Consider the following 111647-nt stretch of genomic DNA (forward strand, 5'->3'; position numbering starts at 1 on the left):
TAACGGTGTCGAGTCGACCGTAGGGGTCGTAGTTGTACGACGCGGCGGTGTCATCGGAGGTGGCCGAGACCAGCCGGTTGCGGTTGTAGGTGTACGTGGTGTCGGCGTCCTTGACCCTCTGGCTGACGACGTTGGCATTGTCGTCGTGTACGTAGGTCTCCGTCGTCGCCCCGTGGCCGGTCTTCGTGACCTGCGCGATCCGGTCCACCGGGTCGTACCGATACGTCGACGTCGATTCCAGGTACGCCGTGTGGTCGTCGGCGTTCATCTTCTTCGCGATGTCCCGGGACTTGTTCCCGTTGACGTCCCAGTCGTACTCGTGCGACGCGACCAGGTCGTAGTGGTTGTACTCCTGGGTCGTCTTCAGTGCGCCGTTCGCGTAGTAGGAGTAGTCGACGAAGTTCTCGTTCGCCTTGTACTCCCGAAGCTTCTGGCCCCGCGGTGTGTACAAGTATTCCGTGAGGCGCTTCTTCGGGTCGTCCGGGCTGTCTCCGGCCTCGACCATGGCGACCAGGTTCCGGACGTCGTAGGCGTAGGACTGGAACTCGTCCGGGTGCGTCATCGTCGCCGGCTGGCCGTTCGCGTCGTACGTCATCGACGTGGTCTTCTTCGGCTCGCCAGCCAGGTTCTCGGTGACCTTCTCGACCTGGTTGAGGCCGGTGTAGCCGATGACGTAGGCATCGATCTTGGCGCCCGAGGAGATGTCGTTGATGTCGACGAGGTTGCCGTTGGCGTCGTAGCGGTACGTGAAGTCCTTGCGCTCCTCGTCAACAGCGAACGAGTCGTCGCGGACGAGCTGCACCGCGTCCGCGGTCACTGTGCCCTGGTCACTTCCCTTCAGGGACAAACTCTTGATGCCCTGCTTGAAGGGGTACGTGCCGAGCTTCACCCAGCGGCCTGTCCGCTCACTCTGGTCGGTTGTCGCCGTGGCGGTGCCTTCGGCGTGGTCGATCTCGTAGCGGGCGCCTGGGGCGGCGTCGGGGGTCTTCGGGTACTTGGCGTAGACGGTGTAGTCGCCCTTGGCCGGGATGTTGAGCTGCCAGGTGAAGGCGCCTTCCTTGCCGGCCGCGAGCGTGCTGTGGTCGTAGCCCTGGCTGGACTTCGTGCCGCGCCGGGGGCTGCTCGTCGTCCAGTCGCCCTTCGACGAGGTGCTCTGGGTGTCGGAGTTGTCGACGAGGACGGTCTGCCGGCCGACCGGGACGCCCTCGTCGGTACGGGCGGCAAGGGAGCCGTCGGGGTGGTAGGTCCAGCCCATGGTGCGGGAGCTGGCGCCGCCCGTACTGGTGAGGGTTCGGGAAGTCTGCTGGCCCAGGTCGTTGTAGTCGTAGGCGGTGGTGATCTCCCACGGGTCGGTGGAGTTGCGGATCCAGCCGTTGTCGAAGTGGGTGTACGCGGTCTCGTTGCGGACCGTCTCGCCCTCCGACGGGGGCGCGGAAACCTTCGAGACGTTGCCGACCGCGTCGTACGTCGTCTCCGTGAACACGTCGGGACTGTGGTACCGGGTGTCGTTCGGGTCGTAGGGCTGGTACTGGCGCACCGGGCGGTTCAGCTCGTCGTACGTGGTGCGGTGGGTGAAGTCGTCCGGGGTTGCGGTGGTCGCGACGCCGCGGGGGGTTTCGACCTCGGTGCGGTTGCCGGCCTGGTCGTAGGTGAACTTCGTGGTGCGCACCGTCTCTGCGTCGGTGTCGTAGGGGACGCGTTGGGCGGTGGGCAGGCCGCGTTCGTCGTAGTCGGTCTCCGTGGTCTTCTGTGCCTGGTCGGTCGTGGCGATGACCAGGGAGTCCTTGTCGTAGGTGGTCGTGGTGGTTTCGCCTGCGGCGTCGGTGACCGTGCTCGGGCGGTGGTTGAGGTCGTAGTCCGTCCTGGTGGTGAAGTCGTCGGTCTCCGGGGTCTCGTTCTTCTTGGGGTCGATGACGTGGGTGAGGTTGCCGACGCCGTCGTAGCGGTAGGAGAGCTTGTCGCCGTCGGCGTTGACGACATCGGTGAGCTGGTAGATCGCGTCGTAGGTGTTGGTGGTGACGAAGTCGTCGGGGTTGTCTGCCGTGGCCACGCCCTTGGGTTCGGTCGTGGTGAGGAGGTTGCCGACGCGGTCGTAGGTGTAGCGGGTCTCCCGGCCGGTGGTGTTGTTGTCCGGGGCGGTGGCCGAGGTGACCTGGTCCGCCTTGTCGTACGTCGCGGTGGAGACGGCGCCGTTGGGGGCGGTGGCGCGGGTGAGGTTGTCGTTGGCGTCGTAGACCGGGGCGGGTGTGGTGATGAACTCACCCGCGGTCTTGGGGACGACGTTCTCGCCGGGGCGGCCGTAGGTGTCGTAGGTCTGGGTGGTGGTCTTTTCCCGGGCGTCGGTGACTTCGAGGACCTGGCCGCGTTCGTCGTAGACGAAGTCGGTCTGGTGCTGTTGGGCGTCGGTGATCCGCTGGGGGTAGCCGGTGGGGGTGAAGGCGGCGTTGATAGTGGTGTTGTTGCGCGGATCGGTCGCCGTCAGGAGCTGGCCGTGGCCGTCGTAGGTGTAGCGGGTGGTGTAGTCGCCCGCTTCCGCGGTGGCGGTGCCCTTGGGGTCGGTGACGGTGAGCAGGTTGCCGTACGCGTCGTAACTGAAGGTCCAGGCGCGGCGCTCGGGCGAGGTCTTGCGCCACAGATCCTTCACGTACGCGTCCCCGACTCGGGCGGAGTACTCGTACAAGGTGGCGTTGTCGGGGGTGGCGCCGTCGGTGCAGACGCTGGGTTCGGGGGCGCCGCCGGCGGCCTTGTTCTGTTCGGCGTCGCGCTGCCAGAGGGGGTATCCGGTGGCGGGGTCGTAGCAGTAGGCGGTTTCGGCGCCCTTGGCATCGCGGAGGTTGATGACGTTGTTGTCCGCGTCCCAGGACATCTGGGTGGTCTCGTTCTTGGCGTTGGTCAGCGTCACCGGGCGGCCGAAGTCGTCCGTGGTGTAGTCGGTGACGTTGCCTTCGGCGTCGGTCAGCTTCGTGTCCGTGAACTTCGGGTTGTCCGCGGGGTTGTCCGCGTCGCCTGCGGCGTACGTGAACTCGGTGTCGTTGCCGCGCCGGTCGGTGATCTTCTTGGTCCACCAGTGGTACTTGGGGTCGTCTCCGGCGCTGGGGGCGTTGTAGTCCAGTGCGGTGTTGTTCTGGCGCGGGTCCTGGACGCCGGTGAGTTTGACGTTCTTGTTGCCCTGGCCGACGTCGTAGGTGAAGTCGAATTCCTTGGGCTGTGCGCTGCCCGCGCCGTCGACCATACGGCCCAGGAGGCCCTTTTCGGTGTAGTAGAAGGCGAGTGTGCGGCCGGAGATGTCGGTGACCGACTTGATGTGGTCGTAGATCTTGGAGTTGTTCAGCTTCCCCGAGCCGGCGACCTGCTCGCCCGCGTCGTTGATGTAGTCGTACGACGTGTCGCCCTTCTGGTAGTACTCGACTTCGAGGGACTTCCGGCCGGCGGGGTCGGTGATGTAGTCGAGGAACTTCACCGGCTTGTTGTTGGACTTGCGCTCGGTGTACGTGTACGTCTGCGTGTTCCCGTTGGGGTCGACGACCGAGGTCAGGTAGCCGTCACAGCCGAAGAGGAACCGGGTGCCGTCCGGGCGGGTCGCCGTCCAGGCGTCCGGGATCGGGTCCTTGGACGGGGTGCAGTCCAGGCCCGGCTTGGGTTCGAGCCTGTAGTGGACACCCGCGGGGGCTTTGAAGGTGCCGTCTTCCTGCTTGCGGAAGACGTGGGTGGTGCCGTCACCGTCCGGCCAGCGGACCTCCGTGGGGCGCGGGTTGGGGTGGAAGTCCAGCGGGGCGCCCAGGCGTAGTGGGCCGGCGGCCTGGGCGGAGATGCCGTGGCCGGTGACGGTGTCGGAGGTGTCGAGGGAGTTGTAGGCGACGCGGAAGAAGGTGTTCAGGCCGCGGCCGGGGTTGGTGAAGGCGTCGTAGGACCACACCGCGTTACCGGCGGCGGTGTTGTTCATCACCGTCGAGCCGGCGCCGGTGGACGTGCCGGTGTAGGAGTAGAACTTCTCCAGACCGAGCTCATCAGAGGTGGGGTCCTCGACGGCCACGCGCTGGGTGAGGCCGGGGATGCCCTCCTGGTCCGACAGCCACCTGTCCACGTCACCGCGGTAGACGTCCCAGGTCAGCTGATAGTCCGTGCGTTTGTTGCCCGAATCGGAGTTGACCGGTGTCTTAACCTGCGCGGTGACGGTCTTCTCCGTGCCCGGCGGGATACTGGCCGGCAGGCCGGTGACGACCGGCTGTCCGAGGCCGGGCGGGGTGCTGCCGTCGGGCAGGGTCCACCGGTACGACAGCCCCCAGGTGGCCGGGTTGGCGTTCAGGGTGAAGTCGGTGGTGTTGGTGAACGTGACCTCGACGTTGTAGGTGCTGTTCGGCGTCATCCGCTGCGGCGTGCCGGGGGCGTAGTACGTCGATTCGGCGGTGGCGTCGACGTAGATGACGCGCATCAGCGGGCCGAGTTGCTGGTCCTGGCCCTCGCTGGACAACCAGAGTGACCGCTCCCGCGGCCCGGTGGCGGACTCGTTGGCCAGCTTGACCATCGCGCCCTTGTTGGTGGCGGGCGTGCTGACCCAGTCCTTGACCATCGTCGTGGCGTCCCACCAGTGCCGGCCCACGTCTTCGGTCCACTGCGGCACCGTGTCCGAGAGGCTCGCCGAGACGTCTCCGCCGGGTTTGGTCCAGGCGGTGGCGGCGTTGGCGTTGTTCCAGGTCGCGGTCGTCTCATCGAACCCGCGGTCGAGGGGGCGCAGTTCGTAGACTGCGCCGGTCGATCCCTCGTCGCGGGTGGTCTGGGTGCCCCACATCTGCAGTTGGGCTTCGAGGACGGTCGCGGTGGTGGGGATCGTGGAGGTGTCGAAGTCCAGTGCGGCGCGGGTGGTGCCGTAGGTGTCGGAGTTGTTGCCCACGGACAGCCAGTTCTGACCCACACCCCAGGATTCGATGGTGTCCTGGTTGGTGTTCGGCTGCGCCGAGGACAGCGTCGTGTCCGCCACGGCTCCGCCGGCGGAGCCCTGGATGAGTTTCATGGTCCGGCCTGCTTTGGGGATGCCCACGATCCGGGTGGGCGAGCCCAGCAGGTCACCGTCTGCCGTCTTGACCGCGATCTGGTAGTAGTACGACTTCCCGATCTCGTCCACTGACGAGTCCGGAGTCGGGACCGCGGTCGTATCGGTGAAGTTGTCGGTCTGCTGGTCGCCGATCGGGGCGATGAGCGTGGCCGGCGAGGGGGTGAACGCCTGCTGGGTGGAGCGGTGGATCTGGTACTCGGCGAAGTCCGCCCCGGCATCGGCGGTGGTGTTGGTATAGGTCTTCCAGTGCAGCTCCGGGCCGGTGCCATGCACGACGGTCGGGGAGTCGAGTGCGGTGCCGATGCGGCCGTAGGAGACCGTGAGCCTGGGGATGGTGGAGGTCTCGCCGCCGTAGGAGCCGTCGCCGGCCTCGTACCGCGGCCCACCGCGTGCATTGGCACCTGTCGGGTTCTCGTCGTACGCCTTGAGCACGAAGCCGTTGTTGGGCAGGGTGCCGTTCACCCACTCCTGCACCGAGTTCTTCACCGGAAAGTTGTGCCACTGGTTGTACTCCCCCGCGTCTTTCCACAGCTCCGCCCGGTTGACCAGCCGCACCGCGTCCGCGACGTTCTTGCTCGACGCATCCCCGGTGTCACCCAGCTTGATCGTGTTCCCGGTGCCCTTGGCGTAGCTCAGCTCCTCCGTGCCCAGGTCCACCCACCGGCCGGACGTCCCGCGCTGGTCCACGGTGACGTTCGCTGTCCCGCCGCGGTGCTTGATCTCGTACGGCGCCGCCGACGCCGCGTCCGCGACCCCCGGGATGTACACGTCCGTGAGGTAGTAGGCGGTCTCGGGCACCTCGGGCTGCCAGGTGTACGACTCGCCCGTGGCCGAGTTCTGGTTGTAGCGGTAGTCGGACTCGATCCCCGCCCCGGCCACCCGGGTCCAGTCGCCGACCGCGGCGGTGCCGGCGCGGCCGTCGTCGAGCTGCAGCTTCGTACCCGACAGATCGCCCAGCAGGTCCTTGGTGCTGTCCCAGGTGGCTGTCGTCTCGTCCCACGGTCCGGTGGCCTCGTGCGCCTCGATCTTCACGCTCTTACCGCCGGTGGTGTGCGCCTGGTCGTAGTACAGGCTCAGCCGCGCCGAATCCACCGCCACGCCCGCCGGGATCTCGTCCAGCGGGAACTTGATCAGCGAGCGGGCCACACCGGTCGGGGTCGTACCCACCTGCAGATCCCACGCCTGCCCGAAGTTCACCCCGGACTGATCGGAGAGCACCATGACGTCCTGCGACTGGGATGGCGACGGCGCGATGGTGATCGTCGGGTCGACCTTCACCGGGTACTGCCGCTCCTTCGCGGCCAGCCAGCCCGCATCCGGGGTCAGCGTCAGCAGCCACTGCTTCCCGTCCCGGCTCAGCTTCTGCGTGACCTTCGGACTCCACGGCCTGCCGTACGGGGAGGAGGCGTCCTTGGCCGCATCCGTCATGAACGGCGCCGGGATCACCAGCACCGGATCCCTGCTCGTCTCGTGGAAGAACGCGACCGAACCGTCCTTACGGGACTCGGGCGTCAGACCGTCGGTGACGTCCATGGTGAAGGCGAACGACACCGGCCCGTCGGGCCGTTCGTCAAGGACGATGTCCTCCTTCACCTCCCCCGCGCCCACCCGGTACGTGAGGTCCGCACCGTTGACCGCGTCGGGGTAGGTGACCGTGTCGCCCTCGGCCCGCGGCTTCAGCCCACCGCTCGCGTCCTTCAGCCCGAACGTCACGGACTGACCCAGCTGGGCCTCGACCTTCAGCAGCCGCTCGGCCGAGTCACCGAAGTAACTGCGAGCGAGGTTGGTGGTGTTGGCGTACGCGTAGCCCTTGGCGTCGGACTCCGTCACCGCGGTGTCGATCGCCTTCCAGGCGCCGCCGCGGGTCTCGTACGACGTGGGTGCGGCGGCCAGCTCCGCCTCTACCCGGCCGTCCGACATCCGCCAGAACCGCGCCTCCGGCGTACGGCGACCGGTCAGCTCCTTCACCCGCTTCGCCGCCGGCTCCGTCTTGCCCGCAGGCAGCTTCTCCCGGCTCGCAGGGTTCCGGCTGTCGCTCGACGGCGGCTCGTCGTCATCCGGATCGTCGTCGCTGAACCAGTCCCTGACGGTGTCCACGACCCCGCCGGCCCCGGGCGTGGAACCCGCCGCAAAAGCCGGCTGCGGCAACAGCGTCACCAAAAAAGCCGCCGCCACCGCCGACGAAACAAACCGCCCCAGCCGAGCCCTCATCCAGCACCCCTTCACGCCATTTCCCTGCGCGTGAATACACACAGGAAAACGGCACGCCGAATAACCGGACGGGCAGATGCCCGGCCAGCACAACGCACGCAGTGCATGGGGGGTAGTCGCCCGATCTTCAACGGATCGCTGTGTACCTGTCAAGCGATCGGCGATACAGGGTCAAAACACCTCAAATACACCTGCCCGAGCAGCGCGTAGTAGCACCGTGCACACACAATGAATCCATCAACTGCCCTGGTCAACACACCACAGTGACCTGCTCCCCGCAGCAGAGCCCCGCCCGAATCTGAGAATCACCCACTCGCAGTGAATTCTCGCCGGAAAATGAGAAGGGACCCAGCTCTTCCCCTCTGCAGGCAGGCGTGTGACACTCTCGGACTGCCAGGAATTCATCGCCCGAAGGCGAAGGGATCCTCACCCATGCCTACCGCGACGACCGCGGAAGCCGAATCGGATAACCCGCAGCCGCCACCCGGATTCTTCTCGCGGCACCGCCGAACTCTCACCGCCGCCCTCACCGCCACCGCGCTGGCCGCAGCCGTCCTCCTCGGCTACACCCTCACCCGCGACGACGACACCCCACCCGAGCAACGCCCAGTGCCCACCGCCCCGGTGACGTACACCGTCGACGGCGAAGGCACCGCCCAGATCACCTACTTCGCGCGAAGCGCCACCGGGGCCACCGTTCGCGCAGCGAACCTGCCCTGGCGCAAGACCGTACGCGTACCCCTCGGCCAAACCCCCGCGGTCACCCTCGTCCTCCCCGACGACGGCGGCCGCGCCACCTGCACGCTCGCCATCCGCGGCAACCACACCCAACGCTCCACCGCCGCCGGCCCGAACGGCCGCGCCACCTGCAGCGCAGACCTCCCCGGACGCGCCTCGAACGACGAGACAAGCAGGGCGAGTCCGACTTGGGGGTGAATGTCTGTGTGCTTGCGGTCGGGTCGTCGGGCGCGTTACCCAGTGCGGACACCGGGATCGCCCGCGCCGCAAAGGAGTTCGCCCATGCCGGAAACCGGGCGGCCCGCGGCGTACGGGACCCGGTCAGGCCCGGGCCGCCGCACGGCGGGCCGTGTACGCGCCCCCTGGCCCCGCGGGACTGCCCTCCCGCCGGGGCCGGGGCGGTGCTCCCCTGACGGGGGTCAGCGCGAGCGCGCCACCGTCACCTCGACGCGCTGGAACTCCTTCAGCTCCGAGTACCCCGTCGTCGCCATCGCGCGGCGCAGCGCGCCGAAGAAGTTCATCGATCCGTCGGGCGTGTGCGACGGGCCCAGCAGGACTTCCTCCGTGGTGCCCACCGCGCCGAGGTTCATGACCTTCCCCCGCGGCACGTCCTCGTGGACGGCTTCCATGCCCCAGTGGTGCCCGCGCCCCGGCGCGTCCGTCGCACGGGCCAGGGGCGAGCCCATCATCACCGCGTCCGCCCCGCACGCCACCGCCTTCGGCAGGTCGCCGGACCAGCCGACGCCGCCGTCCGCGATCACGTGCACGTAGCGGCCGCCGGACTCGTCCATGTAGTCCCGGCGCGCCGCCGCGACGTCGGCCACCGCCGTCGCCATCGGCACCTGGATGCCCAGCACGTTGCGCGTGGTGTGCGCCGCGCCGCCGCCGAAGCCGACGAGCACGCCCGCCGCGCCCGTACGCATCAGGTGCAGCGCCGCCGTGTACGTCGCGCAGCCGCCGACGATGACCGGCACGTCCAGCTCGTAGATGAACTGCTTGAGGTTCAGCGGCTCGGCCGCCGACGAGACGTGCTCCGCGGAGACCGTCGTGCCGCGGATGACGAAGATGTCCACCCCCGCGTCCACGACCGCCTTGGAGAACTGCGCCGTACGCTGCGGCGACAGCGCCGCCGCCGTGACCACGCCGGACTCGCGGACCTCCGCGAGCCGCCGGCCGATCAGCTCCTCCTTGATCGGCTCGTCGTAGATCTCCTGCATGCGCCGCGTCGCGTCGTACTCGTCCAGGTCCGCGATCTCGGCGAGCAGCGGCTCCGGGTCCTCGTAACGGGTCCAGAGCCCTTCGAGGTTGAGGACCCCGAGGCCGCCGAAGCGCCCGATCCTTATGGCCGCCTCCGGTGAGACGACGGAGTCCATCGGGGCGGCGAGGAAGGGCAGCTCGAAGCGGTAGGCGTCGATCTGCCAGGCGATCGAGACCTCCTTCGGGTCCCGGGTGCGCCTGCTCGGCACGATGGCGATGTCGTCGAACGCGTACGCCATGCGCCCGCGCTTGCCCCGGCCGATCTCGATCTCAGTCACGGATTGCTGCCCTTTCCAGACGGTTGCCGCCCCAGTATCCCCCGGCCGGCCGGGTCAGCCTTTACGGGAGTAGTTCGGGGCCTCGGTCGTCATCTGGATGTCGTGCGGGTGGCTCTCCTTCAGGCCCGCGGAGGTGATGCGGACGAAGCGGCCGCGGTCCTTCATCTCCGGGACGGTGCGCCCGCCGACGTAGAACATCGACTGCTTCAGCCCGCCGATGAGCTGGTGCACGACGGAGGCGAGGGGGCCGCGGTACGGGACCTGGCCCTCGATGCCCTCGGCGATGAGCTGGTCGTCGCTCTTGACCTCTTCCTGGAAGTAGCGGTCCTTGGAGTACGACTTGTTGCCGCCGCGCGACTGCATCGCACCCAGCGAGCCCATCCCGCGGTACGACTTGAACTGCTTGCCGTTGATGAACAGCAGCTCGCCCGGCGACTCCTCGCAGCCCGCGAGCAGGCTGCCGAGCATCACGGTGTCCGCGCCGGCGACCAGCGCCTTGGCGATGTCGCCGCTGTACTGCAGGCCGCCGTCGCCGATGACCGGCACGCCCGCGTCCCGGGCCGCGAGGGCGGCCTCGTAGATCGCGGTGACCTGCGGGACGCCGACGCCGGCGACCACGCGGGTCGTACAGATGGAGCCCGGTCCCACGCCGACCTTGATGCCGTCGACGCCCGCGTCGACGAGCGCCTGGGCGGCGTCGCGGGTGGCGACGTTGCCGGCGACGACGTCGACCGGCGCGTTCGATTTGATCTTCGCGGCCATCTCGGCGACGAGCCGCGAGTGGCCGTGCGCGGTGTCCACGACGATGAAGTCGACGCCCGCCTCGACCAGCGCCTGCGCCCGCTCGTACGCGTCGCCCGCGACGCCGACGGCGGCGCCGACGAGCAGCCGGCCCTCCCCGTCCTTGGCGGCGTTCGGGTACTTCTCCGCCTTCACGAAGTCCTTGACCGTGATGAGGCCCTTGAGCACGTCGCGGTCGTCGACCAGCGGCAGCTTCTCGATCTTGTGCCGGCGCAGCAGCTCCATGGCCTCCGCACCGGAGATCCCGACCCGGCCGGTGACCAGCGGCATCGGCGTCATGATCGACCGGACCTCGACGCTGCGGTCGGGCTCGAAGGCCATGTCGCGGTTGGTCACGATGCCGACGAGCTTGCCGTCCCCGTCGGTCACCGGTACGCCGCTGATCCGGAACCGGCCGCAGAGCGCGTCCGCCTCGGCGAGGGTGGCGTCGGGACGGATGGTGATCGGGTCGGCGACCATGCCGGACTCGGAGCGCTTGACCTGGTCGACCTTCTTGGCCTGGTCCTCGATGGAGAGGTTGCGGTGCAGCACGCCGACGCCGCCCTGGCGGGCCATGGCGATGGCCATCCGGGACTCGGTGACCCGGTCCATGGCGGCGGAGAGCAGGGGGATGTTCACCTTGACGTTCCGCGACACATGGCTGGCGGTGTCGATCTCGCCCGGGGCCATGTCGGCGGCGCCGGGCAGCAGCAGCACGTCGTCGAAGGTGAGTCCGATGGTGGCGAACTTGTCGGGGACGTCGGCGGCGCGCTCTGTCATGACACCCTTCCGGTGGGTCTTGCCCGATGGGACTGACCATGGTAACGGCGCGCCGGACGGTCACGTAACGGGGCTGGTGGCCGGGGCACGAAGGTACGAAGTCCGGAGCCGGAAGGACCTTCGGCCGGCGGACGGGGCCGCTCCCCCGCAGGCCGTACGCCCCGGAACCTACTGCCGCGCCAGCGCCCGCAGCCTGCTCAGCGCCCTGTGCTGCGCCACCCGTACCGCGCCCGGGGTCATCCCGAGGATCTGCCCCGTCTCCTCCGCACTGAAGCCCGCCGCCACCCGCAGCAGCAGCAGCTCCCGCTGGTTCGCCGGCAGGTTCGCCAGGAGCTGCTTCGCCCACTCCGCGTCGCTGCTCAGCAGCGCCTGCTCCTCGGGCCCGAGCGAGTCGTCCGGCCGCTCGGGCATCTCGTCCGAGGGCACGGCGGTGGAGCCGGGGCCGCGCATCGCGGCGCGCTGGAGGTCCGCGACCTTGTGCGCGGCGATGGCGAAGACGAATGCCTCGAAGGGGCGGCCGGTGTCGCGGTAGCGCGGGAGCGCGCAGAGGACGCCGATGCAGACCTCCTGCGCGAGATCGTCGACGAAGTGCCGTGCGTCGCCCGGCAACCGGTGCAGCCGCGTGCGAACATAGCGGAGCGCCAGGGGGTGCACGTGGGCCAGCAGGTCGTGCGTCGCACGCTCGTCCCCGCCGGCCGCGAGCTGGACGAGTCCCCTGATCTCGACAGGCCTTTCGGCCGTCTGGGAAACAGTGGTCTCGTTGCCGCGCATCCGTCCATGGTGCCTCGCCCCTGAACGTTCCGCTGTGTCACGGCCGTCGTTGTAGACCGAAGCGTTATGCGCAACCGCGCGGACAGTCACCACACGCGCCCTCCCTTCGCTGCCCCCGTGCGGGATTCCGCTGTGCCCGATGCGCGTCGTTCCGGAGAACCCATGCCTCAAGCATGCGCCTTCGCGCGCGAAACCGGGCCGCCCCGTGGCCCGCGGCCCCCGTCCGCGGGCCCGCCGCCGCGTACGGGGCGGGTGTGCCGGCCCGGGGCACGGGGCCCCGGCGCGGCGGATGCGCGGCAGGTCAGCGTACGAGACCCCAGCGGAATCCGAGTGCCACGGCGTGTGCCCGGTCGGAGGCGCCGAGCTTTTTGAAAAGCCTGCGCGCGTGGGTCTTCACGGTGTCCTCGGAGAGGAACAGCTCGCGGCCGATCTCGGCGTTGGACCGCCCGTGGCTCATCCCTTCGAGGACCTGGATCTCGCGCGCGGTGAGCGTCGGCGCGGCCCCCATCTCGGTGGAGCGCAGCCGCCGCGGCGCGAGCCGCCACGTCGGGTCGGCGAGGGCCTGCGTGACCGTGGCCCGCAGCTCGGCGCGGGAGGCGTCCTTGTGCAGGTAGCCGCGGGCGCCGGCGGCGACGGCGAGGGCCACGCCGTCGAGGTCCTCGGCCACGGTCAGCATGATGATCCGCGCCCCCGGGTCGGCCGAGAGCAGCCGGCGCACGGTCTCGACGCCGCCGAGTCCTGGCATCCGTACATCCATCAGAATCAGGTCCGAACGATCGGCACCCCAGCGGCGGAGCACTTCCTCGCCGTTAGCCGCCGTCGTCACGCGCTCGACGCCGGGTACGGTCGCAACCGCACGGCGCAGCGCCTCTCGGGCGAGTGGGGAGTCGTCGCAGACGAGGACGGAAGTCATGGCCGCCCTCCGGAGCTGATGCGCGTCACCTTGAGCCTCCAGGGCTGGTACGTATCGTCACCTTCGGCGGTCGACCGCGCGTCGGGCGCGCCCGGGACGAACGCGCTCGCAGTCAACCGCTTCCGCACTCTCAACGACGGTCACCCGAAAGAGTTACGGGGGCTCCTGGCACCTGTTGCAACGGCTGTCGCCATGGGGACCGGGGCCACACACGTCGCCACTCTACGTGAGGAAACGGTCACCGAGAAGCAATCACCGCGCCGCGCCGCCTCATGACTCGAATGCACCAATTCGCACCGCTCTGATCAGCCATTCTCTATTTTCACTATGAGTACTATTTACATCCAGTAAGCCCGGAAAGGTAGTGTCACGACCGTTAGGGGTCTTCCGTGGCGCTTCCAAGGTGATACAAAATGGCTGATTTCTCCCGCCTGCCGGGCCCGAACGCCGATCTGTGGGACTGGCAGCTCATCGCAGCGTGCCGCGGTGTGGACAGCTCCCTGTTCTTTCACCCGGAAGGAGAGCGGGGCGCCGCCCGGAGCGCACGGGAGGCATCCGCCAAAGAGGTGTGCATGCGATGCCCCGTACGCGCGGAGTGCGCGGCGCACGCGCTGGCGGTTCGCGAGCCGTACGGCGTGTGGGGCGGGCTGACGGAGGACGAGCGCGAGGAACTGCTGGGCCGCGCCCGGCACCGGACGCCGTCCCCGGGGGCCGCGGCACCGGCGCCGGAACCCGCCCCGGCCCCTTCCCCCGCACCGACGCCCGCACCGGCACCCGCACCGGCACCCGCACCGGCACCCGCGCAGACACCGACGCCGTACACCTAAGGCGGGCCGCTCCCGGTCCGCCGGCCCGTGTCCTACGTGTCCTGCGTGTCCCGGGCGGCGGCCGCCAGCCGGTCGAGCATCGCCGCCACCGCCGGCACCCGGGCCAGGTCCGGCAGCGTGAGCGCCACGACCTCCCGCCGCGCCTCCGGCAGCAGCGGCACCGTGACCACCCCCCGCGGCGGCACCGCGCGCACCGCGAGCCCCGGCAGCACCGCGACCCCCAGCCCGGCGCGCACGAGGCCCACGACGGCGGGGTAGTCGTCCGTCGCGAAGTCGATACGGGGCGCGAAGCCGGCCCGCCGGCACAGCTCCACCAGATGCGTGCGGCACCGCGGGCAGCCCGCGATCACCGGCTCCCCGGCCAGCTCCGCCAGCTCGACCCGGCCCGCCCCGGCGGCGGGGTGGTCCTCCGGCACCAGGCACAGCAGCCGGTCGGTGAGGAGCGGACGGAGGACGAGGCCGTCCCAGCCGTCGACGGGATCCCCGTCGGCTCCGGCGCCCGCGGCTTCCGGCTCTTCCGGCTCCCTCCCGGCCGTGCCCGGCAGCGGATAGTGGAACGCCAGCGCGATCTCGCACTCGCCCTCCCGCAGCATCTCCACGGACCGCGGCGGCTCGGCGTCCACCAGCGAGATCCGCGTCCCCGGGTGCGCCGCCCGCATCGCCGCCAGCGCGCCCGGCACGATCGTGGAGCTGCCGCTCGGGAACGACACCAGCCGCACCCGGCCCGCCCGCAGCCCCGCGAGCGCCGCGACCTCCTCCTCCGCCGCGGCCAGCCCGGCGAGGATGCTCCCCGCATGCCGGACGAGTGCCTCCCCCGCCTCCGTCAGCCGCAGCTCCCGGCCGGCGCGGACGAGCAGGGGCGTGGCCGCCGCCTGCTCCAGCGCCTTCATCTGCTGGCTGACGGCGGGCTGGGTCAGGCCGAGTTCGCGGGCGGCGGCGGAGAACGAGCCGGTTCCGGCGACGGCCCGGAGAACACGCAGGTGACGGGCGTCGAACATGATTCCACCCTAGGCGAGTCGCGGGCCCCATCCGCGAAGATCCGAAAGTCCTTTGAGCGTTGTCACAGGCGGCGGTTACCTTCGGGGGATGCAGGTGCTCTCCGTGAACCTCGCCCGGCCGCAGACCGCCCCCGACATCACCGACGCCCCCGGCTTCGTCACCGGCATCGACAAGCGCCCGGCCGAAGGCCCTGTGCACGTCGAGGAGCCCGGCCCCAAGGGCACCGGCGGCAGCGCTCTCGCCGGCGACGTCATAGGCGACCTGCGCCACCACGGCGGCACGTACCAGGCGGTGTACGCGTTCGCGCGCGAAGACCTCGACGTCTGGGGCGCCGAGCTGGGCCGCGAGCTGCCGAACGGCGTCTTCGGCGAGAACCTGACCACCTCCGGCGTCGACGTCTGCGGCGCGCGCATCGGCGAGCGCTGGCGGATCGGCCCCGACCTGCTGCTGGAGGTCACCAGCTCGCGCATACCCTGCCGCACGTTCGCCGGCTGGCTCGGCGAGCGGGGCTGGGTCAAGCGCTTCACGCAGGCGGCCCGGCCCGGCGCGTACCTGCGGGTGATCGAGCCGGGCGAGATCCGGGCCGGGGACGGGATCCGCGTCGAGCACCGCCCGGACCACGAGGTGACGGCCGCCTTCTGGTTCCGCGCGAACACCCTGGAGCGCGAGCTGCTGCCCCGGCTCCTGGCCGCCGCGGACGCGCTGCATCCGGAGTCCCTGGAGAAGGCCCGCAAGGCGGCGGCCCGCGCGTCCTGACCCCGTCGGCCCTCCGGGCCGACCCCGAGAGCGGCCTCAGGGTCGCCTCCGGGGCGTACCCGTGCGATTCCCGATACCCGCAGGAGTCATGTGTCAGAAAACTCTGACACATGAAGAAAACGAGTGGACGGAGACGGCGGCTCAAGCGGGTTCTCCTCGCGCTGACCGCGGTGGCGGTCACGGTGGTGGGCGCGGTCGTCGGCGCCGGAGCGTGGTTCTACGCCACGGCGGACGTCTCCACGGTCGGCAAGGTCGAGTTCACCAACGAGCTGCGGATACCGCCGGTCGACGAGGGCGAGGTGGCGGCGGACGGCACGCGCGTCTTCCGGCTCGGGATGCGGGCGGGCGAGACGGAGTTCGAGCCCGGCCGGACCACGCCGACGTGGGGGTTCACCAGCCCGCGGACGGCCGCCGACGCGCAGTGGCCCGGCACGTACCTCGGGCCGACGCTGCGCGCCGAGCGCGGCGAGAAGGTCCGCGTCGAGGTCGACAACGGGCTCGACGAGGCGTCCACCGTCCACTGGCACGGCATGCACCTGCCCGCCGCCATGGACGGCGGCCCGCACCAGATGGTCGAGGCCGGCGGGAAGTGGCGGCCCCACTGGACCGTCGACCAGCCCGCGGCCACCCTCTGGTACCACCCGCACCCGCACGGCAGGACCGAGCGGCACGTGCAGCGCGGGCTCGCCGGGATGTTCCTCGTGGACGACGCGAAGGCGGACGAGATGGGCCTCCCCGACGAGTACGGCGTGAACGACGTGCCCGTCGTCGTCCAGGACGTGCGCTTCGACGGCGACCGCCTCGACCACGGCCACCGGATGATGCGGAACACCGGCTTCCTGGGCGACGAGACGATGGTGAACGGCACCCTCGCCCCGTACCAGCAGGTACGCGACGAGGTCGTCCGGCTGCGGCTCCTCAACGCCTCCACCGCGCGCGTCTACGACTTCGGCTTCGACGACGACCGCGACTTCGACCTCGTCGGCACCGACGGCGGCCTGCTCGGCGCCCCGTACCGCACCGACCGCATCCTGCTCTCCCCCGGCGAACGCGCCGAGATCCTGGTCCGGATGCGGCCCGGCGAGCGGACCGTGCTGCGCAGCAACCCGCCGGGCGGCGGCGACTTCTGGCAGTCCCGCTTCGCCGGCGGCGACGACTCCTTCGACGTGCTGGAGCTGCGCGCCGCCGGCACCCTGCGCCCGGCGCCCACGGTGCCGGCGCGGCTGGCCGACGTCGAACTCCCCGACCCGGCCGACGCCTCCCGCGAACGCCACTTCGACCTGCGCACGAGCGGCATCAACGGCTCGCCGATGGCCATGGACCGCATCGACGCCACCGTCGAGCGCGGCGCGACGGAGATCTGGACGGTGCGCAACCGCGACGGCGTCACGCACAACTTCCACGTCCACGACGTGCAGTTCCGCGTTCTGGAGGTGGACGGCGAACCGCCGCCGCCGGAGCTGCGCGGGCGGAAGGACACCGTGTACGTGCCGAACGGGCGGGAGGTGAAGCTCGTCCTGCGCTTCGACGGCCCGCCCGACCCCGACGTGCCGTACATGTACCACTGCCATCTGCTGGCGCACGAGGACGGCGGGATGATGGGGCAGTTCGCCGTCGTGAACCCCGGCGAGAAGGCCGGCCGGCCCCCGGGCGTGGACGGCGGACACGCCGGGCACTGACCCGCGCCTGCGGCGCCCGCTAGCGTGCGGACATGACGACTGCGCTGATTACGGGATCGACGGCCGGCCTCGGCGCCGCCTTCGCCCGCCGCCTGGCCGCCTCGGGATACGACCTGGTGCTCGTCGCCAGAACGGCGGAGCGGCTGCACGAGCAGGCCGCGGAGCTGCACGAGCGGCACGGCGTCGAGGCGTCGGTGCTGCCGGCGGACCTGGCGGCGGAGGAAGGCATCACGGCGGTGGAGAAGCGCCTCGGCGACGCGGGGCGGCCGGTGGACCTGCTGGTCAACAACGCGGGGTTCGGGCTGAAGGGGCGCTTCCTCCAGGTGACGCTGGCCGACGAGCTGACGATGCTGAAGGTGCACTGCGAGGCGGTGCTGCGGCTGACGACGGCGGCGGCGGGGGCGATGCGGGAGCGGTCGCGGGGTGCGGTGGTCAACGTCGCGTCGGTGGCGGCGTTCGTGCCGCGGGGGACGTACGGGGCGAGCAAGGCGTGGGTCGTGCAGTTCACGCAGGGCGTGGCGAAGGACATGGCGGGCAGCGGGGTGCGGCTGATGGTGCTGTGCCCGGGGTTCGTCAGGACGGAGTTCCACGAGCGGGCGGGGATGGGGACGGACAACATCCCGGGGTGGATGTGGCTGGACGCGGACAAGGTGGTGGCGGAGGGACTGCGGGACCTCCAGCGGGGCCGTACGGTGTCGATCCCGGACCCGCGGTACAAGGCGCTGATGGGCGCGGCGAAGCTGGTACCGCGGGGAGTGCTGGGGCGGGTGTCGACGGGGGCGGGCCGCAAGTACGGGCCTCAGTAGGGGCCCGCCGGCCCCGTACCACCCGAACCCGCCCCGGCTCCAAGCCGGGCGGGACGCACGCCGCAGGGCCTCGCCCCCTTGCGGAGGCGAGGCCCTGCGGTGTGTTGCCCGTGGTACCGACCGGAGGTCAGTGGGCGTGGCCGTGGCCGCCGTGGCTGTGGCCCGCGTCCTCCTCCGGCTCCGGCTTCTCGACGACCGCGCTCTCCGTCGTCAGCAGCAGCGAGGCGATCGACGCCGCGTTCTCCAGCGCCGAGCGGGTCACCTTCACCGGGTCGATGACGCCGGCCTTCACCAGGTCGCCGTACTCGCCGGTGGCGGCGTTGAAGCCCTGGCCCGCCGACAGCTCCGCGACCTTGGAGGTGATGACGTACCCCTCCAGGCCCGCGTTCTCCGCGATCCACCGCAGCGGCTCGACCGCCGCGCGGCGGACGACCGCCGCGCCGGTGGCCTCGTCGCCCGTGAGGCCGAGGCCGTCCTCCAGCACCTTCGCGGCGTGGACGAGCGCCGAGCCGCCGCCGGAGACGATGCCCTCCTCGACCGCCGCGCGGGTGGCGGAGATGGCGTCCTCCAGGCGGTGCTTCTTCTCCTTCAGCTCCACCTCGGTGGCCGCGCCGACGCGGATGACGCACACGCCGCCGGCCAGCTTCGCCAGCCGCTCCTGCAGCTTCTCGCGGTCCCAGTCGGAGTCCGTGCCCTCGATCTCCGCCTTGATCTGCGCGATCCGGCCGGCGACCTCGTCGGCCTTGCCGGCGCCGTCGACGATCGTGGTGTCGTCCTTGGTGATGACCACGCGGCGGGCGGTGCCCAGCACCTCGAGGCCCACCTGGTCGAGCTTCAGGCCGACCTCCTCGGCGATCACGGTGCCGCCCGTGAGGGTGGCCATGTCGCCGAGCATCGCCTTGCGGCGGTCACCGAAGCCGGGGGCCTTGACCGCGACGGAGTTGAAGGTGCCGCGGATCTTGTTGACCACGAGGGTGGACAGCGCCTCGCCGTCCACGTCCTCGGCGATGATCAGCAGCGGCTTCGCGGAGCCGGCCTGCATGACCTTCTCCAGCAGCGGCAGCAGGTCCTGGATGGAGGAGATCTTGCCCTGGTTGATCAGGATGTACGGGTCCTCCAGCACCGCCTCCATGCGGTCCTGGTCGGTCACCATGTAGTGCGACAGGTAGCCCTTGTCGAAGGCCATGCCCTCGGTGAAGTCCAGCTCCAGGCCGAAGGTGTTGGACTCCTCGACGGTGATGACGCCGTCCTTGCCGACCTTGTCCATGGCCTCGCCGATGAGCTGGCCCACCTGCTCGTCCTGCGCGGACAGCGCGGCGACCGCGGCGATGTCGGACTTGGAGTCGATCGGGCTGGCGGCCTTCAGCAGCTCGTCGGAGACGGCCGCGACGGCGGCGTCGATGCCGCGCTTGAGCGCGGAGGGGGAGGCGCCGGCGGCCACGTTGCGCAGGCCCTCGCGGACGAGCGCCTGGGCAAGCACGGTGGCGGTGGTGGTGCCGTCGCCCGCGATGTCGTTGGTCTTGGTCGCCACCTCCTTCACGAGCTGCGCGCCCAGGTTCTCGTACGGGTCCTCGACCTCGATCTCACGGGCGATGGTCACGCCGTCGTTGGTGATGGTCGGGGCACCGAACTTCTTGTCGATGACGACGTTGCGGCCCTTGGGGCCGATCGTCACCCTCACGGTGTTGGCAAGCTTGTCCACGCCGCGCTCAAGAGCGCGGCGGGCGTCCTCGTCGAACTTCAGAGTCTTCGCCATGGAACGTGGGTCCTCTCAAGGGGCGCGTAGGGAGCGCCGACGCCCCGGCCCGTTTCGATATGTCCTGCTCGATGAACGGATCCGGGGCGCGGCCTGGTGTGTGAAGAAGCGGGAAGCGCCCCGTTACTTCTCGATGATCGCGAGCACGTCGCGGGCAGAGAGGACGAGGTAGTCCTCGTTGTTGTACTTCACCTCGGTGCCGCCGTACTTGCTGTAGAGAACGACGTCGCCGACGGAGACGTCGAGCGGCAGCCGGTTGCCGTCCTCGAAGCGGCCCGGGCCGACGGCCAGGACGACGCCCTCCTGGGGCTTCTCCTTGGCGGTGTCCGGGATGACCAGGCCCGAGGCCGTGGTCTCCTCGGCGTCGAGCGTCTGGACCACGATGCGGTCCTCAAGCGGCTTGATGGCAACCTTGGTGCTGGCGGTCGTCACGATCCGACCTCCCCCTTCGGAGATCTCGCGGGGTTGAATGTCTGGGGTGGCGACCCTGGTGGATCCGTCGTCGCGGGTGCCGGATCCGCCTCGTCGCTGTGTTGGCACTCTCCATGGGGGAGTGCCAGAGCCGAGGTTATGCCGCCTTTTAGCACTCGGTCAAGCCGAGTGCCAGATTGCCACCCCCGCGTCGGCCCCTCGGCCGGTCACGCGTCGCACGGCCGTACGGTCCGGACCGTACGGCCCGCGCCGCCGCGTCACATGTAGTCCTCCAGCCGGGCCACCGTGAAGCCCTGGCTCTGGATCTCCCGCAGCAGCTCCGCCATGACGTCCGTCATCGTCCGCCCGCCCTGCTGCTCCGGCCCCCGGAAGTGCATCAGCACGATGTCGCCGGGGCGCAGGCGGTCGCCGCTGCGGTACTCCAGCCCGCTCGCCTTCATGTCGGCCCGCCACAGCGGCATCGCGCGGACGCCGCAGGAGGCGGCGGCCCGCAGCGTCGCCGCGTCGTACTTGCCGTAGGGCGGCCGGAAGAGGGTCGGGCGGACGCCGAACCGGTCGGTGACGCGCTCCTGCTGGCGGCAGATCTGGCGGCGCTGCCGCTCGTACGGGAGCAGGGTGAGGTCGGGGTGGGTGAGGGTGTGGCCGTGCACGGAGTTGCCGAGGCGGCGCAGCTCCTCGAAGTAGTCGTAGTCCCCGCGGGCCGCGGAGTCGGAGAGGAACATGCTGAACGGCAGCCGCAGGTCCGCCGCCATCCCGACCAGCCCGGGGTCCTTCACCCAGCCGTCGTCGATGGTGAGGAAGACGACCTTGTCCCGCGTCGGCACCCGGCCCGTCACGGCCGGCAGCCCGGACTCCCCAGGCCGCACGGGGCGTCTCACGGGGGGCGCGGGCGGCGGGTCGAGGGGGCGGTCCAGGCCCCACTGCCGGTACGCGTCGGGGCCGGCGCCGCGCGCGGCGTCCTCGCCGGCACCGCCCGCCTCGCCGCCCTTGCCGTCCTCGCCCGGCAGCGCCCGCGGCGTACGCCCCGCCTGCCGCACGCCCGGCTTGCCGTCCGGCCGCCCGTCCCCGGGTGCCGCGGACTCCCCCGCGTCCTTCGGGAACCACTCCTGCGTCGGCCGGGCCGCGTCCGCGCAGGCGGTGACCGCCAGCAGGCAGGCGGCGGCTATCGCGGCGGCGGCCGACGACCGCCGCCCGGAGCGGCGGGTGCGCCTCATACGTAGTCCTCCAAGCGGGCAACGGCGAAGCCCTCGTCGTTCGCCTTACGGAGCACCGTACGGAGCACGTCGGTCATCGTGCCGCCGAATTCGGAAGGTCCTTCGAAGTGGGTGAGCACGATATCGCCGGGGTGGAACGCGGTGTCCCCCCGGGAGTACGTCCAGCGGCCGGGGAACGCCTCCTGCTGCCACAGCGGTACGACGTCGATGCCGCACTCCTTCGCGGCGCGCAGGGTGTCGCCGTTGTAGTTGCCGTACGGCGGGCGGAAGATCCGCGGCGCGGTGCCCATCTCGCGCTTCAGGACGCGCTGCTGGCCGCAGATCTCCTCGCGCTGGGCCGCGTAGGGCAGTTCGCGGAGGTTGGGGTGGTGGAGGGTGTGGTTGTTGACGGTGGTGCCGAGGTCGCGCAGGGCGCGGAAGTAGGCGTAGTCGTCGCGCGCGACCCCGTCGGCGAGGAAGGCGCTGACGGGCACGTCGAGTTCGCGCAGCATGCGCAGCAGCTCGGGGTCCTTGCGGTAGCCGTCGTCGATGGTGAGGAAGACGACCCGGTCGTCGGTCGGGACCCGGGTGATGACGGGCGGCAGGCCGGGGCCGCCGGTCTCGGTCTCGAAGCCGGGTTCCGTGGTGAGTGCGGGTTTGGTACGCGGCGGGGCGGGCGGCAGCAGCGGGGTGGCGGACAGGCCCCACGTGCGGGCGGCGGCGAGCCGCTGCGCGTGAACGTGCTGCTGGTGCTGCGCGGTGCGGGCGAGCGCGCGGGCGGGTGCGGCGGCGGGGCCGCCGGCGACGGCGGGCTTGGCGTCCTGGGTGAGGGGTCCGGCCCCGTCGGCGGGGTGGCCGCCGGTGTCGCGGGAGCAGGCGGAGGCGAGGAGTGCGGCGGTGACGGCCAGGGCGAGGAGGCCGGTGCGGGGGCGGGTACGTGGGCGCATTTTATCCTTTTGTCCTATTAGTGCCGGAGCCCGCATCCTGCCAGCGCGGAACGGCGTGTCACGGCGCCACGCCGCGCGGGCGCCCGCATGGGGGACAGCGGACAATGGGGCGCATGCACGGCTCCGACACCCCCGACGGCCCCCTCGCCGCCCTCCTCGCCCCCGAGGGGCAGGCCCTCCTCGCCGAGCTGCGCGACCACGACCCCGCCGACGAACTGGCCCTCGCCACCCGGCTGCGCCGCACCCACCCCGCCCCGCTGGTCTCCGCCGCGCTCGGCCAGGCCAGGCTGCGGCAGCGGGCGGCGGCGAAGTTCGGGGCGGACGCGGCGCGGATGTACTTCACGCCCGACGGCGTCGAGCAGGCGACCCGGACGGCGGTGGCGGCGCACCGCGCCGCCCGGTTCGCGGCGCTCGGCGTCGACCGGGTCGCCGACCTGTGCTGCGGCATCGGCGGCGACGCGGTGGCGCTGGCGCGGGCCGGGATCGCGGTGCTCGCCGTCGACCGGGACCCGGCGGCGGCCGCCGCCGCGCGGGCCAACGCGGCGGCGCTGGAGGTCGCAGAGCTGGTCGACGTGCGGTGCGGGGAGGTGGGCGACGTGGACATCTCCGGATACGACGCGGTGTTCGTCGATCCTGCGCGCCGGGTCGGCGGCCGGGGCGGGTCCGGGCGCGGGCGCGTCTTCGACCCCGAGGCGTACTCCCCGCCGCTGTCCTGGGCCGTCGAGGTCGCCGGCCGCGTCTCGCACGCGGCGCTGAAGGTCGCCCCCGGCATCCCGCACGAGGCGGTGCCGGACGCCGCCGAGGCGGAGTGGGTCTCCGACGCCGGCGACGTGAAGGAGGCCGTGCTCTGGTTCGGCACCGAGCCGGGCGCCCGCCGGGCGACCCTGCTGCCCGCCGGCGTCTCCCTCGCGGGGCGCGGCCTGCCCGACCCGCCGCCGGGTCCCGTGGGGCGCTACCTGTACGAGCCGGACGGCGCCGTCGTCCGCGCGCACCTCGTCGCCGAGGTCGCGGCGCAGGTCGGCGGCCGGCTGCTGGATCCGACCATCGCGTACGTCACGGCCGACGACCGGGTGCGGAGCCCGTACGCCACCGCGTACGAGATCACCGACACCCTCCCGTTCAGCGTCAAGAAGCTCCGCGCCCTGCTGCGCGCACGGGGCGTCGGCAGCGTCACCGTCAAGAAGCGCGGCTCCGCCGTCGAACCCGAGGAGCTGCGGCGCAAGCTGAAGCTCACCGGCCCGTCCGCGGTGTCCTGCACCGTCTTCCTGACCCGCGTCGCCGGCGCCCCTACGGTGCTGCTGGGCCGTCCGGCCCCAGCGACGTGAACCGCCAGCGGTGCGCGGGCCGCGCCAGCAGCCCGCCGTCGCCGGGCGCCGGCAGCTCGGGCAGGTCCGCGTCGTAGGGCGCGTCCCACCACGTGATGACGAGCACCCGCTCGCCGGGCGCCGTGAACGTCTCGCGGCGCAGCGGCGCCCCGGCCCCGGCGCCCTCCAGCCGCTGCGCGCGGGCCCAGGCGAGCAGTTCGCCGGCCCGCCCGGGCGCCGCCTTGGCCTCCCACATCAGCGCGACGGTCACGAGTACAGGTTGTCCTTCGCCAACTCGTGCACGTGGTCGTGGCCGTGGCCGGGTGCGTGCTCGTGCCCGGGTACGTGCGTCTCCGTGACCGGCAGCGACGAGTCCGCCGACAGCTCCCAGTCCGACGCCGCCCGCCCCCGCGCCACCATCTCCGCGCCCAGCGCCGCGACCATCGCCCCGTTGTCCGTGCACAGCTTCGGCCGCGGCACCCGCAGCACGATGCCCGCGTCCTCGCAGCGCCGCTCCGCCATCGCCCGCAGCCGCGAGTTCGCCGCGACGCCGCCGCCGATCATCAGGTGCCCGACGCCGTTGTCCCGGCAGGCCCGTACCGCCTTGCGCGTCAGCACGTCCGCGACCGACTCCTGGAACGACGCCGCGACGTCCGCCACCGGCACGTCCTCCCCGGCCGCGCGCCTGGCCTCGACCCAGCGGGCGACGGAGGTCTTCAGGCCGGAGAAGGAGAAGTCGTACAGCGGGTCGCGCGGGCCCGTCAGGCCGCGCGGGAAGCGGATCGCGGCCGGGTCGCCCTCGCGCGCCGCCTTGTCGATGAACGGGCCGCCGGGGAAGCCGAGTCCGAGGACCCGGGCGACCTTGTCGAACGCCTCGCCCGCCGCGTCGTCGATGGTCGCGCCGAGCGGCCGGACGTCGGAGGTGATGTCGGCGGACATCAGCAGCGAGGAGTGCCCGCCGGAGACCAGCAGGGCCATCGTCGGCTCGGGCAGCGCGCCGTGTTCGAGCTGGTCGACGGCGATGTGCGAGGCGAGGTGGTTGACGCCGTAGAGCGGCTTGCCCAGCGCGTACGCGTACGCCTTGGCCGCCGACACCCCGACCAGCAGCGCGCCCGAGAGGCCGGGGCCCGCCGTCACCGCGACCGCGTCCAGGTCGCGGGCCGCGACCCCGGCGTCGCGCAGCGCCCGCTCGATCGTCGGCACCATCGCCTCCAGGTGTGCCCGGCTCGCCACCTCGGGCACCACGCCGCCGAAGCGGGCGTGCGCGTCGACGCTGGAGGCGATGGCGTCGGCGAGCAGCGTGTGCCCGCGGACGATCCCGACACCGGTCTCGTCGCAGGACGTCTCGATGCCGAGCACCAGGGGTTCGTCTGCCATGGGGGGCGTCACTCTTTCTCGTTCTCGGTACGGCGCATGACGAGCGCGTCGACGTTTCCGGGCTGGTAGTAGCCGCGTCTGACGCCGATGACGGCGAAGCCGTGGCGTTCGTAGAGGCGCTGGGCGCGGCCGTTGTCGACGCGCACCTCCAGCAGCACCTCGCGGCAGCCGAAGCGGCGGGCGGCGGCGAGCAGCGCCTGAAGCAGGCGCGGGCCGAGGCCGGTGCCCCAGTGGTCGGGGGCGGCGGCGATGGTCTGGATGTCGCCGGTGCCGTCGAGCGCGGCGAGGCCCCCGTAGCCGACGACGCGGCCGGCCTCGTCCTCGGCGACGAGGTACGCGCGGGTGGCGCCGGGGCCGCGGGCGTGGGCCAGCTCGGACCAGAACATGGCCGGGGACCAGGCGTCCTCGGGGAAGGTGTCCCGTTCGAGTGCGAGCACGGGGTCGATGTCCCACCACCGCATCTCGCGCAGGGCGACGGTCATGGGTTCCCGGCGCTCTCGTACGGGGCCTGGCGCGCGGTCATCGCGGGGTGACCGCCTTGTACGCGGCCGGGACCTGCGCGTCCGGCCGGCGCAGGTACAGCGGGCGGGGCGGCAGCAGTTCGGCGCCCGCCGCGAGCCGCTCGGCGGCCAGCGCGGCGAGGGCGGCGGCGGGCGGGTGCGCCGGGGGGCGGGCGTCGGGGAACACCTCGGGGTACAGCTCCGCGCCCGCCCCGGCGGCGGGCAGGCCGGCGACCTGTTCCGCGAGGTCGGCGGGCCGGTCGACGGCGGGCTCGGTGAGGCGGGTGCGGGCGTCCGCGTAGCGCGCCCAGTACACCTCCTTGCGCCGGGCGTCGGTGGCCACAACGAACGGGCCGTCGACGTCGCCGCCGGTGGCGTAGGCGATGCCGTCGAGCGTGCAGAGCCCGTACACGGGGATGCCGAGCGTCATGCCGAGGACCTCGGCGGTCACCAGACCCACCCGCAGCCCGGTGTACGGACCGGGGCCCACGCCGACGACGACGCCGGTCAGCTCCCCGAGCCCCCGCCCCGCCCCGGCGAGCACGCGGTCGACGGCGGGCAGCAGCAGCTCGCCGTGGCGCCGGGCGTCGACCTGGTGCGACGCGGCGAGCGCGGGCGACGCGGGGTCGCCGTCGTGGAGGGCGACGGTGACGGCGGGGGTGGCGGTATCCATGGCGAGGAGCACGCCCTTCAGGGTAGTCGCGCGGGAGGGGTGCCCGGAGCGCGTCCGCCGGGCCGGTGACTCCGGCTGCGGCCGCCCCAGGGAGTGCGGGGGCGGGTGCTACCGTCGGGCGGAGCAGGCGGGGCGGACAGGCGGGCCGGCACGGAGCCGGCCGGCCCGGGACGGGCCAGGGGCACACCGCGGCAGAGCGGCCGTACGGCCGCCGTACGGAAGGGGCGTACCGCGTGGCAGGCAGCGGGAAATTCGTGGCCGGGCTGACGGCCGCCGCCCTGGGCGTGGTCGCCTTCCTCGCCTACCAGGCCAACGCCAACGCCCCCGACTCCCTCGCCCGCAACCGGCCGGGGGTCGCCAGCCCCGAGCCGTCCAAGGCCAAGGAGAAGAAGCTCGAACTGCCCGCCCGCTCGGGCACCGGCCTGCGGGTGGTGTACGCGCTGAAGGCGCAGCGCGTGTGGCTCGTCGGCGAGGACAACTCGGTGCTGCGGACGTACAGGGTGACGCCGAGCACCGTCGACCCGCCGGTCGGCACGTACGCCGTGACCTCGCGGTCGCGGCAGATCACCGGCTCTGACGGGGTGCCGGTCGAGCACGTGGTGATCTTCACGGAGTCCGAGGGCACGGTCATAGGGTTCAGCGCCGCGGTCGACGGCTCGCGGCCGGAACCGGACCCGGACTCGAAGACGGGCGGTGTGCGCTCGTCGCGGGCGGACGGCAAGGCGCTGTGGCGCTTCGCGACGGTGGGCGTCGAGGTCGCGGTGGTGAAGTAGCGGGGACCCGCTGCCGGACCCCCGCCCTCCGCCCGTACGTTTCCCGCCACACGCCACGCGCCTTGCCGCGGCCCGGCGGTCCGGCAGTCCCGCGGTCCTACAGCCCGGCGGCCTCCGCGAGCAGCGGGACCTGCCCCACGTCCGGGTTGCAGGGGAACAGCACCAGCTCGCCGCAGCCCGCGTCCGCGAACGCGGCCTTCGCCGCGGCGATCGCCTTCGGCGAGGTCAGCGCCCCCTCGACGATCCTCTCGGCGAAGTCGCCGAGGAACCCGTAGTAGTCCAGCAGGTAGTCGCGGGCGTGCTCCTCGGCGCTCGGGCCGAGGCTCGCGTACGCGAGTGCAGCCACCCGCGGCTCGCCCTCCCGGCCCGCCTCGCGCCACGCCGCCTTCGCCTTCTCGGCGCCCGCGGCCAGCTGCTCGGGCCGCCCGCCGCCGAGGATCCACCCGGCGCCGTACTCCGCGACCCGCCGGTACGTCGCAGGTGCGTCGCCGCCGAAGAGCATCGGCGGCCCGCCGGCCTGCACCGGCGCCGGGCCCACGGGGTGGGCGCGGCCGCGGGCTTCCTGGTTCCACACGGCGCGCATCTCGGCGAGCTGGTCGTCGAAGATCCGGCCGCGCCCGGTGAACGGCACTCCCGCCGCCTCGTAGTCGTCCTGCCGCCCGCCGACGGCGGCGCCGACGGTGAGCCGGCCGCCGGAGAGCACGTCGACGGAGGCGAGCTGCTTGGCCAGCAGGGCGCCGTTGCCGCGGTACGGGGCGATGAGGATGGTCGTCGTCAGGCCGATCCGCTCGGTGACGGCCGCGGCGGCGGCGAGCGTGGGGATCGTTTCGAGGTTGCCGTAGACGACGCGGTCGATGGTGCCGAGGGTCGAGAACCCGGCCTGCTCGGCCGCGACGGCCCACTCGGGGATCAGCTTGCCGGGGATGCCGGTGATGGTGGAGGGAAGTCCGATGCCGATGTCCATGCCGGGCAGCCTAGATCCCGCGGGAGGGCCACGGGGCCTGACCTCGTCCTACGCCGTCCTACGCGGCGTGCTGCTCCGGTGCGGCGGGGGCCTCCGGGGCCGTCTCGCCCGCCTCTGCTCCGGGCGCGGGCGGCGTCGAGACCGCCTCGGCCGCCGCGCAGGCGGCGAGCAGCTCGGCGACTCCCACGGCGGGGCGCTGCTCGTCTTCCTCAGGTGCCATACGCCCATGGGACCACGCCCGCCGACCTGGGGCAACGATATGCCGACAGCACGTCGGCATATTTGTCGGAACGTACAGCACTGCTGTTCAGGTGCGGGCGAGCGCGGCCAGCGCGCCGTGCGCCCAACGGTCGCCGACGCCGGTGACGGTGACGCGCCGCACGTCGGCCCCGTCCGCCTCGTCTGTCCCGTCCCCGTCCGCGTCCGCCGCCGGCCCGGGCGCACCGCCCGTCCTGCGTTCGATGACGACGTGCAGCCTGTCCTCGGCCAGCTCCTCGACCTTGCCCTCGCCCCACTCCACGACCACGACCGACTCGGGCAGCGACACGTCGAGATCCAGGTCCTCCATCTCCTCCAGGCCGCCGCCCAGCCGGTAGGCGTCGACGTGGACCAGCGGCGGCCCGCCCGAGACGGACGGGTGCACGCGCGCGATGACGAACGTCGGCGACGTCACCGCCCCCCGCACCCCGAGCCCGGCCCCCAGCCCGCGCGCGAGCGTCGTCTTGCCCGCGCCCAGCGCCCCGGTGAGCAGCACGAGGTCCCCGGCGCGCAGCACGGCGGCGAGCCGGCGGCCCAGCTCCTGCATCTGTTCGGGCGACTCGACGGTCAACTGGACGGCGGTGGGGGTCGCGGCGGCGCTCATGGCACTGGATGTTAGAGGGTCCGGCGCGACGTCCCGCGCGGGCGCCGTACGGGACCCGTCCCGGGCCGTGCTCCCGGACCCGCCCCCGGCCGCTTTCCCTTTCCCGGTCCCGCTTCCGGCTCCGCCCCTGACCCCGCGCGGATCTGCACGCCGGCGCGGGCGAGCAGCGCGGCCAGCGCGTCGTTCACCCGGTCCGGGCGCTCCAGCAGGGCGAGGTGCCCGGCGTCCTCGACGACCTCGAACGCGGCGTCGGGCAGCCGCGCCGCGATCCGCTCGCTGTGCGCCGGGGGCGTCACCATGTCGCGGTCGCCGACGAGGACGAGCCCGGGGAGGTCCCGGAAGAGCGCCACGGCCTCGTCCTTCTCGTGCACGGCGAACGCCGGGTAGAACTCGGCGACCACGTCTATCGGCGTGCTCTCCAGCAGCCGTTCCGCGAACCGCGCGACGCCCGGGTCGACGCCCTCGGTGCCGAACGAGTAGTGCTTGATGATCCCGGCGAAGAGGTCGGCCGTCGCCTGCCGGCCGCGCTCGGCCAGCTCGGCGCGGCTGCCGAGGGCCCTCAGCACGCCGGGCACGAAGTGCCGTACGGCCCAGGCGCCGGCCGCGGGCAGGCCGAACGTGACGCGGCCGAGGTCGCCCGCGGAGGTGCCGAGGAACGCGGCGCCGGCCACCCGGTCCCGTACGAGGTCGGGGAACTGGTCGGCGAGGGCCATGACCGTCATGCCGCCCATCGAGTGCCCGACGAGCAGCAGCGGGCCCTCGGGGGCGGCGGCGTCGAGGACGGCCTTGAGGTCGCGGCCGAGCTGCTCGATGGTGACCGGCTCGTCGCCGGCGAGCTGGGAGATGCCGCGGGCGGAGCGGCCGTGGCTGCGCTGGTCCCAGTAGACGGTGCGGACGCGGCCGCGGAGGGCGGCGCGCTGGAAGTGCCAGGAGTCCTGGGTGAGGCAGTAGCCGTGGCTGAAGACGACGGTGAGGGGGGCGGGGTCGCGGCGGCCGGCGAAGCGGCGGCGCCTGCGGCGGGGGGCGGTGGTGCCGGCCGGGTCCGGGGTGGTCCCGTCGGGGGCCGCCGGCGGGAAGTCGTCGGCCTCCTCGACCTCGTAGTACAGCTCGGTGCCGTCGTCCGCGACGGCCGTGCCCGGGGTGCCGCGGAGGGTGCCGTACGGGCCGGCGGCGTCGAGGGCCTGCCGGGCCCGGCGGCGTACGCCGCGGCCCATCGCGAGGCGCTCCGCCGCCACGGCGGCGGCGGCCCCGGCGGCGAGCACGCCGATGGCGGCGCCCGCGATCCCGGCGCGGGACCAGCCGCCGGCGGCGGGAACGGGGACGGGGGCCGGGGCGGGGTCAGCCATGGTGGGAGCCGGGGCGGTGGGGGTCGGTGTCCGTGCCGGCGCCTGTGCCCGTACCCGCGTCCTCGTCCACACCCGTGTCGTCCATGGGGATGGCATCCCCCGCCGCGCCCACGTACACGCGCGGAACGCGGGGTCCGATCCGCGTGACGATCTCGTACCCGATCGTGCTCGCCGCCCGCGCCCAGTCCTCGGCGGTCGGCTCGCCGTGGTCCCCGGCGCCGAACAGCACCGCCTCGTCGCCGACCGCCGCCGTGTCCCCGCCGAGGTCCACGACGAACTGGTCCATCGCGACCCGCCCCGCGACCGTCCGCCACTTCCCGGCGACGAGCACGGGCCCCGTGCCGGACGCGTGCCGCGGGACCCCGTCCGCGTAGCCGACGGGCACGAGCGCCAGGGTGGTCCGACCGGGGGTGACGTAGTGGTGCCCGTACGAGATGCCCAGGCCGGCCGGCGCCTCCTTGACCTGCGCCAGGGCCGCCTTGAACGCCATCACCGGCCGCAGCCCGAAGTCCGCGGGAACGCCGACCTCCGGGCTCGGCGACAGCCCGTACGACGCGATCCCGGGCCGGACGAGGTCGAAGTGGGCGTCGGGGAGGGTGAGCGTGGCCGGGGAGTTCGCCATGTGCCGCACCTCGGGGCGCAGTCCGGCGCGCTCGGCGACGGCCAGGGCGTCGCGGAAGGCGGCCAGCTGGCCGGGCACGGAGGGGTGGGCGGGCTCGTCGGCGCAGGCGAAGTGCGACCAGACGCCGGTGACCTCGATGACGCCCTCGGCCTCGGCGGCGCGGGCGGCGGCGACGAGCTCCGGCCAGTCGGCGGCGAGGCAGCCGTTGCGGCCGAGGCCGGTGTCGGCCTTGAGCTGTACGCGCGCGGTGCGCCCGGCGGCGCGGGCGGCGGGCAGGAGCTCGCGCAGCGCCCACAGGCCGCTGACGGTGATGTCGAGATCCGCCTCGACCGCATCCCGCCACGGCCCGCCGGGCGTCCACAGCCAGCACAGGATCCGCCCCCGGTCGCCGGCGGCCCGCAGCTGGAGCGCCTCCTGCGGCGTGGCGGTACCGAGCCACTCGGCGCCCGCGGCGCGCGCGGCGCGGGCGCAGGGCACCATGCCGTGCCCGTAGGCGTCGGCCTTGACGACGGCCATGAACTGCGCGCGCGGGGCGATGCCGCGCAGGGCGCGGATGTTCGCGCCGTACGCGGTGAGGTCGATCTCCGCGCGGGCGCGGAGGGGGGAGTCGGTCATCTGTGCCAGTCTCGCATTCCGCCCGGTCAGGCTGCGCGTACGTCGCGCCAGACGGCGGGGAGGGCGTCGGGGAGTTCGTGGGCGGTGATCGGGGCGCCGGCGGCGAGGGTGCGGGCGGCGAGGCCGTGGAGGTACGCGCCGACGGAGGCGGCGTCGCGGGCGGCGAGGCCGGCGGCGAGGAGGGCGCCGGTGAGACCGGAGAGGACGTCGCCGCTGCCGGCGGTGGCGAGCCAGGCGGTGCCGGTGGGGTTGAGGCGTACGGGGTGCTCGTCCACGGGGGCGGCGACGAGGGTGGTGGAGCCCTTGAGCAGGGTCGTCGCCCCGTACGCGGCCGCCAGCGACCGTACCGAGGCGAGCCGGCGGGCCTCGACCTCCGCGCGGTCCACGCCGAGGAGCGCCGCGGCCTCGCCGGCGTGCGGGGTGAGCAGCGTCGGGGCGGACCGGCGCCGCACCCGTACCCGGTCCAGCAGCCGCAGGCCGTCGGCGTCCACCAGCACCGGCACGTCGGTGGCGAGCACCTGCTCCAGCACCTCCTCCGCACCCGGCCCGTCCCCCAGGCCCGGCCCGACGACCCACGCCTGCACGCGGCCCGCCTTCCCCGGCGGCCCGGGATGGACGAGGGTCTCCGGGTACCGCGCGATGACCGCCCGCGCCGCGGGCCCCACGTACCGCACGGCGCCCGCCCCGCCGCGCAGCGCGCCGCCGACGGCGAGCACGGCGGCACCGGGGTAGCGCTCGGAGCCGGCGACGACGCCGACGACGCCGCGCCGGTACTTGTCGCTCTCCGCGGTCGGCTCCGGCAGCAGCGCCGCGACGTCGGCGTGCTGGAGGGCCTCCAGCTCAGGCACCTCCGGCAGGTACGGGCCGAGGCCGATGTCGACGAGCCGCAGCGCGCCGGCCCGCTCGGCGGCGGGGTCGACGAGCAGGCCGGGCTTGTACGTACCGAAGGTCACGGTGGCGTCGGCGGCCACGGCCTCGCCCCGCACCTCGCCGGTGTCGGCCTCGACGCCGCTGGGGAGGTCGACGGCGAGCACGGGGGCGCGGGTGTCGCGGACGAGGCGCATGAGCGCGGCGGCGGGGGGCCGCAGGCCGCCGGAGCCACCGATGCCTACGATGCCGTCGAGGACGAGGTCGACGCGGTGGAACACGCGGCACAGGGGCGCACCCAGGTCGCCACCCTCCTCCGCGGGAACGACCCACCCCCCGGCGGCCCACAGGGCGGCGAGCCCGCCCTCGTGCGCACGGTCGGGCCGCAGCAGCACGGCGGTGACCCGCGCCCCGCGCCGCGCGAGCCGCGCCCCGGCGTACAGCGCGTCCCCGCCGTTGTCCCCGCTCCCCACGAGCAGCACCACGCGCCGCCCGTACACCCGCCCCAGCAACCCGGCCGCGGCGGCGGCGAGCCCCGCGGCGGCCCGCTGCATGAGCACCCCGTCGGGCAACCCGGCCATGAGCGCCGCCTCGGCACGACGCACCGTCTCCACCCCGTACGCACTCCTCATACCCCTATCCTCCCCCGCCCCCGCAAGCCTCGCAGCCGGGTATCCGAGCCTGCACGGACGAGAAGAGCGTGGGGGGAGGGTGCGGGAGAGGCGAAGGCCATTACCGGCGACTGCGCGTCGTGCACGGCCCTGCGCCGCCGATTGCGCACAGTGCACGGTGGTCACATCGCCGACGTCTTCTTAAAGTCGCGCCAATGACGCGGGTCACTCACACGCGAGCGGCCGATTCGCGTCGACCAGGCGTACGCGAAAGGCGGCTCATGGCGAGGATACGCAATCTCCGGATATCCGTCCGACGCGTCACCCTGCGCTGGACGTTGGTCAGTTGTGTCGCGCCCTTCGGAACGGAACTGGGGACGACTCCGGCGCACGCCGACTACCTTGAGGGGGGCATGAGCACGCCGGTGTTCAGCATCCAGACCTACGGCGTGAACGACACCTGGGCGAACTGGTTCAACGGCGCACGCCACCGCTGGAACGACACCCCCACCCCCGCGTCGATCCGCCGGACCATCAAAGATGTGCCGCGGGACATCACCGCCGGCCGCTACGACGACTCCTGGTCCGGCAATTACATGTACGCGGGCACCCGCGAGCGCCGCACCTTCCTGATCCGCGTGAACGCCCGGCGCCTTGCGGAGGAGATCGAGCCCGGCGGGCGGGGCTTCGCGCTGGCGGCGATCGGCACCTCCGTGCACGAACTCGGTCACGCGCTGTCGCTCGCCGACAACCCGGAAACCTCGCGCTCGTCGATCATGAAGTACAGCAGACCGCTGACGCGCACCCACCCCTATGACTATGACATCGACGAAGTGAACCGCATTTACTGAGAGGTCTCGATCGTGAAGCTCGCCACCACCGTCGCGGCCGCTTCGTTGCTGCTTTCGCTGGCCGCCTGCACGAGTTCGGACGACGGGAAGAGCACGGATGGCGGAAAGAGCACGCCCGCCCGGCAGGAGTCCGTGGTCACCTATGCCGCCGAATATCCCGCGTACGACTCGGTTGAATCGCTCTCCGAGGCCGCCGACCTGATAGTCGAGGGCACCGTCGTCTCCTCGACGGTCCGGGAGATCGACATCGCCCTGCCTGCCGGGGAAGGCGGCGGCGATCCGCGCACCGACCCGGGACAGGGCGCGGAGGACGCCGACGAGGAGGCCGTGTACGTCTACACGGTCTACGACGTCGAAGTGACCTCCGTCCACAACGGAACCGCAGAACCGGGACAGACCATCGAGGTGAAGCAGCTCGGCGGCACGCTGGACGGCGTCGAATACGTCGAAAACGACACCGTCCCCTTCACCGAAGGGGCATCCCACGTGCTGTTCCTCAGCACGTCCGTCAATCCCGACGTACCGCACTCCCTGCTCAACCCGGTGCAGAGCGCGTACCTCAAGGACGGCCGGGAGCTCCGGCCCGTGCATCCGGACAACCAACTGCCCATGACCAGCGGCGAACTCGCCGACCTCACCCGCCGCTGAACCGGCGCGGATCCGGTCGAACCACGTCCGACAGGAGGAGGGCGAAGTGCCTGGAGCACCAAGGCGGCGGCGAGCGCTGACCGCCGTCATGGCGGCGGTGGTCGCGGCCGGAGCGCTGTCCGCCTCGCCCGTGGGCGCGTCCCCGGGAGCGCCCGCACGGGTGTCCGGGGCGGCCGGGCCGGCGTCAGGGCTGGACGCGGAGTCCAGGGACGCGGTTCGGGCGTTCCAGCGGGCGTTTCCCGGGGTGAGCGACGAGGATGCCTGGCAGCGGATCGGCGAGGAGGACGCCCGGTCCGCGCTGATCGGCGAACTGGCCGCGACCGAGGCCGCGACCTTCGGCGGATCCTGGTACGACGGAGCGACCGACACCCAGCACCTCCAGGCCACCACGGCCGAGGCGGCAGACCGCTACGCCAGGCGCGCGGCGGACGAGGACATCAAAGCCCGGGTCCACCGGGTGGAGTTCACGCAGCGCGAGCTGACCGCCGAAATGGCCCGGGCACTGGCGGGCACGCACGCCGTGCTCGGCTCCGCGGCCCGGGACCACGCGGGCGTGGACGTCCGGGCGAACAGGGTCGTCGTGCAGCCGTCCGACGCCGACCTGGCCGGTGTGCGGGCCCGCCGCGCGTCGCTGCCGGAGAGCATCGTGGTCCGGCCGCGTGACGACCGCGCCGAGGCCGTCGCGGACGCCTGCCCGAGCAGGTCGCACTGCGACCGCCCGCTGCGCAGCGGGCTGGAGCAGTGGAAGGGCGAGCAGGGCAACCCGACGTGCTCGCTGGGGTTCACCGCCCGCGGCACGCTGTATCCGGCGCGCAAGTACGTCGTCACCGCCGGCCACTGCGGCGGGATCGGCGATACCTTCGGCCACTACACACACGAGTTCGGGCAGGTCGAGCGGCACCGGAACTCCGGTGACGTCGACGCACTCGCGGTCCGGATCACCAACGCGTACTGGCTGAACGCCAGCTTCGGCTGGATCTACCGGCCGAACGGCGACGGCCGGCCGCCGCTCGCGGTGGACGCACGGCTCGACAGCGAGAGCGCGATGCAGGCGGGCCAGACCGTGTGCCTGACGGCCCGTAACTCGACGGCCGGAAACCGCTGCGGAGTGGTGGACGCGGTCGACAGCAGCCACCGCGGCATGACGCGGGTCGGCGGCCTCGACGCCTGTCCCGGCGACAGCGGAGGCGGGTGGTACCGCAAGTCGGACGACCGGCGAACGGCGTACGGCATCCACAGCGACAGCGCGGAGGGCTGCCACACCGCGGGCGGAGTCTCCTACTTCAGCACGTTGCCGAGCGTGGAGGAGGCACTGGGATTGGAAGCAGAGGTCCAAAGCTAGTGCTGTGACCGCGTAGGTTCGCCGGGTTGAGGCATGGCCCTGCCCCGAAGGCACGGAGCACTCGTGTAGGGGAACCCTTGTGACGGTGACGTCCAGGTGTCATCGAGAGTCAGGTGACGCCTGCCGTCGCGAGAGGGTCAGCGTGCGCCGCTCTCGGTCGACGTCCGTGACGACGACCATCACCTCGGCGCCGGCCTCAACGACGTCCTGTGGAGTTGCCACGGGCGTCGAGGTGAGCTCTTGAAGACGGACCAGTCCCTCAATGCCGTCGGCGACCTGGACGAAGACGCCGAACGAGACCAGTTTGGTGACCTGTCCCTGCAGCGTTTGGCCGACCGCGATGCTGTCGGCGAATGCCTGGAAGGGGTCCGGCTGTGTCGCTCTCAGGGAAAGTCTGGCCTCTCCGTTCCATGTGTCGAACTGGAGGAACTCGCACGAGACGCGCTGCCCGACCTGAACGACGTCCGAAACTGCGTCGATGTGCCGCCAGGACAGTTCGGGAATCGTGATGAACCCGACGCCGGGGAAGACCGGATGGTCGGGGCCGTCGTCCAGCGCCACGAACACGCCGAACCGTTCGATGGCCGTGATCGTGCCGGAAAGGATCTCGCCGCGGTGACGTGATTTCAGGAACGCCCACAGTTCCGGGTTCTCAGTGGCGGTCATGGCCAGCCTGGCGTGGCCCTCATCCAGGTCAACGGCGATCACCTCGGCGGTGATCCGCTGGCCGCCCTTCACGGCCGCAGACCGATTCCCTCTCCAGGAGACGTCCGAAGGCCAGATGCTCCCCAGCGGGTGCGCGGGGAATCCGTCCAGGGTGACTGTCACCCCCCGAGACCGTGTGACCTCTGCGACAATCCCACTGCAGAGGTCGCCGATGCGGATTCCTGCCAGGAACTCCCGAGAATCCTGATCGTCCGACGCCGCCCCCATGCCGTCCAGCCTCTCATGGAGAGCCGTGCGCTGGCTCGGGGATGGTGTTGTCAGGCTGCGGCCTTGAGGATGCAACCGCCCCAGCGGATGCCTCTCTCACTGCGGACCCGGGCGCGCTCACGGCGTTCGGCGGCCAGGACATCGCGGTGGCGGGCGTCGGCGTTGCGCCACCGCAGGTAGGCGTGCAGGGCCCGGGTCTGCACGGTGTGGTTGGGGTAGTTCGAGTTGGCGATGGTGAACTGCCGCAGCGGCCCGAAGTGTGCCTCGATCGGTTTCGCCCACGAGGCATAGGTCGGCGTGAAGCACACCTCGACCCCCCACAAGCTGTCGTCACCGACCGAGTAGCAGCCGTGGAAATACCGGACTCCGTGGGTGCGGTGGTAGGTGGCCGGCAGCCGGGCGGGTGCCCCACCGGTTACTCTGCCGCGCATGAGTGGAATCGTCGGGGTCGGTATCGATGTCGCCGAGGTGGGGCGGTTCGGGGCCGCGTTGGAGCGGACGCCGGAGTTGGCGGATCGGTTGTTCCTGCCTGCCGAGCAGGTGCTGCCCGACGGGGGGCGCCGGGGGGTGGCCTCGCTGGCGGTGCGGTTCGCGGCCAAGGAGGCGTTGGCCAAGGCGCTGGGGGCGCCGCCGGGGCTGCACTGGCACGACGCCGAGGTGTGCGTCCACGACAACGGGCGGCCCCATCTGCGCGTGCGCGGCACCGTCGCCGCGCGGGCCGCCGAGCTGGGGGTGCGCAGCTGGCACGTGTCGCTGAGCCACGACGCCGGGGTCGCCTCCGCCGTCGTCATCGCCGAGGGGTGAGCACGGGCCGACCGCGCTCTACCTGCCCCACGCCATCCTCTCCACCGCCTCCTGCACCAGCGCCAGGTACTCCACTTCCTCGCAGCGCGGCTTGCTCCCCATGCGGTACAGGTCCAGCGACTCGACCAGGTCCTCCCCCAGGTCCTCGTCCGGCAGCTCCGCCGCGAGGTCGCCGCGGACGCGGCCCGCGAACGCCTCCCGCGTGCTGCGGACCCGCCGCCGCCGGGCTCCCGCCGCCGCGAGCTGCTTGCGTCTCTCGTGCCATACCGTCTGCAGCGCTGACATCTCGCCCCCCAGGAATCGAATGCTTATGCGGACTTTAGCCCTCCGCCGGAGCCCGGCCTAGAGGTACGGCACGCCCCGCCCGCGCGCCCGCCCGCGGGCCCCCGCACAATGGCCCCGTGGCCTCGCCGATGAGCACGCACAGCCCCTCTCCCTACGTCGACCTCTCCCGCGCCGAGTGGAGCGCCCTGCGCGACCGCACGCCGCTGCCGCTGACCGCGGCGGAGGTCGAGCGGCTGCGGGGGCTCGGCGACGTGATCGACCTGGACGAGGTACGGGACATCTACCTCCCCCTCTCCCGCCTGCTCAACCTCTACGTCGGCGCCACCCACGGCCTCCGGCACGCCGTCAACACCTTCCTCGGCGGGCCCGGCGAGACCGCGAAGCCCCAGGCCGGCACCCCCTTCGTCATCGGGCTCGCCGGCAGCGTGGCCGTCGGCAAGTCGACCGTCGCGCGGCTGCTCCAGGCGCTGCTCGCGCGCTGGCCCGAGCACCCGCGCGTGGAGCTGGTCACCACCGACGGGTTCCTGCTGCCCAACGCCGAGTTGGAGGCCCGCGGGCTGATGTCGCGCAAGGGCTTCCCCGAGTCGTACGACCGGCGCGCGCTGACCCGCTTCGTCGCCGACGTGAAGTCCGGGAAGGACGAGGTCACCGCGCCCGTCTACTCCCACCTCACGTACGACATCGTCCCCGGCGAGCGGCTCAAGGTGCAGCGCCCCGACATACTCATCGTCGAGGGCCTCAACGTGCTCCAGCCCGCGCTCCCCGGCCGCGACGGCCGCACCCGCGTCGCGCTCGCCAACTTCTTCGACTTCAGCGTGTACGTGGACGCGCGCATCGAGGACGTCGCGCGCTGGTACATGGAGCGGTTCCGCAAGCTGCGCGAGACGGCGTTCCAGAACCCGCTGTCGTACTTCCGCCGCTACGCCGACGTCCCGGAGGCCGAGGCGATGGCGTACGGCGAACGCAACTGGCGCACGATCAACGAGCCCAACCTCCGCCAGAACATCGCCCCGACCCGCGGCCGCGCCACCCTCATCATCCGCAAGGGCCCGGACCACAAGGTCCAGCGGCTGTCCCTGCGCAAGCTGTGACAACCCGCGGCACCGGCACCGGCACCGGCTAGCCTCCCTCCATGCTGCACCTGCGGATCCAGTGCCCCGCCGACCGTACCGACGAGGTCGTCGGCCTCCTGCACAAGACCGTCGGCACCGCCCACCTCGCCGTGCTCCGCGGCGCCTCCCTCGACCCCGTGGGCGACGTCGTGCTGTGCGACGTCGCCCGCGAGGCCGCCGACAAGCTGCTCCAGGAGCTGCGCGTGCGCGGGCTGTACGACGAGGGGGCGGTCTGCGTCGACCAGGTCGACCTGACGCTCTCGCGCCGCGCCGACCGGGCCGAGGAGGCCGCGCCGGGTGAGGCGGCGGACGCGGTGGTGTGGGAGTCGCTGGTCGAGGAGACGCACGAGGAGTCGACGCTGTCGATCACGTACCTCGCCATGCTCGGCGTCGCCACCCTGCTCGCCGCCTGCGGCGTGATGATCGACAGCGCGATCCTCATCGTCGGGGCGATGGCGGTGGGGCCGGAGTTCGGGCCGGTGGCGGGGCTGTGCGTGGCGCTGGTGCAGTGGCGGTCGCGGCTGGCGGCGCGGTCGCTCGGGGCGCTGCTCGCGGGGTTCGCGGCGGCGATGGCGCTGACGGTGGGGTTCAGCGTGATGATGGATGCCTTCGGGCTGTTCGCGGAGACTGATCTGGAGGCCGTGCGGCCGCAGACGGGGTTCATCTTCGCGCCGGACTGGTTCTCGTTCATCGTGGCCCTGCTGGCGGGTGCGGCGGGCACGCTGTCGCTGACGTCGTCGAAGTCGGGCGCGCTGGTGGGCGTCGCGATCTCGGTGACGACGGTGCCGGCGGCGGCCAACGCGGCGATCGCGCTCAGTTACGGCGATTGGGGCCAGGCCCGCGGCTCGTCCGAGCAGTTGCTGCTCAACCTGCTGGGCATCGTCGTCGCCGGGACGCTCACGCTGCTGGTGCAGAAGCTGTACTGGGCCTGGCACGCGGAGCAGACGCTCGGCCAGCACGTCCAGCAGACGCGGGGAGCACACCACGCGCACCACCAGAACCGGCGGCTCTGACGGCCCGGACGGCCCGACCGCCGTACGCCGTACGCCACGGCAGCCCCGCACGGCGTACGGCAACGGCGTACGGCAACGGCCTCAGCCCAGCGCCGACTTCACCACGTCCGCCAGCCGCCCCGCCACGGACCGGGCCTGGTCGGTGTCGGCCGCCTCCACCATGACCCGCACCAGCGGCTCCGTACCGGACGAGCGCAGCAGCACCCGCCCCGTGGCGCCCAGCTCGCGCTCGGCCTCCAGGACCGCCTGGCGCAGCTCCGGGGAGCTGGCGACCCGGGACTTGTCGACGTCCCGCACGTTGATCAGCACCTGCGGCAGCCGCTCCATCACCCCCGCCAGCTCCGCCAGCGGCCGGCCGCTGGCGGCCACGCGGGACGCGAGCAGCAGGCCGGTCAGGGTGCCGTCGCCGGTGGTGGCGTGGTCGAGGACGATGACGTGCCCGGACTGCTCGCCGCCGAGGGCGTAGCCGCCGCGCTTCATCTCCTCCAGCACGTAGCGGTCGCCGACCGCGGTCTGGATCAGCTCCACGCCCTCGCGCTCCAGCGCGAGCTTGAAGCCCAGGTTGGACATGACGGTGGCGACGACGGTGTTCTTGCGCAGCCGGCCCGCCTCGCGCAGGCCGAGGGCGAGCACGGCGAGGATCTGGTCGCCGTCGATCTCCTTGCCGCCGGCGTCGACGGCGAGGCAGCGGTCGGCGTCACCGTCGTGGGCGATGCCGAGGTCGGCGCCGTGTTCGACGACGGCGGCGCTGAGTTGGTCGAGGTGGGTGGAGCCGAAGCCGTCGTTGATGTTGAGGCCGGTGGGGTCGGTGCCGATGGGGATCACCTCGGCGCCGGCCCGCTGGAACGCCTCGGGGGAGACGCGGGCGGCGGCGCCGTGGGCGCCGTCGACGACGACCTTGAGCCCGTCGAGGCGGTGCGGCAGGACGCCGACCAGGTGGGCGACGTAGCGGTCGAAGCCCTGCTCGTAGCGCTGGACGCGGCCGACGCCGGCGCCCGTCGGGCGCTCCCAGGGCTCGCCGCGCTCGTGCTTGTGGTAGAGCGCCTCGATCTCGTCTTCCAGCTCGTCGGAGAGCTTGTGGCCGCCGCGGGCGATGAACTTCACGCCGTTGTCGGGCATCGGGTTGTGGCTGGCGGAGAGCATCACGCCGAGGTCGGCGCCGAGCGCGCCGGTGAGGTACGCGACCGCGGGGGTCGGCAGCACGCCCACGCGCAGCACGTCGACGCCCGCGCTGGCCAGTCCGGCGACGACGGCCGCCTCCAGGAACTCTCCGGACGCCCGTGGATCGCGCCCGACCACCGCCTTCGGGCGCTGGCCGGCCGGCTGGGCGGCGTCGGCGATGGCGAGCACGTGTGCCGCCGCCACGGACAGCCCGAGGGCCATCTCCGCGGTGAGGTCCGCGTTGGCGACGCCGCGCACGCCATCGGTGCCGAAGAGTCGTCCCACTGATCTCCTCCGAGTGCTCCCGAGTGCTCAATTCTGAGCGAATACGTTCGACTACGGACCGTTAATAGTCCTAACGTGACCATACCCGCCGACCGTATGCCGACCATACAAGCGCGCCCCGGCGCCCCCCGATCTCCGGGGGCGCCGGGGCTGAGCACAGTAGCAGTACGATGATCAGCGCTTGCTGTACTGCGTTCCCTTACGGGCCTTCTTCAGACCGGCCTTCTTCCGCTCGACCGCGCGGTCGTCACGGGTCAGGAAGCCGGCCTTCTTCAGGGCACCGCGGTTGTTGTCCGCGTCCGCCTCGTTCAGCGCACGGGCCACGCCCAGGCGCAGCGCACCGGCCTGGCCGGAGATGCCGCCGCCGGCGATGCGGGCGACGACGTCGTAACGGTCGTCCAGCTCGAGCACCTTGAAGGGCTCGTTGACTTCCTGCTGGTGCACCTTGTTGGGGAAGTACCCCTCCAGGGTGCGGCCGTTGATCTTCCACTTGCCGGAGCCGGGGACGATGCGCACCCGGGCGATGGCGTTCTTGCGGCGGCCGGTGCCCGCGGCCGGCTGCGGGTCACCGAAGCGCGCCGCGACGGACTCGGTGGTGTAGTCCTCGGCGGGCGTCTCGGTGGTGTACTCCTCGACGTCCTCGACGGGCGCCTCAGCGGTGGTCTCAGCCACGATTCTCCTCAGCTTCTCTGTCTCTAGGGGGTGTGGCCGGGACTACTGCGCGACCTGGGTGATCTCGTACGGGACCGGCTGCTGAGCGGCGTGCGGGTGCTCGGCACCGCGGTACACCTTCAGCTTGCTGAGCATCTGACGGCCCAGGGTGTTCTTCGGCAGCATGCCGCGGATGGCCTTCTCGACGGCCTTCTCCGGGTTCTTGTCCAGCAGCTCGTCGTAGCGGACGGAGCGGAGACCGCCCGGGTAGCCGGAGTGGCGGTAGGCCAGCTTCTGGGTCCGCTTGTTGCCGGAGAGGTGCACCTTGTCGGCGTTGATGATGATGACGAAGTCACCAGCGTCGACGTGAGGCGCGTACACCGGCTTGTGCTTGCCACGCAGCAACTGGGCGACCTGGGAGGCCAGGCGGCCCAGAACGACGTCGGTGGCGTCGATGACGTGCCACTGACGCTGGACGTCGCCGGGCTTGGGGCTGTACGTACGCACGGTCGTAGCCTTCGCTTCTTCAGTGGGTGTTCTCTGACAAGGTCACCCGGAGATCACGGCAGCAGTAGACCGCGCCGGCGACGCAAACCGACGGCTGATCGCTGATAAATCGTCCTGGTGGACCAGGCGTAACGGCCTCACGCGTGAGAACGAGCAGCCAATACGCACAACAATCCAGCAGAATACCGGGGCGCGCACCACCAGGTCAAAACACCCCTGCCCGCACCGCGGCCCCGAAGATCAACGCCGCCGGGCCACCCGGCCCTCGTCCCACACCGCCTCCGGCGTCTCCCGGACCCGGCCGTCCGCGCCGAAGACCAGGAACCGGTCGAAGCTGCGCGCGAACCAGCGGTCGTGCGTCACCGCCAGCACCGTCCCCTCGTACGCCTCCAGCCCCTCCTGGAGCGCCTCGGCGCTCTCCAGGTCCAGGTTGTCCGTCGGCTCGTCCAGCAGCAGCGCCGTCGACCCCTCCAGCTCCAGCAGCAGGATCTGGAAACGCGCCTGCTGCCCGCCCGAGAGCCGGTCGAAGGGCTGCTCCGCCGCCCGGTCCAGCTCGTACCGGCGCAGGGCCGGCATCGCCGCGCCCTTGTCCTTGGCGTAGTCCTTCCACAGGATGTCCAGCAGCGTGCGCCCCCGCAGCTCCGGGTGCGCGTGGGTCTGCGCGAAGTGACCCGGCACCACCCGGGCACCCAGCTTCCACGCCCCGGAGTGGGCCACGTCACCGCCGGCCAGCAGCCGCAGGAAGTGCGACTTCCCCGAGCCGTTCGAGCCGAGCACCGCGACCCGCTCGCCGTAGAAGACCTCCAGCGAGAACGGGCTCATCAGCCCGCTCAGCTCCAGCTCCGCGCACGTGATCGCCCGCACCCCGGTCCGCCCGCCGCGCAGCCGCATCTTGATGTCCTGCTCCCGCGGCGGCGCCATCGGCGGGCCGGCGTCCTCGAACTTCCCCAGCCGCGTCTGCGCCGCCCGGTAGCGCGAGGCCATGTCGGAGTTGAACGCGGCCTTCTGCTTGTACATCATCACCAGCCGCTTGAGCTTCGCGTGCTCCTCGTCCCAGCGCCGGCGCAGCTCCTCGAACCGCTCGAAGCGCTCCTTGCGCGCCTGGTGGTACGTGCCGAAGCCGCCGCCGTGCACCCACACGTCGCTGCCCGCGGGGCCCGGCTCCACGCTGACGATCTTCTCGGCGCTGCGCGCCAGCAGCTCCCGGTCGTGGCTGACGAACAGCACGGTCTTCGGCGTCTCGCGGAGCTGCTGCTCCAGCCACAACTTGCCGGGTACGTCCAGATAGTTGTCCGGCTCGTCGAGCAGCAGGACCTCGTCCGTACCGCGCAGCAGCGCCTCCAGCACCAGCCGCTTCTGCTCGCCGCCCGACAACGTGCGCACCTCGCGCCACTGGGCCCGCTCGTACGGCACGCCCAGGGCCGCCGACGTGCACTTGTCCCACAGCGTCTCCGCCTCGTACCCGCGGACCTCCGCCCAGTCGCTCAGCGCCTGCGCGTAGGCGAGCTGCGCCGCCTCGTCGTCGCTCTCGATGATCGCCAACTCGGCCTCGTCGACGGCCGCGGCGGCGGTCCTGATCCGCGGCTGGGCGACGGAGACCAGCAGGTCGCGGACCGTACGCTCGTCACGCACCGAGCCGACGAACTGCGGCATCACACCCAGCCCGCCGCCGGTGGAGACGCTGCCGCCGTGCGGCTGCAGCTCGCCCGCGAGCAGCCGCAGCAGGGTCGTCTTCCCCGCCCCGTTGGCCCCCACCAGCGCGACGGCCGCGCCCTCGCCGACGCGGAACGAGACGTCGCCGAGCAGCGGCCGCCCGTCCGGCAGGTAGTACTCCAGGTGCGCGGCCTCCAGGTGTCCCATGCCCCCATCCTGGCGGCCCGCGGCGGCCCGGCGAAACGGGTTTTCGGCACAGCGCCGGCCGGGCCCGTCCCCGTACGCGCCCGACCGAGCCCGCGGCGCCCAACGCCCCCACTCAGCCGTCCGGGTGACGGCGGGCCCGGTTAAGATGCCCGCCATGAGCTTCGGGCAGGGGGGCGGCGGCTTCGGCGGCCCCGGGGGGCAGGGGCAGGGATCGGGCTTCGGTCCGCCGGGATCCGGCGGGCCCGCGCCCGACTGGGGCGCGCTCGCCGACTCCGCGGCGGCCGAGCGGCGCCGCAAGCGGCGGCTGTTCACGATCGTCGGCGGGGCAGTGGCCACGGTGGTGATAGCCGGCGCGGTCGCCGCGGTGGTGGTGACCACCTCCGGCGGCGACGACGACCCGTCGGGCAGCGCGTCGAAGAACCAGATATCCGGCGCGGAGAGCGAGAGCGGGAAGGGCGACCCGACGTTCTCCTCGGTGGCCCCGCCGCCCGACCCCAGGAAGCTGATCTCCTCCGCGGACACCGACCCGGCGCCGCTGACCGTCGACAGCTTCTTCCCCAACGCCAAGATCACCGTCGACGGCCACGACTACGACCGCAGGGCCACCGACAGCACCGACAAGTGCGCCTCCGCCGCCTCCACGGAGCTCGCCAAGGTCCTCAAGGCCAACGACTGCACGCGGCTGCTGCGCGCCACGTACACCCGCGGCGACACCGCCGTCACCGTCGGCGTCGCCGTCTTCGACAACGACGGCCCGGCCGGCCGCGCCGCCGAGCAGGCCGTCGGCAACCTGGAGTCGCTGCCCGGCAAGGGCGTACCCGAGTTCTGCCGCGCCACCGCCTGCCGGCTGACGACCAACACCCTCGGCCGCTACGCCTACTTCACCATCGCCGGCTATGCCGACGGCAAGGCCGTCACCACCCAGGACCGCGCGACCAAGGAAGCCGTGCAGGACACCGGCTGGTACGTCTACCGCCGCATCATGGACCGCGGCCGCGAGCAGTCCCTGAAGTCAACCGAGCAGTAGCGCCGGACCCCCTTGCGGGTGAAAGGCGGCCCTCCGATAGGCGCAACCCGCGTGGTGCGAGGGCGCCCGCAGTGATCCGCTGGGGCCATGAAGATCCTGGTCACCGGCGCCACGGGCGCCCTCGGCAGCCGACTCGTCCCCCTCCTCACCGCAGCCGGACACACCGTCACCGGCACCACCACGAGCGAGGCGAAGGCCGAGCGGCTGCGCGCGGCCGGCGCGGAGCCGGCCGTACTCGACGTGCTCGACGCCGCGGCCGTACGGGAGACCGTGGCGAACGCCGCCCCCGAGGTGATCGTGCACGAGGCCACCGCGCTCTCCCGCGGCATCGACGAGCTGCGCCCGCGCGACCTCCGCCGCCTCGACGCGTCCTTCGCCCCCACCAACCGGCTGCGCACCGTGGGCACCGACAACCTGCTGGCGGCGGCCGCGGAGGCCGGCACCCGCCGGTTCGTCGCGCAGAGCTTCGCGGGCTGGCCGTACAAACGCGAGGGCGGCTGGATCAAGACCGAGGAGGACCCGATGGAGACCGACCCGCCGGCCGGCTCCGAGGAGTCCCTCGCGGCCATCCTGCACCTGGAGGAAGCGGTCACCACCGCCCCCGGCATGGAAGGCGTCGTCCTGCGCTACGGCGGCTTCTACGGCCCCGGTACGAGCATCACCCCGGGCGGCCAGCAGGCGGAGATGATGCTCAAGCGGCGGGTGCCGGTGGTGGGCAGCGGCGACGGGATCATGTCCCTGGTCCACATCGACGACGCGGCGGCGGCGACGGCCGCGGCGGTCGAACGGGGCGAGCCGGGCCTCTACAACATCACCGACGACGACCCGGCGGCGCAGAAGGAGTGGGTGCCGCGGCTGGCGGCGGCGATGGGCGCGCCGCCGCCGCGGCGGGTGCCGCTGTGGCTGGCGCGGCTCGCGGCGGGGCCGTGGCTGGCGATGGTGATGACGGAGGGCAGGGGGGCGGCGAACGACAAGGCGAAGAGCGAGCTGGGGTGGCGGCTGGAGCACCCGACGTGGCGGGACGGCTTCAAGGAGGTGTTCGGGGCGGGTACGGCCCGTACGGCACGGACCGCGGAGGCGGCCTCGTAGGAGGCGGACGTCGGGGGCGGGCCCGCAGGAGACGGCCGGACGGGGCGGCCCGTACGAGAACGTCACTGCGGCACGGCCCGCCCCCTTCTCCCCCGCCCCCTCAGTACGGCCGGAGCCCGTACCCGTAGCGGAAGAGGGGGTCGGCCCCCGGCTGGCGGGACACCGCGGCGTCCGCCGCCCGGCGCGGCCACGTGACCGGCAGCCGCCCGCCGAACCCGGCGCCGAACAGCGCGTCCGTGATCCCCCGCGCCTCCGTCCCCGGCAGCCACGCCGCCACGAAGGCGTCCGTACGCGCCAGGGCCTCCCCCAGCACCACCGGCCGCCCGGAGTACAGCACGCCGACGCAGGTCTCCGCGCGCCCGCACACGTCCGCGAGATCCGCCTCGTTGCGCTTGCCCAGCGCCAGCGTCCCGGAGTCCCCGAACCACTCCGCGTACGGATCCTCGCCGCCCACCCAGATCCCGACGTCGCCGCGCCCCTCGGTCGCCACCTCGATCCCGGTGCCGGCCGTCGCGCGGCGCAGCGCCTGGAGGAACGTCGTCCCCCGCGTCGTCCGCCCGGTGCCGCCCTGCCAGCCGACGGACCAGCCGCCGAGCTGCCGCCCCAGGTCGTCGGCGCCGTTGCCGCCGACGACGATGCGGTACGAACCGCGCCGCGGCAGCGGCAGCGCGCCGCCCTCGTTGCGGAGCAGCACCTGCGAGGCCCGTACCGCCTGCCGCGCGACGGCCCGGTGCCGGGGCGAGCCGACGCCGGCGGTCAGGGCGGGATCGGTGAAGGGGTCGTCGAAGAGCCCGAGGCGCTCCTTGGCCTCGAGGACGCGGCGCGCGGCGTCGTGCACGCGCTGCCGGGAGATGTCCCCGCCGCGTACGCCGGCGACGATGGCCCGGTGCACGGCGCGGTGGCCGCGGGAGACCATGACCATGTCGATCCCGGCGCCGACCGCGCGGGCGACCTGCGCGGCGAGGTCCTTGCCGGGGAGCTGCTGGACGGCGTCGTAGTCGCTGACGACGATGCCGCCGAAGCCGAGTTCGCCCTTGAGCACGCCGGTGAGCAGCCGCCGGTCGCCGTGGGTCCTGGTGCCGTGGACGCTGCTGTAGCTGGCCATGACGGAGCCGACGCCGGCGTCGACGGCGTCGCGGTACGGGGCGAGGTGCACCCGGCGCAGCTCGGCCTCGCCGACGCGGACGTCGCCCTGGTCCAGGAGCCGGCCTTCGCCGGTGGCGCTGCCGTAGGCGGTGCCGCCGTCGCCGAGGTAGTGCTTGGCGGTGGCCAGCACGGAGCGGGGGCCGAGAGCGGGCCCCTGGAACCCCCGCACGGAGGCGGCGCCCAGCTCCCCCACGACGGCGGGATCCTCGGCGTACCCCTCGTACGTACGCCCCCACCGCACGTCCTGCGGCACGCACACGCAGGGCGTGAACGCCCACCGCACCCCGGCGCCGCGGGTCTCGTCCCGCGCGACGCGCTCGGCGCGCTCGACGAGGGCGGGGTCGCGGGTGGCGCCCATGCCGATGTGGTGCGGGAAGATCACGGATCCGGTGACGCCGCTCATGCCGTGCACGGCGTCGGCACCGTAGAGCAACGGGATGCCGAGCCGGCTGCGCATGGCCGCACGCTGGTACCCGTCGACCATCCGGGCCCAGGCGGCGGCGTCGTCGCCCCCGCGGCGGGGGCCGCCGTCGTCGCCGGCGCTGAGCATGGCGCCGATGCCGAGGCGGGCGAGGTCGCGGGGGTCGTCGAGGAAGGCGTTCTGGACCTGGATCATCTGCCCGGCCCGCTCGGCGAGGGTCATCCGGGAGAGGCAGTCCTCGGCGGTGCGGCAGCGGGGTGCGGAGGGGCGGGAGTCGGGGGTGCGGGAGGAGGGGGTGGCACAGGCGACGAGGAGGAGCGGAAGAAGGGAGCAAAGCACGAAGCGGAGACGCATGCGCCCACCCAACCCACGGAGGGGGCGGAGGGGACCGAGCCACACGGAGCCGGAACCCCACGTCACCCGCGAGAGGGCGGGCCGGCCCACACCCGGGACCACGCGGGCCCGGGGGCGGAGCCCCCGGTGAGGGTCCGGGCGGGGCGAAGCCCTACCCGGCGCCCAGGACGCGGAGGCGGCGCGACGCCAGGTTCCGGGCCGCCAGCTCCCCCGGCGCCGGGTACCCCACCTCCTCCAGCGTCAGCCCGTGCGGACGCACGACCTGCACCGCCGAGTCCCGTACCGCCGCCCCCAGCACCCGCCCCACCCACTCCGGCTCCCGGTGCCCGTCGCCGACGAAGAGCATCGCGCCGACCAGCGCCCGCACCATGTTGTGGCAGAAGGCGTCCGCCTTCACCGTCGCCTCCAGCACCCCGTCCGCCCGCCGCTCCCAGCGCAGCTCCAGCAGCCGCCGGATCGTCGTCGCCCCCTCCCGGCGCTTGCAGAACGCCGCGAAGTCGTGCTCCCCGAGCAGCCGCTCCGCCGCCGCGTTCATCGCGGCGGCGTCCAGCGGACGGTTGTGCCACAGCACGTGGCCCCGCAGCAGCGGGTCGACCCCGCCGGGGTCGTCGCCGACGCGGTACGCGTAGCGGCGCCAGATGGCCGAGAAGCGGGCGTTGAAGTGCGGCGGCGCGGCCGTCACCCGCCACACCCGGACGTCGTGGGGCAGCCGCCCCGCCAGCCGCCGCAGCAGCAGTTCCCCGCGCTCCCCCTGCCCCGCCCACACCGACTCCGGCAGGTCGACGTGCGCCACCTGCCCGCGCGCGTGCACGCCCGCGTCCGTCCGCCCCGCCACCGTCAGCTCGTACGGCGCGGCCGCCCGCAGGACGACCCGCAGCGCCGTCTCCAGCTCCTCCTGCACCGTCCGCTGGCCCTCGCGCTGCCGCGCCCAGCCGGAGAAGCCGCTCCCGTCGTACGACAGGTCCAGCCGCACCCGTACGGAGCCGGCCGCCACCTCGTCACTCACTGCCCTGTTCCTCCCAGCGCGACGGGCCCGCTCCCCCCGGGGGAAACGGGCCCGTCGTCATGCACGAAACGCGTGTCAGGCGTCCTTGGCGTCCTTGCCCTCAGCGGCCTCGGCCTCGCCGGCCTCGGACTCGGCGCCCTCGGACTCAACGGCCTCGGCGTCCGCCGCCTCGGCGGCCTCCGCGTCCTTCTTCAGACCGGCCGCCGCCTCGTCGCCCGCCACGTCCTTCGCGGAGCGCTTCGTCGCCGCCTCGGCCTCGCCGACCGCCTCCTGCTGCACGGTCAGCGCCTCGACCAGCTCGATGACCGCCATCTTGGCGTTGTCGCCGCGACGGTTGCCGATCTTGGTGATCCGGGTGTAGCCGCCCGGGCGGTTGTCGTACCGCGGACCGATCTCGGTGAACAGCGTGTGCACCACGCTCTTGTCCGAGATGAGCTGCATGACCTGCCGGCGGTTGTGAAGGTCGCCCTTCTTCGCCTTGGTCACCAGCCGCTCGGCGTACGGACGCAGCCTGCGGGCCTTGGCCTCGGTCGTCGTGATGCGACCGTGCTCGAAGAGAGCGGTGGCCAGGTTCCGCAGCATGGCGCGCTCGTGCGCCGCGCCGCCGCCCAGTCGGGCGCCCTTGGTGGGCTTCGGCATGGTGTTTCTCCTTTACCGCACCGGCCGTGTCAGGTACCGGTGATCGGGGTCCGGGGGGCGCAGCGCCCCCCGGGACATCAGTACTGCTCGGTCTCGACGAAGCCGGCGTCGGCGTCGTCGTCGGCGCCGAAGGTGTCGGCGGCCGAGGTGGGGTCGAATCCGGGCGGGCTGTCCTTCAGGGCCAGACCCATGCCGGCCAGCTTCGCCTTGACCTCGTCGATCGACTTCGCGCCGAAGTTGCGGATGTCGAGGAGGTCCGCCTCGGAGCGGGCCACGAGCTCGCCCACCGAGTGGATGCCCTCGCGCTTGAGGCAGTTGTACGAGCGGACCGTGAGCTCCAGCTCCTCGATCGGCAGCGCCAGGTCCGCGGCCAGGGCGGCATCCGTCGGGGACGGACCCATGTCGATGCCCTCGGCGTCGATGTTCAGCTCGCGGGCCAGGCCGAAGAGCTCGACCAGGGTCTTGCCGGCCGAGGCCACCGCGTCACGCGGGCGCATGCACGGCTTGGACTCGATGTCGACGATCAGCTTGTCGAAGTCCGTGCGCTGCTCGACACGGGTCGCCTCGACCTTGTAGCTGACCTTGAGTACCGGCGAGTAGATGGAGTCGACCGGGATCCGGCCGATCTCCTGGCCGACCTGCTTGTTCTGCACGGCGGAGACGTAGCCGCGGCCGCGCTCGACGGTCAGCTCCATCTCCAGCTTGCCCTTGCCGTTGAGCGTGGCCAGGACCAGGTCCGGGTTGTGCACCTCGACGCCGGCCGGCGGGGCGATGTCGGCGGCGGTCACCACGCCCGGGCCCTGCTTGCGCAGGTACATCACGACGGGCTCGTCGTGCTCGGAGGAGATGACGAGCTGCTTGATGTTGAGGATGAGGTCGGTGACGTCCTCCTTGACGCCCGGCACGGTGGTGAACTCGTGCAGAACGCCGTCGATCCGGATGTTGGTGACCGCGGCACCCGGGATCGAGGAGAGGAGCGTACGACGCAGAGAGTTGCCGAGGGTGTAGCCGAAGCCGGGCTCCAGCGGCTCGATGACGAACCGGGAGCGGTACTCCTCGACGACCTCTTCGGTGAGAGAGGGACGCTGAGCGATCAGCATAAACGTGTTCCTTCAGTCGTGGGCGCCCGCTATTTGACGCCCGCTGTACCGACCAGGGTACGGGCGGCACGGCGCAAACGCGCCATACCGCCCGTACCTGCGAGCACTGCCCGAAGATCTACTTCGAGTAGAGCTCGACGATGAGCTGCTCCTGCACCTGGGTGTCGATCACCTGGCGCTCGGGCAGGCTGTGCACGAGGATCCGCAGGTTCGACGGGATCGCCTCCAGCCAGGCCGGGACGGTCCTGTCGCCGGCCTCCGCCTGCGCCACCGCGAAGGGGGTCAGGTTCCTGGAGGACTCGCGGACCTCGATGATGTCGTTCGGCACGACGCGGGCCGACGGAATGTCGGTCTTGCGACCGTTGACCGTGATGTGGCCGTGCCGGACGAGCTGGCGGGCGTGGTCGCGGGACTTGGCGAAGCCGGCCCGGTAGACCACGTTGTCCAGCCGCGTTTCGAGGATGCGCAGCAGGTTCTCGCCGGTCTTGCCGGACTGCCGGTTGGCCTCGTTGTAGTAACCGCGGAACTGCTTCTCCAGCACCCCGTAGATGCGCGCGCACTTCTGCTTCTCGCGCTTCTGCAGCAGGTACTCGCTGTCCTTGGTGCGCCCGCGCCCGTGCTCACCCGGGGGGTAAGGACGGATCTCGATCGGGCACTTAGCGCTCTCGCACTTGGCTCCCTTGAGGAAGAGCTTCTGCTTCTCCCGACGGCAACGCTTGCAGTCGGCCCCGGTGTAACGCGCCATGTCTTGTCGTCTCCTACTTCGCTTTTCTCAGACCCGGCGGCGCTTCGGCGGGCGGCAGCCGTTGTGCGGGGTGGGCGTGACGTCCTGGATGGACCCGACCTCGAGGCCGGTGGCCTGGAGGGAGCGGATCGCGGTCTCACGGCCGGAGCCGGGACCCTTCACGAAGACGTCGACCTTGCGCATGCCGTGCTCCTGGGCGCGGCGGGCGGCGGACTCGGCTGCCATCTGGGCGGCGAAGGGCGTCGACTTGCGCGAGCCCTTGAAGCCGACATGGCCGGCGGAGGCCCACGAGATCACGTTCCCGGACGGGTCGGTGATCGAGATGATCGTGTTGTTGAACGTGCTCTTGATGTGAGCGTGGCCATGGGCCACGTTCTTCTTTTCCTTGCGGCGGACCTTCTTGGCCCCGGCCGCTCGGCTCTTCGGAGGCATTCGGTGTTATCTCCCGTGGAGGTGGTCGGTCCTGCAGCGATGCGGACGCACGGAGCGGACCGCTGCGGACTACTTCTTGCCCGGCTTCTTCTTGCCGGCGATGGCGCGACGCGGACCCTTGCGGGTGCGGGCGTTGGTGGAGGTGCGCTGACCGTGGACGGGCAGTCCGCGGCGGTGCCGCAGGCCCTGGTAGCAGCCGATCTCGACCTTGCGCCGGATGTCCGCCTGGATCTCGCGGCGGAGGTCACCCTCGGTCCTGAGGTTGTTGTCCACGAACTCGCGGATCTTGACCAGCTCTTCCTCGGTCAGATCGCGGACGCGGGTGTCGGGGCTCACCCCGGTCGCGGCCAGCGTCTGCTGGGAGAGCGTCCGGCCGATGCCGAACACGTAGGTGAGGGCGACCTCCACGCGCTTCTCGCGCGGGATGTCGACACCTGCAACGCGTGCCATTAAAGGCTCCTGATGTCCTGTCGGAGGTCTTCCGCAGCACCGTTCCCGTAATTTGCTACGAGCCGGGTCCCCGGCCTCCGAGCCGGGGGTGTCGTCCCACACACGTTCGTGGGGGTCGGGTGGCTGCTTTTACTTGTTCGCTTGTGCGTCGCGCGACGAGCTGCGAGCGGTGCGAGGCGATGGGTCGGCGTACGTCAGCCCTGGCGCTGCTTGTGGCGCAGGTTTTCGCAGATGACCATGACCCGGCCGTGGCGGCGGATCACCTTGCACTTGTCGCAGATCTTCTTGACGCTCGGCTTGACCTTCATGTGTCTGGAGGTTCTCCGGGTCGGTGCCCCGCCCCACGGGAGCGGGACGAAGCAAGATCTACTTGTAGCGGTAGACGATCCGTCCGCGCGTCAGGTCGTACGGAGACAGCTCCACCACGACCCTGTCGTCGGGAAGGATACGGATGTAGTGCATCCGCATCTTGCCGCTGATGTGCGCGAGGACCTGGTGCCCGTTCTGGAGTTCCACCTTGAACATCGCGTTCGGCAGAGACTCGACGACGGTGCCCTCGATCTCGATGGCCCCTTGTTTTTTGGCCATGCTTGAGCGCTTCACCTTCCGGATTCGGCTACCTGGATGGTCCAGGGCACACGGGTGCACGGGACCGACGAGTCAGTCTACGCGACCCGCACCGGAAAGGCGAAATCGGGAGTGTGCCCGCTGAGCAAGATCATTAAGCGCCCGGCGGCCCGGGCGCCGGGGCGTGCGCCGAGGCGTCAGTCCAGCGGATCCGGGGCCGCCGTGATCCCGTACGCGGCGAGCTTCTCGCGGCCGCCGTCCGGGGCCGTCAGCACCAGCGGACCGGCCTCGGTCAGGGCCACCGAGTGCTCCCAGTGGCTCGACCAGCTGCCGTCGTCCGTCTTGACCGTCCACTCGTCGGCCAGCACGTGCGTGCGCGGGGTGCCGAGGCTGACCATCGGCTCGATCGCGATGCAGAACCCCGGGACGAGCTTGGGGCCGCGGCCGCGCCGCTTGTCCACGTAGTTCAGGAGGTGCGGGTCCATGTGCATCTGCGAGCCGATGCCGTGGCCCCCGTAGTCCTCGACGATGCCGTACTTGCCGGAGGCCGGGCGCGGCTGCCGGCGGATGTAGCCCTCGATGGCCGCGGAGATGTCCACGAGCCGGTGGCCCTTGCGGACGGCGGCGATGCCGGCCCACATGGACTCCTCGGTCACCCGGCTCAGCTCGTGCAGCTCCGCCTTGTGACCGGAGCCGACGAAGGCCGTGATGGCGGCGTCCGCGTGCCAGCCGTCGACGATGGCGCCGGCGTCGATGGAGATCACGTCGCCCTCGCGCAGCACGGTCTCCCGGTCCGGGATGCCGTGGACGACGACGTCGTTGACCGACGTGCAGATGTTGCCGGGGAAGCCCCCGTACCCCAGGAAGTTCGGCTTGGCGCCGTGGTCGGCGAGGACCTTGGCGGCGATCTCGTCGAGGTCCTTCGTGGTGGCCCCGGGCACGGCGGCGGCGGCGCACGCCTGGTGCATGGCCGCGACGACGAGGCCGGCGGCCCGCATCTTCGCGATCTGTTCCGGGGTCTTGATCTCCACCATGACGGCTGCTGCCTCCTGGGCCGGCGAGGGACGTCTCCCCCCACCACGATACGTGCCCGGCACGGCCCGCCGGACGGGGACCGGTGGGACCGGGCGTAGAAGGGTCGTAGAGGGTCGTACGGGGGTCGTGCGGCTCCGGGACCGGCGGGGGCCGCGCCAGGCGCCGTACGGGCCTTGAAACCCCGACAGCCGGCCCCCGCGGGCGGGGACCGGCTGGATGTCCGCGGCGGGACGGCGACTCAGGACCGGTCTGCGGAGACCTCGCCGGGCAGCGCCTGCATCGCCCGCCGGGTGACCTCGGCCACGGAGCCGAGCGCCGAGATCGTGGTCACCAGGCCCTGGGCCTTGAAGTAGTCGATGATCGGCTCGGTCTCCTCGTGGTAGACCTCCAGCCGGCGGCGGACGGTGTCCTCGTTGTCGTCGTCGCGCTGGTACAGCTCGCCGCCGCAGATGTCGCACACGCCCTCGCGCTCCGGCGGGGAGTACGTGACGTGGAAGACGTGGCTGCTGTCGTTGCGGCAGATCCGGCGGCCGGCGATGCGCTTGACGACCTCGTCCTCCGGCACCTCCAGGTCGAGCACGGCGTCGAGCTCGAGCCCGGCCTCCTTCAGCAGCCCGTCGAGCGACACCGCCTGCGCCACGTTCCGCGGGAAGCCGTCCAGCAGGAAGCCGCCCTCGGCGTCGGGCTGCTCCATGCGGTCCCAGGCCATCCCCACGGTTACCTCGTCCGGCACCAGGTTGCCCGCCTCCATGTACGCCTTCGCCTGCCGGCCCAGGTCCGTGCCCTTGCTGATGTTGGCACGGAAGAGGTCGCCGGTGGAGATGTGCGGGATCGACAGGTTCTTGGCGAGCAGGGCGGCCTGCGTGCCCTTGCCCGCACCGGGGGGCCCGACGAGGACGATTCGCATCAGCGGAGGAACCCTTCGTAGTGATGCTGCTGCAGCTTGCTCTCGATCTGCTTCACCGTCTCCAGCCCGACACCCACGATGATGAGGATGCTCGTGCCGCCGAAGGGGAAGTTCTGGTTCGCCTTGAACAGCACCAACGCCACTGTCGGTACCAGCGCGATCAGACCCAGATAGAGCGAGCCCGGCCAGGTGATCCGGTTGAGTACGTAGCTCAAGTACTCCGCGGTGGGACGGCCGGCCCGGATGCCCGGGATGAAGCCACCGTACTTCTTCATGTTGTCGGCGACTTCCTCGGGGTTGAACGTGATCGCCACGTAGAAGAACGCGAAGAACACGATCATGAGGAAGTACGTGATGATGTACACCGGGTGATCGCCGGTGACGAAGTTCTGCTCGATCCACTGGGCCCAGCCGGACGTGGAGCCGGTGAACTGCACGATCAGGGCGGGAATGTAGAGCAGCGAGGACGCGAAGATGACCGGGATGACGCCCGCCTGGTTGACCTTCAGCGGGATGTACGTCGAGGTGCCGCCGTAGGAGCGGCGCCCGATCATGCGCTTCGCGTACTGCACGGGGACGCGGCGCTGCGCCTGCTCGACGAAGACCACCAGGCCGACCATCGCCAGGCCGAGCGCGATGACGACGATGAACTCGCCCCAGCCGTCGATGATCTTGCCGGACTGCTTGATGTTCCACAGGGCGCCGGGGAAGCCGGCGGCGATCGAGATGAACATCAGCATCGACATGCCGTTGCCGATGCCGCGGTCGGTGATCAGCTCGCCGAGCCACATGACCATCGCGGTGCCCGCGGTCATGCAGATCACCATCGTGATGATGATGAAGATCGAGTCGTCGGGGATGATCTGGTCGTTGACCTGACACTGCGGGAAGAGCGAGCCGCTGCGCGCCGTGGCGACCAGGCCGGTGCCCTGCAGCACCGCGAGGGCGACGGTCAGATAGCGCGTGTACTGTGTGATCTTCGCGGTGCCGGACTGGCCCTCCTTCTTCAGGGCCTCCAGCCGCGGGATCACCACCGTCAGCAGTTGCAGGATGATGCTCGCCGTGATGTACGGCATGATCCCCAGCGCGAAGATGGTGATCTGCAGGAGGGCCCCACCGCTGAACATGTTGACCAGGCCGAACAGGCCCTGGTTGGCGTTGGCCTCGTCCATGCATTGCTGCACGGCCTGGTAGTCGGTTCCGGGGACCGGAATCTGCGCACCGAGCCGGTAGATCACGATGATGCCCAGCACGAACAGCAGCTTCTTGCGCAGGTCGGGTGTCTTGAACGCCCGGGCGAACGCGGTGAGCACGGTGCCTCCTGCGGCCCCCGTGCTTGATCACGGGGGCTGACGAGTCATTTGTTCAGCGGATGGTCGGTAGACATCCCGCGCAGGCGTACGCCCGCGCGGGTAGGGACAGTGCACGCCACCTTACCGGGGGGTGCCGCTGCGGTGGAACGACCAACCGGGGATGCCCATGCGGGACATCCCCGGTTGCTCGTCACACTCAGACGCGCTCGGTGACGGAGCCACCGGCCGCGGTGATCTTCTCGCGGGCGGAGCCGGAGACCTTGTCGACGGCCACCTGCAGCGCCACGGAGATGTCCCCGTTGCCCAGCACCTTCACGAGCTCGTTCTTGCGCACCGCGCCCTTGGCGACCAGGTCGGCCACCGTGACCTCGCCGCCCTCGGGGTACAGCTCGGCCAGCTTGTCCAGGTTCACCACCTGGTACACCTTGCGGGCGGGGTTCTTGAAGCCCTTGAGCTTCGGCAGCCGCATGTGCAGCGGCATCTGCCCGCCCTCGAAGCGCTCCGGCACCTGGTAGCGGGCCTTGGTGCCCTTGGTGCCGCGGCCCGCGGTCTTGCCCTTGGACGCCTCGCCTCGACCCACACGGGTCTTCGGCTTCTTGGCGCCCGGGGCCGGCCGCAGGTTGTGGATCTTCAGCGGCTTCTGCTCCGCCGCGTCCTGGACGGCCATGTCAGTCGACCTCCTCGACCGTCACCAGGTGGCGGACGGTGTGCACCATGCCGCGCACCTGGGGACTGTCATCGCGGACGACGCTGTCGTGCAGCCGGCGCAGGCCGAGCGTACGCAGCGTGTCCCGGTGGTTCTGCTTGCTCCCGATGTAGGACTTGCTCTGGGTGATCTTGAGCTGTGCCATCAGCCGTTCACCCCTGCGCGGGCGCGCAGCATAGCGGCGGGCGCCACGTCCTCCAGCGGCAGGCCACGGCGGGCGGCGATCTCCTCGGGGCGCTGCAGGCCCTTCAGTGCGGCCGTCGTGGCGTGCACGATGTTGATCGGGTTCGACGAGCCGAGCGACTTGCTCAGCACGTCGTGGATGCCCGCGCACTCCAGCACGGCACGCACCGGGCCACCGGCGATCACACCGGTACCGGGCGACGCCGGCTTCAGCAGCACGACACCCGCGGCCTCCTCACCCTGGATCGGGTGCGGGATGGTGCCCTGGATCCGGGGGACCTTGAAGAAGTGCTTCTTGGCCTCCTCCACACCCTTGGCGATGGCGGCCGGCACCTCCTTGGCCTTCCCGTACCCGACACCCACGGTGCCGTCACCGTCGCCCACCACGACCAGCGCGGTGAAGCTGAAGCGACGACCACCCTTCACTACCTTGGCGACTCGGTTGATCGCGACAACGCGCTCAACATACGCGGTCTTGTCGGCGGCATTGCCGCCGTCCCGGCCCTTCCGGTCCCGCCGCTCGCCGCCGCCGGCGCCGCCACCGCGGCGCTGGGGTCCAGCCATTGGTCTTCCTCTCTCAGAACTTCAGCCCGGCATCGCGGGCGGCGTCGGCCAGAGCGGCAATGCGCCCGGCGTACTTGTTGCCACCGCGGTCGAACACCACGGCGTCGACTCCGGCGGCCTTCGCACGCTCGGCGACCAGCGCACCGACCTGCTTGGCCTGCGCGGTCTTGTCGCCCTCGGCGCCGCGGATGGACGTGTCCATCGAGGAGGCCGAGGCCACCGTGTGGCCGGCGATGTCGTCGACGACCTGCGCGACCATGTGGCGGTTCGAGCGGGTCACGACCAGGCGCGGGCGGTCCGGAGTACCGGAGATCTTCTTCCGCACGCGGATGTGCCGGCGCTTGACGGCGGCCGCCTTGCGGGCACTGCCCTTGGCGATCTTCACACCGTATGCCATGGCTTACTTACCCGCCTTTCCGACCTTGCGCTGGATGTACTCGCCCTCGTACTTGACGCCCTTGGCCTTGTACGGGTCGGGCTTGCGCAGCTTGCGGATCTTCGCGGCGACCTCGCCGACCTTCTGCTTGTCGATGCCCTCGACGCTGAAGTGCGTCGGGTTCTCGACCTTGAAGGTGATGCCCTCGGGGGCCTCGATGAGGATCGGGTGGCTGTAGCCCAGCGCGAACTCCAGGTTGGAGCCCTTCGCCTGGACGCGGTAGCCGACCCCGCTGATCTCCAGCTTCTTCACGTAGCCCTGGGTCACACCGGTGACCATGTTCGCCACCAGGGTGCGCGACAGGCCGTGCAGCGCCCGGCTCTTGCGCTCGTCGTTCGGGCGGCTGACGACGATCGTGCCGTCGTCGCCACGGGCGACGTCGATGGGCGCGACGACGGTGTGCGAGAGGGAGCCCTTGGGGCCCTTCACGTTGACCGTACGGCCATCGATGGTGACGTCCACGCCGGCGGGAACCTGGATGGGCAGCTTGCCAATACGCGACATGGCTTTACCTCCGTTCCCTTCCGTTACCAGACGTAGGCGAGGACTTCCCCGCCCACGCCCTTCTTGCCTGCCTGCTTGTCGGTGAGCAGCCCGTGGGAAGTGGAGATGATCGCCACGCCCAGGCCACCGAGCACCTTCGGCAGGTTGGTGGACTTTGCATAGACCCGAAGACCCGGCTTCGAGATCCGCTTGATGCCGGCGATCGAGCGCTCGCGGTTCGGGCCGTACTTCAGCTCCAGGACGAGGCTCTGGCCCACGCGGGCCTCCTCGGTCTTCCAGCCGCTGATGTAGCCCTCCTGCTGGAGGATCTCCGCGATGTGCGTCTTGATCTTGCTGTGCGGCATCGTCACGGTGTCGTGGTACGCCGAGTTCGCGTTCCGCAGACGGGTCAGCATGTCTGCGATCGGATCGGTCATGGTCATGTGATGGCCTTCGGCCTCTCTCGCCGCGGTTTCCTGTCTGCACCGTCCCTCTCCCTCGGTACGAGGACGGGTGTGGTGCGGGGACCTACGGCGTAGTAGTCGGTCAAAGCGTCCCGGTGATCCGGCGGATCACCAGGAGCTCTTGGTCACGCCCGGCAGCTCGCCCCGGTGCGCCATCTCACGCAGGCACACGCGGCACAGGCCGAACTTGCGGTACACGGAGTGCGGACGGCCGCAGCGCTGGCAGCGCGTGTAACCGCGCACCTTGAACTTCGGCTTACGGCCGGCCTTCGCGATCAGGGCCTTCTTTGCCACGGCTCATGCCTCCTTGAACGGGAAGCCGAGGAGACGAAGCAGGGCGCGGCCCTCGTCGTCGTTGCTCGCCGTGGTGACCACGGTGATGTCCATGCCCCGGACCCGGTCGATCTTGTCAGGGTCGATCTCGTGGAACATGACCTGCTCCGTGAGACCGAAGGTGTAGTTGCCCCGGCCGTCGAACTGCTTCGGCGACAGGCCGCGGAAGTCGCGGATGCGCGGCAGCGCGAGCGACAGCAGCCGGTCGAGGAACTCCCACATCCGGTCGCCGCGGAGCGTGACGTGGGCGCCGATCGGCATGCCCTCGCGCAGCTTGAACTGCGCGATGGACTTCCGGGCCTTGGTCACGGACGGCTTCTGGCCGGTGATCGTGGCGAGGTCCTTGATGGCGCCCTCGATCAGCTTGGAGTCGCGGGCGGCGTCGCCCACACCCATGTTGACCACGATCTTGGTCAGGCCGGGGATCTGCATGACGTTCTCGTACGAGAACTCGTCCTTCAGCTTGGCCTGGATCTCGTCCCGGTAGCGCTGCTTGAGGCGCGGGACGGTGGTGGTGGCAGTCATCAGATGTCCTCACCCGTCCGCTTGGCAACGCGGATCTTGTTGCCCTCGTCGTCGAAGCGGTAGCCGACCCGGGTCACGACCTTGTTGCCGTCCTTCTCCACCACCAGCTGAACGTTGCTGACGTGAATCGGGGCCTCGGTCGTGATGATCCCGCCGGTCTTGGACCCGCGGGCCGTCTGGCCGGCCTTGGTGTGCTTCTTGACCCGGTTGACACCCTCGACCAGGACGCGGTCCTCGCGCGGGAAGGCCGCGATGACCTTGCCCTGCTTGCCCCTGTCCTTGCCGGTGATGACCTGAACCAGGTCGCCCTTCTTGATCTTCATGTGCTACAGCACCTCCGGCGCGAGCGAGATGATCTTCATGAACCTCTTCTCGCGCAGCTCACGGCCGACCGGGCCGAAGATACGGGTGCCGCGTGGGTCGCCGTCGGCCTTGAGGATGACGGCGGCGTTCTCGTCGAAGCGGATGTACGAACCGTCCGGCCGGCGGCGCTCCTTGACGGTGCGCACGACGACCGCCTTGACGACGTCGCCCTTCTTCACATTGCCACCGGGGATCGCATCCTTGACGGTGGCGACGACGACGTCACCGATACCCGCGTAGCGGCGGCCCGATCCGCCGAGCACACGGATGCAAAGAATCTCCTTTGCACCCGTGTTGTCGGCGACCTTGAGTCGCGACTCCTGCTGGATCACGTCTATCTCCTGATCGTCTGCCGGTTCCCGGCGGGACCCGTGGTAGCGGGGACCCGCCGAGCCTGGCGGAACCGTCCTGGGGGCTCCCCCCAGGAATACTTACTTGGCCTTCTCGAGGATCTCGACGACACGCCAGCGCTTGGTCGCCGACAGCGGCCGGGTCTCCATGAGGAGGACACGGTCGCCGACGCCGCAGCTGTTCTGCTCGTCGTGCGCCTTGAGCTTGTTCGTACGGCGGATGACCTTGCCGTACAGCGCGTGCTTGACGCGGTCCTCGACGGCGACGACGACGGTCTTGTCCATCTTGTCGCTGACGACGAGGCCCTCGCGGGTCTTGCGGAAGCCGCGCTCGGTCGTGGTTTCTTCGGTCACATTCGTCTCGCTCATCAGGCGCTCTCCACCGTGTCGGCGCTCTCCACCGTGTCAATGCCGAGCTCGCGCTCCCGCATGAGGGTGTAGATCCGGGCGATGTCCTTGCGGACGGCCCTCAGCCGGCCGTGGTTCTCAAGCTGTCCGGTCGCCGCCTGGAAGCGGAGGTTGAACAGCTCCTCCTTGGCCTCGCGCAGCTTCTCCACGAGGTCATCGTTGGAGAGCTGGCGCAGCTCGGTCGCCTTGGTACCGGCGGCCATCACGACTCACCACCCTCGCGCCGGACGATCCGGCACTTCATCGGAAGCTTGTGAGCCGCGCGGGTCAGCGCCTCACGAGCGATCTTCTCGTTCGGGTACGACAGCTCGAACATCACGCGTCCGGGCTTGACGTTCGCGATCCACCACTCCGGCGAGCCCTTGCCGGAACCCATGCGGGTCTCGGCGGGCTTCTTGGTCAGCGGGCGGTCGGGGTAGATGTTGATCCACACCTTGCCGCCACGCTTGATGTGCCGCGTCATGGCGATACGCGCGGCCTCGATCTGCCGGTTGGTGACGTACGCGGCCGTCGCGGCCTGGATGCCGTAGTCGCCGAACGCCAGCTCGGTGCCGCCCTTGGCGAGACCGCGGCGCTTCGGGTGGTGCTGCTTGCGGTGCTTGACCCTACGAGGGATGAGCATGGGTCAGCCCTCCGTTCCGGTGCTTTCGGCAGCGGCGGGGGCGGCAGCGGTGCTCGCGGCCTCGGCCCGGGGGGCCTCGGCAGCCGGAGCCTGCTGCTGCTCGCGCTGCGGACGACGGCCACGGCCACCGCGCTCACCGCCGCGACGCGGACGGTCGCCACCGCCACCGCCGCCCCCACGGGACGGGCGGTTGCCGGCGCGGGCCGCGGCGTTCTCGGCGCGGACCTCGGCGATGTTCTTCACGTCGCCCTTGTAGATCCAGACCTTCACACCGATGCGGCCGAAGGTCGTACGGGCCTCGAAGAAGCCGTAGTCGACGTTGGCGCGCAGGGTGTGCAGGGGAACCCGGCCCTCGCGGTAGAACTCCGAGCGGGACATCTCGGCGCCGCCGAGCCGCCCGCCGCACTGGATCTTGATGCCCTTCGCGCCCGCCTTCATCGAGGACTGCATGCTCTTGCGCATGGCCCGGCGGAAGGAGACACGCGAGGAGAGCTGCTCGGCGACGGCCTGGGCCACGAGCTGCGCGTCGGTCTCGGGGTTCTTGACCTCGAGGATGTTCAGCTGCACCTGCTTGCCGGTGAGCTTCTCCAGCTCGCCGCGGATGCGGTCGGCCTCCGCGCCGCGGCGGCCGATGACGATGCCCGGCCGGGCGGTGTGGATGTCGACGCGGACGCGGTCACGGGTGCGCTCGATCTCCACCTTGGAGATGCCGGCGCGCTCCATGCCCTTCGTCATCATCCGGCGGATGGCGACGTCTTCCTTGATGTAGTCCTTGTACAGCTTGTCGGCATACCAGCGCGACTTGAAGTCGGTGGTGATGCCAAGCCGGAACCCGTGCGGGTTTACCTTCTGGCCCATTACCGGGTCCCTTCCTTGCTGCCGACGACCAGCGTGATGTGGCTGGTGCGCTTGCGGATCCGGTACGCCCGGCCCTGCGCGCGGGGCCGGAACCGCTTCCAGGTCGGGCCCTCGTCGACGTACGCCTCCTTGACGAAGAGGCTGTCGACGTCGGTGTGGTCGTAGTTGTGCGCCGCGTTGGCGATGGCGCTGTCCAGCACCTTGCCGACGGGCAAGCTCGCGGCCTGCGGGGCGAAACGCAGGACCGCCTGAGCCTCCGTGGCATTCATGCCACGGATGAGGTCCACCACACGGCGGGCCTTCATGGGCGTGACGCGCACATAGCGCGCGGAGGCCCTGGCTTCCATGGTTGTCCCTTCAATGTGAGTCATGGTCTTCGCACTCCGCAGGTCAGCGACGACGCGACTTGCGGTCGTCCTTGACGTGGCCCTTGAAGGTGCGGGTAGGCGCGAACTCGCCGAGCTTGTGCCCGACCATCGACTCGGTGACGAACACCGGGACGTGCTTCTTGCCGTCGTGCACCGCGATCGTGTGACCCAGCATGGCCGGGATGATCATCGAGCGGCGGGACCAGGTCTTGATGACGTTCTTGGTGCCTGCTTCGTTCTGCGTGTCCACCTTCTTGATGAGGTGGTCGTCGACGAAGGGCCCCTTCTTCAGACTGCGCGGCATCTCTACTCCACCCGCTCCTAGCGCTTCTTGTTCGTCTTGCGGCGGCGGACGATGTACTTGTTGCTCGCCTTCTTCGGCGAGCGCGTACGGCCTTCCTTCTGGCCCCAGGGCGAGACCGGGTGGCGACCACCGGAGGTCCTGCCCTCGCCACCGCCGTGCGGGTGGTCGATCGGGTTCATCACGACACCGCGGACGGTCGGGCGCACGCCCTTCCAGCGCATGCGGCCGGCCTTGCCCCAGTTGATGTTCGACTGCTCGGCATTGCCGACCTCGCCGACCGTGGCGCGGCAGCGGATGTCGACCAGCCGGATCTCGCCGGACGGCATCCGCAGGTGGGCCATGCGGCCCTCCTTCGCCAGGAGCTGCACGTGCGCACCGGCGGAGCGGGCGAACTTCGCGCCGCCGCCGGGGTTCAGCTCGATGGCGTGGATGACCGTACCGACCGGGATGTTGCGCAGCGGCATCGCGTTGCCCGGCTTGATGTCCGCGCCGGCGCCGTTCTCGATCCGGTCGCCCTGCTTCAGGCCGGCCGGCGCGAGGATGTAGCGCTTCTCGCCGTCCGCGTAGTGCAGCAGCGCGATGCGAGCGGTGCGGTTGGGGTCGTACTCGATGTGCGCGACCTTGGCGGGGACGCCGTCCTTGTCGTGCCGACGGAAGTCGATCACGCGGAAGGCGCGCTTGTGCCCACCGCCCTGGTGGCGGGCGGTCACTTGACCGGAATTGTTTCGGCCGCCCTTGCTGTGCAGCGGGCGGACCAGCGACTTCTCCGGCGTGGACCGCGTTACCTCGACGAAGTCGGCGACGCTGGCGCCACGACGGCCAGGAGTCGTCGGCTTGTACTTGCGGATACCCATTTCTTCAGTCCTCGTCCGTGACGGACAGCCTTGTCGGTCTCCGTCAGGAGACCGGGCCGCCGAAGATGTCGATGCGCTCGCCCTCGGCCACGGTCACGATGGCGCGCTTGGTGTCGGCGCGCTTGCCGTAGCCGGTGCGGGTGCGCTTGCGCTTGCCCTGGCGGTTGATCGTGTTGACCCCGATGACCTTGACCTGGAAGACCTTCTCGACGGCCTGCCGGATCTGCGTCTTGTTCGCCCGCGGGTCGACGATGAACGTGTACTTGTTCTCGTCGAGCAGCGCGTAGCTCTTCTCCGAGACGACGGGCTTGAGCAGCACGTCGCGCGGGTCGTCGTAGGTCTTGCTGGTGACGGTGAACCCGGTCGCCGTCTCGTCCGCGGCCTCGGCCTCGGTCTTGTCCATGTCGACCATCAGGCGTCGCTCCCTTCAGCCTTCTGGAGCTCGACCTCGTCGGCCACGGCCTTGCCGCCCTTGACGGGGCCGGCCACGAACCGCTCGAAGGCGGCCTGCGTGAAGACCACGTCGTCGGAGACGAGCACGTCGTACGTGTTGAGCTGACCGGCGTCCAGGATGTGCACGTCGGGCAGGTTCCGGGTCGACAGCATCGACAGGTCGTCGTCCCGCTCGATGACCAGCAGCACGTTCTTGCGCTCGCTGACCTTGCCGAGGAGGGTCTTGGCGGCCTTCGTCGAGACCTCGCCGTCCACCACGCCGGTGACGACGTGGATCCGGCCGAGGCGCGCCCGGTCCGAGAGGGCACCGCGCAGGGCGGCGGCCTTCATCTTCTTCGGAGTCCGCTGCGAGTAGTCGCGCGGCACGGGGCCGTGCACGACGCCGCCGCCCGCGAACTGCGGGGCGCGGATCGAGCCCTGGCGGGCGCGGCCGGTGCCCTTCTGGCGGTACGGCTTCTTGCCGCCGCCGCGGACCTCGCCGCGGGTCTTCACTTTGTGCGTGCCCTGACGGGCAGCGGCCAGCTGGGCGGTGACGACCTGGTGGATCAGCGGAATGCTGACCTGCGCGTCGAAGATCTCCGCGGGGAGTTCGACGGTCCCGGCCTTCTCGCCCGCCGGCGAAAGGATGTCAACGGTGCTCATTACCTCAGGCCCCCTTGGCCGCGCTACGGACCAGGACGAGGCCGCCGTTCGGACCGGGGACGGCGCCCTTGATGAGCAGCAGTCCCTTCTCCGCGTCAACGGCGTGGACGGTCAGGTTCTGGGTGGTGACCCGCTGGTTGCCCATCCGGCCGGCCATCCGCATGCCCTTGAACACGCGGCCCGGGGTGGCGCAGCCACCGATGGAGCCCGGCTTGCGGTGCACGCGGTGGGCGCCGTGGCTTGCCTTGCCGCCGGCGAAGCCGTGCCGCTTCATGACACCGGCGAAGCCCTTGCCCTTGCTCTTGCCGGTCACGTCGACCTTTACGCCGGCCTCGAAGGTCTCGGCGGTCACCTCCTGGCCGAGGGTGTACTCGGAGGCATCCGCGGTGCGGATCTCCACCAGGTGGCGGCGGGGAGTGACGTCGGCCTTGGCGAAGTGGCCCTTGAGGGGCTTGTTCACCTTGCGCGGGTCGATCTCGCCGAAGGCGATCTGGACGGCGTCGTAGCCGTCGGAGTCTGCGGTGTGTACCTGGGTGACGACACAGGGGCCGGCCTTGACCACGGTCACGGGGACGACACGGTTGTTCTCGTCCCAGACCTGGGTCATGCCGAGCTTCTCGCCCAGGACGCCCTTGATCTGCTTAGCCATCTCTCAGCGACCTCTCAGAGCTTGATCTCGATGTCGACGCCGGCCGGAAGGTCCAGGCGCATCAGCGAGTCAACGGTCTTGGGGGTCGGGTCGAGGATGTCGATCAGACGCTTGTGGGTGCGCATCTCGAAGTGCTCGCGCGAGTCCTTGTACTTGTGCGGCGACTTGATGACGCAGTACACGTTCTTCTCAGTGGGCAGCGGCACCGGGCCCGCGACCGACGCACCAGTGCGGGTCACCGTCTCGACGATCTTCTTCGCCGAGGAGTCGATGACCTCGTGGTCGTAGGCCTTGAGCCGGATGCGGATCTTCTGTCCCGCCATGGCTTCTCAGCAGTCCTGTTCTCGTAGCGCTCCGGCGCCCGGTGGTCTGCGCTGCGTACCCGTTCTCCGACCCACGCGGTCGGGCGTGTCGCAACCCTCCCCGCATTTCTCCCCGCGAAAGCATGTCTCCTACGGACATCCACGGTGACCCGCGGTCCGCAGGAGTTTCCTTGCAGGAAGAGGGGGGAGGATCCCACCGAGTGCCCTGGCCTGCACCCCGCTGACGCTTCCCGGAAGATTCCCGTACTTCCGCCCCTGATGAGGGGCGACGAATACGTGGGACTCGCTTCCGGTCCTCCCGGCGGGAGGCGCGCAGCATCGACGCTCAGCCGAGCAACCCGGATAGTGTGCCATACGGCGCTCGGCTCGCGCCAATCGGCGCAAATACCACGCCGGGCCCGGAGCGGCGGCGCAGGGGCGGCGGAGGGGCGGCGCGGAGGCGGCGCAAGGGACTGCGGCAGGGCGGCGGAGGGGCGGCGGGGAGGCCTCAGCGGCCGGGAGGCGGCGGAGGGACCTCAGCGGCCGGGAGGCGGCGGAGGGGCCTCAGCGGCCGGCCGGGCCCCGCACCCGTATGGGTGCGTGATAGCACTCGACTTCCCAGTGTGCGTCCTGCGGAGAGCCCCCGCGCGGCAGGGTGCGTACGCCCGAGGCGAAGGTCACGTTGCGGTCGGCGGACAGAACGAAGAGGACCGAGAGCTCCCGGTGGCTGAACTCGGTGGCCTCCTGGTAGTCCCAGTCGGCGACGACGCCGCGGGCGTCGCCGTGCAGGAAGGGCCGCTGGAGGAAGTCCTGCACGGCGGCGGGGAAGTTCCCGAGGACGGCGAGGGTCTCGGGGGTGAGGCCGAGGTCGACGGTGGGGAGGGGGCGGGGGGCGGCGCCCGCTGCCGCGCGGGGGGAGGTCGGGGCGGGGGCGGCAGGGGGCGTACGGGAGGTGTCGAAGGACTGCCGGCGCATGGCGCGCGCCTCCAGCTGGACCCGCTTGATGTCGTGCTCCGGCCTGCCGTCACGGCTGACGGGGTCGGCCTTGCAGAGCGCGTTGGGACCGAGGACGACGGCGCGGGGGCGGCCGGTGTGATCGAGGCGGGCCCACCACTCCAGGATGCTGCCGGCCTGGGCCTGGAGCCGGGCCCGGACATCGGGACCGAGCATGGCCCAGCACTCCTCACGGCCGGCGATCTCTTCGAGGGGAAGCTCGCCGGGCGGATGGATCCGGGCGGCGACCTCCTCGCCGCGGGGGGCGGGGAGGGGGAGGCCGTCGCGGGCGGCTAACGCACGCGGTGCGCGCCGGGCGACGTCCCGAGGCCTTTCGTGGGGGCTCTCCGTGGGCCTGTTCGGGGGCCTTTCCAGGGACCGCCGCTCCCGCTCGGGATTCCCCGGGATCTCGGCACGCGTCATGTGTGTTCCCCCCTCGGCTGGATACCTACGGTCAGTATCCATCGCAGGTCCGTCCGTAGTCAGGGGCGGGGAACGGAAGCCCGGCGACGACGGCTTTGCCGCGCACGCGGCGGGGGACGACACCCCAGGCGGCGGCGAGTGCGTCGACAAGGAGGAGGCCGCGGCCGCCGCAGGCGGCGGTGTCGGGTGGCGTCGCCGAGGGGGCGGGGATGCCGGGGCCGGGGTCGGAGACGGCGAGCCAGTAGTGGCCGTCGGCGGGCCAGAGGAGGAGTTCGACGAGGTGGTCGTCGGCGGGGTGGGCTCCGTGGCGTACGGCGTTGGTGACGAGCTCGGAGACGAGGAGCTGGAGATCGTCGCGGAGGCGGGGGTGGTGGGGACGGGGCAGGGCATCGAGGACGGCACGACGGGCACGGGGGACGGAGAGGGGGTGGGCCGGGAAGGTCCGGCGGACGGGGAGGGGCGGGATGGGTGGAGTGGGGGCGGGGGCGGGGGTTGAGGTGGGGAGGTGTGGGGGCATGGCGGACTCCTGGGCCGGGGGTTGGTCGTTGAAGTGCCGGTGGCATGCCTCCCTGGGCGCGAGCACGCCCGCCCCAGGGAGAGCGGGCATGCTCGCGCGGTGCGCTTCCGGCGTTGCTGTGAGTACCTGGCGCGCAACCGAGAGTAGACGCACGTGGGGCAAAATTGCTAGCCTCACGAAAAGTTCTGCCCCGCGCACGAAGGGATGGCCATGGCTGCCAGGAACACGCCCACTGAGCGGCAGAAGCGCTTGGGGAGCGAGGTACGGAAGATCCGCACCTCAGCCGGCATGTCTGCCACGTACGCCGCCGGATTACTGGGGGTCGACAGCGGCAAAATCTCCAACATGGAGTTCGGCCAGCGCACCATCACACCCGATCGGCTGCGCACTCTGGCCTGCAACTGCCACTGCACGGACGAGAAGTACGTCGAAGCCCTGGTCGCGATGGCTCAGCCGAGCGAGAAAGGCTGGTGGGAGCGGTATCGCGGCAGCCTCCCCCACGGACTACTGGACATCGCCGAGTTGGAAGCAAACGCCAGCCGGATGTGCATCGGAACGACTGTGCACGTCCCAGGCCTGCTGCAGACCTCGGACCACGCCCTCGCCGTCTTCCGCGAGGTCATGCCGCCCTTGCCCGACGACGAGGTCGGCCTCCGGCTCGCCCACCGTGCCAAGCGTCAACAGGTACTGCTCGGCACGAACCCGCCCGACTACGTCGCAGTCGTACACGAAGCGGCCCTGCGCATGCAGTTCGGCGGTCGGCTGGTCGCACGCGCGCAGTTGCACCACCTGCTCGACATGTCCGACCGGGAGAAGGTCACCGTCCGGGTCATCCCGTTCGAGCGCGGGTCCTTCCCTGGAGCCGGGCAGAACGTCCTCTACGCCGAGGGCCCGGTTCCCCAACTCGACACCGTACAGATCGACAACTCGCACGGGCCGGACTTCCTGCACGCGGACGGACAACTGGCGAAATACCGAGCACTGCTCGACCGGCAGCAAGACGCGGCCCTGCCGCCGGACGAGTCCCGCGACTTCATTCACAAGATCGCACGCCAACTCTGAAACGAGGTAACCATGAGCCACACCATCGAGTGGGAAGAGCCGTTCTGCGGCGAAGGTAACGCGTGCTTCCGCATAGGGACGGACGCGGAGGGCAACGCGCACATCGCCGTGGCCGGCCGGGAAGAGGACCGCATCACCGACTCCGTCGAAGCCCTCCGCACGCTGATCCGGGACATCAAGGCCGGCAAGGCGGACCACCTGCTGTGACGGCACCACCCCGGTGCGCGGGGGCGGCGTCGGGGATACCGGTGTCGTATGGGCACCCCCCGGGCCACCCATCTCCTGAGTGTGCGGGCCTCCGCCCGGCGTGTGAAAGACCGGCGGCTATGAGTGGCCCGGGGGGAGCGGCACCCCTTGAATGCCCTACGGGTCGGTGCCCGGTGGACGGGGGCCGACACCACCGCAGCGGGGCCGCCCCGCTTGCGGATGCCCCCCGACTCGGCTCGAAACCGCGTCCGGGCGAGCCGCGACGGGCGAAGTTGCGGCAGTGCGTCCCTGCAGATCGGTGCAAATCGCCCAGGCGGCCAGACTTTCGCCCATCGACGCGCACCCAGCCGACTCCAAGCACACGGGCCGCTATTCGCGCCCCCGAGCGGAGGAAACCGGTACGAGTTCACGGAAGCACCCCCCGAGGACCGGGACAAATCGCCCTCGTGGATCGACTTTTGCGCATCGACATGCACGGAACTCACGCCCACCCGCCGCCAGGTGACCCGGCGCCCAAGCGGAGGAATCCGGTCGTAACTCGCGGCAACACCCGGCAATCCGACCCGAATCGGCCTCCGGAGCCCGAGTTTCTCTACGCGGGGTACACGCGCGGCCCGTAGCCCCGAACTCGGGGCGTGAAGTGACCGCGATGCGTGCCACCGGGAAAAACTAAAGGCAACCCGCCCCCAAAACCACCCCAAAAGCCCCACGGAACCAGCCTTTCGCCCACCCACACGCATCCACCGGAACCACCCCGCCCGATGACCGCGAACCGGGCGACGCCAGACGCCGGCCCCCGCCCCGGCCCTCCGGCAACGGTGGCGAGTGGGCCGGCCCACTCCGGTGATCCGCCTCCACCTGCCGGGCACCACGGCAACCGGGCAGGCCCGGCACCGGGGTTCCGGCCCTTGCTCCAGCGGGGCCTACGCGAACGGGATGAGCCCGGCTCCGGTCTCCGCCCCCGGCCGCCGGGGCGCATCCGCGATCGGGGGAGGGCCGGACTCCAGCGATGCGCCCCCGGCCGTCCGGGACACCGGCGATCGCGGTAGGCCCGGTGTCGGGGTCCACCCCGAGCATGCCGCGGCATCCCGGCGATCGGAACCGGCCCGGCTCCGGTGACCCGACCACGGCCATCCGCGGCACTTGGCGGTCGGGGGCGGCCCGGCTCCGGTGACCCGGCCCACGGCGTCCGCGGCACTCGGCGATCGGACAGGCCCGGCTCCGGTGACCCGACCCCCGGCTCAGGGACACCTCAGCGACCGGGCGGACCCAACTCCCGGTAGCCCGGCCCCCGTTCGCGGGGACACCTCGGTGATCGGGCAGACCCTGCACCGGTGGTCCGCCTCCCCGTCCGCAGGGCACCGCCTCCGTAGGCACAGCGTTCGGGTGCCCGCTCCCCCTGGGCCACCCTTAGCTGCCGGTCTGTCACGGGCCGGAGTCCGCAGTCAAGGGTGGGGCGAAGCCCCATCGCGCAGCGACGTTCCCGCAGCGAAGCGGAGGGAACGCCCTTGACGGCGGACGCAGGCCCACACTGAAAGAGCGGGGTGGCCCGGGGGGAGCCCCAACGACACCGCCACTCCCCTCGCCCCACCCCCGTACACGGCCCAGGCACACGCACCACCGCCCACCCCGACACCGCAACCCCCGCAGCCGGTCCATGCAAACGTCAGACCCGTCCACCGTGCCGGTTGTCCGGGTACGTTGTCAGAGCAGGCGCATACCCTTGGGCGGGCGTGAGGGGAGATCGGGGGGCGCGGGGAAACCGACCCCCCGCACCCGGTCCACGCGCGCGTCAGACCCGCCCACCGTGCCGCTGACCCGGGCTCGTTGTCAGAGCAGGCGCATACCCTTGGGTGGGTGTGAGGGGGAAGTGGGGCCGGGGAGAACCAGGCCGGAAGACCCCCGCGGCGCAAACCCAGGCCGACCCGCGCCCCCGGCACTCTCCGCACCCTGGCGCCCTCTGCACCCGCCAATCGCCCCCGGACCGGCCACCCGCCACCGGACCGGCCACCGGCCACCGGCCACCGGCCACCGGCGGGCCCTCTCCCCCGCCACCACCGGACCCGCCTCCACCCCCCACTCGACCAACCGCAGCCCCCTCACCCCCCACTCGACCACCGGCGCCCCCGCCGCAACCCGCCACTCAACCGTCGGCGGACCCCCCAACCCGCCACTCCCCCACCCCTGCCGACCCCCTCCACCCCCTACTCGACCACCGGCGGACCCGCCTCCACCCGGCGCAGTACCGCCGGCAGGCTGTCCAGTTCCGGGCCCGTCTGGACCTGCCGTTCGTCCCACCACGTGGCGCCCTCGTCGCGCAGTGGGCCCACGATGTCCCTCGCCTTCGCCGGGTCCGGGGGTGTGGCGCCGCCGAGTACGTACTCGAAGGGGCCCTCAGCCCCGGCCGCCGCGCGGTGTTCGCGTACGTACGCGAAGAGATCCCGTACCTCCGCCAGATCCGGTACGTATCCGTGGCGGGCGGACTCGAACAAGGGCACCGCGCCGTCCCACCGCGCCGCCCGCCGCATGGGCGGGCGGCGGGGCCAGAAGCCGCCGATCCACACCGGCGGGCGGGGCTGCTGGGCGGTGGCGGGGAGGAGGGTCACGTCATGGGCCTCGTAGTGCCGGCCTCGGTGGGTCACCGGCTCTCCGGACCAGAAGCTCTGGAGCAGTTCCAGGCCCTCGTCCAGCCGCTCCCCGAGCACCCGCGGCTCGGCGGTGTCGCCGAAGCTGCGGTACTCGTCCTCGATGGGACCGCCCAGTCCGGCGCCGAAGATCACGCGGCCGCCGCTGAGCTGGTCGAGGGTGGCGACCTGGCGGGCGAGTTGCTGCGGGAGGTAGCGGGGGACGGGGGTCAGCAGGGTGCCCAGCCGGATGCGGTCGGTCGCCAGCGCGGCGGCGGTCAGGAGCATCCACGGGTCGCCGAAGGGGCGGCCCAGGTGGCGTCGGTGCAGGACGTGGTCCCAGACGAAGAGCCCGTCCCAGCCGGCCTGTTCGGCGGCGGTCGCGACGGTCACGACGTTGCGGGGGTCGGCGAAGTCGCCGAAGTTCGGGATGTTGACGGAGAAGCGCATCCCCGCAGGATGCGCAGCGCACGGCGCGGAGGCAATCACATTCCCTACGGGTCGGCCCACGGCGAACCCCCGGGCGGAGATCGGTGGGATCGAGAACCCGGCGTGGCGTTGGCGCCACCACCGGCCGGCAGCCCGTGAAAGGTGCACCGCGACCTTCAGAAAATGACATCAATGCCGGGCTGAATCGAGTCAGCCGGGGTGGAGCCGTCGCCGGTGGTAGGTTCTCGGCGAGATTTTCGTGCTCCCGAGGGGATGACGACTGCCGTGAGCTTCAGCGAAATTCTTCCACTGGCTTTCGTGATGATCGCGGGACCACAGATCGTCACCTCGTTCTTCCTGGCGACAAGCGGGCGTTGGGCCGCGAATTCCCTCGCCTACGTCCTCGGCGCCGCGATCTCCGTCACCACGACGGTGACGGTCGCCTACTTCGTCGCCAAAGGCGTCGACAACTCGGCGAGCGGGCACAAGGGGGCCTTCGACCGCAGCATCGACGGGATCGTGCTGGTGCTGATGCTGTTCCTGATCGTGCGCGTATACCTCACCCGCGGAAAGTCCCAGCCGCCGAAATGGATGGGCAAGCTGCAGACGGCTGAGCCGAGGTTCGCCCTTCTGATGGGCCTCGCGCTCATGGGCGTCTTCCCGACGGACATCGCCAGTTCGGTGGCGGCCGGATTCCACGTCGAACGCAGCGGCGACCCCTGGTGGCAGTGCCTTCCCTTCGTGGCGCTGACCCTGCTGCTCCTCGCGATGCCCGCGCTGTGCGTCGTCATCCTCGGGCGCCGGGCAGACGTCGTCCTGCCGAGGATCCGCGACTGGATGAACTCCCACTCCTGGGTGATCAGCGAGATCGTGCTGGTGTTCTTCGCCGCGATCGCGATCAACGGACTCATCAAGGGATAGTCCCCGCCGGCCCCACCCTGAAGTGCCGGACATCCTGCCGGCATGGCCCCCTCCGGAGGGGGCCATGCCGGCATCGCCGACGGGCGCCCCGCCCCCGGGCTTACGGCACGGCGCGGGCCTCCGCGCGGGCCTTCGCGCGCCCGCTCGCGTGGCCCTTCACACCACCTCCCCCAGCACCTCGTCCACCGCCGTTGCCGCCACCCCGAGGGCCTTCTCCGTCTCCGAGTAATCGACGACGAACGGGTGGCCGGGCTTCACGAGCACCTCGTGCATCTCCGCCCAGAAAGGCTCCGTGAGCGAGAGCAGCGATATCTCCCGCTCGGTCATCTCCGCCATCCGCGGCTCCGGTGCGCCGGCAAGTGCCGCCAGCCGCGTGGCCAGTTCCCGTACGGACAGCGTCGACGCCGGCGCGTGCCAGGCGCGCCCGTACGCCCCCTCCGCGCGGCTCGCCGCGACGAGCGTGCGGGCGGTGTCGCCGATCGCCGAGTAGCTGTGCGGCACGTCGAGCGGTTGCGGCACCAGGGCCGGCCTGCCGCCCAGCACCTGTCCCTGCACCATGAGGCTGAACACCGAGAACGCCCCGGCGCCGTAGAACTGCGCGGCCCGGACCTCGGTCACCTTCACCCCCGACGCCGCCGCCTCCTCCCAGACCCGGGCCCTGGCGCGGCCCTTGGGGCCCGTTGCGGCCAGCGGGAGGTCCGGGGTGTACGGGCCGGTCACCGGTCCGTACGCGTAGAGGTTGCCGAGCATGACGTACGCGGCCCCCGTCCGCCGCACCGCGCTCAGCAGCGACGCCGACAGGACCGGGAACTCCTCCGGCCAGCGGTGGTACGCGGGGGCCGCGGTGGTGAACAGCGTGTCCGCGCCCTCCGCCAGCTCGGTGAGCCGGTCGGTGTCCGTCGCGTCCGCGGCGATCCGCTCGACGAGCGGGTGGTCGGGGCCGCCGCCGGTCCGGCTGACCATCCGTACCCGCTCGCCGTCAGCGGCCAGCAGCAGCGCGGTCTTCGAGGCGGTCGCTCCGCGCCCCACGATCACATGAGTTGTCATACGGACGACGGTGCCGCCGCGCGGCCTCGTACGATACTGGCCGGAATGCCAAGTGTCCGGAGGATCAGGCCATGCACCGCATCGCCGCAGTCGCCGTGCCGCCCGTGCTGAGCTTCGACGTCTCGATCCCGCTGATGGTTTTCCACAGCGTCCCGCAGTACGAGGTGCGCGTGTGCACCGCCCGCCCCGGGCCGATGGGGACCGTCGGCGGGCCCGACATCGTCGTGCCGTACGGCCTGGAGGCGCTGGAGGGCGCCGATACGGTGATCGCCGTCGGCAGCGGGGGCGCGGAGGCGCCCGCGGAGGTCCTGGACGCGCTGCGGAAGGCGGCTGCCGGCGGTGCGCGGATCGCGTCCCTGTGCACGGGGGCGTTCGTCCTGGCGCAGGCCGGCCTGCTCGACGGGCGCCGCGCGACGACCCACTGGGGGCTCGCCGACGACCTCGCGAGCCGCTTTCCGGCCGTCGACGTGCAGCCCGACCTCCTCTTCGTCGAGGACGGCGGCATCTACACCTCCGCCGGCGCCGCGGCCGCGATCGACCTGTGCCTGCACCTGGTCGGGGTCGACTACGGTGCGGCGGTCGCGCACACCGTCGCGCGGCTCGCGGTCGTCCCTCCCGTGCGGCCCGGCGGCCAGTCGCAGTTCATCGAGACCCCGCTGCCGCCCGAACGCGGCACGTCCCTCGCCCCCACGCGCGCGTGGGCACTCGAACGCCTCGATCTCCCGCTCACGCTCACGGACCTGGCCCGCCACGCCGGCACGAGCGTACGGACACTGACCCGCCGCTTCCGCGCCGAGACGGGCCTGAGCCCGCTCCAGTGGCTGCTGCAACGGCGCGTCCACCGGGCCAGGGAGCTGCTGGAGACCACCGGGCTGCCGATGGACCTGGTGGCCGAGAAGAGCGGCCTGGGCAGCGCGGATTCGCTGCGCAAGCACATGGCGGCCCAGGTCGGCGTCACGCCCACGGCGTACCGCGCGCACTTCGACCGGTCCCGCACGGGCGCACGCTGAGGCCCCGCCCGGACGCGCTGAGGCCCCGCCCGGCGCGTCAGGGCAGGCGCGCCGTGTACGGCGGGAACGCTCCGGGGTCGGTGAAGTCCAGGTCCGCGTCCGGCCAGCGGCGGCGCAGCAGGGCGGCGGTGCGGCGGGTCCAGCCGGCGAGGTGGGGAAAGGCGCGGTGGTGCGCGGCGGTACGGGCCGCGGCCTCCAGCGTCTCGACGAGCTGGGGCCGGCTGCGGTCGCCCGGTGCGCGGGCGTCGAGGGTGCCGAACCGCTGGAGTCGGGCGATCGCCCAGAACAGGCAGGCGGCCACCAGGCCGTAGCCGTACCGCCGGTCGTCCTCGGCCTCGGGCACCCCGCGGGCGAGGGCCCGGCGGTGGTCCTCGGCGAGGCCGGCGGCGACGGGGTCGCCGACGGTCATCCACCCCGGACCGGGGACGTGCAGGCAGACGGCGTCGAGGAGGGCGTGGGTGTAGCGGGCCGCCTCGAAGTCGATGAGGCGGGCGTCGGCGGGACCGGACTCGCGGACGAGGACGTTGTTGGTCTCGGCGTCGCCGTTGCTGAGCGCACCGAACGGGCCGGGGTCGCTCAACTCGGCCATCGCCGCACCGAGTTCGGCCGCGACCGGCCCGACGAGGGGCACGCCGAGCGCCGCGGCCTGCGCGGGCGCCCGGTCCCGGAGCCGGTCGAACAGCGGCACGTCGACCGTCGCCGGGCCCGTGGGCCCGGCACGTCGTACGAACCACCTGTCCGCGTGGCCGGCGGTCACCGCGCTGAGTTCGCCCCGCGCGCGGGCGAAGGCGGCCAGCCGGCCGGCGTGGCCGGCGGCGCCGTCGCGGCGGAGCAGGCGGTCGAGGGCGGCCCGCGGCGCCAGGTCCTCCAGCACGGCGATCCCGGCGGCGGGGTCGGCGGCGACGACGCGCGGGGCGAGCGCGAGGCCGAGGTCGTCGGAGAGGAACCGGAGCGCGGCCACCTCGGTATCCAACCGCCCCGGCTCGGTGCGGGTCTCCCCCGGCCCGTCGCGTACCCACTTGACGACGGCCGTCCGCGGCGCGGCCCCGCCGCGCAGCGTCACGCGCGCGACCGCCCAGGGCTCCAGCCGCTCCCAGGCGGTGACCCGGACGGGTGCGGCATGGAGATCCGTCAGGAGCGTCTCGACGCTGGCACGCCGCGAAGTCGCGCCGGAGGCAGGCATCGAAGGAGTGTACGGCGCACGCGCGCTCGCACGTCCCGGACAGGGTCCCCGGGAAGGTGCTGACATGAGATTGCGGCCGGCCGCGTACGCCGTGTGCGCCGAAGGCGGACGGGTCCTTCTCGCCCGGCACGTGTCGCCGCCGGGCGAGAACAACCGGAGCCTTGCGGCGGCAGGGTCAAGCACACCGCGGATCCGTTCGACGCCGTGATCCGGGAGGCCGCCGAGAAGACGGTTGCGACGCGGGGGTCGAGAGCCTGCTGGGTGCGGACTCCCGGATGATCCCCGCGTACGGGCACGGGCGGACCTGAGCACCAGAATGTCGGCGTTTTCCACCGGGTTCGCCTCACCGGAGGCCGGCTACGGCCGGAGCCGAACGGCGAGATCGCCTCCGGCCCGGTCGGCGGCCTGATCCGGCACTGAGGCGTGTCGGCGGGGCGGCATCCGGAGGGCCGGAGCCAGATCCGGGAAGCCGCCGGGGCGGCGCCGTATACCGGGCGAGGCGGCCGCCGGACTCGGCGGGATCGGCCGCCGGAGAACGTACCCGCGGCGACTGGCGCGACTTCATGGTGGAAGATGAAGCGCCCCCCGAGCTTCCCGTCCCAGGAGTGATCATGAGGGCCTTCGCCCGCGAATTCCGCAAATCCCGCCACAGAGCCGCCGGTTGCTTCGCAGCGGCCGTCTTATCGATCGCGCTGGCCGGCTGCGGGACCGGGAGCGGCGCCGACGGCGTGCTCCTTGACGAGGCGATGAACACTGCCTCCGCAGCGGCGTCGGACGCGACCTCCGAAGAGGCACTGGACAGAACCATCGAAGAAGCGTTGGACGCGACCTTCGAAGAGGCGGACACGCTGACGTCGACGAAGCGGCAGGTGACAGGCGAGACGGCGGTGCTGCGAACTGCCGTCATCGACGGCACTACGGTGTGCGACATGGGAGTTTCCAAGGGCAATGCCCGTGTGGAATTCCTGCTGACCGACTCGGCGCTCTATTCACGCATGAGCGAGGTGATGCTCCGGCGGGCAACCGCCGGGGTGGAGAATTTTCCGTCGGAGATGATCGAGAACTTGGGCGACCGCTGGGTGAAACGCGCCCCGCACGAGTTCGCCAGGGCGCGCAATTCCCTGTGCGATCGGACAGAGCAGCGCTCTGGTCTCGAAGACAAGTTCCTCGCCCCGAAGAATCGCGGCGAGCGGAAGGAGCAGGCCGGGACCCTGAACGGCCGCGCGACCACCAAGATCACCTTTACGCGGGGAAGGAACCAGTGGGAGGTCCATGTCGCGGCCGAGGGCCCGCCGTACCTGCTGAAGATCAGCGAACCCGGAAGCGTGGTCTGGACGTTCAGCGATTTCGACAAGCCGTACCGCACGAGCGCGCCTGCGGATGCGATCAATGAGGACGAGCTCTCGGCGCAGCTCAAGGCCGTCTGGGAGTAAGGCACTGGGCGCCCGTCCGGGTTGCGGGAGGAGCAGGCACATACCCCTGGATGGGTGTGAGGGGACCTGAAGGGCCTGGACGGATCACGGCATCAACGAGGCCGGTACCCGTATCCGGCCCATTGAACGGACTGCCACTCCACCGGCACCAACGGCGGCGAACCCGCCCCGCGCGACACGCCCCCGCACCCCGGCACCCGGCACCCGGCACCCGGACCAGCTGGCGGGTGTGGGGAGCGCAGCGGCGCAGGATGCGGTGGAGTTGGAAGGTTCACCGCTCCAGCTCCGCCGCGGTCCCGGCGTGCACCGCGCAGTGCCAGGCCGAGCCGGTGACGGTCGCCGCCTCCACGCCGAGGGCGCGCCACCGGCGCTGCGGGGCGTACCGTCACCGGCTCCAGCCCCGCCCGGTCGAACCCGGCCGCACCGCCCGCGACACCGAACGCGAGGCCGTCAGGGCAGTCCCGCCGGACGCCGCGGACCCGGTCTATCCCGCTTCCGCCAGCGCCCGGCGGCACAGTTGGTCCGCGGCCCTCGTCGTCTCGGGGAGGCGGTACCGCCTCGCCAGGCCGAGCGTGACCGCGCACGCCTCGTCCACCCCGACCAGGTGGCCCGCGGACACGTACACCGGCTTCACACCCGGCTGCGTACGAAGAGCGCGCCCCACCGCCTCCGCCCCGTCGAGCAGCGGCGTCGACGAACCCCGCTCGGCCTCCGGCTCGTCGCACCGGAAGTACAGGGGGTTCTTGGCCACGCCGAACGCCGGAATCCCCGTCAGCACCCCCAGGTGGCTCGCCAGGCCGACACGGCGGGGGTGGGCGACGCCGTAGCCGTCGCAGACGAACACGTCCGGCGCGCCGGCCAGCCGGGACAGCGCCGCCGCGACCGCGGGGATCTCGCGGAACGCCAGCAGGCCCGGGACGTACGGGAACTCGATGCGCGACACGGCGGTCACCGCGTCGACGACGTCCAGACTCGCCACGTCCAGCACCGCAACCGCAGCGGCGCACACCCCCGCGTCGTCGTCGTACGCCACGTCGACGCCGGCCGCCGTGCGCCAGCGCGCCGCGTCGCCCACGGACTCCGCCCGTACGAGCCCCCGCAACCGCTGCTGCTGCGCCACCGCGTCCTCGACGGTCCGCGGCCGTCGAAGCTCCCCGGCCAGTTCCACCCCGTGCCCCTTCCCTGTCGCTCCCCCGCACCGTAGCCGGGCCCCGGCGGCGGCAGCGCCGCGGCCGGGGCCCTGTGACCGCGCTAGTTGCGGTACCGGAACACGATGCGGCCGCGCGCCAGGTCGTACGGCGGCAGCTCCACCAGCACGCGGTCCTCCAGGTTGATCCTGATGTAGTGCTTGCGCATCTTTCCGCTGATGTGCGCGAGCACCCGGTGGCCGTTCTCCAGCTCCACGGTGAACATGGCGCTGCGCAGGCACTCGACGACCCGGCCCTCGGCCTCGATGACGTTCTTGTCCTTCGTCATCGGACCAGCTCCAGGTTGCTGCTCACGGGCCGGGCCCCGATGCTCTCGAACAGCGCCGTGGCCGCCCGGTTGGACTCGTGGACCTCGGTCCAGGCCGCGGTGGTCCCGGAGCGGTGCAGCGTCCCCAGCGCGTGCGCGAGCAGCGCCCGCGCGATGCCGCGGCGCTGCTCGCCGGCCCGGACCGCGACGAGCCCGACGCGGGACCGGTTCACGGTCACCACGCGGATCAGGCCGAGGTAGCGGTCCGGCGCGGCGGCCACCGCGTACTTCGCCGGGTCGACGACGGTGTCGCCCGCGGGGCGGATGATCACCTCCGCGGGCATCGACTGCCACCACCCGGCGGCCGCCTCGACCTCGTCCCGGATCGTACGGTCCACCGCCCGCAGCAGGCCCTCGTCCGCCTCACCGGCGGGAACGACCGTCACGCCGGCGGGCGGCAGCGTGCCGTCGAGCCCAGTGTCCCGCGGGTCGGTCGCCATGACGTACTCCCACTCGCGGCGCCCGACGGTGAACCCGGCCCGCCGCCAGGCGTCCGTCATCGCGGCATCGGCCTCGTCGACCACCGTGTACAGCGGCGCGGGCAGCTCCGGCAGCATCGCCCGGGCGATGCGGTCGAAAGTGTCCGGGTGCCAGGCGTCGATACCGACGAACAAACGGCCGTCGGCCCGGTACTCCGCGTACCCGCTGCCGACGACCAGGTCGTCATCCAGTGCCTGCCAGTGCCTGTCCGCGACACGCGTGATCGTCACCGCGCTGCCGCTCAGGCCGAAGAGGAAAGGCTTCGCATCCATCGGCGTCTCCCTCCAGGAGTGCCTCGATCTCAGGCGCTCCTGGCGACACCGAACGTCAGCCGCCGGACCGTGACGGATCGAGGGAGCACCCACGGATAACTGCGTTCACGGGTCTCACCTCCACAAGCCGACTCCACGGTCCACCCCCACGTTAGCCCCCAACACCACCCCACTCAAACGCTTTTCCGCGCTCCACCGCAGAAGCGGGGCTGCCCACGTCCCTCAGTCGTTCCTGGGCTCCTCGTCGAACTGGATGCTCTTCAACAGGAGCACGAGGTGCTGCGCGTACATGTCCCAGTGGTCCAGATCCGGCGTCTGGACAGCGACCACGACCATCTCCTCGCGGCCGGCCGACAACTCCCGGGGCACCGGTACGAACGCTTGGAGTTCACCGACCGGCACCACAGCACCCCCCTCAGCGGCGGACCGCTCCCCCTCCGCCGGCAGGCCGATCTGCCGTGCGAAGACGGACGCCGGTCCACAGGGTAAGTCGAACGGCTTGGCGGCTATCGCATCGTCCTCGGGACCGCGCAGAGCATGCGGGAGTCCGCGCGAGGCGAGGTGAGCGTCACCGTAGGCGAGAGGCTGAGCAGCCACGAGCAGAACGCCGAACCGCGACTGGTCCCCCTCCCCCGGCCAGTACGCCCCCGCGTACATGGCACCGAGCGCTTGCAACGCGGTAGACCACTGCTGCAGCTGAACCGTTTGGTTCTCCGCTGCGTCGCCCGCCACTCCCATCGCAGCAGCAGGGGCGGTCATGAACTCGCGGGCCTGGGCCAGAGTCAACCCAACAGGAATCTGACCGTAGCCCGCAGGAACCTCAAAGGTCATCAATGCCATGGATTCGCACTCAATCTTCGTTATGAGGCGACGGGGGAGGGATGAATCCCCGCTCAACCGCCTGTTGCAGTTCGAATGTCTCCACCGTCTGCTGATGCAGCCTGAGACGCTTACTGGGCAACCATGGCGTGAGAGCTCCGACGAGAACGAAGGGGACCCCGACGAGCAAGATCGGGATGATAATCTCTGCCCTGTCGCGAAAACTCCAGACAGCGATCGCGATCAGCGCAGCAAGAATTGCTGACACGCGCAGACCCCATGCCTTGTTCCGAAGCATGCCCAGGGCGTAACGCGCCTTGGCCGCTTCCAACGGGTCGATACGGGGGCCCATGTGTACAGGGAGTGGGACCCGCGGTTGCGGGCGCCCCCAAACCCCATACTGACGGTAGTGGTTGACGGACCACCAAGCCCTGGAACGGCCATGCTCTCCGTCGTCACGCTCGAACACAAGCCGCTGGATTCCCGGGCCGTAGTAGACGAACCTGAATGCATAGCCGAACTCGTAGGCCATATCGATAATCTTCGGCACATCCCAGGCCCGACCGTTAGAGATCGTAATGTCGAAGGTCGCGCGACCATCGAAGTAGCTGATGATCTCCCTGTCATCCACGGCCCCGTGACCCCCTTTCGCGACTCTCAGGCCGACTTCCATGCATTCTCGAAGGCGACAAGCATCGTGCCGGCTCCCCCGGGCAGGAACATCTCTGCCTTCTGTCGGTTGCCTTTCGGCACGAAGTTCTCGAATACCTGCGGGTTCGCGTGCAGCCCGATCCAGGAGTCGACCAATCCCAGATTGGACGCACCGGAGGCATGCGAACTCCTCGCGATGGCTTGTCCGGTATTCCCGATGAACCTCACGTTCGCCCCAAACGGGACGGCTCCTACGGCATCCTGCGCAAGGGTGCGGTCCGAAACGTCAGCGCCGGCCATCCGCGCCACGCTGTGCGCAGCGAAAGCGATCGTCGCCGTGCCGGCCGAAGCTTGGCCAATGGCACCACCGACCACTGCGAGGTGGGGAACCCGAGTCGCCCATGCCGCGAAGTAGAACGCCATGGAGACAGCCCCGAGAACAGCACTGACGGCCGCGAACACATCTCCGATCGCCGCGATGTTGGCGGCGTGGTCCTCCACCCATTGGACGACGTCGTCGGCGAGCTTCGCGATGCCCTCTGTCACCGTCTCCAGGTACTCGCCGAACGAGCCGGACAGATCGCTGATCGTGTCGGCGATCTTGTCGAACAGTCCCGGCTCGTCAGGGGCGATCTCCATCGCGCCGCGGAGGCGGTTCGCGACCATCTGGCCCTCGGCCCGGTAGTCCTCCGCGAGGGAGCGGGCACGGCGCCGCACGTCTTCCAGCCGCAGGGACGCGTTGTCGACCGCGCCCTGCGCCTTATGGCGCTGCTCCTCCTCGCGGGCCCGATCGGACTCGCCCCGTGCCGTGCCGGCCTGCCGGTACCGGTCCGGGGAGCCCTCGGCCGGAGGCTTGGCGTCGTCATCGGTGGCCACGTCCAGCCTGCGCAGCGCCTTGCTCAGTTCGCGCTCGGCATCCTCGGCCTCGCGCTCCAACTGGCGCGCCACATCCTGCTGGGTGCGCATGTACTCAGCCCAGCCCTCCAGGGCCGTAGCGGCCATGCCGAACGAGTCACGGGCCTCGTCCATCTTGGGCCGGAAGTCGTCCTCGAACTTCTCCCGGAACGCCTCCGCCGCTTTGCCCTTCCAGTCACCGGGCCCGGTTCCGTGCAGTACGTGGCAGATCTCGGACAGCGCCCGTGCGGTCCGCCGCACCACCTTGGCGACGTCATCCGCACCCCGTACGTCGCCCGGACAGGGCATGAACCCGAGGGAGGAGAAGTCGGCCGGCTGTAGCGGACTCATGCGCGTCCCCCGCCGCCCTGGGTGCGTGGTTGCGGGAGCGCGTCGGCAAGCTCACCGTCCACCCGCTGGAACTCCTGCTTGACCTTCAGCAGGGCTTCCGACGCGGCGTCCGAGAACTTCTCGATCTGCCCGATGCCGTACGACCACTCGTCCCCGAAGTCGTCCATTCGACGAGCCAGCGCATCCACACCCATCGACCAGCCGTCGACGTCCTCCATCTCCCGCCCCGGCCGCTTCATCAACTCCGATATGCGCTCGATGTTGCGCCGGACCCGGTCGAGGGTCTCCATATCCACGTACAGATCGCTCACGTGCCCCTCCTGGCGCGCGTCACCGGACGACGGACTGGATCTCGTCGACCTCCAGCTCGGTGGTCGCGCCGAAGGATCCGTCGGGCAGATCGCCGCCCGTGTCGCCGGAGCCCTCCCATTCGATGGACCAGGTGACCGTCGCGCGGAACGGATAGAACTCACCTTCCGGCGTTGCACGCAGGTAGGTCAGCCCGCAGGGCGGGGTCTCTTCCACGGATCCCGGGGTGAACGGGGTGCCGATAGAGCCGTCGTCGTTGATGGGGCAAGTGCCCGAGGAGGGGTGCAGCTCGGCGTCATCGGTGCCGGGGTCGAGGGTGAGCGAGACGGGAGTCGCGGTGGTCCTGGCCCATAAGTCCAGCACCGGCACCCGTGCGGTGACCGAGACGGGCTCGAAGGTGGCCTCGTCCAGCCACGCCCAGGTCGGGAGATTCACCTTCTGCGCCCTCTGCGCGTCGGGCTTGAGACTGATCTCCGTATCCGGCACGCGGATACGGTCGTACGCGATCCCGGCGAGGATCTCCGGCGTCACGGCGTTCGCGTACGCGGCCGGCGGCGGATCGCCCGTGTCCACCCAGAACGGCCCGTCATCGCACTCCAACGCCCCCGGGACGCCCTCGCCGCCGTCGGGAACGTAGCCGTCCCACCAATAGCCGTCACCGGACTTCGCCATGTTGAAGTCATCGTACGTCCCGGGCTCGTCGCCACCATCGACGTACCTTGCCCGCTGTTCGGCGTCCCATTGGTAGCCGGTGGACTCCAGCGACCAGGTGTGCTCCATCTCCTTCTTGAGTTGCTTGGGCGTGTACAGCGGCGCGTACCAGCAAGGCGGCGGCGCCCAGTCGCCCACCGGATCCAACACACCGGTGCCGCCCCCAACCCCGCCGGTCCCGTTCTCCGACTCGTCGACGACGACACCGCCGACCTCGGCGTGCAGAACCTGCCCGGCCGCATCCCCGTCGACCTGCCCACCGTCATCGCCGCCGCCACCACCGAAATCGGCACCGCCAGGGGTCTCATCCGCGGACGCGGAGAGCGGAGCGACCAGAACTCCCAGCATGCATAACGCAGCCACGACGCCGCGTACGATCCTCACGGCTGACATTGCGCTGCACCCCTGTCCGATACCACCTGCTCAGTGATCCACACCCCACTGTCGTTCTCACGCAGTTTGGTGTTGTAGACGAGGTAGCTGTCCTCGGTGACGGGCGTGACGTCCACCTTCCCCGTCTTCAAGGACTTGTTGTATGCCTTGCCCTGGTCCTCGCAATAGATGAGCGTGGCGGTTCCGTCGTCGTTGATCTCCACCTGCTCGTCGTAGAAGCGATACGTCCCAGTCGTCCGGGACTTGTCGTCCACGAACAACCGGACGAACCGCTCAGCTTCAGCGGCAGCCTCACCCTCGGTATAGAACAGCAGCGCATCGTGGGTCGGATCCTGGTCGGCAATCGCCACATCGATCGCCTTGATCAGCTGTTCCCCATCCCGGAGTACGGCGTCCTTGTCCGGATCGCCGGTCTCCGACCACGCGAACTCGTACGTGACGTCGTCCGGCAGCTTGATCTCCGGTCTGCCCTCTCCCGCCTCCGAGGCGCTCGGCGACGGCGACTTCTTCGCCTTGTCGGCGCCCTGGATCTTGTCGTCCTGCGGGGTGCCGTCGTCCTCGTCGCTGCCGCAGGCGGTCAGCAGGAGGGTCAGGGCGGCGGCAGCCGCCATCGCGGTGGCGGAAAGGGCGCGCGGGGACACGATCAACTCCCGGTTACGGTGACGATACGTCAGACAGTCGACGCTATCGGAGCCGCGGCGACCTTCACCACCCCGCATTTGAGGCTGTGGATAACTGGCACGCGACCGGCCATTCCACCGCCGCCCCACCAGGCATTTGGAATTCCATTCCGCATCCCGAAAGAGGCGTATTACCTGAACAGGCAATACCCCTCCCACGCCAAAGGCCCCGGTCCGCCTTGCGGCGGGCCGGGGCCCCGGGACGTCGTACCGTCAGGTCACTTGAGGATCTTCGTGACCTGGCCGGCGCCCACCGTCCGGCCACCCTCGCGGATGGCGAACTTCAGGCCCTCCTCCATGGCGATGGGCTGGATCAGCTCCACCTTCATGTCGGTGTTGTCGCCCGGCATGACCATCTCCGTGCCCTCGGGGAGGTGCACGACGCCGGTCACGTCGGTGGTGCGGAAGTAGAACTGCGGGCGGTAGTTGTTGAAGAACGGGGTGTGCCGACCGCCCTCGTCCTTCGACAGGATGTACGCCGTCGCCTCGAACTCGGTGTGCGGGGTGACGGTGCCCGGCTTAATGATGACCTGGCCGCGCTCGACGTCCTCGCGCTTGATGCCGCGGAGGAGGAGGCCGACGTTCTCACCGGCCTGGCCCTCGTCCAGCAGCTTGCGGAACATCTCGATGCCCGTGACCGTGGTCTTGGTCGTCTCTTCCTTGATGCCGATGATCGCGACTTCCTCGTTCACCTTGAGGATGCCGCGCTCGATGCGGCCGGTGACGACGGTGCCACGACCGGTGATCGTGAAGACGTCCTCGATCGGCATCAGGAACGGCTTGTCGATCTCGCGGACCGGCTCCGGGATGGACTCGTCGACGGCCTTCATCAGGTCGAGGACGGTCTTGCCCCACTCGGCGTCGCCCTCCAGCGCCTTCAGCGCGGAGACCTTGACGACCGGGACGTCGTCGCCCGGGAACTCGTACTCGGAGAGAAGCTCACGGACCTCGAGCTCGACGAGCTCCATGATCTCCTCGTCGTCCACCATGTCGGCCTTGTTCAGCGCGACGACGATGTACGGCACGCCGACCTGGCGGGCGAGCAGCACGTGCTCCTTGGTCTGCGGCATCGGACCATCGGTGGCGGCGACCACGAGGATCGCGCCGTCCATCTGGGCGGCACCGGTGATCATGTTCTTGATGTAGTCCGCGTGACCGGGGCAGTCGACGTGCGCATAGTGCCGCGACTCGGTCTGGTATTCGACGTGCGCGATGGAAATCGTGATACCGCGCTGCTTCTCTTCCGGAGCCTTGTCGATCTGGTCGAAGGCCGAGGCCTCGTTCAGGTCCGGGTAAGCGTCGTGCAGCACCTTGGTGATCGCCGCGGTAAGAGTGGTCTTGCCGTGGTCGATGTGACCGATGGTGCCGATGTTGACGTGCGGCTTAGTCCGCTCGAACTTCGCCTTCGCCACTGGGGTCCTCCTGTGGACTGGTGCTGTACGCCCCCCGCCTTCTACGGAGGGGTTCCAGGTGGTCGTTCCGAACCGGTCAGGACCCCTAGGGGGATGCCCTTGACCAGTCCGCCTGTATCGGCGGCCGGGGTGCCCGCCGCAGTTCCCGGGGGATCTGCGGCGGTATACCCCGAATGCCGTTTGCTACAGCCTACGGCTTCACTCGCCCTTGGCCTTCGCGATGATCTCCTCGGCCACGTTCTTGGGAACCTCGGCGTAGGAGTCGAACTGCATGGAGTAGCTCGCCCGGCCGGACGTCTTGCTGCGCAAGTCGCCGACGTAGCCGAACATCTCCGACAGCGGGACCAGACCGGTGACCAGCTTGGCACCGCTCCGGTCCTCCATGGACTGAATCTGTCCACGGCGCGAGTTGATGTCGCCGATCACGTCGCCCATGTAGTCCTCGGGCGTCGTGACCTCGACCTTCATCATCGGCTCCAGCAGGACCGGAGCGGCCTTGCGGGCGGCCTCCTTGAAGGCCATCGAGCCGGCGATCTTGAAGGCCATCTCGGACGAGTCCACCTCGTGGTAGGCACCGTCCAGCAGGCGCACACGCACGCCCGTCAGCGGGTATCCGGCGAGGATGCCGAATTCCATGGCCTCCTGGCTGCCCGCGTCCACCGAGGGGATGTACTCCTTGGGGATGCGGCCGCCGGTGACCTCGTTGACGAACTCGTAGCCGTCGCCCTCCAGCGGTTCGAGCGCGATGATGACGCGCGCGAACTGGCCGGAGCCGCCGGTCTGCTTCTTGTGCGTGTACTCGTGCTTCGCCACCGGCCGGCGAACCGTCTCGCGGTACGCCACCTGCGGCTTACCGACGTTCGCCTCGACCTTGAACTCGCGCTTCATACGGTCGACCAGCACGTCGAGGTGCAGTTCGCCCATGCCCGAGATGATGGTCTGGCCGGTCTCCTCGTCGGTCTTGACCCGGAAAGACGGGTCCTCCTCGGCGAGGCGCTGGATCGCGACACCCAGCTTCTCCTGGTCGCCCTTGGACTTCGGCTCGATGGCGACCTCGATCACCGGGGCCGGGAAGTCCATGGACTCCAGGATCACCGGCTTCGCCGGGTCGCTGAGGGTCTCGCCGGTGGTGGTCTGCTTCAGACCCATGACGGCGACGATGTCGCCGGCACCCACCGATTCGATCTCCTCACGCTTGTTGGCGTGCATCCGGTAGATCTTGCCGATGCGCTCCTTGCGGCCCTTGACCGAGTTCTGCACCTGCGAGCCGGAGTTCAGCCGGCCCGAGTAGACCCGGATGAACGTCAGCTTGCCCAGGTGCGGGTCGCTGGCGATCTTGAAGGCGAGCGCGGAGAGCGGCTCCTCCTCCGACGGCCGGCGGACGATGACCTCGTCGGGGTTGCCTACGGCGTGCCCCTCGATGGCCTCGACGTCCAGCGGCGACGGCAGGTAGCGCACGATCGCGTCCAGCAGGGGCTGCACGCCCTTGTTCTTGAACGCGGTGCCGCAGAACACCGGGGTGACGGTGGTGCTCTCGCTCTTGCCGGAGTTGATGGTGATACGGCGCACGGCCGCGTAGAGCTGCTCCTCGGTGGGCTCCTCGCCCTCCAGGTACAGCTCCATCATCTCCTCGTCGTTCTCGGCGACGGCTTCGAGCAGCGTGCCCCGCCACTCGTCGGCCGCCTCGAGGTGCGTCTCGGGGATGTCCACGACGTCGTACGCCTCGCCGAGCTTGGCCTCGGGCGACCACACGAACGCCTTCATGCGGACCAGGTCCACGACGCCCTTGAAGTCGGCCTCGGTGCCGATCGGGAGCTGCATGACCAGGGGGGTCGCGCCCAGCCGGTCGGTGATCATGTCGACGCAGCGGTGGAACTCGGCGCCCGTGCGGTCCAGCTTGTTGACGAAGCAGATGCGCGGGACGCCGTACCGGTCGGCCTGGCGCCACACGGTCTCGGACTGCGGCTCCACACCGGCCACGCCGTCGAACACCGTCACCGCACCGTCGAGCACGCGCAGCGAGCGCTCCACCTCGACGGTGAAGTCGACGTGGCCCGGGGTGTCGATGATGTTGATGGTGTGGTCGACCTCATCGAGCGGCCAGTGGCAGGTCGTCGCGGCGGACGTGATCGTGATGCCGCGCTCCTGCTCCTGCGCCATCCAGTCCATCGTGGCTGCGCCGTCGTGGACCTCACCGATCTTGTACGAGACACCGGTGTAGTACAGGATCCGCTCGGTGGTGGTCGTCTTGCCCGCGTCGATGTGGGCCATGATCCCAATGTTGCGGACCTTGGCCAGGTCAAGTGAAGTGGTGGCCATGTTGGCTCAGTCTTCTCTCTCGTAACTACGGGGTTATCGACTACCAGCGGTAGTGCGCGAAGGCCTTGTTGGCGTCGGCCATCTTGTGGGTGTCCTCGCGGCGCTTGACGGAGGCGCCCAGGCCGTTGCTGGCGTCCAGCAGCTCGTTCATGAGCCGCTCGGTCATCGTCTTCTCGCGGCGGGCGCGGGAGTAACCCACGAGCCAGCGCAGCGCGAGCGTGGCGGACCGGCCGGGCTTGACCTCGACCGGGACCTGGTAGGTCGCGCCGCCGACGCGGCGGGACTTGACCTCGATGGCCGGCTTGACGTTCTCCAGGGCGCGCTTCAGCGTGATGACCGGGTCGTTGCCGGTCTTCTCGCGCAGGCCCTCCATGGCGCCGTACACGATGCGCTCGGCGGTGGAGCGCTTGCCGTGCAGCAGCACCTTGTTGATCAGGGAGGTCACCAGAGGAGAGTTGTAGACCGGGTCGATGTGCACCGGTCGCTTCGGGGCGGGGCCCTTACGAGGCATGCTTACTTCTCCTTCTTGGCGCCGTAGCGGCTGCGGGCCTGCTTGCGGTTCTTGACACCCTGGGTGTCGAGCGAACCGCGGATGATCTTGTAGCGAACGCCCGGCAGGTCCTTCACACGGCCACCGCGCACGAGCACGATCGAGTGCTCCTGCAGGTTGTGCCCCTCACCCGGGATGTAAGCGGTGACCTCGATCCCGCTGGTCAGACGCACACGCGCGACCTTACGCAGGGCCGAGTTCGGCTTCTTCGGGGTGGTGGTGAACACACGCGTGCACACGCCGCGGCGCTGGGGCGAACCCTCGAGCGCGGGCGTCTTGTTCTTCTCGACCTTGTCCTGCCGGCCCTTGCGGACCAGCTGCTGGATCGTAGGCACCGTTTCTCCGGTTTCTGTGTGCCGATCTCGATACTTCTAACCTGGGGTTTTGTCCGTGAAGACCGGCCGACGCCCGACCCACGCGGTCGGGTGTGTCGCAAGCCCCGTACATCCCCGCCAGTCTCACGGGGAAGTGCAGCTCTTCGGTGTCACAGCCTCGGCGTCTTCGCGGGAGCGCCCCCGCGCACGCGAAGACCCGGGGACACCCCAGGCACAAGGTCAGAGGGTACCTACAGCCACCCGCTCCGGTCAAAACAAAAAGACATAAGGGACGACGGACCCGGGTACAGTTATGCGCCGCTGCTGGCCACGGCGGCCACGATGAGGGCGATGAACGCCACGAAACTCAGCGCCAGATAGCCGATGACCAGGCCCGCGAGCGCCATGCCGTCGCCCGACTCGCCGGTCCTGCGGATCTCGGCGCGCGCCTTGTGCCCCAGGATGATCGCCGGGATGAACGTCACGCCGACCATCGGCACCAGCGCCCCGCACACCAGAGCGCCGATCGCCGTACTGTTCGTGCCCGCCGGGGGCGGCAGGACGGGTACGGGCTGGAACGTGCGCGGCACCACGGCCGGCATCGTCGGAATGCCGACGGGGCCCTGCGGCAGGTCGGAGATGAGCAGGTGCAGCTCGCCGTAGGTCTGCGCCTCGTACGCCTTCGACATCCGCTGCTCGTACTCCGGCTGGGTGAGCCGGCCCTCGGCGAACCCGGCCTTGATCACATCGACCGTCCGCTCCCGGTCGGCGTGCGAGGCACGCATGGACGGAGGCCGGCTTTGGTCCCACGGCTGCATGGACACTCAGGAACCTCCCCACCCGCGGCATCCGCGTACCGCGTGCCTTCTATTGTGCTGGACGCTCGGGGCGGCAGGGGAGTTCCGATGCGGCGGCGGGAAGTTCGCGTCGCCACCGTGCGCCCCCTGTACACCACGTTGTCCGGTTCGCGTGCTGTTTCATGGTAGCCCCGTGCAGTACGTTCGTCGGCCCCCGGGCGGCCACGGGCCGCCGGGGATTCCACGCGGCCCCGTACAAGGCCCCTGGAACGCCGCAGGGCGGCTCTCCCGGGGGAGAGCCGCCCTGCGGGGCGTGCGGTGGACGTCGGCCGCGTTACTGGTTGTACGGGCCGTAGTCGTAGTCCTCCAGCGGGACCGCCTGGCCGGAGCCGGTGCCGAAGGGCGAGTAGTCGATGTCGTCGTAGCCGACGGTCGAGTACATCGCGGCCTTGGCCTCCTCGGTGGGCTCCACCCGGATGTTGCGGTAGCGGGACAGGCCCGTACCGGCCGGGATCAGCTTGCCGATGATCACGTTCTCCTTGAGGCCGATCAGGGAGTCCGACTTGGCGTTGATCGCCGCGTCGGTCAGCACCCTGGTCGTCTCCTGGAACGACGCCGCCGACAGCCACGACTCGGTGGCCAGCGACGCCTTCGTGATGCCCATGAGCTGCGGCCGGCCGGAGGCCGGGTGGCCGCCCTCCGCCACCACACGGCGGTTCTCGCCCTCGAACTTCGAGCGCTCGACCAGCTCGCCCGGCAGCAGCTCCGCGTCGCCGGACTCGATGATCGTCACCCGGCGCAGCATCTGCCGGATGATGATCTCGATGTGCTTGTCGTGGATGGACACGCCCTGGCTGTTGTAGACCTTCTGCACCTCGGCGACCAGGTGGACCTGCACGGCCCGCTGGCCCAGGATGCGCAGCACGTCGTGCGGGTTCTCCGTACCCACGGTCAGCTTCTGGCCGACCTGGACGTGGTCGCCTTCGCCGGCGGTGAGACGGGCGCGCTTGGACACGCCGTACGCGACCTCGTCGGAACCGTCGTCGGGGGTGACGACGACCTTCTTGGTCTTCTCCGTCTCCTCGATCCGCACCCGGCCCGCGGCCTCCGAGATCGGCGCCACGCCCTTGGGCGTACGGGCCTCGAAGAGCTCGACGACACGCGGCAGACCCTGGGTGATGTCCTCACCCGCCACACCACCGGTGTGGAAGGTGCGCATCGTCAGCTGGGTGCCGGGCTCGCCGATGGACTGGGCGGCGATGATGCCCACGGCCTCACCGATGTCCACCAGCTTGCCGGTGGCCAGCGAACGGCCGTAGCACATGGCGCAGGTGCCGACGGCGGACTCGCAGGTGAGCACCGAGCGGGTCTTGACCGTCGCCACACCGTGGCGGATCAGCTCGTCGATGAGCACGTCGCCCAGGTCGGTGCCGGCCGGGGCCAGCACCTTGCCGTCGACGACGATGTCCTCGGCGAGGCAGCGCGCGTACACCGAGGTCTCGACGTCCTCTTCCTTGCGGAGGACGCCGTCGGAGCCGGTCGACGCGATCTTCAGCTTCAGGCCGCGGTCGGTGCCGCAGTCCTCCTCGCGGATGATCACGTCCTGCGAGACGTCCACCAGGCGCCGGGTCAGGTAGCCGGAGTCGGCGGTGCGCAGCGCGGTGTCGGCGAGACCCTTGCGGGCGCCGTGCGTGGAGATGAAGTACTCCAGCACGGACAGGCCCTCGCGGAACGAGGACTTGATCGGCCGCGGGATGGTCTCGTTCTTGGCGTTGGACACCAGACCGCGCATACCCGCGATCTGACGCATCTGCATCATGTTTCCGCGCGCACCCGAGTTGACCATCATGAAGATCGGGTTGGTCTTCGGGAAGTTCTCGTTCATGGCCTCGGCGACCTCGTTGGTCGCCTTGGTCCAGATCGCGATGAGTTCCTGGGTGCGCTCGTCCTTGGTGATCAGGCCGCGCTCGTACTGCTTCTGGACCTTCTCGTCCTGGGCCTCGTACCCGGCGATGATCTCCTTCTTCGCCTCCGGCACGACCACGTCCGAGATGGCGATGGTGACGCCGGAGTGGGTGGCCCAGTAGAAGCCCGAGGACTTCAGGTTGTCCAGGGTCTGCGCGACGAGCACCTTCGGGTAGCGCTCGGCGAGGTCGTTGACGATCTCGGAGAGCTGCTTCTTGCCGACGGTGTAGTGGATGAACGGGTAGTCCTCGGGCAGCAGCTCGTTGAAGAGCGCGCGGCCCAGGGTCGTCCGCAGCCGGAACGGGTCGCCCGGCTGCCAGTCCGAGTCCGCCGCGGACTCGCCCTCGGGCACCGGCGGCGTCCAGCCGCGCGGCGGCACGGAGCCGACCGGGAAGCGGATGTCGACGTTCGCCTGGAGCGACAGCTCGCCGGCGTCGAAGGCCATGATCGCCTCGGCGACCGAGGCGAACGACCGCTCCTCGCCCTTCTTCTCGCCCTCGATCTCGTCGGTGGTGAGGAAGAACAGCCCGAGCACCATGTCCTGGGTGGGCATGGTCACCGGCCGGCCGTCGGCCGGCTTGAGGATGTTGTTCGAGGACAGCATGAGGATGCGGGCCTCGGCCTGCGCCTCCGCGGACAGCGGGAGGTGCACGGCCATCTGGTCGCCGTCGAAGTCCGCGTTGAACGCGGTGCAGACGAGCGGGTGGATCTGGATGGCCTTGCCCTCGACGAGCTGCGGCTCGAACGCCTGGATGCCGAGGCGGTGCAGCGTCGGCGCGCGGTTCAGCAGCACCGGGTGCTCGGCGATGACCTCTTCCAGCACGTCGTACACGACCGTGCGGCCGCGCTCGACCATGCGCTTGGCGCTCTTGATGTTCTGCGCGTGGTTCAGGTCCACCAGGCGCTTCATCACGAACGGCTTGAAGAGCTCCAGCGCCATGGCCTTGGGCAGGCCGCACTGGTGCAGCTTGAGCTGCGGGCCGACGACGATGACGGAGCGGGCCGAGTAGTCGACGCGCTTGCCGAGCAGGTTCTGCCGGAAGCGGCCCTGCTTGCCCTTGAGCATGTCGGACAGCGACTTCAGCGGGCGGTTGCCCGGGCCGGTCACCGGCCGGCCGCGGCGGCCGTTGTCGAACAGCGCGTCGACGGCCTCCTGCAGCATGCGCTTCTCGTTGTTGACGATGATCTCGGGCGCGCCGAGGTCGAGCAGCCGCTTCAGCCGGTTGTTGCGGTTGATGACGCGGCGGTACAGGTCGTTCAGGTCGGAGGTCGCGAAGCGGCCGCCGTCGAGCTGCACCATCGGACGCAGGTCCGGCGGGATCACCGGGACGCAGTCCAGCACCATGCCGTTGGGGCTGTTGCGGGTGTGCTGGAACGCGGAGACGACCTTGAGCCGCTTCAGGGCGCGGGTCTTCTTCTGGCCCTTGCCCGTGCGGATGATCTCGCGGAGCTTCTCCGCCTCCTCGTCCAGGTCGAAGGACTCCAGGCGCTTCTGCAGCGCCGCGGCGCCCATGCCGCCCGAGAAGTACGTGCCGAAGCGGTCGCGCAGCTCGCGGTAGAGCAGCTCGTCGCCCTCCAGGTCCTGGACCTTGAGGTTCTTGAAGCGGTTCCACACCTCGTCCAGGCGGTCCAGCTCGCGCTGGGCCCGGTCGCGGAGCTGCTTCATCTCGCGCTCGCCGCCCTCGCGCACCTTGCGGCGCACGTCGGCCTTGGCGCCCTCGGCCTCCAGCTCGGCCAGGTCGGCTTCCTGCTTCTTGGCCCGGGCCTCCAGGTCGCCGTCGCGGCGCTGCTCGATCTGCTGGCGCTCGACGGAGATCTGCGCCTCCAGCGACGACAGGTCGCGCTGGCGGCGCTCGTCGTCCACCCACGTGATCATGTAGGCGGCGAAGTAGATGACCTTCTCCAGGTCCTTCGGCGCCAGGTCGAGCAGGTAGCCGAGGCGCGAGGGAACGCCCTTGAAGTACCAGATGTGCGTGACGGGCGCGGCCAGCTCAATGTGGCCCATCCGCTCACGGCGCACCTTGGCGCGGGTCACCTCGACGCCGCAGCGCTCACAGATGATGCCCTTGAAGCGGACGCGCTTGTACTTGCCGCAGTAGCACTCCCAGTCCCGGGTGGGGCCGAAGATCTTCTCGCAGAAGAGGCCGTCCTTCTCGGGCTTGAGGGTGCGGTAGTTGATGGTCTCGGGCTTCTTGACCTCGCCGTGCGACCAGGTCCGGATGTCGTCCGCGGTCGCAAGGCCGATCCGCAGCTCGTCGAAGAAGTTGACGTCGAGCACTCTCGTCAATCCCTCTCAGGGTCGTGTGTCAATAGGGTCTGATCGCGGGTCGCGGGTGGGGTTGCCACCTGGCCCGCCAGGGCCGAGGGGGAGGGAGCGGCTTCGACGGAAGCCGCTCCCGGACCCGTCAGACCTCTTCGACGCTGCTCGGCTCGCGCCGGGACAGGTCGATGCCAAGCTCTTCGGCGGCACGGAAGACGTCCTCGTCCGTGTCGCGCATCTCGATGGACATGCCGTCGGAGGAGAGCACCTCCACGTTCAGGCACAGGGACTGCATCTCCTTGATGAGCACCTTGAACGACTCGGGGATGCCCGGCTCGGGGATGTTCTCGCCCTTGACGATGGCCTCGTAGACCTTCACGCGGCCGGTCACGTCGTCCGACTTGATGGTGAGGAGCTCCTGCAGCGCGTAGGCGGCGCCGTACGCCTCCAGGGCCCACACCTCCATCTCGCCGAACCGCTGGCCGCCGAACTGCGCCTTACCGCCCAGCGGCTGCTGGGTGATCATCGAGTACGGGCCGGTGGACCGGGCGTGGAGCTTGTCGTCCACGAGGTGGTGCAGCTTGAGGATGTACATGTAGCCGACGGAGATCGGCTCCGGGAACGGCTCGCCGGAGCGGCCGTCGAAGAGCTGCGCCTTGCCGGACGGCTGCACCATGCGGTCGCCGTCGCGGTTGGGCAGCGTGTTCTGGATCAGGCCGGCCAGCTCGTCCTCGCGGGCGCCGTCGAAGACCGGCGTCGCGACGTTCGTACCGGAGGCGACCTGGTCGGCGCCGATGCCCTGCAGGCGCTCGGCCCACTCCTCCTTGATGCCGGAGACGTCCCAGCCCTGGGCGGCGAGCCAGCCCAGGTGGATCTCCAGCACCTGGCCCGGGTTCATCCGGGAGGGCACGCCGAGCGGGTTGAGGATGATGTCGACCGGGTGGCCGTCCTCCATGAACGGCATGTCCTCGATCGGCAGGATCTTGGCGATGACGCCCTTGTTGCCGTGCCGGCCGGCGAGCTTGTCGCCGTCGGTGATCTTGCGCTTCTGGGCGACGTACACGCGGACGAGCTGGTTCACGCCGGGCGGCAGCTCGTCGCCCTCCTCGCGGTCGAAGACGCGGACGCCGATGACGCGGCCGGTCTCGCCGTGCGGGACCTTCAGGGACGTGTCGCGGACCTCGCGGGCCTTCTCGCCGAAGATCGCGCGCAGCAGCCGCTCCTCCGGGGTCAGCTCGGTCTCGCCCTTGGGCGTGACCTTGCCGACCAGGATGTCGCCGGCGACGACCTCGGCGCCGATGCGGATGATGCCGCGCTCGTCGAGGTCGGCGAGGACCTCCTCGGAGACGTTCGGGATGTCCCGGGTGATCTCCTCGGGGCCCAGCTTGGTGTCGCGGGCGTCGACCTCGTGCTCCTCGATGTGGATCGAGGACAGGACGTCGTCCTGCACGAGGCGCTGGCTGAGGATGATGGCGTCCTCGTAGTTGTGGCCCTCCCACGGCATGAACGCCACCAGGAGGTTCTTGCCGAGCGCCATCTCGCCCTCGTCGGTGGAGGGGCCGTCGGCGAGCACCTGGCCCTCGATGACGCGGGAGCCCTCGTCCACGAGCACCTTCTGGTTGAAGGAGGTGCCCTGGTTGGAGCGGTGGAACTTGTTGACGCGGTACGTGGTGTAGGTGCCGTCGTCGTTGGCGACGGTGACGTAGTCGGCGGAGACCTCCTGGACCACGCCGTCCTTCTCGGCCTTGATGACGTCGCCGGCGTCGACCGCGCAGCGGTACTCCATGCCGGTGCCGACGAGCGGGGCCTCGGCCCTGATCAGCGGCACGGCCTGGCGCATCATGTTCGAGCCCATGAGCGCGCGGTTGGCGTCGTCGTGCTCGAGGAAGGGGATCATCGCGGTCGCGACCGACACCATCTGGCGCGGCGAGACGTCCATGTAGTCGACGTCGTCGCCGGGGATGTAGTCGACCTCGCCGCCGCGGCGGCGGACCAGGACGCGGTTCTCGGCGAAGTGCAGGTCGTTCGTCAGCGGCGCGTTGGCCTGCGCGATGACGAAGCGGTCCTCCTCGTCGGCCGTCAGGTAGTCCACGTCGTCGGTGACGACGCCCTCGACGACCTTGCGGTACGGGGTCTCGATGAAGCCGAACGCGTTGACCCGGCCGTACGAGGCGAGCGAGCCGATCAGGCCGATGTTCGGGCCTTCCGGCGTCTCGATCGGACACATGCGGCCGTAGTGCGACGGGTGCACGTCGCGGACCTCGAAGCCGGCCCGCTCACGGGACAGACCACCGGGGCCGAGCGCGTTGAGCCGGCGCTTGTGGGTCAGACCGGACAGCGGGTTCGTCTGGTCCATGAACTGCGACAGCTGGCTGGTGCCGAAGAACTCCTTGATGGAGGCGACGACCGGCCGGATGTTGATCAGGGTCTGCGGCGTGATCGCCTCGACGTCCTGGGTCGTCATGCGCTCGCGCACGACGCGCTCCATACGGGCGAGGCCCGTACGCACCTGGTTCTGGATCAGCTCGCCGACGTTGCGGATGCGGCGGTTGCCGAAGTGGTCGATGTCGTCGGTCTCGACGACCACGGACTGGCCGTTGTCCCCGACGGTCTCGACCTCGCCGGCGTGCAGCTTCACCAGGTACTTGATCGAGGCGATGATGTCCTCGACCGTCAGCGTGCCCGCGTCGAGCGGCGCGGCGGCGCCCAGCTTCTTGTTGATCTTGTAGCGGCCGACCTTGGCGAGGTCGTAGCGCTTGGGGTTGAAGTACAGGTTCTCCAGCAGCGTCTGCGCGGCCTCCTTGGTCGGCGGCTCGCCCGGACGCAGCTTGCGGTAGATGTCGAGCAGCGCGTCGTCCTGGCCCTGGGTGTGGTCCTTCTCCAGGGTGGCGCGCATGGACTCGTACTCGCCGAACTCCTCGAGGATCTGCTCGTTCGTCCAGCCGAGCGCCTTGAGCAGCACGGTGACCGACTGCTTGCGCTTGCGGTCGATGCGCACACCGACCATGTCGCGCTTGTCGATCTCCATCTCCAGCCAGGCGCCCCGGGAGGGGATGACCTTGACGGAGAAGATGTCCTTGTCGGAGGTCTTGTCGATCGAGGAGTCGAAGTAGACGCCCGGCGACCGGACGAGCTGCGAGACCACGACACGCTCGGTGCCGTTGATCACGAAGGTGCCCTTGTCGGTCATGAGCGGGAAGTCGCCCATGAAGACCGTCTGGGACTTGATCTCGCCGGTCTCGTTGTTGGTGAACTCGGCGGTGACGAAGAGCGGCGCGGCGTACGTGAAGTCGCGCTCCTTGCACTCGTCGATGGAGTTCTTCGGGGGCTCGAAGCGGTGGTCGCGGAAGGTCAGCGACATCGACCCGGAGAAGTCCTCGATCGGGGAGATCTCCTCGAAGATCTCCTCGAGGCCGGACTTGGTGGGGACGTCCTGTCCATGATCCAGGGCCTCCTCGACACGAGCCTTCCAGGCGTCGTTGCCGAGGAGCCAGTCGAAGCTCTCGGTCTGGAGCGCAAGAAGGTTCGGAACCTCGAGGGGTTCCTTGATCTTCGCGAAAGAGATGCGCAGCGGGGCGGTGCTGGCGCCGTTGTTCGTACTAGCGGTCGAGGCGGTGCGCGAGGCGGCCAAGAGGGGTCCTTCCGAGGGCTCGGACTCACTACGCGCGTACCGGTCCCAAAACCCACACGGGGAGGAGAACGCCCAGGTCAAAGCGTGTCTCTCAAGATCGTACGAGCTCTGGACAGACCCCTGGTGACGGGCAGGGGGCAGTTAACAGGCAGCGCAAAGGGTCAGTGTAGCGACTCGCCACACTGATGTCCAGCGGAGGCTGGAGACCAGCAAATCGTCGATCTCTCCCTGCCTGAGGAGCACCCGCCTCGCGTGGGGCCTCCCCTGAAGTTATGCCGAATACCGGATGCCTTCGCGCTTGAAGCCATTCCCACTCAGTCACCGATCCATGCCTCGGAGTACGGACCGATGTGACGACCTGAGAATCGCGCGCCGCTGGCCGTTCGTCAAGGCCCCCCTGCCCCAGGGGGATCATGTCGGGGCATCCCGGCCGGTGAAGATCACCATACCCGCAGGTGCGCGCGGGGCAAGCGCTCCGGCCGAGGGCCCGGCAACGCAGCGAGGGCGACCACCCGCATGGGTGATCGCCCTCGGTTGCGGCACGGGGCCGTCAGCCCCGGCGGGCCGGGCTCAGAGCGCCCCGACCGGCCGGGACGAGGTCACTTGACCTCGACGGAGGCGCCGGCGCCCTCGAGGGACTCCTTGGCCTTCTCCGCGGCCTCCTTGTTGACCTTCTCCAGAACCGGCTTCGGCGTGCCGTCGACCAGCTCCTTGGCCTCCTTCAGGCCGAGGGAGGTCAGCTCGCGCACGACCTTGATGACCTGGATCTTCTTCTCGCCGGCGCCGGTGAGGACGACGTCGAACTCGTCCTTCTCCTCGACGGCCTCGGCGGCGGCGCCGCCACCGCCCGGAGCGGCGACGACGGCGGCCGGCGCGGCGGCCTCGACGTCGAACTTCTCCTCGAACTTCTTCACGAAGTCGGAGAGCTCGAGAAGGGTCATCTCCTCGAACTGCGCGAGCAGGTCGTCCTGGCTGAGCTTCGCCATGATGGCGGTCCTTCCACTAAGTCGGCTGGTGCCGGTTGTACTGATGCGTCAGTGCGGCGGGCGTTCGCGGTGCCCGCTGAGCTGCGGAGGGAGCGGGATCGCTACTCCGCGGCGTCGGCGGGAGCCGGCGTACCGGCACCGCCCTGCTCGACCTTGTCGCGCAGCGCGTCCGCGGTGCGGACGAACTTCGTGAGCGGGGCCTGGAAGGTCGCCGCGGCCTTCGCCATGGACGCCTTCATGCCACCGGCCAGCTTGGCGAGCAGCACCTCGCGGGACTCGAGGTCCGCAAGCTTGTTGATCTCCGCGGCGGTCAGGGACTTGCCGTCGAGGACACCGCCCTTGATGACCAGCGCGGGGTTGTCCTTGGCGAAGTTACGCAGCCCCTTGGCCGCCTCGACCGGGTCACCGGTCACGAAGGCGACAGCGGTCGAGCCCTGGAGGTGCTCGTCGAGCTGCTCGAGCCCGGCCTCCTTCGCCGCGATCTTGGTCAGCGTGTTCTTCACCACTCGGTACTGCGCGTTCTCGCCGAGAGAACGGCGCAGATCCTTAAGCTGCGCCACGCTCAGTCCGGTGTACGCGGTCACGACGGCCGCGTTGGAGCCGCGGAGCTTGTCCGCGATCTCCTTGACGGCCTCGACCTTGTCCGGCGTCGCCATGAGCCTCAGCCTCCTTCCGGGTGATGGGACCGCCCTTCGGATGCACGAGGCCCTCGCACACGACAAACGCCCCGGCGCAGGCGCACGGGGCGTGACACGACCGTACGGGCACGGGGCCCGGCGGGAGGGTCTTCCTCATTCACCTGCGCGGGCCGTCCGCGGCGTACGCGGAACCTTCGGCCACCGCACTCCCCTGCGGGTGTACGGAGGCGGCCAGCGGTCTTTGGCTACAAGGGGGAATCGTACGGCAGCGGCCGTCCCGCGGGCAAATCGCCCCCGGGACGGCCGGTGTCGTACACGGTGTGAACGCGGGTGCTACGCGCCGCTCCCCGCGTCCGCTTCCTTCATCATGGCGTCCATGTCCGCCGTCTCGGACGCCGGCGGGACCTCGACCGTGACGGGCTCGTTGTAGCTGAGGAAGGTCATGGTGGTGTCCAGCGGGCCCTCCTTCGTCTCGGCCTGCATGCGGAACTGCTTGGTGTGGTCCTCGCCGTCGATCCACATGTCCATGGTGAACTCGTCGAAGCCCTGCTCCGCCATCTCGTCGATCTGCTCCTGGCGGTCCTTCTTCGTCTTCGCGTCCTTGCCCTTCAGGTCCGCGCGGAGGTCGTCGAGGGTGATCGTGCCGGTGTAGCGGGTGGTCTGGACCCCCTCGACCTTCTCCTCGCCGACCCGCTCCAGGTCCTCGGCCGCGTTCATCATCTGGGCTTCCTCGGCGGGGTTGTCGTCCGCCTGCTTCAGCTCCAGCAGCGGGTTCTCGCCGCCGCCCGCCCCGCCGTCGGACATGCCGATCTTCAGCCAGGTCTTGCCGTCCATCTCGGCGGCGGCCTCGGGGCCGGCGTTCATGTACATCGCGTCGTCGACGAGACGTATCTCCACCTCGCCGCTCTCGTCGGCGGTCGCCCCGTCCACCGTCATCTTCATCTGCATGGCCGGCGGGTCCATGCTGAGGGCCCCCGTGCCCTCCATCGTGCCCTCACCGGGGACCTCGCCGGCCATCCGGTATTCGAGGGAGGTGAAGTCCTCCGCCTTCTCCGTGGCCTTGCGGACGGCGGCTGCGGGCGTCACGTCGACCGGCTGACCGGCGTTCCCGCCCTTCCTGCCGGCCGCCTTGCCGTCTCCGTCGTCGTCGCCGCAGGCGGTGAAGGCGGTCAGGGCGAGGGCGGCCGCGCCGAGCGCGGCTCCACCCCGTACGAACGTCGAACGCATCGTCATCCTTTCCCTCCGGGTACACGTGTCCCGGAACATGGAAGGGAACACGCTAGCGGATCGGGCAACTCCGCCCGCTGCTACTGGATTTCGGTGAAGTCGATGCTCTCGGCGGCCGAGGGCTCCTCGACGTTCACGTCGACGCCGTAGTCCGAGTAGTAGACGGTGGTGCTGAACTCGCCGCCCGTCATCTTCCCGGACTCCTCACGCTTGATCATGAGGTCGTTCTCGTCCACCCAGATGTCGACGGTCTGCGTGGTGACGCCGGACGCCTCGAGCTGGTCCTCCAGGTCCGACAGCTGCTGCTCGCTCAGCGTCTTGGACGACGCGCGTGCCAGGTCGGAGACGTCCACGGTGCCGGAGTAGTGCGTGGTCTGTACGCCCCGCACCTCCTCCTGGCCGACCTCCTCGACGTCCTCGGAGGCCAGCAGCAGCTTCACGGCCTGGCCCGGGGTGCTGTTCTGCATCTGGTCCTTCATGTAGTCCCCGGACGGGCCCATGAACTCCGACAGGTCGTCGTAGTCGTAGCGGATCCACTTCTTGTCCGGGTACTGCGTCTGGAACGCGCCCTCGACGCCCGCGTAGTAGGCGTCCGGCAGGTAGCGGGCGTCCAGCGTGCCGTCGTCGTCCATCATCTGGATCGAGGAGGCCATCTGGCCGTCGGTGTACTTCACGGTGGCGGTGCCGATCGCGCCGTCGGCCCAGTCGAGTTCGCCCTCGTTCTCGGTGGTCATCGCCTCGCCCATGACCATGGTGCTCTCGAACTTCGACGACTCCGCGCCCGTGGTCTTCTCGTCGATCGCCTGCAGCGCGGCCTGAGCGCCCCGTACGGCCCCGCTGCCGCCGTTGCCGCCGCCGTCGCCGCCCCCGTTGCCCGAACCGCCGTCACCGCCGCCGGAGTCGGACCCGCAGGCCGCCGCGAATGCGAGCAGCAGCGCCGCCCCCAGAGAGACACTTGCGCGCTTCACGGTCGTGTGCATGGGAATCCCCGCCCCCTCGTGGTGGTCGTTCTCTCGGGCAGGAGTTCTGCCCGTACGGCCAGTGAACACCAGAAACGGGCCGGACCCGGTGCCCGATGGGCGTTCCGGATCCGACCCGTTGCATGGCCGTGACAGATGATGCGCGGTTGTCGAACGGGCGGTGCCCGTCAGACCGCGGAGTCCTCCGTCAGGAGGTTGCGCACCCGCGCGGGGTCCACCGGGATGCCGGGGCCCATCGTCGTGGTGATCGTGGCCTTCTTGATGTAACGGCCCTTGGCGGCGGACGGCTTGAGCCGCAGCACCTCTTCCAGCGCCGCGCTGTAGTTCTCCACCAGCTTCTGCTCGTCGAACGAGGTCTTGCCGATGATGAAGTGCAGGTTGGAGTGCTTGTCGGTGCGGAACTCGATCTTGCCGCCCTTGATCTCGGTGACGGCCTTCGCCACGTCGGGCGTGACCGTGCCGGTCTTCGGGTTCGGCATCAGACCGCGCGGGCCGAGGACGCGGCCGAGGCGGCCGACCTTGCCCATGAGGTCCGGGGTGGCGACGACCGCGTCGAAGTCGAGACGGCCCTTCTGCACCTCGTCGATCAGCTCGTCGGCGCCGACGATGTCGGCGCCCGCGGCCTCCGCGGCCGCTGCACGGTCACCGGTCGCGAAGACCAGGACCCGGGCGGTCTTGCCGGTGCCGTGCGGGAGGTTCACGGTGCCGCGGACCATCTGGTCGGCCTTGCGCGGGTCGATGCCCAGGCGCATGGCGACCTCGACGGTGCCGTCGAACTTCGACGTGGACGTCTCCTTGGCGAGGCGGACGGCCTCGAGAGGTGCGTACTGCCGCGTGCGGTCGACCTTGGCGTCGCCGGCGCGGAGTGCCTTGCTGCGCTTCACTGCTGCTCCTGATGTGTCGTTGCGGAGTCGTGGTCCGGGCCGGCGCACGGCCCTGCCACAGGGTGCTGCTGCGGGCGTGGGCCGCTCAGCCCTCGACCGTGACGCCCATGGAGCGGGCGGTGCCGGCGATGATCTTCTCGGCGGCGTCCAGGTCGTTGGCGTTGAGGTCGGCCATCTTGGTGGTGGCGATCTCGCGGACCTGGTCGCGGGTGATCTTCGCGACCTTGGTCTTGTGCGGCTCGCCGGAGCCCTTCTCGACGCCCGCGGCCTTGAGGATCATCTTCGCGGCCGGCGGCGTCTTGGTGATGAAGGTGAACGAGCGGTCCTCGTAGACCGTGATCTCCACCGGGATGACCCAGCCGCGCTGCGACTCGGTCGCGGCGTTGTACGCCTTGCAGAACTCCATGATGTTCACGCCGTGCTGGCCCAGCGCGGGGCCGACCGGCGGGGCCGGGTTCGCGGCACCGGCCTGGATCTGGAGCTTGATCAGCCCCGTGACCTTCTTCTTCTTGGGAGGCATGTCTCTCCGGGTCCTTGAATGAGAGGTTTGCGCCTCGATCCGGTGATTGCCAGATCGTCCGGATGGAGGCATACCGCACCACGATAGCCGTTTCGGGTACGGGTCCTGAAACCGAGCAGGTCAGAGCGGCTGCAAAGCCGTCTGACCTGGTCGGAAGCGTGGCGGGCGGGAAGCCCTCAGTCGTTCTTCTGGATCTGGTCGAAGCTCAGCTCGACCGGGGTCTCCCGGCCGAAGATCTCCACCAGGCCCTTGACCTTCTTCGAGTCGGCGTTGATCTCGTTGATCGTCGCCTGCAGCGTCGCGAACGGGCCGTCGGTGACGGTGACCGAGTCGCCCACGGCGAAGTCGAGCACCTGCACCTCGACCTTGCGGGACGGCACCGGCTTGCCCTCGGCCTCCGCGGCCTCGCGGGCGGCCTTCTCCTCGGCCTCGGGGGCGAGCATGCGGACGATCTCGTCGAGCGTCAGCGGGTACGGGTCGTAGGCGTTGCCGACGAAGCCGGTGACGCCCGGGGTGTTGCGTACGACGCCCCACGACTCGTTCGTCAGGTCCATCCGCACCAGGACGTAGCCCGGGAGCTTGTTCTGCCGGACGTTCCTGCGCTCGCCGTTCTTGATCTGGACGACTTCTTCCTCGGGCACCTCGGCCTGGTAGATGAAGTCCTCGACGTTCAGGGAGACGGCGCGCTGTTCGAGGTTGGCCTTGACCCGCTTCTCGTAGCCCGCGTAGGTGTGGATCACGTACCACTCGCCGGGCAGGCCGCGCAGCTCCTGGCGCAGCGCCTCGACGGGGTCGACGGCGTCCTCGGCCGGCTCGGCGTCCTCGACCGCCTCGTCGGGCTTCTCGTCCGCGTCCGCCTCGTCCTCGGCGGTCTCCGCGGCCTCGGCGGTCTCGTCCGCTGCCTCGTCGTCGGCCTTCTCGTCGTCAGCCGCCTCGTCGGCAGCCTCCGCCTCGCCGGCCGCGCTCTCGGCGCCGTCCTCGCTGTCCTCGGCCCCGCCGGCCTCGGCCTCGGCGTCCTCGGCGGCCTCGAGTCCTGCCTCCGCCGCCGCCGTCTCGGCCGCCTCCACCTGCTCGGCAGGCTCTGCCTGCGCTGCGCCGGCGACCTCGTCGGTCGCGACTGCGTCGTTCAGGTTCGGGTCAGACACGGTAGCTGCTTCTTCCTGGCTCAAAAGGGGATGTGCACATGCAGTCGCCTACCTTACGTACCTTACGGGGCGGCGTACGCGAATCGGTCAGCTCGGTCAGCTCGCTCAGCCGAAGACGTACTGCATGAGCTCGGTGAACCCGAAGTCGATCACCGTCACGATGCCGATCATGACCACCACGAAGATGATCACGACGGTCGTGTACGTCGTGAGCTGGTTCCGCGTCGGCCAGACGACCTTGCGGAGCTCCGCGACGATCTGGCGGTAGAAGAGCGCCAGGCGGGCGAACGGGCCCTTCCGGCCGCGCTTGCCGCCGCGGCGAGCGGGTTTCGCGTCGCCTTCGGGGCGGTCAGGCGTCGCGGTGGAGGCTTCCGTCACTCGTCCTCACCTGGATCCCGGTTCGTTGGCCTGCCGCGCCCGGTCGAGCCGCACGGCGGGGCTGCTGTGAACTGCGTACGCACCCCCTGAAGGGGATGCGCGTAGCAGGGCCGGAGGGACTTGAACCCCCAACCGCTGGTTTTGGAGACCAGTGCTCTACCAATTGAGCTACGACCCTTTGTGTCATCCCAACCTAACGCATTCTTGCAGGGGCTTCACGAGCGCGTGCAAGATCTGCACCGGGGCTGGCACGGTGGTTGAGTGTACGTGTTTCACGCGCTGCCGTCGAACGAGTACGCCGCGCGCCCCGCGTACGGCCGTGCAACCCACGTGCCCCGCCCCCCGCCCGTCTGGAACGATGGGCGCCATGACCGCTGCAAACACCTCGTCCCAGTCCCCGACCGAACGACGGGTGTCGGCCCGCGTCGGCGCCATCTCCGAGTCCGCGACGCTCGCCGTGGACGCCAAGGCCAAGGCCCTCAAGGCGGCCGGCCGGCCGGTGATCGGCTTCGGCGCCGGCGAGCCGGACTTCCCGACCCCGGACTACATCGTCGAGGCCGCGATCGCAGCGTGCACCAACCCGACGTACCACCGCTACACGCCCGCCGGCGGGCTGCCGGAGCTGAAGGCGGCCATCGCCGCGAAGACCGCCCGCGACTCGGGCTACGAGGTGGAGCCGGCCCAGGTGCTCGTCACCAACGGCGGGAAGCAGGCGATCTACGAGTCGTTCGCCGCCCTGCTCGACCCGGGCGACGAGGTCATCGTCCCGACCCCGTACTGGACCACCTACCCCGAGTCGATCCGGCTGGCCGGCGGCGTGCCCGTCGACGTCGTCGCCGACGAGACCACGGGTTACCGGGTCTCCGTCGAGCAGCTCGAAGCCGCGCGCACCCCGCGCACGAAGGTGCTGCTCTTCGTCTCCCCGTCCAACCCGACCGGCGCGGTCTACGCCCGCGAGCAGGTCGAGGCGATCGGCCGCTGGGCCGCGGAGCACGGGCTGTGGGTGCTGACCGACGAGATCTACGAGCACCTGGTCTACGGGAGCGCCGAGTTCCACTCGCTGCCGGTGGTCGTGCCGGAGCTGCGCGACAAGTGCATCGTCGTCAACGGCGTGGCCAAGACGTACGCGATGACCGGCTGGCGGGTCGGCTGGGCCATCGGCCCGAAGGACGTGGTCAAGGCCGCGGCGAACCTCCAGTCGCACGCCACGTCCAACGTCTCCAACGTCGCGCAGGCCGCCGCGCTGGCGGCCGTCTCCGGCGACCTGGACGCGGTGGCGAAGATGCGCGAGGCGTTCGACCGGCGGCGCAGGACGATCGTGCGGATGCTGAACGAGATCGACGGCGTGGAGTGCCCCGAGCCGGAGGGCGCGTTCTACGCGTACCCGTCGGTCAAGGGGCTGCTCGGCAAGGAGATCCGCGGCCGGCGGCCGGCGGACTCGGTGGAGCTGGCCGAGGTGATCCTGGAGGAGGCCGAGGTGGCCGTGGTGCCGGGTGAGGCGTTCGGCACGCCGGGGTATCTGCGGCTGTCGTACGCGCTGGGGGACGAGGACCTGGTCGAGGGCGTCTCGCGGATCCAGAAGCTGCTGGCGGAGGCGTCGTAGGGGCTCGGTAGGGGCTCAGTAACTGATGGCGTTCACGGACAGGGCTTGTCCGGACAACCGTCCGGGCAAGCCCTCGTTCGTAGGAGCCGGTGTCGCCCACCCCTGCTGATGCGGCAAGATCTCTCCATGGAGCACGACCACCGCCCCGCCGCACGAGACGTACGCCGCCTGCCGAAGGCGCACCTCCACCTGCATTTCACCGGCTCCATGCGCTCCGCGACCCTCATCGAGCTGGCCGCCAAGTACGGCGTGCACCTGCCCGAGGCGCTGAGCAGCGGCGAGCCGCCGAAGCTGCGCGCGACCGACGAGCGCGGCTGGTTCCGCTTCCAGCGGCTGTACGACCTCGCCCGCTCCTGCCTGCGCTCGCCCGAGGACATCCAGCGGCTGGTGCGCGAGGCAGCGGAGGAGGACCTCGCGGACGGCTCTGGGTGGCTGGAGATCCAGGTCGACCCCACGTCGTACGCGCCGCGCCTGGGCGGGCTGATCCCGGCGCTGGAGATCATCCTCGACGCCGTCGAGACCACCGCCCGGGACACCGGTGTCGGGATGCGCGTGCTGGTCGCCGCGAACCGCATGAAGCACCCGCTCGACGCCCGCACCCTCGCCCGCCTCGCCGTGCGCTACGCCGACCGCGGCGTCGTCGGCTTCGGGCTCTCCAACGACGAGCGCCGCGGCTTCGCCCGCGACTTCGACCGCGCTTTCGCCATCGCCCGCGAGGGCGGTCTGCTGGCCGCCCCGCACGGCGGCGAGCTGGCCGGGCCGACGAGCGTCCGCGACTGCCTGGACGACCTGGACGCGCGCCGCATCGGGCACGGCATCCGCGCCGCCGAGGACCCGCGGCTGCTGTCGCGGCTGGCGGCGGCGGGGGTGGCCTGCGAGGTGTGCCCGTCGTCGAACGTCGCGCTGGGGGTCTACGAGCGGCCCGAGGACGTGCCGCTGCGGGCGCTGTGGGACGCGGGGGTGCCGATGGCGCTGGGGGCGGATGACCCGCTGCTGTTCGGGTCGCGGCTGGCGGCGCAGTACGAGTTCGCGCGGACGCACCACGGCTTCACGGACGAGGAGTTGGCGGAGCTGGCGCGGCAGTCGGTACGGGCCTCGGTGGCGCCCGAGGACGTGCGGCGGCGGCTGCTGGCGCACGTGGACGACTGGCTGTCGGAGGAGCCGGCGGCGGGCCCTCAGGCGGCCGGGGGCGCCGCGGGCGAGGGCGCTGCCGGCGGAGGCGCCGGCAGGGGTGCCGCGGGCGGCGGGGAGAGCGCGGCCCAGACCGTACGGGACAGCGCCGCGGTGAACTCGTCCGCCGGCTGAGCCGCGGCCGCCCCGCCGAAGGCCACGAAGAACGCCCGCTGGAAGCACGCGCCGAGGAGCATGGCGGCCGCGGCCCCGGGGTCCGCGTCGACGCGGATACGGCCGCGCTCGCGCTCCCGTACCAGGTAGTCCGCGAGCGCGTCACCGGCCTCGGACGGCCCTTTGCGCCCGACCGCGGCGAGGCCCTCGGCGAACCGCGCGAGCAGCCCCGGCTCGACCAGCAGCGCGCCCATCATGGGCAGTATCTCCAGGTAGAAGTCCACGGCCTTGCCGGCGACGGCCCGCAGGCACTCCTCGACGCTGCGCCCGCCCGGGTCGTCGGCCAGCTCGGTGAGCAGCCCGCCGAGGCGCGGCATCCGTTCGAAGAGGACGCGGAGGAAGATGTCCTCCTTGTTGACGAAGTGCTTGTAGAGCAGTGCCTCCGAGCAGCCCGCCGCGCGTGCGATCTCCTTGGTCGTCGCGTGGGCGAACCCGGCGGTGCGGACGAGGTGCTCCGCGGCGTCGACGATGCGCTCCGGAGCCGGTCTTGACGGCGAGGTGGGCATTCACTCACCCTAACAGGGGGTGGGTGAGCACCCACTTACGGGAGGGACGATGAAGCTCACGGTCTTGGGCGCGTCCGGCGGGACCGGCCGGGAGGTCGTCCGGCAGGCGGTGGCCGCCGGGCACGAGGTGACGGCGGTCGTGCGCAAGGGAGCGCGGAGCCTGACCGCCGCGCCGGGTGCGGTGTCCGCGGACGGCTCCGCGCGGAGGGCCAAGGGACGTGGCGGGCGCGGCGGCGAAGCGCGTGCCGGGCACGGCGGCGAGGGGCGCGGCGGTGGCGCGGGCGGTGTGCGCGAGGCCGGATACGGCGGCGGGAACGGGCGGTTGGCCGTGACGACCGTGGCGGACGTGACGGACCCCGCGGCCCTCGGCCCCGTCGTCACGGGCCGCGACGCCCTGCTGTTCTGCCCCGGCCTGGAGAGCCCCCGGCCCCCGGGCCGCCTGGGCGCGGCGGCACACGCGCTCGTACGGGCCGCGCGGGCGGCGGGCGTACGGCGGCTGCTCGTCGTCAGCTCGTCGCCGGTCGGGCCGCTGCCGCCGGACGAGGGGGTACTGGGGCGGGCGGTGTCGCCGGTGCTGCGGGCGGTGTTCAAGGACGTGTACGCGGAGGCCGCCGCGATGGAGTCGGAGCTGGTGCACAGCGGGCTCGACTGGACGGTGCTGCGGCCGGGCAAGCTGACGAACCGGCGGGGCAAGGGGCGCTACCGGCGCCGGGTCGGCGGCAACCTCCCCGACAAGGGCACCCTGGCGCGCGCCGACCTGGCGCGGGCGGTGCTCGACCTGCTGGACGACCCCGCGGTGCGGGGGCGGACGGTGGGGCTGGGGTCGGCGCGGGGGTGAGGGCGCGTACCGCCGCCGCGGGCGTACGCCCCGGGGCCGCGGGCGCACCCCGGGCAGATTCGGGGGTGCCTCGGGCGGCCGCCGGGCCGTCGGGCCGCTACAGGCGTACGCCGACCGTCACCGGCTCGTTGACCAGGGTGATGCCGAAGGCGTCCCGCACGCCGTCGCGCACCTCGCGGGCGAGCGCGAGGAGGTCCTCGGTGGTCGCCGAGCCGCGGTTGGTCAGGGCCAGGGTGTGCTTGGTGGAGATGCGGGCCCGGCCCGTGCCGTAGCCGCGGGTGAAGCCGGCGCGGTCGATGAGCCACGCCGCGGACGTCTTCGTCAGCCCCTCCCCCGCCGGGAACGCCGGCGGGTGCGTGTCGGGGCCGAGGCGGCGGGCGACGCGGTCGAGGAAGGCGGTGTGGGCCTCGCCGTCGAGGATCGGGTTGGTGAAGAAGGAGCCGGCCGACCACGTGTCGTGGTCCTCCGGGTCGAGCACCATGCCCTTGCCGGCGCGGAGCTTCAGCACGACGTCGCGCGCCTGGGCGGCCGGCACCCGCTCGCCGGGCGAGACGCCGAGCATGCGCGCCGCCTCCCCGTACCGGATGGGCGCGGACAGCCCGCCCTCGTCCGCGAGCCGGAAGCGGACGCGCAGGACGACGAAGCGGGCGGGGTCGGCCTTGAAGCGGCTGTGCCGGTACGAGAAGCCGCATTCGGCGCCCGGGACGGTGACGGTCTCGCCTGTGGTGCGGTCGTACGCGACGACCTCGGTGATCGTCTCCGCGACCTCCTGGCCGTACGCGCCGACGTTCTGGATCGGCGTCGCCCCGGCCGAGCCGGGGATGCCGGCGAGGCACTCGATGCCGGCGAGGCCGGCGTCGACGGTGCGGGCGACGGCGTCCGTCCAGTTCTCCCCGGCGGCCAGTTCGAGCGCGGTGCCGTCGAGGGCGAAGCCCTCGGTGGCGATGCGCAGGGCGGTGCCGGGGAAGCCGGCGTCGGAGACGACGAGGTTGCTGCCGCCGCCGACGACGAGCAGCGGCGTCCCGTCGGCGTCGGCCGCGCGCACCGCGTCGACCACCTCGGCGTCGGTCGTGGCGGTGACGAGCCGGGCGGCGGGGCCGCCGAGGCGGAGGGTGGTCAGCGGGGCGAGGGGGGCGTCGTGGCGTACCTGCACGGGGCCAAGGTTACGGGCCGGGGGTGACAGGGCGCGTAGGCGGTGCCGGGACGCCGAGGGCGGGGAGCAGCTCGCGCTCCTCGTAGGCGAAGTGGGCGTCGAGGCGGGCGGCGAGGGCGCGCAGCTCGGCGCGGACGGGGGCGGCTCGGGGGGCGGCTTGCGGGGCCGCGGCCAGTTCGCGTACGCGCTCCAGCATCGCGGTGACCGCGCGGTGCTCCTCGCGGATCCGGGTGACGGCGGGGGCGATGCCGGGGAACTGCCGCGCCATGGCGCCGAGGGCGCCGTCCTCCGCGCGGTGGTGGTCTTCGAGGGAGGTGCAGTAGGCGAGGCAGTGGCGGCGGAGGTCGCGGAGGACGGGCGCGGGGGCGTGCGCGGGGGCGTGCTCGGGCGCGCGGGCCGGCTCGGGAGTCCCGTCGGCCGCCTCGGGGCCGTCTTCGGCGGCGGCCAGCACCCCGGCCAGCTCCCGGCGCAGTTCGTCGTGCGCCCGGAGCAGCTGCTCCCCGGCGGCCCTGCGGCGCTGCGGGTCGGCGAAGGGGTTGGGGTGCAGGGCGACGACGGGGATGGTGCGGTCGGTGCCGCGCTCGTACGCGGCGAAGGCGGGGTCGAGTCCGGCCTGCACCGCGTACATCCGGTCGCGCTCGGCGGCGGGGAGCGGGGCCGCGTCCGCCTCGTACGCCGCGATGCCCCCGGGGGCGTCGGCGTCGCGGATCTCGACGGTGACGCGGGGGTGGGCGAGGAGGTTGTGGTACCAGGCGGGGTGGCGGTCGGCGCCGCCGTTGGAGCCGAAGACGAGCAGGCGGGCGCCGTCGCGGAGGTAGACGACGGGGTTGGTGCGGCGGGTGCCGCTGCGGGCGCCGGTGGTGGTGAGCAGCACGAGGGGCGCGCCCGCGAACATGCCGCCGACCCGGCCGCCGTTCGCCCGGAACTCCTCGATGACCTGCCGGTTGAACTCTGCCGGGCTGGGTGTCTGCTGCTCGGTCGGCACGGGGGGACCGCCTCTCGCGCTCGCGGGTAGCATCGCGCTCGCCGTAGA

At 70.9% G+C, this 111647-nt stretch carries 112 protein-coding genes, 1 tRNA gene and 4 pseudogenes (1 of these 117 only partly in view); 24 read left to right on the forward strand and 93 right to left on the reverse strand.

Features of this window, described 5'->3' with window-relative positions; genetic code table 11:
• On the reverse strand, positions 1–7264 hold the 5' portion of the coding sequence (locus LG396_RS30195) for a DNRLRE domain-containing protein (RefSeq protein WP_225797205.1). 1403 nt of this gene lie to the left of the window's left edge; 7264 of the gene's 8667 nt are visible here — the first part of the coding sequence; its start codon is at positions 7262–7264; its stop codon lies off the left edge, out of view.
• Positions 7265–7696: 432 nt separating this feature from the next.
• On the opposite strand from LG396_RS30195, the gene LG396_RS30200 reads away from it, so the two are divergent.
• Positions 7697–8200, forward strand: coding sequence for a hypothetical protein (locus LG396_RS30200; RefSeq protein WP_225797206.1), 504 nt, complete (start codon positions 7697–7699; stop codon positions 8198–8200).
• Positions 8201–8421: 221 nt separating this feature from the next.
• On the opposite strand, the gene LG396_RS30205 is transcribed toward LG396_RS30200, so the two are convergent.
• From LG396_RS30205 to LG396_RS30220, 4 genes are all read right to left on the reverse strand, one after another.
• A complete protein-coding gene (locus LG396_RS30205) occupies positions 8422–9537 on the reverse strand; it encodes a GuaB3 family IMP dehydrogenase-related protein (RefSeq protein WP_037740137.1) in 1116 nt (371 codons plus the stop codon).
• A 54-nt stretch (positions 9538–9591) separates the two neighbouring features.
• Positions 9592–11097, reverse strand: a complete 1506-nt coding sequence (gene guaB, locus LG396_RS30210) for an IMP dehydrogenase (protein ID WP_037740136.1) — start codon at positions 11095–11097, stop codon at positions 9592–9594.
• Between the two features lie 168 nt (positions 11098–11265).
• Entirely contained in the window at positions 11266–11868 is a 603-nt protein-coding gene (locus LG396_RS30215; protein ID WP_018834781.1) for a sigma-70 family RNA polymerase sigma factor, read from the reverse strand.
• Positions 11869–12169: 301 nt separating this feature from the next.
• Positions 12170–12781, reverse strand: coding sequence for a response regulator transcription factor (locus LG396_RS30220; RefSeq protein WP_026276081.1), 612 nt, complete (start codon positions 12779–12781; stop codon positions 12170–12172).
• A gap of 413 nt (positions 12782–13194) precedes the next feature.
• Here LG396_RS30220 and LG396_RS39840 point away from each other — a divergent pair.
• Positions 13195–13524, forward strand: a pseudogene (locus tag LG396_RS39840) (WhiB family transcriptional regulator); the annotation flags it as partial.
• A 116-nt stretch (positions 13525–13640) separates the two neighbouring features.
• Here the strand turns inward: LG396_RS39840 and LG396_RS30230 are convergent.
• Complete coding sequence (locus LG396_RS30230) at positions 13641–14606, reverse strand: LysR family transcriptional regulator (RefSeq protein WP_225797207.1); 966 nt, start codon at positions 14604–14606, stop codon at positions 13641–13643.
• 88 nt (positions 14607–14694) lie between these two features.
• On the opposite strand from LG396_RS30230, the gene LG396_RS30235 reads away from it, so the two are divergent.
• From LG396_RS30235 to LG396_RS30245, 3 genes are all read left to right on the forward strand, one after another.
• A complete protein-coding gene (locus LG396_RS30235) occupies positions 14695–15363 on the forward strand; it encodes an MOSC domain-containing protein (RefSeq protein ID WP_018834785.1) in 669 nt (222 codons plus the stop codon).
• Positions 15364–15473: 110 nt separating this feature from the next.
• The gene (locus LG396_RS30240; RefSeq protein ID WP_225797208.1) at positions 15474–17042 is read left to right on the forward strand and encodes a multicopper oxidase family protein; all 1569 of its coding nucleotides are present in this window, start codon (positions 15474–15476) and stop codon (positions 17040–17042) included.
• A gap of 32 nt (positions 17043–17074) precedes the next feature.
• Positions 17075–17848, forward strand: a complete 774-nt coding sequence (locus LG396_RS30245; RefSeq protein WP_037740127.1) for an SDR family NAD(P)-dependent oxidoreductase — start codon at positions 17075–17077, stop codon at positions 17846–17848.
• Positions 17849–17975: 127 nt separating this feature from the next.
• Here the strand turns inward: LG396_RS30245 and groL are convergent, their stop codons facing one another.
• The 4 genes from groL to LG396_RS30265 all read right to left on the reverse strand — a co-directional run bounded on the left by groL (position 17976) and on the right by LG396_RS30265 (position 22176).
• Positions 17976–19604: a chaperonin GroEL gene (groL, locus tag LG396_RS30250; protein WP_225797209.1), complete on the reverse strand. Its 1629-nt coding sequence runs from the start codon at positions 19602–19604 to the stop codon at positions 17976–17978.
• A gap of 123 nt (positions 19605–19727) precedes the next feature.
• Entirely contained in the window at positions 19728–20036 is a 309-nt protein-coding gene (gene groES / locus LG396_RS30255; protein WP_018834789.1) for a co-chaperone GroES, read from the reverse strand.
• A 257-nt stretch (positions 20037–20293) separates the two neighbouring features.
• Positions 20294–21250 carry a polysaccharide deacetylase family protein gene (locus LG396_RS30260; RefSeq protein ID WP_225797210.1) on the reverse strand — a complete coding sequence of 319 codons (957 nt, stop codon included), beginning with the start codon at positions 21248–21250 and terminating at the stop codon, positions 20294–20296.
• Entirely contained in the window at positions 21247–22176 is a 930-nt protein-coding gene (locus tag LG396_RS30265) for a polysaccharide deacetylase family protein (RefSeq protein WP_225797211.1), read from the reverse strand. Before LG396_RS30265 ends, LG396_RS30260 begins: the two co-directional genes overlap by 4 nt.
• Before the next feature lie 113 nt (positions 22177–22289).
• On the opposite strand from LG396_RS30265, the gene LG396_RS30270 reads away from it, so the two are divergent.
• On the forward strand, positions 22290–23501 hold the full coding sequence (locus tag LG396_RS30270) for a class I SAM-dependent methyltransferase (RefSeq protein ID WP_225797212.1): 1212 nt from the start codon (positions 22290–22292) through the stop codon (positions 23499–23501).
• Here LG396_RS30270 and LG396_RS30275 read toward each other — a convergent pair.
• Genes LG396_RS30275 through tsaB form a run of 4 tightly spaced genes read right to left on the reverse strand, consistent with a single transcriptional unit; the run spans position 23464 to position 26030 of the window.
• Positions 23464–23751, reverse strand: coding sequence for a hypothetical protein (locus LG396_RS30275; protein WP_018834793.1), 288 nt, complete (start codon positions 23749–23751; stop codon positions 23464–23466). The two genes, LG396_RS30270 and LG396_RS30275, sit on opposite strands and share 38 nt — an antisense overlap.
• On the reverse strand, positions 23748–24857 hold the full coding sequence (tsaD, locus tag LG396_RS30280) for a tRNA (adenosine(37)-N6)-threonylcarbamoyltransferase complex transferase subunit TsaD (RefSeq protein WP_026276082.1): 1110 nt from the start codon (positions 24855–24857) through the stop codon (positions 23748–23750). Before tsaD ends, LG396_RS30275 begins: the two co-directional genes overlap by 4 nt.
• Before the next feature lie 8 nt (positions 24858–24865).
• Positions 24866–25339, reverse strand: a complete 474-nt coding sequence (rimI, locus tag LG396_RS30285; RefSeq protein WP_027742484.1) for a ribosomal protein S18-alanine N-acetyltransferase — start codon at positions 25337–25339, stop codon at positions 24866–24868.
• A gap of 37 nt (positions 25340–25376) precedes the next feature.
• Entirely contained in the window at positions 25377–26030 is a 654-nt protein-coding gene (gene tsaB / locus LG396_RS30290; protein WP_037741015.1) for a tRNA (adenosine(37)-N6)-threonylcarbamoyltransferase complex dimerization subunit type 1 TsaB, read from the reverse strand.
• Positions 26031–26284: 254 nt separating this feature from the next.
• Here tsaB and LG396_RS30295 point away from each other — a divergent pair, with 254 nt between their 5' ends.
• On the forward strand, positions 26285–26803 hold the full coding sequence (locus tag LG396_RS30295) for a L,D-transpeptidase (protein ID WP_037740116.1): 519 nt from the start codon (positions 26285–26287) through the stop codon (positions 26801–26803).
• A 97-nt stretch (positions 26804–26900) separates the two neighbouring features.
• Here LG396_RS30295 and LG396_RS30300 read toward each other — a convergent pair whose 3' ends face one another.
• The 6 genes from LG396_RS30300 to LG396_RS30325 form a co-directional block, all read right to left on the reverse strand.
• Entirely contained in the window at positions 26901–27767 is an 867-nt protein-coding gene (locus LG396_RS30300; protein WP_037740114.1) for an LLM class flavin-dependent oxidoreductase, read from the reverse strand.
• Positions 27768–27825: 58 nt separating this feature from the next.
• Positions 27826–27987, reverse strand: a complete 162-nt coding sequence (locus tag LG396_RS30305) for a hypothetical protein (protein ID WP_158693828.1) — start codon at positions 27985–27987, stop codon at positions 27826–27828.
• Positions 27988–28074: 87 nt separating this feature from the next.
• A complete protein-coding gene (gene tsaE / locus LG396_RS30310; RefSeq protein WP_225797213.1) occupies positions 28075–28629 on the reverse strand; it encodes a tRNA (adenosine(37)-N6)-threonylcarbamoyltransferase complex ATPase subunit type 1 TsaE in 555 nt (184 codons plus the stop codon).
• 11 nt (positions 28630–28640) lie between these two features.
• A complete protein-coding gene (locus tag LG396_RS30315; RefSeq protein WP_225797214.1) occupies positions 28641–29975 on the reverse strand; it encodes an alpha/beta fold hydrolase in 1335 nt (444 codons plus the stop codon).
• The gene (gene alr / locus LG396_RS30320) at positions 29968–31212 is read right to left on the reverse strand and encodes an alanine racemase (protein WP_225797215.1); all 1245 of its coding nucleotides are present in this window, start codon (positions 31210–31212) and stop codon (positions 29968–29970) included. Before alr ends, LG396_RS30315 begins: the two co-directional genes overlap by 8 nt.
• 26 nt (positions 31213–31238) lie before the next feature.
• Complete coding sequence (locus LG396_RS30325) at positions 31239–32711, reverse strand: NAD(P)H-hydrate dehydratase (RefSeq protein ID WP_225797216.1); 1473 nt, start codon at positions 32709–32711, stop codon at positions 31239–31241.
• Positions 32712–33103: 392 nt separating this feature from the next.
• Here LG396_RS30325 and LG396_RS30330 point away from each other — a divergent pair, with 392 nt between their 5' ends.
• From LG396_RS30330 to LG396_RS30340, 3 genes are read left to right on the forward strand one after another with little or no spacing between them, the layout of a single operon-like run.
• Positions 33104–33541 (forward strand): zinc metalloprotease, encoded by a 438-nt coding sequence (locus LG396_RS30330; protein WP_225797217.1) that lies wholly within the window; start codon positions 33104–33106, stop codon positions 33539–33541.
• Positions 33542–33553: 12 nt separating this feature from the next.
• Positions 33554–34189: a hypothetical protein gene (locus tag LG396_RS30335; RefSeq protein WP_225797218.1), complete on the forward strand. Its 636-nt coding sequence runs from the start codon at positions 33554–33556 to the stop codon at positions 34187–34189.
• Between the two features lie 46 nt (positions 34190–34235).
• The gene (locus LG396_RS30340) at positions 34236–35531 is read left to right on the forward strand and encodes a S1 family peptidase (protein ID WP_225797219.1); all 1296 of its coding nucleotides are present in this window, start codon (positions 34236–34238) and stop codon (positions 35529–35531) included.
• A gap of 99 nt (positions 35532–35630) precedes the next feature.
• On the opposite strand, the gene LG396_RS30345 is transcribed toward LG396_RS30340, so the two are convergent.
• Positions 35631–36464 (reverse strand): S1 RNA-binding domain-containing protein, encoded by an 834-nt coding sequence (locus tag LG396_RS30345; protein WP_225797220.1) that lies wholly within the window; start codon positions 36462–36464, stop codon positions 35631–35633.
• 50 nt (positions 36465–36514) lie between these two features.
• Positions 36515–36874: pseudogene (locus LG396_RS30350) on the reverse strand (IS630 family transposase); the annotation flags it as partial.
• Between the two features lie 19 nt (positions 36875–36893).
• Between LG396_RS30350 and LG396_RS30355 the strand changes: the two are divergent.
• On the forward strand, positions 36894–37268 hold the full coding sequence (locus tag LG396_RS30355; protein WP_018834809.1) for a holo-ACP synthase: 375 nt from the start codon (positions 36894–36896) through the stop codon (positions 37266–37268).
• 18 nt (positions 37269–37286) lie between these two features.
• On the opposite strand, the gene LG396_RS30360 is transcribed toward LG396_RS30355, so the two are convergent.
• Positions 37287–37553: a hypothetical protein gene (locus LG396_RS30360; protein WP_100299290.1), complete on the reverse strand. Its 267-nt coding sequence runs from the start codon at positions 37551–37553 to the stop codon at positions 37287–37289.
• Positions 37554–37681: 128 nt separating this feature from the next.
• Between LG396_RS30360 and coaA the strand changes: the two genes are divergently transcribed.
• Positions 37682–38644 (forward strand): type I pantothenate kinase, encoded by a 963-nt coding sequence (coaA, locus tag LG396_RS30365; protein ID WP_018834811.1) that lies wholly within the window; start codon positions 37682–37684, stop codon positions 38642–38644.
• A 41-nt stretch (positions 38645–38685) separates the two neighbouring features.
• Positions 38686–39678: a DUF389 domain-containing protein gene (locus tag LG396_RS30370; protein WP_225797221.1), complete on the forward strand. Its 993-nt coding sequence runs from the start codon at positions 38686–38688 to the stop codon at positions 39676–39678.
• Between the two features lie 81 nt (positions 39679–39759).
• On the opposite strand, the gene glmM is transcribed toward LG396_RS30370, so the two are convergent.
• The 4 genes from glmM to LG396_RS30390 form a co-directional block, all read right to left on the reverse strand.
• Positions 39760–41124, reverse strand: coding sequence for a phosphoglucosamine mutase (gene glmM, locus LG396_RS30375; protein ID WP_026276084.1), 1365 nt, complete (start codon positions 41122–41124; stop codon positions 39760–39762).
• Positions 41125–41298: 174 nt separating this feature from the next.
• The gene (gene rpsI, locus LG396_RS30380) at positions 41299–41796 is read right to left on the reverse strand and encodes a 30S ribosomal protein S9 (RefSeq protein WP_018834814.1); all 498 of its coding nucleotides are present in this window, start codon (positions 41794–41796) and stop codon (positions 41299–41301) included.
• Between the two features lie 42 nt (positions 41797–41838).
• On the reverse strand, positions 41839–42282 hold the full coding sequence (gene rplM, locus LG396_RS30385; RefSeq protein WP_018834815.1) for a 50S ribosomal protein L13: 444 nt from the start codon (positions 42280–42282) through the stop codon (positions 41839–41841).
• A 240-nt stretch (positions 42283–42522) separates the two neighbouring features.
• Positions 42523–44142: an ABC-F family ATP-binding cassette domain-containing protein gene (locus tag LG396_RS30390; RefSeq protein ID WP_225797222.1), complete on the reverse strand. Its 1620-nt coding sequence runs from the start codon at positions 44140–44142 to the stop codon at positions 42523–42525.
• Positions 44143–44296: 154 nt separating this feature from the next.
• Between LG396_RS30390 and LG396_RS30395 the strand changes: the two genes are divergently transcribed.
• Both LG396_RS30395 and LG396_RS30400 read left to right on the forward strand, forming a co-directional pair.
• Positions 44297–45169: a hypothetical protein gene (locus LG396_RS30395; protein ID WP_225797223.1), complete on the forward strand. Its 873-nt coding sequence runs from the start codon at positions 44297–44299 to the stop codon at positions 45167–45169.
• 87 nt (positions 45170–45256) lie between these two features.
• The gene (locus LG396_RS30400) at positions 45257–46258 is read left to right on the forward strand and encodes an NAD-dependent epimerase/dehydratase family protein (RefSeq protein WP_037740096.1); all 1002 of its coding nucleotides are present in this window, start codon (positions 45257–45259) and stop codon (positions 46256–46258) included.
• A gap of 100 nt (positions 46259–46358) precedes the next feature.
• Here the strand turns inward: LG396_RS30400 and LG396_RS30405 are convergent, their stop codons facing one another.
• From LG396_RS30405 to LG396_RS30575, 35 genes are all read right to left on the reverse strand, one after another.
• Complete coding sequence (locus LG396_RS30405; RefSeq protein ID WP_225797224.1) at positions 46359–48179, reverse strand: glycoside hydrolase family 3 protein; 1821 nt, start codon at positions 48177–48179, stop codon at positions 46359–46361.
• Between the two features lie 151 nt (positions 48180–48330).
• Positions 48331–49185 (reverse strand): tRNA pseudouridine(38-40) synthase TruA, encoded by an 855-nt coding sequence (gene truA / locus LG396_RS30410; RefSeq protein WP_225797225.1) that lies wholly within the window; start codon positions 49183–49185, stop codon positions 48331–48333.
• Positions 49186–49260: 75 nt separating this feature from the next.
• Entirely contained in the window at positions 49261–49824 is a 564-nt protein-coding gene (gene rplQ, locus LG396_RS30415) for a 50S ribosomal protein L17 (protein ID WP_037740091.1), read from the reverse strand.
• Between the two features lie 77 nt (positions 49825–49901).
• The gene (locus LG396_RS30420; RefSeq protein WP_018834822.1) at positions 49902–50924 is read right to left on the reverse strand and encodes a DNA-directed RNA polymerase subunit alpha; all 1023 of its coding nucleotides are present in this window, start codon (positions 50922–50924) and stop codon (positions 49902–49904) included.
• A gap of 118 nt (positions 50925–51042) precedes the next feature.
• Complete coding sequence (rpsD, locus tag LG396_RS30425) at positions 51043–51669, reverse strand: 30S ribosomal protein S4 (RefSeq protein WP_018842032.1); 627 nt, start codon at positions 51667–51669, stop codon at positions 51043–51045.
• 27 nt (positions 51670–51696) lie between these two features.
• Entirely contained in the window at positions 51697–52101 is a 405-nt protein-coding gene (gene rpsK / locus LG396_RS30430; protein ID WP_018834824.1) for a 30S ribosomal protein S11, read from the reverse strand.
• Between the two features lie 69 nt (positions 52102–52170).
• Positions 52171–52551 (reverse strand): 30S ribosomal protein S13, encoded by a 381-nt coding sequence (rpsM, locus tag LG396_RS30435; protein ID WP_018834825.1) that lies wholly within the window; start codon positions 52549–52551, stop codon positions 52171–52173.
• Between the two features lie 194 nt (positions 52552–52745).
• Positions 52746–52859 carry a 50S ribosomal protein L36 gene (gene rpmJ / locus LG396_RS30440; RefSeq protein WP_009740505.1) on the reverse strand — a complete coding sequence of 38 codons (114 nt, stop codon included), beginning with the start codon at positions 52857–52859 and terminating at the stop codon, positions 52746–52748.
• 58 nt (positions 52860–52917) lie between these two features.
• The gene (infA, locus tag LG396_RS30445; protein WP_003948620.1) at positions 52918–53139 is read right to left on the reverse strand and encodes a translation initiation factor IF-1; all 222 of its coding nucleotides are present in this window, start codon (positions 53137–53139) and stop codon (positions 52918–52920) included.
• 176 nt (positions 53140–53315) lie between these two features.
• A complete protein-coding gene (gene map, locus LG396_RS30450; RefSeq protein WP_018834826.1) occupies positions 53316–54152 on the reverse strand; it encodes a type I methionyl aminopeptidase in 837 nt (278 codons plus the stop codon).
• A 239-nt stretch (positions 54153–54391) separates the two neighbouring features.
• Entirely contained in the window at positions 54392–55060 is a 669-nt protein-coding gene (locus tag LG396_RS30455; protein ID WP_225797226.1) for an adenylate kinase, read from the reverse strand.
• On the reverse strand, positions 55060–56373 hold the full coding sequence (gene secY / locus LG396_RS30460; protein WP_225797227.1) for a preprotein translocase subunit SecY: 1314 nt from the start codon (positions 56371–56373) through the stop codon (positions 55060–55062). The genes LG396_RS30455 and secY overlap by 1 nt, the downstream gene beginning before the upstream one ends.
• A 196-nt stretch (positions 56374–56569) precedes the next feature.
• Positions 56570–57040, reverse strand: coding sequence for a 50S ribosomal protein L15 (rplO, locus tag LG396_RS30465; protein WP_037740086.1), 471 nt, complete (start codon positions 57038–57040; stop codon positions 56570–56572).
• Position 57041: 1 nt separating this feature from the next.
• Positions 57042–57224, reverse strand: coding sequence for a 50S ribosomal protein L30 (gene rpmD, locus LG396_RS30470; protein ID WP_018834830.1), 183 nt, complete (start codon positions 57222–57224; stop codon positions 57042–57044).
• A complete protein-coding gene (gene rpsE, locus LG396_RS30475) occupies positions 57224–57826 on the reverse strand; it encodes a 30S ribosomal protein S5 (RefSeq protein ID WP_018834831.1) in 603 nt (200 codons plus the stop codon). The genes rpmD and rpsE overlap by 1 nt, the downstream gene beginning before the upstream one ends.
• 13 nt (positions 57827–57839) lie before the next feature.
• The gene (gene rplR / locus LG396_RS30480) at positions 57840–58223 is read right to left on the reverse strand and encodes a 50S ribosomal protein L18 (protein ID WP_018834832.1); all 384 of its coding nucleotides are present in this window, start codon (positions 58221–58223) and stop codon (positions 57840–57842) included.
• A 3-nt stretch (positions 58224–58226) separates the two neighbouring features.
• Positions 58227–58766 (reverse strand): 50S ribosomal protein L6, encoded by a 540-nt coding sequence (rplF, locus tag LG396_RS30485; RefSeq protein ID WP_018834833.1) that lies wholly within the window; start codon positions 58764–58766, stop codon positions 58227–58229.
• A 23-nt stretch (positions 58767–58789) separates the two neighbouring features.
• A complete protein-coding gene (rpsH, locus tag LG396_RS30490; protein WP_018834834.1) occupies positions 58790–59188 on the reverse strand; it encodes a 30S ribosomal protein S8 in 399 nt (132 codons plus the stop codon).
• A 129-nt stretch (positions 59189–59317) separates the two neighbouring features.
• A complete protein-coding gene (locus tag LG396_RS30495) occupies positions 59318–59503 on the reverse strand; it encodes a type Z 30S ribosomal protein S14 (protein ID WP_018834835.1) in 186 nt (61 codons plus the stop codon).
• Between the two features lie 3 nt (positions 59504–59506).
• Positions 59507–60067, reverse strand: coding sequence for a 50S ribosomal protein L5 (gene rplE, locus LG396_RS30500; protein ID WP_018834836.1), 561 nt, complete (start codon positions 60065–60067; stop codon positions 59507–59509).
• Positions 60067–60390 carry a 50S ribosomal protein L24 gene (gene rplX / locus LG396_RS30505; protein ID WP_018834837.1) on the reverse strand — a complete coding sequence of 108 codons (324 nt, stop codon included), beginning with the start codon at positions 60388–60390 and terminating at the stop codon, positions 60067–60069. The genes rplE and rplX overlap by 1 nt, the downstream gene beginning before the upstream one ends.
• 3 nt (positions 60391–60393) lie before the next feature.
• Positions 60394–60762, reverse strand: coding sequence for a 50S ribosomal protein L14 (gene rplN, locus LG396_RS30510; RefSeq protein ID WP_018834838.1), 369 nt, complete (start codon positions 60760–60762; stop codon positions 60394–60396).
• A gap of 99 nt (positions 60763–60861) precedes the next feature.
• Positions 60862–61149, reverse strand: a complete 288-nt coding sequence (rpsQ, locus tag LG396_RS30515) for a 30S ribosomal protein S17 (protein ID WP_018834839.1) — start codon at positions 61147–61149, stop codon at positions 60862–60864.
• Complete coding sequence (gene rpmC / locus LG396_RS30520; RefSeq protein ID WP_018834840.1) at positions 61149–61391, reverse strand: 50S ribosomal protein L29; 243 nt, start codon at positions 61389–61391, stop codon at positions 61149–61151. The genes rpsQ and rpmC overlap by 1 nt, the downstream gene beginning before the upstream one ends.
• Positions 61391–61810 (reverse strand): 50S ribosomal protein L16, encoded by a 420-nt coding sequence (rplP, locus tag LG396_RS30525; RefSeq protein WP_018834841.1) that lies wholly within the window; start codon positions 61808–61810, stop codon positions 61391–61393. Before rplP ends, rpmC begins: the two co-directional genes overlap by 1 nt.
• 3 nt (positions 61811–61813) lie before the next feature.
• The gene (rpsC, locus tag LG396_RS30530; RefSeq protein ID WP_018834842.1) at positions 61814–62668 is read right to left on the reverse strand and encodes a 30S ribosomal protein S3; all 855 of its coding nucleotides are present in this window, start codon (positions 62666–62668) and stop codon (positions 61814–61816) included.
• A complete protein-coding gene (gene rplV / locus LG396_RS30535; RefSeq protein ID WP_018834843.1) occupies positions 62668–63015 on the reverse strand; it encodes a 50S ribosomal protein L22 in 348 nt (115 codons plus the stop codon). The genes rpsC and rplV overlap by 1 nt, the downstream gene beginning before the upstream one ends.
• 43 nt (positions 63016–63058) lie before the next feature.
• Complete coding sequence (gene rpsS / locus LG396_RS30540) at positions 63059–63340, reverse strand: 30S ribosomal protein S19 (protein ID WP_018834844.1); 282 nt, start codon at positions 63338–63340, stop codon at positions 63059–63061.
• A 17-nt stretch (positions 63341–63357) separates the two neighbouring features.
• On the reverse strand, positions 63358–64194 hold the full coding sequence (gene rplB / locus LG396_RS30545) for a 50S ribosomal protein L2 (RefSeq protein WP_026276085.1): 837 nt from the start codon (positions 64192–64194) through the stop codon (positions 63358–63360).
• Between the two features lie 43 nt (positions 64195–64237).
• The gene (gene rplW, locus LG396_RS30550; protein WP_018834846.1) at positions 64238–64606 is read right to left on the reverse strand and encodes a 50S ribosomal protein L23; all 369 of its coding nucleotides are present in this window, start codon (positions 64604–64606) and stop codon (positions 64238–64240) included.
• Positions 64606–65289: a 50S ribosomal protein L4 gene (gene rplD / locus LG396_RS30555; RefSeq protein ID WP_018834847.1), complete on the reverse strand. Its 684-nt coding sequence runs from the start codon at positions 65287–65289 to the stop codon at positions 64606–64608. Before rplD ends, rplW begins: the two co-directional genes overlap by 1 nt.
• A gap of 4 nt (positions 65290–65293) precedes the next feature.
• Positions 65294–65938 carry a 50S ribosomal protein L3 gene (gene rplC / locus LG396_RS30560; protein WP_018834848.1) on the reverse strand — a complete coding sequence of 215 codons (645 nt, stop codon included), beginning with the start codon at positions 65936–65938 and terminating at the stop codon, positions 65294–65296.
• 14 nt (positions 65939–65952) lie between these two features.
• Positions 65953–66261 carry a 30S ribosomal protein S10 gene (gene rpsJ, locus LG396_RS30565; protein WP_003948644.1) on the reverse strand — a complete coding sequence of 103 codons (309 nt, stop codon included), beginning with the start codon at positions 66259–66261 and terminating at the stop codon, positions 65953–65955.
• Between the two features lie 543 nt (positions 66262–66804).
• Positions 66805–67410 (reverse strand): hypothetical protein, encoded by a 606-nt coding sequence (locus LG396_RS30570; protein ID WP_225797228.1) that lies wholly within the window; start codon positions 67408–67410, stop codon positions 66805–66807.
• A gap of 277 nt (positions 67411–67687) precedes the next feature.
• Positions 67688–68173 carry an ATP-binding protein gene (locus LG396_RS30575; protein ID WP_225797229.1) on the reverse strand — a complete coding sequence of 162 codons (486 nt, stop codon included), beginning with the start codon at positions 68171–68173 and terminating at the stop codon, positions 67688–67690.
• 210 nt (positions 68174–68383) lie between these two features.
• On the opposite strand from LG396_RS30575, the gene LG396_RS30580 reads away from it, so the two are divergent.
• Both LG396_RS30580 and LG396_RS30585 read left to right on the forward strand, forming a co-directional pair.
• On the forward strand, positions 68384–69235 hold the full coding sequence (locus tag LG396_RS30580; RefSeq protein ID WP_225797230.1) for a helix-turn-helix domain-containing protein: 852 nt from the start codon (positions 68384–68386) through the stop codon (positions 69233–69235).
• A gap of 12 nt (positions 69236–69247) precedes the next feature.
• A complete protein-coding gene (locus LG396_RS30585) occupies positions 69248–69442 on the forward strand; it encodes a hypothetical protein (protein ID WP_225797231.1) in 195 nt (64 codons plus the stop codon).
• Positions 69443–71646: 2204 nt separating this feature from the next.
• Here LG396_RS30585 and LG396_RS30590 read toward each other — a convergent pair.
• Positions 71647–72516 carry an LLM class flavin-dependent oxidoreductase gene (locus tag LG396_RS30590; protein ID WP_018853452.1) on the reverse strand — a complete coding sequence of 290 codons (870 nt, stop codon included), beginning with the start codon at positions 72514–72516 and terminating at the stop codon, positions 71647–71649.
• A 252-nt stretch (positions 72517–72768) separates the two neighbouring features.
• Between LG396_RS30590 and LG396_RS30595 the strand changes: the two genes are divergently transcribed.
• Positions 72769–73416, forward strand: a complete 648-nt coding sequence (locus tag LG396_RS30595; RefSeq protein WP_225797232.1) for a GAP family protein — start codon at positions 72769–72771, stop codon at positions 73414–73416.
• A gap of 156 nt (positions 73417–73572) precedes the next feature.
• Here the strand turns inward: LG396_RS30595 and LG396_RS30600 are convergent, their stop codons facing one another.
• Positions 73573–74463, reverse strand: coding sequence for an NAD-dependent epimerase/dehydratase family protein (locus LG396_RS30600; RefSeq protein WP_225797233.1), 891 nt, complete (start codon positions 74461–74463; stop codon positions 73573–73575).
• Between the two features lie 71 nt (positions 74464–74534).
• On the opposite strand from LG396_RS30600, the gene LG396_RS30605 reads away from it, so the two are divergent.
• Positions 74535–75473, forward strand: coding sequence for a GlxA family transcriptional regulator (locus tag LG396_RS30605; RefSeq protein WP_225797234.1), 939 nt, complete (start codon positions 74535–74537; stop codon positions 75471–75473).
• Positions 75474–75510: 37 nt separating this feature from the next.
• On the opposite strand, the gene LG396_RS30610 is transcribed toward LG396_RS30605, so the two are convergent.
• Positions 75511–76656: a phosphotransferase gene (locus tag LG396_RS30610; RefSeq protein WP_225797235.1), complete on the reverse strand. Its 1146-nt coding sequence runs from the start codon at positions 76654–76656 to the stop codon at positions 75511–75513.
• A gap of 64 nt (positions 76657–76720) precedes the next feature.
• Here LG396_RS30610 and LG396_RS30615 point away from each other — a divergent pair.
• Both LG396_RS30615 and LG396_RS30620 read left to right on the forward strand, forming a co-directional pair.
• Positions 76721–77043 (forward strand): annotated as a pseudogene (locus LG396_RS30615) (NUDIX hydrolase); the annotation flags it as partial.
• A gap of 224 nt (positions 77044–77267) precedes the next feature.
• Entirely contained in the window at positions 77268–78089 is an 822-nt protein-coding gene (locus LG396_RS30620) for a hypothetical protein (protein ID WP_225797236.1), read from the forward strand.
• Positions 78090–78573: 484 nt separating this feature from the next.
• Here LG396_RS30620 and LG396_RS30625 read toward each other — a convergent pair whose 3' ends face one another.
• The 25 genes from LG396_RS30625 to LG396_RS30745 form a co-directional block, all read right to left on the reverse strand.
• A complete protein-coding gene (locus LG396_RS30625; RefSeq protein ID WP_225797237.1) occupies positions 78574–79257 on the reverse strand; it encodes an endonuclease V in 684 nt (227 codons plus the stop codon).
• Between the two features lie 83 nt (positions 79258–79340).
• Positions 79341–79565 (reverse strand): translation initiation factor IF-1, encoded by a 225-nt coding sequence (infA, locus tag LG396_RS30630; RefSeq protein WP_018834859.1) that lies wholly within the window; start codon positions 79563–79565, stop codon positions 79341–79343.
• Complete coding sequence (locus LG396_RS30635; protein ID WP_225797238.1) at positions 79562–80356, reverse strand: GNAT family N-acetyltransferase; 795 nt, start codon at positions 80354–80356, stop codon at positions 79562–79564. Before LG396_RS30635 ends, infA (LG396_RS30630) begins: the two co-directional genes overlap by 4 nt.
• 222 nt (positions 80357–80578) lie before the next feature.
• Positions 80579–81196, reverse strand: coding sequence for a hypothetical protein (locus LG396_RS30640; protein WP_225797239.1), 618 nt, complete (start codon positions 81194–81196; stop codon positions 80579–80581).
• A gap of 10 nt (positions 81197–81206) precedes the next feature.
• A complete protein-coding gene (locus LG396_RS30645) occupies positions 81207–81806 on the reverse strand; it encodes a hypothetical protein (protein ID WP_225797240.1) in 600 nt (199 codons plus the stop codon).
• A gap of 26 nt (positions 81807–81832) precedes the next feature.
• The gene (locus LG396_RS30650) at positions 81833–83071 is read right to left on the reverse strand and encodes a putative T7SS-secreted protein (RefSeq protein WP_225797241.1); all 1239 of its coding nucleotides are present in this window, start codon (positions 83069–83071) and stop codon (positions 81833–81835) included.
• Positions 83068–83382 (reverse strand): hypothetical protein, encoded by a 315-nt coding sequence (locus LG396_RS30655; protein ID WP_225797242.1) that lies wholly within the window; start codon positions 83380–83382, stop codon positions 83068–83070. Before LG396_RS30655 ends, LG396_RS30650 begins: the two co-directional genes overlap by 4 nt.
• 19 nt (positions 83383–83401) lie before the next feature.
• Positions 83402–84484: a hypothetical protein gene (locus LG396_RS30660; protein ID WP_225797243.1), complete on the reverse strand. Its 1083-nt coding sequence runs from the start codon at positions 84482–84484 to the stop codon at positions 83402–83404.
• A complete protein-coding gene (locus LG396_RS30665) occupies positions 84472–85125 on the reverse strand; it encodes a hypothetical protein (RefSeq protein WP_225797244.1) in 654 nt (217 codons plus the stop codon). Before LG396_RS30665 ends, LG396_RS30660 begins: the two co-directional genes overlap by 13 nt.
• 257 nt (positions 85126–85382) lie before the next feature.
• Entirely contained in the window at positions 85383–86576 is a 1194-nt protein-coding gene (gene tuf, locus LG396_RS30670; RefSeq protein WP_018834867.1) for an elongation factor Tu, read from the reverse strand.
• Positions 86577–86774: 198 nt separating this feature from the next.
• Complete coding sequence (gene fusA, locus LG396_RS30675; protein WP_026276090.1) at positions 86775–88895, reverse strand: elongation factor G; 2121 nt, start codon at positions 88893–88895, stop codon at positions 86775–86777.
• 40 nt (positions 88896–88935) lie between these two features.
• Positions 88936–89406 (reverse strand): 30S ribosomal protein S7, encoded by a 471-nt coding sequence (gene rpsG, locus LG396_RS30680; protein WP_018834869.1) that lies wholly within the window; start codon positions 89404–89406, stop codon positions 88936–88938.
• A 2-nt stretch (positions 89407–89408) separates the two neighbouring features.
• Positions 89409–89780, reverse strand: coding sequence for a 30S ribosomal protein S12 (rpsL, locus tag LG396_RS30685; protein ID WP_003948652.1), 372 nt, complete (start codon positions 89778–89780; stop codon positions 89409–89411).
• 290 nt (positions 89781–90070) lie between these two features.
• Positions 90071–90544: a DUF1707 and DUF4190 domain-containing protein gene (locus LG396_RS30690; RefSeq protein WP_018834870.1), complete on the reverse strand. Its 474-nt coding sequence runs from the start codon at positions 90542–90544 to the stop codon at positions 90071–90073.
• 346 nt (positions 90545–90890) lie between these two features.
• A complete protein-coding gene (locus tag LG396_RS30695) occupies positions 90891–94799 on the reverse strand; it encodes a DNA-directed RNA polymerase subunit beta' (RefSeq protein ID WP_018834871.1) in 3909 nt (1302 codons plus the stop codon).
• Between the two features lie 127 nt (positions 94800–94926).
• Positions 94927–98412 (reverse strand): DNA-directed RNA polymerase subunit beta, encoded by a 3486-nt coding sequence (rpoB, locus tag LG396_RS30700; RefSeq protein ID WP_018834872.1) that lies wholly within the window; start codon positions 98410–98412, stop codon positions 94927–94929.
• A gap of 599 nt (positions 98413–99011) precedes the next feature.
• On the reverse strand, positions 99012–99398 hold the full coding sequence (gene rplL / locus LG396_RS30705) for a 50S ribosomal protein L7/L12 (RefSeq protein ID WP_100299313.1): 387 nt from the start codon (positions 99396–99398) through the stop codon (positions 99012–99014).
• Between the two features lie 101 nt (positions 99399–99499).
• Positions 99500–100054, reverse strand: a complete 555-nt coding sequence (gene rplJ, locus LG396_RS30710; protein WP_018834874.1) for a 50S ribosomal protein L10 — start codon at positions 100052–100054, stop codon at positions 99500–99502.
• Positions 100055–100369: 315 nt separating this feature from the next.
• On the reverse strand, positions 100370–101269 hold the full coding sequence (locus tag LG396_RS30715; protein ID WP_225797245.1) for an SCO4651 family lipoprotein: 900 nt from the start codon (positions 101267–101269) through the stop codon (positions 100370–100372).
• A 74-nt stretch (positions 101270–101343) separates the two neighbouring features.
• Complete coding sequence (locus LG396_RS30720) at positions 101344–102243, reverse strand: SCO4651 family lipoprotein (RefSeq protein WP_037740050.1); 900 nt, start codon at positions 102241–102243, stop codon at positions 101344–101346.
• A gap of 167 nt (positions 102244–102410) precedes the next feature.
• Entirely contained in the window at positions 102411–103127 is a 717-nt protein-coding gene (rplA, locus tag LG396_RS30725) for a 50S ribosomal protein L1 (protein WP_018834877.1), read from the reverse strand.
• Between the two features lie 85 nt (positions 103128–103212).
• Positions 103213–103647 (reverse strand): 50S ribosomal protein L11, encoded by a 435-nt coding sequence (gene rplK, locus LG396_RS30730; RefSeq protein ID WP_018834878.1) that lies wholly within the window; start codon positions 103645–103647, stop codon positions 103213–103215.
• 176 nt (positions 103648–103823) lie between these two features.
• Positions 103824–104792, reverse strand: coding sequence for a transcription termination/antitermination protein NusG (gene nusG, locus LG396_RS30735; RefSeq protein WP_225797246.1), 969 nt, complete (start codon positions 104790–104792; stop codon positions 103824–103826).
• 105 nt (positions 104793–104897) lie between these two features.
• Complete coding sequence (secE, locus tag LG396_RS30740) at positions 104898–105170, reverse strand: preprotein translocase subunit SecE (RefSeq protein WP_018834880.1); 273 nt, start codon at positions 105168–105170, stop codon at positions 104898–104900.
• A gap of 105 nt (positions 105171–105275) precedes the next feature.
• A tRNA-Trp gene (locus LG396_RS30745) sits at positions 105276–105348 on the reverse strand.
• 189 nt (positions 105349–105537) lie between these two features.
• Between LG396_RS30745 and LG396_RS30750 the strand changes: the two genes are divergently transcribed.
• Both LG396_RS30750 and LG396_RS30755 read left to right on the forward strand, forming a co-directional pair.
• Positions 105538–106773, forward strand: a complete 1236-nt coding sequence (locus LG396_RS30750) for a pyridoxal phosphate-dependent aminotransferase (protein WP_225797247.1) — start codon at positions 105538–105540, stop codon at positions 106771–106773.
• 126 nt (positions 106774–106899) lie between these two features.
• Complete coding sequence (locus LG396_RS30755) at positions 106900–108078, forward strand: adenosine deaminase (protein ID WP_225797248.1); 1179 nt, start codon at positions 106900–106902, stop codon at positions 108076–108078.
• On the opposite strand, the pseudogene LG396_RS30760 reads toward LG396_RS30755, so the two are convergent.
• Positions 107967–108623 (reverse strand): annotated as a pseudogene (locus LG396_RS30760) (TetR/AcrR family transcriptional regulator); the annotation flags it as partial. The gene LG396_RS30755 and the pseudogene LG396_RS30760 sit on opposite strands and share 112 nt — an antisense overlap.
• 49 nt (positions 108624–108672) lie before the next feature.
• Here LG396_RS30760 and LG396_RS30765 point away from each other — a divergent pair.
• On the forward strand, positions 108673–109461 hold the full coding sequence (locus LG396_RS30765) for an NAD(P)-dependent oxidoreductase (protein ID WP_225797249.1): 789 nt from the start codon (positions 108673–108675) through the stop codon (positions 109459–109461).
• Between the two features lie 97 nt (positions 109462–109558).
• Here LG396_RS30765 and LG396_RS30770 read toward each other — a convergent pair whose 3' ends face one another.
• Positions 109559–110614 (reverse strand): UDP-N-acetylmuramate dehydrogenase, encoded by a 1056-nt coding sequence (locus tag LG396_RS30770; RefSeq protein ID WP_225797250.1) that lies wholly within the window; start codon positions 110612–110614, stop codon positions 109559–109561.
• 10 nt (positions 110615–110624) lie between these two features.
• Positions 110625–111599: a nitroreductase/quinone reductase family protein gene (locus tag LG396_RS30775; protein ID WP_225797251.1), complete on the reverse strand. Its 975-nt coding sequence runs from the start codon at positions 111597–111599 to the stop codon at positions 110625–110627.
• Positions 111600–111647 lie beyond the last annotated feature (48 nt).

The organism is Streptomyces aculeolatus (genome assembly GCF_020400605.1).
GTDB lineage: Bacteria > Actinomycetota > Actinomycetes > Streptomycetales > Streptomycetaceae > Streptomyces > Streptomyces aculeolatus.

Bases quoted from the DNA above. Each gene is read 5' to 3' on its own strand.
- LG396_RS30345 (WP_225797220.1), bottom strand. From the start codon at position 36,464: ATGGGGGCGGCGTCGGACGATCAGGATTCTCGGGAGTTCCTGGCAGGA.
- rpsS (WP_018834844.1), bottom strand. From the start codon at position 63,340: ATGCCGCGCAGTCTGAAGAAGGGGCCCTTCGTCGACGACCACCTCATC.
- LG396_RS30235 (WP_018834785.1), top strand. From the start codon at position 14,695: ATGCAGGTGCTCTCCGTGAACCTCGCCCGGCCGCAGACCGCCCCCGAC.
- rplE (WP_018834836.1), bottom strand. From the start codon at position 60,067: ATGACTGCCACCACCACCGTCCCGCGCCTCAAGCAGCGCTACCGGGAC.
- map (WP_018834826.1), bottom strand. From the start codon at position 54,152: ATGGTGGAGATCAAGACCCCGGAACAGATCGCGAAGATGCGGGCCGCC.
- LG396_RS30575 (WP_225797229.1), bottom strand. From the start codon at position 68,173: ATGCCCCCACACCTCCCCACCTCAACCCCCGCCCCCGCCCCCACTCCA.
- LG396_RS30595 (WP_225797232.1), top strand. From the start codon at position 72,769: ATGACGACTGCCGTGAGCTTCAGCGAAATTCTTCCACTGGCTTTCGTG.
- rplP (WP_018834841.1), bottom strand. From the start codon at position 61,810: ATGCTCATCCCTCGTAGGGTCAAGCACCGCAAGCAGCACCACCCGAAG.
- LG396_RS30400 (WP_037740096.1), top strand. From the start codon at position 45,257: ATGAAGATCCTGGTCACCGGCGCCACGGGCGCCCTCGGCAGCCGACTC.
- rplC (WP_018834848.1), bottom strand. From the start codon at position 65,938: ATGGCTAAGCAGATCAAGGGCGTCCTGGGCGAGAAGCTCGGCATGACC.
- infA (WP_003948620.1), bottom strand. From the start codon at position 53,139: ATGGCCAAAAAACAAGGGGCCATCGAGATCGAGGGCACCGTCGTCGAG.
- LG396_RS30605 (WP_225797234.1), top strand. From the start codon at position 74,535: ATGCACCGCATCGCCGCAGTCGCCGTGCCGCCCGTGCTGAGCTTCGAC.
- rplO (WP_037740086.1), bottom strand. From the start codon at position 57,040: ATGGCCGTCCAGGACGCGGCGGAGCAGAAGCCGCTGAAGATCCACAAC.
- LG396_RS30245 (WP_037740127.1), top strand. From the start codon at position 17,075: ATGACGACTGCGCTGATTACGGGATCGACGGCCGGCCTCGGCGCCGCC.
- rplV (WP_018834843.1), bottom strand. From the start codon at position 63,015: ATGGAAGCCAGGGCCTCCGCGCGCTATGTGCGCGTCACGCCCATGAAG.
- LG396_RS30455 (WP_225797226.1), bottom strand. From the start codon at position 55,060: ATGCGAATCGTCCTCGTCGGGCCCCCCGGTGCGGGCAAGGGCACGCAG.
- LG396_RS30270 (WP_225797212.1), top strand. From the start codon at position 22,290: ATGCACGGCTCCGACACCCCCGACGGCCCCCTCGCCGCCCTCCTCGCC.
- rplJ (WP_018834874.1), bottom strand. From the start codon at position 100,054: ATGGCGACGCCGGACAAGGTCGAGGCCGTCAAGGAGATCGCGGACAAG.
- rpsD (WP_018842032.1), bottom strand. From the start codon at position 51,669: ATGGCGCGTTACACCGGGGCCGACTGCAAGCGTTGCCGTCGGGAGAAG.
- LG396_RS30580 (WP_225797230.1), top strand. From the start codon at position 68,384: ATGGCTGCCAGGAACACGCCCACTGAGCGGCAGAAGCGCTTGGGGAGC.
- LG396_RS30405 (WP_225797224.1), bottom strand. From the start codon at position 48,179: ATGCGTCTCCGCTTCGTGCTTTGCTCCCTTCTTCCGCTCCTCCTCGTC.
- alr (WP_225797215.1), bottom strand. From the start codon at position 31,212: ATGACCGACTCCCCCCTCCGCGCCCGCGCGGAGATCGACCTCACCGCG.
- LG396_RS30765 (WP_225797249.1), top strand. From the start codon at position 108,673: ATGAAGCTCACGGTCTTGGGCGCGTCCGGCGGGACCGGCCGGGAGGTC.
- rplF (WP_018834833.1), bottom strand. From the start codon at position 58,766: ATGTCGCGTATTGGCAAGCTGCCCATCCAGGTTCCCGCCGGCGTGGAC.
- guaB (WP_037740136.1), bottom strand. From the start codon at position 11,097: ATGACAGAGCGCGCCGCCGACGTCCCCGACAAGTTCGCCACCATCGGA.
- LG396_RS30300 (WP_037740114.1), bottom strand. From the start codon at position 27,767: ATGGACATCGGCATCGGACTTCCCTCCACCATCACCGGCATCCCCGGC.
- LG396_RS30640 (WP_225797239.1), bottom strand. From the start codon at position 81,196: ATGGCATTGATGACCTTTGAGGTTCCTGCGGGCTACGGTCAGATTCCT.
- rplR (WP_018834832.1), bottom strand. From the start codon at position 58,223: ATGGCATACGGTGTGAAGATCGCCAAGGGCAGTGCCCGCAAGGCGGCC.
- LG396_RS30610 (WP_225797235.1), bottom strand. From the start codon at position 76,656: ATGCCTGCCTCCGGCGCGACTTCGCGGCGTGCCAGCGTCGAGACGCTC.
- rpmJ (WP_009740505.1), bottom strand. From the start codon at position 52,859: ATGAAGGTCAAGCCGAGCGTCAAGAAGATCTGCGACAAGTGCAAGGTG.
- LG396_RS30420 (WP_018834822.1), bottom strand. From the start codon at position 50,924: ATGCTGATCGCTCAGCGTCCCTCTCTCACCGAAGAGGTCGTCGAGGAG.
- rpsK (WP_018834824.1), bottom strand. From the start codon at position 52,101: ATGCCTCCGAAGAGCCGAGCGGCCGGGGCCAAGAAGGTCCGCCGCAAG.
- LG396_RS30590 (WP_018853452.1), bottom strand. From the start codon at position 72,516: ATGCGCTTCTCCGTCAACATCCCGAACTTCGGCGACTTCGCCGACCCC.
- LG396_RS30585 (WP_225797231.1), top strand. From the start codon at position 69,248: ATGAGCCACACCATCGAGTGGGAAGAGCCGTTCTGCGGCGAAGGTAAC.
- rpsG (WP_018834869.1), bottom strand. From the start codon at position 89,406: ATGCCTCGTAAGGGCCCCGCCCCGAAGCGACCGGTGCACATCGACCCG.
- LG396_RS30355 (WP_018834809.1), top strand. From the start codon at position 36,894: ATGAGTGGAATCGTCGGGGTCGGTATCGATGTCGCCGAGGTGGGGCGG.
- fusA (WP_026276090.1), bottom strand. From the start codon at position 88,895: ATGGCCACCACTTCACTTGACCTGGCCAAGGTCCGCAACATTGGGATC.
- LG396_RS30370 (WP_225797221.1), top strand. From the start codon at position 38,686: ATGCTGCACCTGCGGATCCAGTGCCCCGCCGACCGTACCGACGAGGTC.
- LG396_RS30390 (WP_225797222.1), bottom strand. From the start codon at position 44,142: ATGGGACACCTGGAGGCCGCGCACCTGGAGTACTACCTGCCGGACGGG.
- LG396_RS30220 (WP_026276081.1), bottom strand. From the start codon at position 12,781: ATGACTTCCGTCCTCGTCTGCGACGACTCCCCACTCGCCCGAGAGGCG.
- LG396_RS30325 (WP_225797216.1), bottom strand. From the start codon at position 32,711: ATGAGGAGTGCGTACGGGGTGGAGACGGTGCGTCGTGCCGAGGCGGCG.
- LG396_RS30305 (WP_158693828.1), bottom strand. From the start codon at position 27,987: ATGGCACCTGAGGAAGACGAGCAGCGCCCCGCCGTGGGAGTCGCCGAG.
- rpsJ (WP_003948644.1), bottom strand. From the start codon at position 66,261: ATGGCGGGACAGAAGATCCGCATCCGGCTCAAGGCCTACGACCACGAG.
- rpmD (WP_018834830.1), bottom strand. From the start codon at position 57,224: ATGGCACAGCTCAAGATCACCCAGAGCAAGTCCTACATCGGGAGCAAG.
- rpsH (WP_018834834.1), bottom strand. From the start codon at position 59,188: ATGACCATGACCGATCCGATCGCAGACATGCTGACCCGTCTGCGGAAC.
- LG396_RS30690 (WP_018834870.1), bottom strand. From the start codon at position 90,544: ATGCGTGCCTCGCACGCCGACCGGGAGCGGACGGTCGATGTGATCAAG.
- LG396_RS30620 (WP_225797236.1), top strand. From the start codon at position 77,268: ATGAGGGCCTTCGCCCGCGAATTCCGCAAATCCCGCCACAGAGCCGCC.
- rpsE (WP_018834831.1), bottom strand. From the start codon at position 57,826: ATGGCTGGACCCCAGCGCCGCGGTGGCGGCGCCGGCGGCGGCGAGCGG.
- rplW (WP_018834846.1), bottom strand. From the start codon at position 64,606: ATGGTCGACATGGACAAGACCGAGGCCGAGGCCGCGGACGAGACGGCG.
- tsaD (WP_026276082.1), bottom strand. From the start codon at position 24,857: ATGGCAGACGAACCCCTGGTGCTCGGCATCGAGACGTCCTGCGACGAG.
- rpsM (WP_018834825.1), bottom strand. From the start codon at position 52,551: ATGGCACGCGTTGCAGGTGTCGACATCCCGCGCGAGAAGCGCGTGGAG.
- LG396_RS30200 (WP_225797206.1), top strand. From the start codon at position 7,697: ATGCCTACCGCGACGACCGCGGAAGCCGAATCGGATAACCCGCAGCCG.
- rplD (WP_018834847.1), bottom strand. From the start codon at position 65,289: ATGAGCACCGTTGACATCCTTTCGCCGGCGGGCGAGAAGGCCGGGACC.
- coaA (WP_018834811.1), top strand. From the start codon at position 37,682: ATGAGCACGCACAGCCCCTCTCCCTACGTCGACCTCTCCCGCGCCGAG.
- LG396_RS30570 (WP_225797228.1), bottom strand. From the start codon at position 67,410: ATGCTCGGTCCCGATGTCCGGGCCCGGCTCCAGGCCCAGGCCGGCAGC.
- LG396_RS30650 (WP_225797241.1), bottom strand. From the start codon at position 83,071: ATGAGTCCGCTACAGCCGGCCGACTTCTCCTCCCTCGGGTTCATGCCC.
- rimI (WP_027742484.1), bottom strand. From the start codon at position 25,339: ATGACCGTCGCCCTGCGCGAGATGCGGTGGTGGGACATCGACCCCGTG.
- LG396_RS30240 (WP_225797208.1), top strand. From the start codon at position 15,474: ATGAAGAAAACGAGTGGACGGAGACGGCGGCTCAAGCGGGTTCTCCTC.
- LG396_RS30720 (WP_037740050.1), bottom strand. From the start codon at position 102,243: ATGCACACGACCGTGAAGCGCGCAAGTGTCTCTCTGGGGGCGGCGCTG.
- rplX (WP_018834837.1), bottom strand. From the start codon at position 60,390: ATGAAGATCAAGAAGGGCGACCTGGTTCAGGTCATCACCGGCAAGGAC.
- LG396_RS30230 (WP_225797207.1), bottom strand. From the start codon at position 14,606: ATGTTCGACGCCCGTCACCTGCGTGTTCTCCGGGCCGTCGCCGGAACC.
- rpsC (WP_018834842.1), bottom strand. From the start codon at position 62,668: ATGGGCCAGAAGGTAAACCCGCACGGGTTCCGGCTTGGCATCACCACC.
- LG396_RS30360 (WP_100299290.1), bottom strand. From the start codon at position 37,553: ATGTCAGCGCTGCAGACGGTATGGCACGAGAGACGCAAGCAGCTCGCG.
- LG396_RS30215 (WP_018834781.1), bottom strand. From the start codon at position 11,868: ATGCGCGGCAACGAGACCACTGTTTCCCAGACGGCCGAAAGGCCTGTC.
- rplK (WP_018834878.1), bottom strand. From the start codon at position 103,647: ATGCCTCCCAAGAAGAAGAAGGTCACGGGGCTGATCAAGCTCCAGATC.
- LG396_RS30265 (WP_225797211.1), bottom strand. From the start codon at position 22,176: ATGCGCCCACGTACCCGCCCCCGCACCGGCCTCCTCGCCCTGGCCGTC.
- rplB (WP_026276085.1), bottom strand. From the start codon at position 64,194: ATGGGTATCCGCAAGTACAAGCCGACGACTCCTGGCCGTCGTGGCGCC.
- infA (WP_018834859.1), bottom strand. From the start codon at position 79,565: ATGACGAAGGACAAGAACGTCATCGAGGCCGAGGGCCGGGTCGTCGAG.
- LG396_RS30395 (WP_225797223.1), top strand. From the start codon at position 44,297: ATGAGCTTCGGGCAGGGGGGCGGCGGCTTCGGCGGCCCCGGGGGGCAG.
- rpsQ (WP_018834839.1), bottom strand. From the start codon at position 61,149: ATGAGCGAGACGAATGTGACCGAAGAAACCACGACCGAGCGCGGCTTC.
- LG396_RS30635 (WP_225797238.1), bottom strand. From the start codon at position 80,356: ATGGATGCGAAGCCTTTCCTCTTCGGCCTGAGCGGCAGCGCGGTGACG.
- rpmC (WP_018834840.1), bottom strand. From the start codon at position 61,391: ATGGCCGCCGGTACCAAGGCGACCGAGCTGCGCCAGCTCTCCAACGAT.
- LG396_RS30660 (WP_225797243.1), bottom strand. From the start codon at position 84,484: ATGTCAGCCGTGAGGATCGTACGCGGCGTCGTGGCTGCGTTATGCATG.
- LG396_RS30330 (WP_225797217.1), top strand. From the start codon at position 33,104: ATGAGCACGCCGGTGTTCAGCATCCAGACCTACGGCGTGAACGACACC.
- LG396_RS30260 (WP_225797210.1), bottom strand. From the start codon at position 21,250: ATGAGGCGCACCCGCCGCTCCGGGCGGCGGTCGTCGGCCGCCGCCGCG.
- LG396_RS30750 (WP_225797247.1), top strand. From the start codon at position 105,538: ATGACCGCTGCAAACACCTCGTCCCAGTCCCCGACCGAACGACGGGTG.
- LG396_RS30715 (WP_225797245.1), bottom strand. From the start codon at position 101,269: ATGACGATGCGTTCGACGTTCGTACGGGGTGGAGCCGCGCTCGGCGCG.
- tsaB (WP_037741015.1), bottom strand. From the start codon at position 26,030: ATGGATACCGCCACCCCCGCCGTCACCGTCGCCCTCCACGACGGCGAC.
- tsaE (WP_225797213.1), bottom strand. From the start codon at position 28,629: ATGAGCGCCGCCGCGACCCCCACCGCCGTCCAGTTGACCGTCGAGTCG.
- LG396_RS30755 (WP_225797248.1), top strand. From the start codon at position 106,900: ATGGAGCACGACCACCGCCCCGCCGCACGAGACGTACGCCGCCTGCCG.
- groL (WP_225797209.1), bottom strand. From the start codon at position 19,604: ATGGCGAAGACTCTGAAGTTCGACGAGGACGCCCGCCGCGCTCTTGAG.
- rplL (WP_100299313.1), bottom strand. From the start codon at position 99,398: ATGGCGAAGCTCAGCCAGGACGACCTGCTCGCGCAGTTCGAGGAGATG.
- LG396_RS30600 (WP_225797233.1), bottom strand. From the start codon at position 74,463: ATGACAACTCATGTGATCGTGGGGCGCGGAGCGACCGCCTCGAAGACC.
- rplQ (WP_037740091.1), bottom strand. From the start codon at position 49,824: ATGCCGAAGCCCACCAAGGGCGCCCGACTGGGCGGCGGCGCGGCGCAC.
- LG396_RS30315 (WP_225797214.1), bottom strand. From the start codon at position 29,975: ATGGCTGACCCCGCCCCGGCCCCCGTCCCCGTTCCCGCCGCCGGCGGC.